The 111,069-nt window shown below is 60.7% G+C and carries 106 protein-coding genes and 6 pseudogenes (2 of these 112 only partly in view); 54 read left to right on the top strand and 58 right to left on the bottom strand.

The window, feature by feature from the left end:
• From BSG20_RS03585 to BSG20_RS03560, 6 genes are all read left to right on the top strand, one after another.
• On the top strand, positions 1-894 hold the 3' portion of the coding sequence (locus tag BSG20_RS03585) for a carbon-phosphorus lyase complex subunit (protein WP_072371877.1). The gene continues 216 nt to the left of window position 1, outside the view; the window shows 894 of its 1,110 coding nt (coding positions 217-1,110); the start codon falls outside the window, past its left edge; the stop codon is at positions 892-894.
• Entirely contained in the window at positions 891-1,139 is a 249-nt protein-coding gene (locus tag BSG20_RS03580) for a hypothetical protein (RefSeq protein ID WP_072371874.1), read from the top strand. Before BSG20_RS03585 ends, BSG20_RS03580 begins: the two co-directional genes overlap by 4 nt.
• Positions 1,139-2,020 carry an alpha-D-ribose 1-methylphosphonate 5-phosphate C-P-lyase PhnJ gene (locus BSG20_RS03575; RefSeq protein ID WP_072372012.1) on the top strand — a complete coding sequence of 294 codons (882 nt, stop codon included), beginning with the start codon at positions 1,139-1,141 and terminating at the stop codon, positions 2,018-2,020. Before BSG20_RS03580 ends, BSG20_RS03575 begins: the two co-directional genes overlap by 1 nt.
• Positions 2,017-2,793, top strand: coding sequence for a phosphonate C-P lyase system protein PhnK (phnK, locus tag BSG20_RS03570; RefSeq protein WP_072371871.1), 777 nt, complete (start codon positions 2,017-2,019; stop codon positions 2,791-2,793). Before BSG20_RS03575 ends, phnK begins: the two co-directional genes overlap by 4 nt.
• Before the next feature lie 65 nt (positions 2,794-2,858).
• Positions 2,859-3,569, top strand: coding sequence for a phosphonate C-P lyase system protein PhnL (gene phnL / locus BSG20_RS03565; protein WP_072371869.1), 711 nt, complete (start codon positions 2,859-2,861; stop codon positions 3,567-3,569).
• Positions 3,566-4,183 (top strand): DapH/DapD/GlmU-related protein, encoded by a 618-nt coding sequence (locus BSG20_RS03560; RefSeq protein ID WP_072371866.1) that lies wholly within the window; start codon positions 3,566-3,568, stop codon positions 4,181-4,183. Before phnL ends, BSG20_RS03560 begins: the two co-directional genes overlap by 4 nt.
• Positions 4,184-4,285: 102 nt before the next feature.
• Here the strand turns inward: BSG20_RS03560 and BSG20_RS03555 are convergent, their stop codons facing one another.
• On the bottom strand, positions 4,286-4,498 hold the full coding sequence (locus BSG20_RS03555) for a hypothetical protein (protein ID WP_024313466.1): 213 nt from the start codon (positions 4,496-4,498) through the stop codon (positions 4,286-4,288).
• Between the two features lie 313 nt (positions 4,499-4,811).
• Between BSG20_RS03555 and phnC the strand changes: the two genes are divergently transcribed.
• The 8 genes from phnC to BSG20_RS03515 all read left to right on the top strand — a co-directional run bounded on the left by phnC (position 4,812) and on the right by BSG20_RS03515 (position 12,150).
• Complete coding sequence (phnC, locus tag BSG20_RS03550; RefSeq protein ID WP_072372009.1) at positions 4,812-5,657, top strand: phosphonate ABC transporter ATP-binding protein; 846 nt, start codon at positions 4,812-4,814, stop codon at positions 5,655-5,657.
• Positions 5,658-5,746: 89 nt separating this feature from the next.
• Positions 5,747-6,652: a phosphonate ABC transporter substrate-binding protein gene (gene phnD, locus BSG20_RS03545; protein ID WP_072371863.1), complete on the top strand. Its 906-nt coding sequence runs from the start codon at positions 5,747-5,749 to the stop codon at positions 6,650-6,652.
• A 70-nt stretch (positions 6,653-6,722) separates the two neighbouring features.
• Positions 6,723-7,694, top strand: coding sequence for a phosphonate ABC transporter, permease protein PhnE (phnE, locus tag BSG20_RS03540; protein ID WP_072371861.1), 972 nt, complete (start codon positions 6,723-6,725; stop codon positions 7,692-7,694).
• An 8-nt stretch (positions 7,695-7,702) separates the two neighbouring features.
• Positions 7,703-9,043 carry a phosphonate ABC transporter, permease protein PhnE gene (phnE, locus tag BSG20_RS03535; RefSeq protein ID WP_072371858.1) on the top strand — a complete coding sequence of 447 codons (1,341 nt, stop codon included), beginning with the start codon at positions 7,703-7,705 and terminating at the stop codon, positions 9,041-9,043.
• Positions 9,044-9,174: 131 nt separating this feature from the next.
• Positions 9,175-9,870 carry a DUF1045 domain-containing protein gene (locus tag BSG20_RS03530; RefSeq protein ID WP_072371856.1) on the top strand — a complete coding sequence of 232 codons (696 nt, stop codon included), beginning with the start codon at positions 9,175-9,177 and terminating at the stop codon, positions 9,868-9,870.
• A gap of 13 nt (positions 9,871-9,883) precedes the next feature.
• Positions 9,884-11,023, top strand: a complete 1,140-nt coding sequence (locus tag BSG20_RS03525) for an alpha-D-ribose 1-methylphosphonate 5-triphosphate diphosphatase (protein WP_072371854.1) — start codon at positions 9,884-9,886, stop codon at positions 11,021-11,023.
• On the top strand, positions 11,020-11,619 hold the full coding sequence (phnN, locus tag BSG20_RS03520) for a phosphonate metabolism protein/1,5-bisphosphokinase (PRPP-forming) PhnN (RefSeq protein ID WP_024313471.1): 600 nt from the start codon (positions 11,020-11,022) through the stop codon (positions 11,617-11,619). The genes BSG20_RS03525 and phnN overlap by 4 nt, the downstream gene beginning before the upstream one ends.
• Positions 11,620-11,628: 9 nt before the next feature.
• A complete protein-coding gene (locus BSG20_RS03515; protein ID WP_072371852.1) occupies positions 11,629-12,150 on the top strand; it encodes a GrpB family protein in 522 nt (173 codons plus the stop codon).
• Between the two features lie 389 nt (positions 12,151-12,539).
• Here BSG20_RS03515 and BSG20_RS03510 read toward each other — a convergent pair whose 3' ends face one another.
• Positions 12,540-14,873, bottom strand: a complete 2,334-nt coding sequence (locus tag BSG20_RS03510; protein ID WP_072371849.1) for a DNA translocase FtsK — start codon at positions 14,871-14,873, stop codon at positions 12,540-12,542.
• Between the two features lie 171 nt (positions 14,874-15,044).
• Entirely contained in the window at positions 15,045-18,044 is a 3,000-nt protein-coding gene (polA, locus tag BSG20_RS03505; RefSeq protein WP_072371846.1) for a DNA polymerase I, read from the bottom strand.
• Between the two features lie 423 nt (positions 18,045-18,467).
• Here polA and BSG20_RS03500 point away from each other — a divergent pair, with 423 nt between their 5' ends.
• A complete protein-coding gene (locus tag BSG20_RS03500; RefSeq protein WP_016552356.1) occupies positions 18,468-18,884 on the top strand; it encodes a MarR family winged helix-turn-helix transcriptional regulator in 417 nt (138 codons plus the stop codon).
• 7 nt (positions 18,885-18,891) lie between these two features.
• Here the strand turns inward: BSG20_RS03500 and BSG20_RS03495 are convergent.
• A pseudogene (locus tag BSG20_RS03495) lies at positions 18,892-21,277 on the bottom strand (bifunctional diguanylate cyclase/phosphodiesterase).
• 203 nt (positions 21,278-21,480) lie between these two features.
• On the opposite strand from BSG20_RS03495, the gene BSG20_RS03490 reads away from it, so the two are divergent.
• Both BSG20_RS03490 and BSG20_RS03485 read left to right on the top strand, forming a co-directional pair.
• Positions 21,481-22,869 carry a M20/M25/M40 family metallo-hydrolase gene (locus tag BSG20_RS03490; protein ID WP_072372006.1) on the top strand — a complete coding sequence of 463 codons (1,389 nt, stop codon included), beginning with the start codon at positions 21,481-21,483 and terminating at the stop codon, positions 22,867-22,869.
• Positions 22,870-23,337: 468 nt separating this feature from the next.
• On the top strand, positions 23,338-24,120 hold the full coding sequence (locus tag BSG20_RS03485) for an SH3 domain-containing protein (RefSeq protein ID WP_072371844.1): 783 nt from the start codon (positions 23,338-23,340) through the stop codon (positions 24,118-24,120).
• A 182-nt stretch (positions 24,121-24,302) separates the two neighbouring features.
• On the opposite strand, the gene BSG20_RS37215 is transcribed toward BSG20_RS03485, so the two are convergent.
• Both BSG20_RS37215 and BSG20_RS03475 read right to left on the bottom strand, forming a co-directional pair.
• A complete protein-coding gene (locus tag BSG20_RS37215) occupies positions 24,303-24,482 on the bottom strand; it encodes a hypothetical protein (RefSeq protein ID WP_072371841.1) in 180 nt (59 codons plus the stop codon).
• 168 nt (positions 24,483-24,650) lie between these two features.
• Positions 24,651-24,980 (bottom strand): GCG_CRPN prefix-to-repeats domain-containing protein, encoded by a 330-nt coding sequence (locus BSG20_RS03475; RefSeq protein WP_072371838.1) that lies wholly within the window; start codon positions 24,978-24,980, stop codon positions 24,651-24,653.
• 232 nt (positions 24,981-25,212) lie between these two features.
• Here BSG20_RS03475 and BSG20_RS03470 point away from each other — a divergent pair, with 232 nt between their 5' ends.
• The 5 genes from BSG20_RS03470 (at position 25,213) to BSG20_RS03450 (ending at position 33,400) form a co-directional block, all read left to right on the top strand.
• A complete protein-coding gene (locus BSG20_RS03470; protein WP_072371835.1) occupies positions 25,213-27,558 on the top strand; it encodes a transglycosylase domain-containing protein in 2,346 nt (781 codons plus the stop codon).
• Positions 27,559-27,794: 236 nt separating this feature from the next.
• Positions 27,795-29,711 carry a molecular chaperone DnaK gene (gene dnaK / locus BSG20_RS03465; RefSeq protein WP_072371832.1) on the top strand — a complete coding sequence of 639 codons (1,917 nt, stop codon included), beginning with the start codon at positions 27,795-27,797 and terminating at the stop codon, positions 29,709-29,711.
• A gap of 83 nt (positions 29,712-29,794) precedes the next feature.
• Positions 29,795-30,931, top strand: a complete 1,137-nt coding sequence (dnaJ, locus tag BSG20_RS03460) for a molecular chaperone DnaJ (protein ID WP_072371829.1) — start codon at positions 29,795-29,797, stop codon at positions 30,929-30,931.
• Positions 30,932-31,205: 274 nt separating this feature from the next.
• On the top strand, positions 31,206-33,041 hold the full coding sequence (locus tag BSG20_RS03455; RefSeq protein WP_244541262.1) for a TPR end-of-group domain-containing protein: 1,836 nt from the start codon (positions 31,206-31,208) through the stop codon (positions 33,039-33,041).
• A gap of 149 nt (positions 33,042-33,190) precedes the next feature.
• Positions 33,191-33,400: a hypothetical protein gene (locus BSG20_RS03450; protein WP_072371823.1), complete on the top strand. Its 210-nt coding sequence runs from the start codon at positions 33,191-33,193 to the stop codon at positions 33,398-33,400.
• A gap of 13 nt (positions 33,401-33,413) precedes the next feature.
• On the opposite strand, the gene BSG20_RS03445 is transcribed toward BSG20_RS03450, so the two are convergent.
• A complete protein-coding gene (locus tag BSG20_RS03445) occupies positions 33,414-33,782 on the bottom strand; it encodes a helix-turn-helix domain-containing protein (protein WP_072371820.1) in 369 nt (122 codons plus the stop codon).
• A 317-nt stretch (positions 33,783-34,099) separates the two neighbouring features.
• On the opposite strand from BSG20_RS03445, the gene mbfA reads away from it, so the two are divergent.
• Positions 34,100-35,083 carry an iron exporter MbfA gene (mbfA, locus tag BSG20_RS03440; protein ID WP_072371817.1) on the top strand — a complete coding sequence of 328 codons (984 nt, stop codon included), beginning with the start codon at positions 34,100-34,102 and terminating at the stop codon, positions 35,081-35,083.
• A gap of 156 nt (positions 35,084-35,239) precedes the next feature.
• Here mbfA and BSG20_RS03435 read toward each other — a convergent pair whose 3' ends face one another.
• On the bottom strand, positions 35,240-35,839 hold the full coding sequence (locus BSG20_RS03435) for a transglutaminase-like cysteine peptidase (RefSeq protein WP_072371814.1): 600 nt from the start codon (positions 35,837-35,839) through the stop codon (positions 35,240-35,242).
• A 150-nt stretch (positions 35,840-35,989) separates the two neighbouring features.
• Complete coding sequence (locus BSG20_RS03430; protein ID WP_072371811.1) at positions 35,990-36,790, bottom strand: alpha/beta hydrolase; 801 nt, start codon at positions 36,788-36,790, stop codon at positions 35,990-35,992.
• 178 nt (positions 36,791-36,968) lie between these two features.
• Here BSG20_RS03430 and infC point away from each other — a divergent pair, with 178 nt between their 5' ends.
• From infC to pheT, 5 genes are all read left to right on the top strand, one after another.
• A complete protein-coding gene (gene infC, locus BSG20_RS03425; RefSeq protein WP_024313488.1) occupies positions 36,969-37,505 on the top strand; it encodes a translation initiation factor IF-3 in 537 nt (178 codons plus the stop codon).
• 429 nt (positions 37,506-37,934) lie between these two features.
• Positions 37,935-38,138, top strand: a complete 204-nt coding sequence (gene rpmI, locus BSG20_RS03420) for a 50S ribosomal protein L35 (protein WP_004108077.1) — start codon at positions 37,935-37,937, stop codon at positions 38,136-38,138.
• Between the two features lie 39 nt (positions 38,139-38,177).
• The gene (rplT, locus tag BSG20_RS03415; protein ID WP_007798644.1) at positions 38,178-38,582 is read left to right on the top strand and encodes a 50S ribosomal protein L20; all 405 of its coding nucleotides are present in this window, start codon (positions 38,178-38,180) and stop codon (positions 38,580-38,582) included.
• Between the two features lie 296 nt (positions 38,583-38,878).
• Entirely contained in the window at positions 38,879-39,961 is a 1,083-nt protein-coding gene (pheS, locus tag BSG20_RS03405; protein WP_072371805.1) for a phenylalanine--tRNA ligase subunit alpha, read from the top strand.
• A 15-nt stretch (positions 39,962-39,976) separates the two neighbouring features.
• A complete protein-coding gene (gene pheT, locus BSG20_RS03400) occupies positions 39,977-42,400 on the top strand; it encodes a phenylalanine--tRNA ligase subunit beta (protein ID WP_072371802.1) in 2,424 nt (807 codons plus the stop codon).
• Between the two features lie 51 nt (positions 42,401-42,451).
• Here pheT and BSG20_RS03395 read toward each other — a convergent pair whose 3' ends face one another.
• Both BSG20_RS03395 and BSG20_RS03390 read right to left on the bottom strand, forming a co-directional pair.
• A complete protein-coding gene (locus BSG20_RS03395) occupies positions 42,452-42,811 on the bottom strand; it encodes a nuclear transport factor 2 family protein (RefSeq protein ID WP_037114966.1) in 360 nt (119 codons plus the stop codon).
• Between the two features lie 100 nt (positions 42,812-42,911).
• Positions 42,912-43,907 carry an aldo/keto reductase gene (locus BSG20_RS03390; protein WP_072371799.1) on the bottom strand — a complete coding sequence of 332 codons (996 nt, stop codon included), beginning with the start codon at positions 43,905-43,907 and terminating at the stop codon, positions 42,912-42,914.
• 128 nt (positions 43,908-44,035) lie between these two features.
• On the opposite strand from BSG20_RS03390, the gene BSG20_RS03385 reads away from it, so the two are divergent.
• Positions 44,036-44,926: a LysR family transcriptional regulator gene (locus BSG20_RS03385; protein WP_072371796.1), complete on the top strand. Its 891-nt coding sequence runs from the start codon at positions 44,036-44,038 to the stop codon at positions 44,924-44,926.
• Positions 44,927-44,969: 43 nt separating this feature from the next.
• Here BSG20_RS03385 and BSG20_RS03380 read toward each other — a convergent pair.
• A pseudogene (locus tag BSG20_RS03380) lies at positions 44,970-45,446 on the bottom strand (YciE/YciF ferroxidase family protein).
• Positions 45,447-45,590: 144 nt separating this feature from the next.
• Between BSG20_RS03380 and BSG20_RS03375 the strand changes: the two are divergent.
• Entirely contained in the window at positions 45,591-46,208 is a 618-nt protein-coding gene (locus BSG20_RS03375; RefSeq protein ID WP_072371793.1) for a hypothetical protein, read from the top strand.
• Here the strand turns inward: BSG20_RS03375 and BSG20_RS03370 are convergent.
• Together BSG20_RS03370 and BSG20_RS03365 are read right to left on the bottom strand one after the other, a co-directional pair.
• Positions 46,198-46,641, bottom strand: a complete 444-nt coding sequence (locus tag BSG20_RS03370; RefSeq protein ID WP_072371790.1) for a GNAT family N-acetyltransferase — start codon at positions 46,639-46,641, stop codon at positions 46,198-46,200. The two genes, BSG20_RS03375 and BSG20_RS03370, sit on opposite strands and share 11 nt — an antisense overlap.
• Positions 46,642-46,653: 12 nt before the next feature.
• A complete protein-coding gene (locus tag BSG20_RS03365; protein WP_072371788.1) occupies positions 46,654-47,601 on the bottom strand; it encodes an aldo/keto reductase in 948 nt (315 codons plus the stop codon).
• 181 nt (positions 47,602-47,782) lie between these two features.
• On the opposite strand from BSG20_RS03365, the gene BSG20_RS03360 reads away from it, so the two are divergent.
• Complete coding sequence (locus BSG20_RS03360; protein WP_072371785.1) at positions 47,783-48,769, top strand: Gfo/Idh/MocA family protein; 987 nt, start codon at positions 47,783-47,785, stop codon at positions 48,767-48,769.
• 3 nt (positions 48,770-48,772) lie between these two features.
• Here BSG20_RS03360 and BSG20_RS03355 read toward each other — a convergent pair whose 3' ends face one another.
• The 4 genes from BSG20_RS03355 to BSG20_RS03340 are packed head-to-tail and all read right to left on the bottom strand — an operon-like array spanning position 48,773 to position 51,257.
• Entirely contained in the window at positions 48,773-49,159 is a 387-nt protein-coding gene (locus BSG20_RS03355) for a hypothetical protein (protein ID WP_083539870.1), read from the bottom strand.
• Positions 49,152-49,514 (bottom strand): DMT family transporter, encoded by a 363-nt coding sequence (locus BSG20_RS03350; protein ID WP_072371782.1) that lies wholly within the window; start codon positions 49,512-49,514, stop codon positions 49,152-49,154. The genes BSG20_RS03355 and BSG20_RS03350 overlap by 8 nt, the downstream gene beginning before the upstream one ends.
• A gap of 11 nt (positions 49,515-49,525) precedes the next feature.
• A complete protein-coding gene (locus BSG20_RS03345; protein ID WP_072371779.1) occupies positions 49,526-50,230 on the bottom strand; it encodes a class I SAM-dependent methyltransferase in 705 nt (234 codons plus the stop codon).
• Between the two features lie 28 nt (positions 50,231-50,258).
• Positions 50,259-51,257: a glycosyltransferase gene (locus tag BSG20_RS03340; RefSeq protein WP_244541260.1), complete on the bottom strand. Its 999-nt coding sequence runs from the start codon at positions 51,255-51,257 to the stop codon at positions 50,259-50,261.
• A gap of 156 nt (positions 51,258-51,413) precedes the next feature.
• Here BSG20_RS03340 and BSG20_RS03335 point away from each other — a divergent pair, with 156 nt between their 5' ends.
• Positions 51,414-53,255 carry a hypothetical protein gene (locus BSG20_RS03335; protein WP_072371773.1) on the top strand — a complete coding sequence of 614 codons (1,842 nt, stop codon included), beginning with the start codon at positions 51,414-51,416 and terminating at the stop codon, positions 53,253-53,255.
• 3 nt (positions 53,256-53,258) lie between these two features.
• Here BSG20_RS03335 and BSG20_RS03330 read toward each other — a convergent pair whose 3' ends face one another.
• Complete coding sequence (locus tag BSG20_RS03330; RefSeq protein WP_072371770.1) at positions 53,259-53,495, bottom strand: hypothetical protein; 237 nt, start codon at positions 53,493-53,495, stop codon at positions 53,259-53,261.
• A 114-nt stretch (positions 53,496-53,609) separates the two neighbouring features.
• Positions 53,610-53,873 carry a spike base protein, RCAP_Rcc01079 family gene (locus tag BSG20_RS38770; RefSeq protein WP_072371767.1) on the bottom strand — a complete coding sequence of 88 codons (264 nt, stop codon included), beginning with the start codon at positions 53,871-53,873 and terminating at the stop codon, positions 53,610-53,612.
• 59 nt (positions 53,874-53,932) lie between these two features.
• Between BSG20_RS38770 and xseA the strand changes: the two genes are divergently transcribed.
• Complete coding sequence (xseA, locus tag BSG20_RS03320; RefSeq protein WP_072371764.1) at positions 53,933-55,522, top strand: exodeoxyribonuclease VII large subunit; 1,590 nt, start codon at positions 53,933-53,935, stop codon at positions 55,520-55,522.
• Between the two features lie 999 nt (positions 55,523-56,521).
• Here xseA and BSG20_RS03310 read toward each other — a convergent pair.
• On the bottom strand, positions 56,522-57,004 hold the full coding sequence (locus BSG20_RS03310; protein WP_072371758.1) for a MarR family winged helix-turn-helix transcriptional regulator: 483 nt from the start codon (positions 57,002-57,004) through the stop codon (positions 56,522-56,524).
• A 99-nt stretch (positions 57,005-57,103) separates the two neighbouring features.
• Here BSG20_RS03310 and BSG20_RS03305 point away from each other — a divergent pair, with 99 nt between their 5' ends.
• Positions 57,104-58,012 carry an EamA family transporter gene (locus BSG20_RS03305; protein WP_072372000.1) on the top strand — a complete coding sequence of 303 codons (909 nt, stop codon included), beginning with the start codon at positions 57,104-57,106 and terminating at the stop codon, positions 58,010-58,012.
• On the opposite strand, the gene BSG20_RS03300 is transcribed toward BSG20_RS03305, so the two are convergent.
• Positions 57,960-59,213 (bottom strand): aminopeptidase, encoded by a 1,254-nt coding sequence (locus tag BSG20_RS03300; RefSeq protein WP_072371755.1) that lies wholly within the window; start codon positions 59,211-59,213, stop codon positions 57,960-57,962. The two genes, BSG20_RS03305 and BSG20_RS03300, sit on opposite strands and share 53 nt — an antisense overlap.
• A 109-nt stretch (positions 59,214-59,322) precedes the next feature.
• The gene (locus BSG20_RS03295; protein ID WP_072371752.1) at positions 59,323-60,048 is read right to left on the bottom strand and encodes a glutathione S-transferase family protein; all 726 of its coding nucleotides are present in this window, start codon (positions 60,046-60,048) and stop codon (positions 59,323-59,325) included.
• 19 nt (positions 60,049-60,067) lie between these two features.
• Here BSG20_RS03295 and BSG20_RS03290 point away from each other — a divergent pair, with 19 nt between their 5' ends.
• Positions 60,068-60,574: a MarR family winged helix-turn-helix transcriptional regulator gene (locus BSG20_RS03290; protein WP_072371749.1), complete on the top strand. Its 507-nt coding sequence runs from the start codon at positions 60,068-60,070 to the stop codon at positions 60,572-60,574.
• A gap of 2 nt (positions 60,575-60,576) precedes the next feature.
• On the opposite strand, the gene ybaK is transcribed toward BSG20_RS03290, so the two are convergent.
• From ybaK to BSG20_RS03275, 3 genes are read right to left on the bottom strand one after another with little or no spacing between them, the layout of a single operon-like run.
• Complete coding sequence (ybaK, locus tag BSG20_RS03285; protein ID WP_072371744.1) at positions 60,577-61,050, bottom strand: Cys-tRNA(Pro) deacylase; 474 nt, start codon at positions 61,048-61,050, stop codon at positions 60,577-60,579.
• 3 nt (positions 61,051-61,053) lie between these two features.
• A complete protein-coding gene (locus tag BSG20_RS03280) occupies positions 61,054-61,404 on the bottom strand; it encodes an ArsC family reductase (RefSeq protein WP_072371742.1) in 351 nt (116 codons plus the stop codon).
• A complete protein-coding gene (locus BSG20_RS03275; RefSeq protein ID WP_072371739.1) occupies positions 61,405-62,460 on the bottom strand; it encodes a M14 family zinc carboxypeptidase in 1,056 nt (351 codons plus the stop codon).
• A 425-nt stretch (positions 62,461-62,885) separates the two neighbouring features.
• Between BSG20_RS03275 and BSG20_RS03270 the strand changes: the two genes are divergently transcribed.
• The gene (locus BSG20_RS03270) at positions 62,886-63,449 is read left to right on the top strand and encodes a methylated-DNA--[protein]-cysteine S-methyltransferase (protein ID WP_072371736.1); all 564 of its coding nucleotides are present in this window, start codon (positions 62,886-62,888) and stop codon (positions 63,447-63,449) included.
• 393 nt (positions 63,450-63,842) lie between these two features.
• Here BSG20_RS03270 and BSG20_RS03260 read toward each other — a convergent pair.
• Positions 63,843-64,217, bottom strand: a pseudogene (locus tag BSG20_RS03260) (HipA domain-containing protein); the annotation flags it as partial.
• On the opposite strand from BSG20_RS03260, the pseudogene BSG20_RS03255 reads away from it, so the two are divergent.
• Positions 64,217-64,693 (top strand): annotated as a pseudogene (locus BSG20_RS03255) (NADPH-dependent F420 reductase); the annotation flags it as partial. The pseudogenes BSG20_RS03260 and BSG20_RS03255 sit on opposite strands and share 1 nt — an antisense overlap.
• Before the next feature lie 149 nt (positions 64,694-64,842).
• Here the strand turns inward: BSG20_RS03255 and guaA are convergent.
• The 3 genes from guaA to BSG20_RS03240 form a co-directional block, all read right to left on the bottom strand.
• Positions 64,843-66,405: a glutamine-hydrolyzing GMP synthase gene (gene guaA, locus BSG20_RS03250; protein WP_072371730.1), complete on the bottom strand. Its 1,563-nt coding sequence runs from the start codon at positions 66,403-66,405 to the stop codon at positions 64,843-64,845.
• Between the two features lie 93 nt (positions 66,406-66,498).
• Positions 66,499-67,137, bottom strand: a complete 639-nt coding sequence (locus BSG20_RS03245) for a 5'-methylthioadenosine/S-adenosylhomocysteine nucleosidase (RefSeq protein WP_072371727.1) — start codon at positions 67,135-67,137, stop codon at positions 66,499-66,501.
• Positions 67,134-67,583, bottom strand: a complete 450-nt coding sequence (locus BSG20_RS03240; protein WP_072371724.1) for a PaaI family thioesterase — start codon at positions 67,581-67,583, stop codon at positions 67,134-67,136. The genes BSG20_RS03245 and BSG20_RS03240 overlap by 4 nt, the downstream gene beginning before the upstream one ends.
• A 248-nt stretch (positions 67,584-67,831) precedes the next feature.
• Between BSG20_RS03240 and BSG20_RS03235 the strand changes: the two genes are divergently transcribed.
• Both BSG20_RS03235 and BSG20_RS03230 read left to right on the top strand, forming a co-directional pair.
• Positions 67,832-68,875: a glycoside hydrolase family 25 protein gene (locus tag BSG20_RS03235; RefSeq protein WP_072371721.1), complete on the top strand. Its 1,044-nt coding sequence runs from the start codon at positions 67,832-67,834 to the stop codon at positions 68,873-68,875.
• A 44-nt stretch (positions 68,876-68,919) separates the two neighbouring features.
• Positions 68,920-69,495, top strand: coding sequence for a dienelactone hydrolase family protein (locus tag BSG20_RS03230; RefSeq protein ID WP_072371718.1), 576 nt, complete (start codon positions 68,920-68,922; stop codon positions 69,493-69,495).
• Positions 69,496-69,528: 33 nt separating this feature from the next.
• Here the strand turns inward: BSG20_RS03230 and BSG20_RS03225 are convergent, their stop codons facing one another.
• The 7 genes from BSG20_RS03225 to BSG20_RS03195 form a co-directional block, all read right to left on the bottom strand.
• The gene (locus BSG20_RS03225) at positions 69,529-69,981 is read right to left on the bottom strand and encodes a TspO/MBR family protein (protein ID WP_072371715.1); all 453 of its coding nucleotides are present in this window, start codon (positions 69,979-69,981) and stop codon (positions 69,529-69,531) included.
• A 61-nt stretch (positions 69,982-70,042) separates the two neighbouring features.
• Positions 70,043-71,131 (bottom strand): DUF1513 domain-containing protein, encoded by a 1,089-nt coding sequence (locus BSG20_RS03220; RefSeq protein ID WP_072371712.1) that lies wholly within the window; start codon positions 71,129-71,131, stop codon positions 70,043-70,045.
• A 4-nt stretch (positions 71,132-71,135) separates the two neighbouring features.
• On the bottom strand, positions 71,136-72,230 hold the full coding sequence (locus BSG20_RS03215; RefSeq protein WP_072371710.1) for an imelysin family protein: 1,095 nt from the start codon (positions 72,228-72,230) through the stop codon (positions 71,136-71,138).
• Entirely contained in the window at positions 72,230-73,768 is a 1,539-nt protein-coding gene (locus BSG20_RS03210; protein WP_072371707.1) for a di-heme oxidoreductase family protein, read from the bottom strand. Before BSG20_RS03210 ends, BSG20_RS03215 begins: the two co-directional genes overlap by 1 nt.
• Before the next feature lie 48 nt (positions 73,769-73,816).
• Positions 73,817-75,097 (bottom strand): imelysin family protein, encoded by a 1,281-nt coding sequence (locus BSG20_RS03205; protein ID WP_072371704.1) that lies wholly within the window; start codon positions 75,095-75,097, stop codon positions 73,817-73,819.
• Positions 75,098-75,234: 137 nt separating this feature from the next.
• Complete coding sequence (locus BSG20_RS03200) at positions 75,235-76,524, bottom strand: RsmB/NOP family class I SAM-dependent RNA methyltransferase (RefSeq protein ID WP_072371701.1); 1,290 nt, start codon at positions 76,522-76,524, stop codon at positions 75,235-75,237.
• A gap of 155 nt (positions 76,525-76,679) precedes the next feature.
• Complete coding sequence (locus tag BSG20_RS03195; RefSeq protein WP_072371698.1) at positions 76,680-77,042, bottom strand: septal ring lytic transglycosylase RlpA family protein; 363 nt, start codon at positions 77,040-77,042, stop codon at positions 76,680-76,682.
• A 597-nt stretch (positions 77,043-77,639) separates the two neighbouring features.
• On the opposite strand from BSG20_RS03195, the gene BSG20_RS03190 reads away from it, so the two are divergent.
• Positions 77,640-78,854: an MFS transporter gene (locus BSG20_RS03190; RefSeq protein WP_072371695.1), complete on the top strand. Its 1,215-nt coding sequence runs from the start codon at positions 77,640-77,642 to the stop codon at positions 78,852-78,854.
• A gap of 8 nt (positions 78,855-78,862) precedes the next feature.
• On the opposite strand, the gene BSG20_RS03185 is transcribed toward BSG20_RS03190, so the two are convergent.
• From BSG20_RS03185 to BSG20_RS03175, 3 genes are read right to left on the bottom strand one after another with little or no spacing between them, the layout of a single operon-like run.
• Positions 78,863-79,735, bottom strand: a complete 873-nt coding sequence (locus BSG20_RS03185; protein ID WP_072371693.1) for an SDR family oxidoreductase — start codon at positions 79,733-79,735, stop codon at positions 78,863-78,865.
• Positions 79,735-80,883, bottom strand: a complete 1,149-nt coding sequence (queG, locus tag BSG20_RS03180; RefSeq protein WP_072371690.1) for a tRNA epoxyqueuosine(34) reductase QueG — start codon at positions 80,881-80,883, stop codon at positions 79,735-79,737. Before queG ends, BSG20_RS03185 begins: the two co-directional genes overlap by 1 nt.
• A 12-nt stretch (positions 80,884-80,895) precedes the next feature.
• Positions 80,896-81,588, bottom strand: a complete 693-nt coding sequence (locus BSG20_RS03175) for a glutathione S-transferase family protein (protein WP_024317747.1) — start codon at positions 81,586-81,588, stop codon at positions 80,896-80,898.
• Positions 81,589-81,836: 248 nt separating this feature from the next.
• On the opposite strand from BSG20_RS03175, the gene BSG20_RS03170 reads away from it, so the two are divergent.
• Positions 81,837-82,634: an undecaprenyl-diphosphate phosphatase gene (locus BSG20_RS03170; protein ID WP_072371687.1), complete on the top strand. Its 798-nt coding sequence runs from the start codon at positions 81,837-81,839 to the stop codon at positions 82,632-82,634.
• 152 nt (positions 82,635-82,786) lie between these two features.
• On the opposite strand, the gene BSG20_RS36275 is transcribed toward BSG20_RS03170, so the two are convergent.
• The 7 genes from BSG20_RS36275 to dnaN all read right to left on the bottom strand — a co-directional run bounded on the left by BSG20_RS36275 (position 82,787) and on the right by dnaN (position 87,745).
• Complete coding sequence (locus BSG20_RS36275; RefSeq protein WP_007799501.1) at positions 82,787-82,939, bottom strand: hypothetical protein; 153 nt, start codon at positions 82,937-82,939, stop codon at positions 82,787-82,789.
• A gap of 283 nt (positions 82,940-83,222) precedes the next feature.
• A complete protein-coding gene (locus tag BSG20_RS03160; protein WP_072371684.1) occupies positions 83,223-84,203 on the bottom strand; it encodes a complex I NDUFA9 subunit family protein in 981 nt (326 codons plus the stop codon).
• Between the two features lie 112 nt (positions 84,204-84,315).
• Positions 84,316-84,603 (bottom strand): DUF1330 domain-containing protein, encoded by a 288-nt coding sequence (locus tag BSG20_RS03155; protein ID WP_024317750.1) that lies wholly within the window; start codon positions 84,601-84,603, stop codon positions 84,316-84,318.
• A 24-nt stretch (positions 84,604-84,627) separates the two neighbouring features.
• Positions 84,628-85,323, bottom strand: coding sequence for an orotidine-5'-phosphate decarboxylase (gene pyrF / locus BSG20_RS03150; RefSeq protein ID WP_072371680.1), 696 nt, complete (start codon positions 85,321-85,323; stop codon positions 84,628-84,630).
• Position 85,324: 1 nt separating this feature from the next.
• Positions 85,325-85,912: a histidine phosphatase family protein gene (locus tag BSG20_RS03145; RefSeq protein WP_072371677.1), complete on the bottom strand. Its 588-nt coding sequence runs from the start codon at positions 85,910-85,912 to the stop codon at positions 85,325-85,327.
• Between the two features lie 5 nt (positions 85,913-85,917).
• Complete coding sequence (gene pmtA / locus BSG20_RS03140; protein ID WP_037114873.1) at positions 85,918-86,511, bottom strand: phospholipid N-methyltransferase PmtA; 594 nt, start codon at positions 86,509-86,511, stop codon at positions 85,918-85,920.
• A gap of 115 nt (positions 86,512-86,626) precedes the next feature.
• On the bottom strand, positions 86,627-87,745 hold the full coding sequence (gene dnaN / locus BSG20_RS03135; RefSeq protein WP_072371674.1) for a DNA polymerase III subunit beta: 1,119 nt from the start codon (positions 87,743-87,745) through the stop codon (positions 86,627-86,629).
• A 270-nt stretch (positions 87,746-88,015) separates the two neighbouring features.
• On the opposite strand from dnaN, the gene rsmI reads away from it, so the two are divergent.
• From rsmI to gshB, 8 genes and pseudogenes are all read left to right on the top strand, one after another.
• Positions 88,016-88,918 carry a 16S rRNA (cytidine(1402)-2'-O)-methyltransferase gene (gene rsmI / locus BSG20_RS03130; RefSeq protein WP_072371997.1) on the top strand — a complete coding sequence of 301 codons (903 nt, stop codon included), beginning with the start codon at positions 88,016-88,018 and terminating at the stop codon, positions 88,916-88,918.
• Positions 88,908-89,276 (top strand): annotated as a pseudogene (locus tag BSG20_RS03125) (YraN family protein). The gene rsmI and the pseudogene BSG20_RS03125 overlap by 11 nt, the downstream one beginning before the upstream one ends.
• Before the next feature lie 125 nt (positions 89,277-89,401).
• On the top strand, positions 89,402-90,700 hold the full coding sequence (locus tag BSG20_RS03120; RefSeq protein WP_072371671.1) for an extracellular solute-binding protein: 1,299 nt from the start codon (positions 89,402-89,404) through the stop codon (positions 90,698-90,700).
• Between the two features lie 73 nt (positions 90,701-90,773).
• Positions 90,774-91,655: an ABC transporter permease subunit gene (locus BSG20_RS03115; protein ID WP_072371659.1), complete on the top strand. Its 882-nt coding sequence runs from the start codon at positions 90,774-90,776 to the stop codon at positions 91,653-91,655.
• A gap of 11 nt (positions 91,656-91,666) precedes the next feature.
• Positions 91,667-92,509 (top strand): sn-glycerol-3-phosphate ABC transporter permease UgpE, encoded by an 843-nt coding sequence (gene ugpE, locus BSG20_RS03110; protein WP_024317759.1) that lies wholly within the window; start codon positions 91,667-91,669, stop codon positions 92,507-92,509.
• 11 nt (positions 92,510-92,520) lie between these two features.
• Positions 92,521-93,618, top strand: coding sequence for an ABC transporter ATP-binding protein (locus tag BSG20_RS03105; protein ID WP_072371657.1), 1,098 nt, complete (start codon positions 92,521-92,523; stop codon positions 93,616-93,618).
• Between the two features lie 102 nt (positions 93,619-93,720).
• A complete protein-coding gene (locus BSG20_RS03100) occupies positions 93,721-94,230 on the top strand; it encodes a cupin domain-containing protein (protein WP_072371655.1) in 510 nt (169 codons plus the stop codon).
• An 84-nt stretch (positions 94,231-94,314) separates the two neighbouring features.
• Positions 94,315-95,259, top strand: a complete 945-nt coding sequence (gshB, locus tag BSG20_RS03095) for a glutathione synthase (RefSeq protein ID WP_024314453.1) — start codon at positions 94,315-94,317, stop codon at positions 95,257-95,259.
• A 596-nt stretch (positions 95,260-95,855) separates the two neighbouring features.
• Here gshB and cysK read toward each other — a convergent pair.
• Both cysK and BSG20_RS03085 read right to left on the bottom strand, forming a co-directional pair.
• A complete protein-coding gene (gene cysK, locus BSG20_RS03090; protein WP_072371653.1) occupies positions 95,856-96,818 on the bottom strand; it encodes a cysteine synthase A in 963 nt (320 codons plus the stop codon).
• 132 nt (positions 96,819-96,950) lie between these two features.
• Positions 96,951-97,568, bottom strand: coding sequence for a LysE family translocator (locus BSG20_RS03085; RefSeq protein ID WP_072371651.1), 618 nt, complete (start codon positions 97,566-97,568; stop codon positions 96,951-96,953).
• 243 nt (positions 97,569-97,811) lie between these two features.
• Between BSG20_RS03085 and BSG20_RS03080 the strand changes: the two genes are divergently transcribed.
• Positions 97,812-98,330 (top strand): Dps family protein, encoded by a 519-nt coding sequence (locus BSG20_RS03080; RefSeq protein WP_072371649.1) that lies wholly within the window; start codon positions 97,812-97,814, stop codon positions 98,328-98,330.
• Between the two features lie 21 nt (positions 98,331-98,351).
• Here the strand turns inward: BSG20_RS03080 and BSG20_RS03075 are convergent, their stop codons facing one another.
• Positions 98,352-99,248, bottom strand: coding sequence for a DMT family transporter (locus BSG20_RS03075; RefSeq protein ID WP_072371647.1), 897 nt, complete (start codon positions 99,246-99,248; stop codon positions 98,352-98,354).
• 103 nt (positions 99,249-99,351) lie between these two features.
• On the opposite strand from BSG20_RS03075, the gene BSG20_RS03070 reads away from it, so the two are divergent.
• Positions 99,352-99,822 carry an Lrp/AsnC family transcriptional regulator gene (locus tag BSG20_RS03070; RefSeq protein WP_177309802.1) on the top strand — a complete coding sequence of 157 codons (471 nt, stop codon included), beginning with the start codon at positions 99,352-99,354 and terminating at the stop codon, positions 99,820-99,822.
• Position 99,823: 1 nt separating this feature from the next.
• Here the strand turns inward: BSG20_RS03070 and BSG20_RS03065 are convergent, their stop codons facing one another.
• Together BSG20_RS03065 and dut are read right to left on the bottom strand one after the other, a co-directional pair.
• Positions 99,824-100,723 (bottom strand): GNAT family N-acetyltransferase, encoded by a 900-nt coding sequence (locus BSG20_RS03065; protein ID WP_177309804.1) that lies wholly within the window; start codon positions 100,721-100,723, stop codon positions 99,824-99,826.
• Positions 100,723-101,190, bottom strand: a complete 468-nt coding sequence (dut, locus tag BSG20_RS03060) for a dUTP diphosphatase (protein ID WP_072371640.1) — start codon at positions 101,188-101,190, stop codon at positions 100,723-100,725. The genes BSG20_RS03065 and dut overlap by 1 nt, the downstream gene beginning before the upstream one ends.
• Before the next feature lie 90 nt (positions 101,191-101,280).
• On the opposite strand from dut, the gene BSG20_RS03055 reads away from it, so the two are divergent.
• Positions 101,281-102,864 (top strand): peptide chain release factor 3, encoded by a 1,584-nt coding sequence (locus BSG20_RS03055; protein ID WP_072371637.1) that lies wholly within the window; start codon positions 101,281-101,283, stop codon positions 102,862-102,864.
• 54 nt (positions 102,865-102,918) lie between these two features.
• Positions 102,919-103,434 (top strand): annotated as a pseudogene (gene tsaA, locus BSG20_RS03050) (tRNA (N6-threonylcarbamoyladenosine(37)-N6)-methyltransferase TrmO); the annotation flags it as partial.
• A 9-nt stretch (positions 103,435-103,443) separates the two neighbouring features.
• Here tsaA and BSG20_RS37210 read toward each other — a convergent pair.
• Complete coding sequence (locus tag BSG20_RS37210; protein WP_072371991.1) at positions 103,444-103,608, bottom strand: transporter; 165 nt, start codon at positions 103,606-103,608, stop codon at positions 103,444-103,446.
• 86 nt (positions 103,609-103,694) lie between these two features.
• Positions 103,695-105,209, bottom strand: a complete 1,515-nt coding sequence (gene betC, locus BSG20_RS03040; protein ID WP_072371633.1) for a choline-sulfatase — start codon at positions 105,207-105,209, stop codon at positions 103,695-103,697.
• 195 nt (positions 105,210-105,404) lie between these two features.
• On the opposite strand from betC, the gene BSG20_RS03035 reads away from it, so the two are divergent.
• A complete protein-coding gene (locus tag BSG20_RS03035) occupies positions 105,405-106,322 on the top strand; it encodes a choline sulfate utilization transcriptional regulator (RefSeq protein WP_072371631.1) in 918 nt (305 codons plus the stop codon).
• On the opposite strand, the gene otsA is transcribed toward BSG20_RS03035, so the two are convergent.
• The 4 genes from otsA to BSG20_RS03015 all read right to left on the bottom strand — a co-directional run.
• Positions 106,303-107,679, bottom strand: a complete 1,377-nt coding sequence (otsA, locus tag BSG20_RS03030) for an alpha,alpha-trehalose-phosphate synthase (UDP-forming) (protein WP_072371988.1) — start codon at positions 107,677-107,679, stop codon at positions 106,303-106,305. The genes BSG20_RS03035 and otsA overlap by 20 nt on opposite strands.
• 41 nt (positions 107,680-107,720) lie before the next feature.
• On the bottom strand, positions 107,721-108,515 hold the full coding sequence (gene otsB, locus BSG20_RS03025; RefSeq protein ID WP_072371628.1) for a trehalose-phosphatase: 795 nt from the start codon (positions 108,513-108,515) through the stop codon (positions 107,721-107,723).
• 92 nt (positions 108,516-108,607) lie between these two features.
• Entirely contained in the window at positions 108,608-110,083 is a 1,476-nt protein-coding gene (locus tag BSG20_RS03020) for a S10 family peptidase (RefSeq protein ID WP_177309803.1), read from the bottom strand.
• 133 nt (positions 110,084-110,216) lie between these two features.
• Positions 110,217-111,069, bottom strand: the 3' portion of a protein-coding gene (locus BSG20_RS03015; RefSeq protein WP_072371622.1) for a CynX/NimT family MFS transporter. The gene runs 440 nt beyond the window's last position; 853 of the gene's 1,293 nt are visible here — the last part of the coding sequence; its start codon lies beyond the right edge, outside the window; its stop codon occupies positions 110,217-110,219.

Below are 111,069 nucleotides of genomic sequence, written 5' to 3'. Positions count from 1 at the left end.
GAGGCGATCTTCCTGCTGCGCGCCTATCGCACGACGCTGCCGCGCTTCGGCTATTCCAACCCGATCGAGACGGCCCGGATGAAGATCGAGCGCCGTGTCTCGGCCACCTACAAGGATCTCCCGGGCGGCCAGTTGCTCGGCCCGACCTTCGATTATACCCACCGCCTGCTCGACCCGTCGCTCCTGGCAGATGACGCCGTCGACGAGCCGGCGCTGCGCGACGCCGAATCTGGCCGCGTCATGCGCGTTTCGGAAATCCTCGCTCAGGAAGGCCTGATCGAGGGTGATGGCGAAATGCCTGAGGATCACGAGATCGGTGATCTGACGCGCGAGCCGATGGAGTTCCCGATGACGCGCGACCTGCGCCTGCAGGCGCTTGCCCGCGGCGACGAAGGCTTCCTCTTGGCGCTCGGCTATTCGACCCAGCGCGGCTACGGCCGCAACCACCCCTTCACCGGCGAAATCCGCATCGGCGAGGTCGAGGTGGAGTTCGATGTTCCCGAACTCGGCTTTTCTGTTTCCCTCGGCACCATCCAGGTCACTGAATGCCAGATGGTCAACCAGTTCAAGGGCTCGTCCAAGGCGCCACCGCAGTTCACCCGCGGCTACGGCCTGGTCTTCGGCCAGAGCGAGCGCAAGGCGATGTCGATGTCTCTCGTCGACCGGGCGCTGCGTGCCGAAGAGCTCGGCGAGGACATCACCGCTCCGGCGCAGGACGAGGAATTCGTCATTTCGCACGCCGACAACGTCCAGTCGACCGGCTTCGTCGAGCACCTGAAGCTGCCGCACTACGTGGACTTCCAGGCTGAACTCGATCTGGTCCGCCGTATGCGCAGCGAATTTGCAGCCGGCCGCGCCGGTGGCCGCGACACCGTCAAGGAGGCGGCTGAATGACGAGATCCGTCTGCGCCGCCGTCACCGCCTCGACCGTCGTCAGCATCGCAGGCGGCATCGCCGCCACCAGCATGCCTGACGTCACCGCCATCAGCAGCTACGCCATTTGTCTTCGGCTTGAAGAGGAAGGGGAGGACGACGAAGCAGATCATTACAGCCAAGATCACGAGCACTTCGCTCGAAGTATCGGCTGCCATCGTGACCTTCCTTCTGTCTGGCCGCCGCAACCACAGGGTAATCAATGATGACCGATCTAGCCACCTACAATTTCGCTTATCTGGACGAACAAACGAAGCGGATGATCCGCCGCGCCATCCTGAAGGCGATCGCCATTCCCGGCTATCAGGTGCCCTTTGCCTCGCGTGAAATGCCGATGCCTTACGGCTGGGGAACCGGTGGCGTGCAGGTGACGGCCTCGATCATCGGTCCGGACGATGTGCTGAAGGTCATCGATCAGGGCGCTGACGACACCACCAACGCCGTCTCGATCCGCGCTTTCTTCCAGAAGGTCGCCAATGTCGCGGTTACGACGCACACCAAGGATGCGACGATCATCCAGACGCGCCACCGCATTCCGGAAGAGAAGCTTGGAGCGAACCAGGTGCTCGTCTATCAGGTGCCGATCCCGGAACCGCTCCGCTTCCTCGAGCCGCGCGAGACCGAAACCCGCAAGATGCATGCGCTGGAAGAATACGGCCTCATGCATGTAAAGCTTTACGAGGACATTGCGCATAACGGCCGCATCTCCAAGACCTATGCCTATCCGGTGAAGGTTGCCGGCCGCTACGTCATGGATCCGTCGCCGACGCCGAAGTTCGACAATCCGAAAATGCACATGTCGGATGCGCTGCAGCTTTTCGGGGCAGGGCGCGAGAAGCGCATCTATGCCGTTCCGCCCTATACCGATGTCGTCAGCCTCGACTTCGACGATTACCCCTTCGAGATTCAGCGCTTCGGCAAGCCCTGCGCGCTGTGCGGAGCCGAGGAGGTTTATCTCGACGAGGTCATCCTCGACGACAAGGGCGGCCGCATGTTCGTCTGCTCCGACACCGACCACTGCGAAGACCGCCGCGCCCATGGGCATCTCGGCGAGATGTTGGCACCCAATCAGGAGGCCGCCGAATGACCGACGCCCCGCTTCTCAAAGTCAACGACGTCTCGAAGTTCTACGGCAATCGCATCGGGTGCCGGAACGTCTCCTTCGGGCTCTGGCCCGGCGAAGTGCTCGCCATCGTCGGTGAATCCGGCTCGGGCAAGACGACGCTTCTGAACTGCATCTCGACCCGTCTGATGCCGACCACCGGCAGCGTCGAATGCCACATGCGCGATGGCGCCTATCGCGATCTCTATCGTATGAACGAGGCCGAACGCCGCTTTCTGATGCGCACCGACTGGGGTTTCGTCCATCAGAATCCGGCTGACGGTCTGCGTATGACGGTATCTGCCGGCGCCAATGTCGGCGAGCGCCTGATGGCGATCGGTGACCGCCACTATGGCAACATCCGCTCGACGGCGGTCGATTGGCTGCAGCGCGTCGAAATCGATGCCGGCCGTATCGACGATCAGCCGCGCGCCTTCTCCGGCGGCATGCGTCAACGCCTGCAGATCGCGCGCAATCTGGTCACCGGTCCACGCCTCGTCTTCATGGATGAGCCGACCGGCGGCCTCGATGTCTCGGTGCAGGCCCGCCTGCTCGACCTCGTGCGCGGTCTTGTCAACGATCTTGGCCTTGCCGCGATCATCGTCACCCACGATCTCGCCGTCGCACGCCTGCTATCGCATCGCATGATGGTGATGAAGGATGGCCAGGTCATCGAGCACGGCCTGACCGATCGCGTCCTGGACGATCCGCGCGAGCCGTACACGCAGCTCCTTGTCTCCTCCATTCTGCAGGTCTGATCGCGCACGCTGTTTGGAAGCCGGCTACCGGCTTCGCGCGTAAGCGAAAACTAAGGAAAGAAATCATGGCAACGCCCCTTGTTGTTTCTGAAGTCGCCAAGAGCTTCACCATGCACCTGCGCGACGGCCTCAAACTGCCGGTCGTTTCGGATGTGTCCTTTTCCGTGGCATCCGGCGAATGCGTCGTCCTCGGCGGGCCGTCTGGCATCGGCAAGAGCTCGCTTCTGAAAATGATCTACGGCAATTATGCCGTCGACAGCGGCCAGATCCTGATCAAGCATCAAGACAGGATCGTCGATCTGGCGACCGCGGATCCGCGCACGGTCATCGACGTGCGCCGCCACACGCTCGGCTATGTCAGCCAGTTCCTGCGCACTGTGCCGCGTGTCGCGGCGATCGACGTGGTCGCCGAGCCGCTGGTCGCGCGCGGCGAAAAAGCCGGCACCGCGCGGGAAAAGGCCGCCGAACTGCTGTGGAAACTGAACCTGCCGGAAGCGCTCTGGCAACTTCCGCCCGCCACTTTCTCCGGCGGTGAGCAGCAGCGTGTCAACATCGCCCGCGGCTTTATCACCGAGCACACGGTTCTCCTGCTCGACGAGCCGACCGCCTCGCTTGATGCCAAGAACCGTGCCGTGGTCGTCAGCATGATCGAGGAAAAGAAGAAAGCGGGCGTCGCCCTTCTCGGAATTTTCCACGACGAGGAAGTGCGCGAAGCTGTCGCCGACCGCATTCTCGACGTCCAGAAGTTCTCGCCGCGAAAGGCAATTGCCGCATGAGGCGCAAGATTGGCATCGAGCCCTATTTCCATGAAACGGCATCCGTCAGGAACGCCACCTTTGGCCGCTTCACGGAAGTCTCGGAGCGCTGCCGCATCGACGAGGTCGAGTTCGGCGACTATTCCTACGTCATGCAGGACGGCTCCATCTGGTGCGCGACGATCGGCAAATTCGTCAACATCGCCGCATCAGTGCGTATCAATGCCACCAACCACCCGACCTGGCGCGCGACGCTGCACCACTTCACCTACCGCGCTGCCGATTACTGGCCGGACGCCGATATGGAAACCGATTTCTTCGCATGGCGCCGCTCCAACCGCGTCGTCATCGGCCATGACGTCTGGATCGGTCACGGCGCCACCATTCTACCCGGCGTCAAGATCGGCAATGGTGCGGTCATCGGCGCCGGTGCCGTGGTCTCCAAGGACGTTGCACCCTACACCATCGTCGGCGGCGTGCCGGCCAAGCTCATCCGCGAGCGCTTCCCGAAGGAAATCGGCGAGCGGATGGATCGGCTTGCCTGGTGGGATTGGGATCATGACCGCCTGCGGGTCGCCTTGCCTGATTTTCGCAATCTGAGTGCCGAGGATTTTCTCTCGCGCTACGAACAGTGAACGAAGCCCCTTGGGTTCGCTCCAGGGGCCGCTTGACATCCCGCAGGCCTCCGGGGTGGCTCAAGGCTGCGGAGACGGTCACTCCGCTCCCCTCAGGAGAGCCTACGGCCTCGGATTCTTTGCCAATTGCCACTCGCCGGTCGCGTCCGCCTCCACGCGCTTGTTGCCGCGGTAGAAGATCGGTAGCCCGGTTTTTTTGTCCATCGAGAAACGGCTGGGCGTATATTTTTCGTCCTCATGCCCACGGGTGGCGAGGCCGAGTGCCTCCTTAAATTTGCCGGCGTTGCACAGGCTTTTGAAGAGAGTTTGATCCATCGCTTTTGCTCCAGCATCCTTTCTAAACTGCCTGCCATTGACGGGTGATTGGGTCAACCATCAATGACGGACGCTCTCATCGCCTGCTGTCCGGACTGACCGGGTGTGCAATCACACAGCAAAGCTTTCTGAGGCGGTAGCTCTCGTCCAATCGCAGCGGCAACAGCACGTCGGCCGGCTGGATTTCGGCATCAGGGACGCGCCCACCAGGGCCCCGATTATGACAGTCCTTACATAAAACTGACATTCCCCATTCATGAAGCGGGACTAATGCACTGCCTCATATCGCATCTGGACTATGAGGAAGAGCATGATGTTCGAGCTGAGGAATGTCACCCGCCGTTTCGGAATCAAGACAGCCGTCGATTCCGTGACGCTCGACATTCCCCAGGGCCAGATGGTCGGCATCATCGGCCGTTCCGGCGCCGGCAAGTCTACGCTGCTGCGCATGATCAACCGCCTGCAGGAGCCGACCTCCGGATCGATCCAGTTCGCGGGTGTCGAGGTCTCCAGCCTGCGCGGCCAGGCATTGCGCAACTGGCAGCGCGATTGCGCCATGATCTTCCAGCAGTTCAATCTCGTTCCGCGTCTCGACGTGTTGACCAACGTCATGCTCGGCCGTCTGAACCATCGCCCGACCGCAATGAGCCTGCTCGGTATCTTCACACGCGAGGAGCGCATTCATGCGATCGCAGCTCTTGAGCGCCTCGGCATCGAGCAGACCGCGCTGCAAATGGCCGGCACGCTCTCCGGCGGCCAGCAGCAGCGCGTCGCCATTGCCCGCGCACTGATGCAGAACCCGAAGATGGTGCTTGCCGACGAGCCGATTGCCTCGCTCGATCCGCTCAACGCCAAGATCGTCATGGACGCGCTGCGCGACATCAACGAGCGCGAAGGCATCACCGTCGTCACCAACCTGCACACGCTGGATACGGCTCGCAACTACTGCGAACGCATCGTCGGCATGGCCGCCGGCCGTGTCGTCTTCGACGGCAAGCCGTCCGAACTGACGGCCGGTGCCGTCAAGCAGATCTACGGCACTCACAAGGACGGCGCCGGCATCGACGAGACGATGACCTCGACCTCGATCAACATTCCCACGGCCGCGGCCGCGCAACAATCCGCTGGCCTGCAACCGCTGGCGCTGGCCGGTCTCTGAGAGGGGCGGCCTCGATCGCAAGCCCGCGTCATGGGCAAACTTCTTCTTAAACAGAGTTGCCGGGGATGCCGGCCAATCAGGAGAGAACCATGTTGAAGAAAGCACTTTTTGCCGCGACGGCGCTGTTTGCGCTTGCCGGCGTTTCGCATGCTGCAGACCTCAAGGAATTCCGCGTTGGTATTCTCGGCGGCGAAAACGAAGCTGACCGTCTGCGCAACTACGCTTGCCTTGCCGACCACCTGAAGACCGAATTCGGCTTCGAGAAGGTCTCGCTCTTCCCGGCTGCTGACTATGACGGCGTTATCCAGGGTCTGCTCGGTGGCACGCTCGACTTCGCAGAACTCGGCGCTTCCGGCTACGCTGCTATCGCTATCAAGGACGAAAAGGCTGTGACCCCGATCCTGACGACGGTCCAGAAGGACGGCTCGACCGGCTACCACTCGATCGGTCTTGCTCTCAAGTCCTCGGGCATCAAGGACATCAAGGATGCCAAGGGCAAGAAGCTCGGCTACGCCGATCCGGACTCCACCTCGGGCTACCTCATTCCGCTGACGCAGATCCCGAAGGACACGGGCATGCCGAATGACAAGTACTTCGCCTCCACGCAGTTCAACGGCGGCCACGAGAACAACCTTCTCGCTGCTTACGACGGCAAGGTCGACATCGCTGTCGACGACTCTTCTGGCATCGGCGATTTCAAGGACGGTTACACCTCTGGCACCTTCCGCAAGGCTGTCGACAAGGGCACCGTAGACCCGAACAAGCTCGTCGAAGTCTGGCGTTCGCCGTTGATCCCGAACGGTCCGCTCGTCGTTCGCAACGAACTCGGCGCCGATTGGCAGGCAAAGCTCACCGACTTCTTCACGAAGCTGCCAACGACGGACGCCAAGTGCTTCGCAGCCATCGAGGGCGGCGACTACCAGGGCTACACCAAGGTTCAGCCTGATTTCTACAACGCCATTATCGACGCTCGTAAGGCTGCCATCGGCGGTTAATCGATCCTGATAGCTGAAGGGCGGCCGTAACAGGCCGCCCTTTTTCCTGCGAAGAAAGCGGACACCGTTCATGACTTTTGCCGATCCCAACGCCCACGCGCCGGCCACGCCGCAAAGCGCCCGTGAAATCGGTGACGCCTGGGGCAAGATGGTGGCTCGCCGCCGCCTCTATACCGGCCTCGGTCTGGTGATCCTGCTTACTGCCTTCGTCGCCTCGGTACGCTTTGCCGACGAGAGCAATGCCGGCCATTTCTTCGACCGCCTGCCGCACCTCTTCGATTTTCTGAGCTGGCTCATTCCCAAGGATTGGAACGACGTCTGGCGCGCGTTGTTGGATATCGCAAACCCGATGCAGAAGACCGGCGAAGAGTATAATTTCGCCGAGGGTCGCGTTCCGGTCTGGGGTGGCTTCTATATCCCCGAATATTTCGAGCTGATGATCATCACGATCAATGTCGCGTTGGTCTCGACCATCATCGGCTTCATCTTCGCCGTACCGCTCAGCTTTCTTGTCGCGCGCAATCTCGCGCCCTCCAATCCGTTGCGCATCGTTGCCAAGCGGCTCACCGAATTCCTGCGCGCCTTTCCCGAGATCGTCATCGCCGGCCTGTTTTCGGCGATTCTGTCGATCGGCCCGGTCGCCGCCATCATCGCCGTCAGCCTGCACACCATCGGCGCGCTCGGCAAGCTTTTCTACGAAGTCGTCGAAAACATCGACATGAAGCCGGACGAGGGCATGAAAGCTGTCGGCGCCAGCTGGTCGGAGCGCGTGCGTTTTGCCGCGCTGCCGCAGGTCATGCCGAATTTCGTCTCCTACGCACTGCTGCGCCTTGAGATCAACGTCCGCGCCTCCACCATCATCGGTGCGGTCGGCGGCGGCGGTATCGGCGAGGAACTGAAGCTCTCGATCTCGCGCGGCTTCGGCGCCAAGACGGTCGCCCTCGTCCTCCTGCTTTTCATCACCATCGTTGCGGTCGACCAGTTCTCCGCATGGCTGCGCCGCCGCCTCGTCGGCGAGCACGCCTTCCTTTTGCAGCATTGAGGTCCGCCATGACGGTGATCGACGCCAACCGGATGCACGAGATCGAGCAGCGCTACCCGGAGTATTTCAAACGCTCCTTCCGGCAGCGCTTCGGCGGTCTGATGGCCGTCATCGCGACGCTCGTCTATGCGCTCTACGCAACGTGGTTCTTCGACCTGCCGAAGCTGCTTGCTGATGCCCATTGGGAGCGCGTCGGCCTCTATCTCAGCCAGTGGGTGAGCTACGACGTGCAGCCGGAGTTCCGCATCGGCGACGACGGCATTACGGTCAAATATCCGCGCTTCTCGCCGCTCGGTGACGACCCGCATCCCAATTGGGTCATCAACAATCCGGATGGCAGCGTCACCGTTTCGGTCAGCGGAACGGGCCGCACTGTTATCGTCTCCAAGACGGAAACGACGGTGACCGCCCGCGGCCTCAGCGTGCCGGTGGACGTCTCCAGCGGCGCGCCGAAGGTCATCGGCCCTGTGCCGAGCTGGATGACGGTCTATGACGACAACGTCCTGGCCGATCTCGGCTTTGCCGGCGACGTCAGCATCTCGGTTGATCGCGTCAAGGTGCGCAAGCGTTTCCTCGGCTGGGCGAATTTCGTCTTCGACACCCAGTCCCCCTTCTTCGACAAGCCGGTGGGCGAGGTGCTGAGCCTGATTGTTTCGGGGCCGGAACTGAAGCCCGGCCAATCCAACCTGTCGCTCGCCTTCGACAATGTCTGGAACAACAGCGCCTGGCAGCATGGCGACGTCTGGACCAAGCTTTTCCAGACTATCGTCATGGCCTTCCTCGGCACGCTGCTCGGCGCCCTGCTGGCCTTTCCGCTGGCCTTCTTCGCCGCGCGCAACATCACGCCGAACCGCGTGGTCAACCAGGTGCTGAAGCGAGCCTTTGATTTCCTGCGTTCGGTCGACATGCTGATCTGGGCGCTGTTCCTCACCCGTGCCTTCGGCCCCGGCCCGCTCGCCGGTAGCGGCGCCATCTTCCTCACGGAGACTGGCACGCTCGGCAAGCTCTATTCCGAGGGCCTCGAGAATATCGACAACAAGCCGCGCGAAGGAATCAAATCGACGGGCGCCTCCACCGTGCTCACCCATCGCTACGGCATCATCCCGCAGATCGTGCCGGTCTTCGTCAGCCAGACGCTCTACCAGTGGGAATCGAACGTCCGCGGTGCGACCATCATCGGCGCCGTCGGTGCCGGCGGCATCGGCCTCAAGCTCTGGGAAGCGATGCGCACCAACGCCAACTGGGAAAACGTCGCCTATATGGTGCTGTTGATCCTCATCGTCGTCTTCCTGTTCGACATGGCCTCGAACGCGCTGCGCCACCGGCTGATGGGCACCAAGGTCCCCTGAAAAAACACGGGATCGTTCGGGATCATCATCATTCTGTCACGGAAATCTTTTAGCCGGAAGCCAGCTTGCGGTGGCGGTCAAATCACTGAAGACTGCCATCCGCATTCCGATTGATTCCCAGGATACGAGCCTTGCGCTACGCACTCTATTTCACACCGCCGAAGGATGATCCTTTGAACGGAACGGCTGCGCTCTGGCTCGGCCGTGATGCATTCACCGGCGAAACTTACCCGGCTCCCGATCATTTCGACCTGCCTGCCGCCGAGCAATTCGAGTTGACCGCCGAGCCTCGTCGCTACGCCTTCCATGCGACAATCAAGGCCCCCTTCACGCTCGCCGCCTCGGTCACCGAACAGGACCTACTTCAAGTCGCCGAGGATTTCGCCGCCCGCACGCCGGCGTTCGAAATCCCCGAGCTGGTCCTGGGGCAGTTGGGCAAGTTTTTCGCGCTCGTGCCGGCTTCGCTGCACCCGCCGCTTCAAGATTTCGCGGCAACGGTGGTAAAATTCTTCGAACCGTTCCGGGCCGCCCTGTCGGAGGCCGACATTTCCCGCCGGAACCCAGAGAAGCTGAGCGAGAGCCAGCGTGCCAATCTGTTGCGCTGGGGCTATCCTTATGTGATGGATGACTTCGGTTTCCACATGACGCTGACCGGCCAGGTGCCGGAGGAGCGCGCCGGCGTGATGAAGGCCATTCTGACCGAGCGTTTTGCCGCGTTCACCGGCCGGCCGCTCGCGATCACGGGCCTTGCCGTTTTCGTTGAAGAGGCGCGTGGGGCGCCGTTCAAAGCCCATTCCTGGTGGCCGCTTGCTGGCGCCAAAAACTGAAAGACCTGATCCGATGACCACAGAAACCGTCTTCTCCAACGCCCGCATTGTCCTCGAGGATGAGATCATCGAAGGATCGGTCCTCGTCCGCGACGGCAAGATCGCCGATATCTCGACGGGCAGCTCCACGGTCGGTGAGGATTTCGAAGGCGATTATCTGATCCCGGGTCTCGTCGAACTGCACACCGATCATCTCGAGGGCCACTATTCGCCGCGCCCTGGCCTGCGCTGGAACAAGATCGCGGCGATCCAGGCCCACGACGCCCAGATCGTCACATCCGGCATCACGACCGTTTTCGACTGCCTGCGCATGGGAGCCGACGAGGACGGCGGCTTCGAGCACGGCGAAATGCGTGAGATGGCCGACGCCATCCAGAAGACCGAGCAGGAAGGCCGGTTGCGCGCCGAGCACCTGATCCACCTGCGCTGCGAAGTCTCCGCCGACAATGTTTTGGAACATTTCGCCGACTTCGAGAACGATCCCTACGTTCGCCTCGTATCGCTGATGGACCACGCCCCGGGTCAGCGTCAGTTCCAGACCATGAACCAGTACATCTTCTACTACCAGAAGAAGCGCGGCCTCTCCGATGTCGAGTTCGCCCGCTTCATCGAAAAGCGCGTTGGCGAATCCGAGCGCAATTCCACGCCGCACCGCATCGCGATTGCCAGGGTCTGCGCCGAGCGTGGCATCACCGTTGCCAGCCATGACGATGCAACGTTGGCGCATGTCGACGAAGCCATCGAAAACGGTGTTCGCCTGGCGGAATTCCCGACCAGCTTCGATGCCGCCAAGGCCTCGCATGAGCACGGCATGAGCGTGCTGATGGGCGCGCCGAACATCGTGCGCGGCAAGTCGCACTCCGGCAACATCGCCGCCCGCGATCTCGCCGAACGCGGCGTCCTCGACGTGCTGTCCTCGGATTACGTGCCGCTCAGCCTGCTCTACGCGCCGTTCCTCATCGCCGACGAGGTCGAGAGCATTTCGCTGCCGAAGGCGATCGCCATGGTCACTGCGACGCCGGCCCGTACCGTCAGCCTCAATGATCGCGGCCGCATCGCAACCGGTCTGCGCGCCGATGTCGTCCGCGTTTTCCGCGACCATGGCGTTCCCGTCACCCGCTCCGTGTGGCGCGAAGGGCGCCGCGTCGCATGATGCCCTCGCACGAGCCCCACATCGTTCCCGGAACCGAGCGCGGCATCATGGTCGTTGTCGTCGGTCCGAGCGGCGCCGGCAAGGACACGCTGATGGCGCTCGCAGCCAAGTACTTCCGGGGGCGCCCGGACGTGCATTTCGTCCGTCGCGTCATCACCCGTGACAGCGAGGCCGGCGGGGAACATCATCTCGCCGTGTCGGACCAGGGCTTCGCCTCCATGGAGCAGGCCGGAAGCTTCTCGGTTTGGTGGGAAGCGCACGGCCTGAAGTATGGCATTCCGGCGGAGGTGTCGGTATCCCTTGCGCAGGGAAATCTGGTCGTCGCCAATGGCTCCCGTTCGGCGCTTCACCACTTCAAGGCCGTTTTTCCGCGACTGAAGGTCATCAATGTGACGGCGCGTGCCGAGGTGCTGGCAAGCCGCCTGGAGGCTCGCGGCCGCGAGACACATGAAGATATCATGGCAAGGCTCGCCCGCGGCCCGCTCACCGTCCGCGGCGACTACGACGTCGTCGATCTCGACAACAGCGATTCACGCGAAGAGGGCGAACGCCGCATGGTCGAGGCGCTGAGCGCCTGCCTGGCGGAGATCGGCTAAGGGACAACGATGCGGCCGGTCAGGGTAGTCGACTACGACCCAAAATGGCCTGACCTCTTCAAGGCCGCAAGGGCCGAACTCCTCGGTCTGGCCGCCGATCATATTCTCGTAATCGAGCACATCGGCAGCACTTCGGTTCCGGGCCTGGCCGCCAAGCCGAAAATCGATCTCGATGCCGTGCTTGCGAATGAAACGGCGTTGGCCGAGCTCGCCGCGTTGCTTCCATCCGCCGGTTTTCGGGATCACGGCGATCCCCATGGCGAAGGCCGCTGGACCTTCACCCGCGATCACGATTGCTATGGCCTGCGTCTCTATCTCTGCACATCAGGCAATCCGGCTCACCGCGACCGCCTCCTATTCCGCGACTATCTCAGGCTCCACCCGGACCGTGCGGCACAGTATCAGTCGCTGAAACAGCACCTTGCCAGAAAGGCTGACGGCGATTGGGACGTCTATACCGGCGGCAAAAGCGACTTCGTAGCCGAGACGCTGCGGCTGGCCAAGGCCGAGACCAAGTTGCCGCGCGGATAATTTTCCTGTGCGATAAAAGACTTGGGAGGGATCTCAACCACTTGCCGAGCCGCATACTGATCGCGTCGTTGGACAGGGAGCCGGATCGCCAACCGGATTTGACAGAACTGGTCGAAAGTCCGGCGTCCGGTGATGGTTGCAAGAGGTGGATCGAAGCCGTCAGGGTCGACGGTCCATCCGGAAGGAGGGGCCGTCAGACGCTCCTGTTGGCCCGGAAGCTCCGGAAACACCGATGCGATCGGACAGGCTTTTACCGCCTGACAATCCCCATCCACCAACACCACCGCCTGCCCATTATCACCCGAGCCATGCCGTCGCGGAGATCTCTCCGGCGCGGGGTTTTCTGTCGTCTGCGGCAGCCGTATCAGGGGCTGCCGCAGACGAAGCGATCACTCGCTCTCGCCGCCGCGCCCCGTTACGATCTCTCTTTTGCCGACATGATTTGCCGGGCCGACGAGGCCTTCCTTCTCCATGCGTTCGACAAGCGAAGCTGCGCGGTTGTAGCCGATACCGAGACGGCGCTGGATGTAGGAGGTCGAGCACTTCTTATCGCGCAGGACGACCTTGACGGCCTTGTCGTAGAGATCGTTGCCGTCCTCGGCCGCCATGTCGCCCTTGTCGAAGACGGCGCTGTCCTCGTCGTCGACCTCTTCCTCTTCGTCTGCCGTGACGGTGTCGAGATATTCCGGCCGACCCTGCGTCTTTAGATGCGCGACGACCTTCTCCACTTCGGTATCCGAAACGAACGGCCCGTGCACGCGGGCAATACGTCCGCCGCCCTGCATATGAAGCATGTCGCCCTGACCGAGCAGCTGCTCCGCGCCCTGTTCGCCAAGGATAGTGCGGCTGTCGATCTTCGACGTCACCTGGAAGGAGATGCGTGTCGGGAAGTTCGCCTTGATGGTGCCGGTGATGACATCGACGGATGGACGCTGAGTGGCCATGATCAGGTGGATGCCGGCGGCGCGCGCCATCTGCGCCAGGCGCTGGATCGCCCCTTCGATTTCCTTGCCGGCGACCATCATCAGATCGGCCATCTCGTCGACGATGACGACGATGTATGGCATCGGCGTCAGGTCCATTTCCTGTTGCTCTTCGATCGGCGCACCGGTGCTTCTGTCGAAGCCGGTCTGAATCATGACGTGGATGGTCTCGCCCTTGTCGCGCGCCTGCGCCACGCGGCTGTTGTAGCCGTCGATGTTGCGCACGCCGAGGCGCGACATTTTGCGATAGCGATCCTCCATCTCGCGCACCGCCCACTTCAGCGCCATGACCGCCTTCTTGGGGTCGGTGACAACAGGCGTCAGCAAATGGGGGATACCGTCGTAGACGGAGAGTTCGAGCATCTTTGGATCGACCATGATCAGGCGGCATTGCTGCGGCGACATCCGGTAGAGCAGCGACAGGATCATCGTGTTGATGGCGACGGACTTGCCCGAACCCGTCGTGCCGGCGACGAGCAGGTGTGGCATCTTCGCGAGCTCGGCGATCACAGGCTCGCCGCCGATCGTCTTGCCGAGGCCGAGCGCCAGCTTGTAGCCGCTCTTCTCGAAATCCTGGCTCTCGATCATCTCGCGGAAATAGACGGTTTCGCGCAGCACGTTCGGCAGTTCGATGCCGATGACATTGCGGCCGGGGACCACCGCAACGCGTGCCGAGAGCGCCGACATCGAACGGGCGATATCGTCGGCCAGGCCGATGACGCGTGAGGATTTGACGCCAGGCGCCGGCTCGAACTCATAAAGCGTGACGACGGGACCGGGGCGGACATGGATGATCTCGCCCTTGATGCCGAAATCCTCAAGTACGCTCTCGAGAAGACCGGCATTCTGCTCCAGCGTCTCCTGCGACATGATCTCGCCAACCCGTTCCGGCGGCTCCTGCAGCAGTGAATGCGGGGGGAATTCATAACCGGAGGCATCGATCCTGGAGGGGACAATCTTCTGCGCAGCAAAACGCGGTGCGGGCGCAAGCGGCTGCGGCGCCTGTGTGCGGACCGGCACCAGAGCGATGGGCTGCGTTTTCGGCTGCACCGCCGACACTTCCTCGACATGGGGCTGCGTTGCGCGGTTGCGTGTCAAAGCAGGGGCTGGCGCAGCCAAAGCCGGGGTGACTGGCGGCGGAACTGCCGCCTGTGCAACAGCTGTTGCGGGCCGTTGCCGGCCAGGCTGCCATTCCAAGATCCGGAACCGGCTGATGATCGAGCCCGGACTGACCTCGGGTCTCGGCAGGCAAACCTGAGGAAGCAAGATCGGTTCGGCCGGAGCTTCCTCGAAGGCCATGACTTCCCAGAACGCGAAGTCAGAGATGGACGCCAGTTCGGTGGATGCGCGGATATGCGTTTCAGCATCGGGCTCGACCGAAATCGCCGGCGACGCAGTTGCAGCCTGCGGCATCTCGTTCACGGCCGGGGTCTCCGGTTCGTAAACGTCGAACGGAACGTTGACGACGACCGGTGCCGGCGGCTGTGCGCTGACACAGATGTCTGCCGCAACGTGTTCCTGTGTCGCAAGAGGCGGCGTGTGAACCGGGAGGACCGGCACGCGTTTGGGATTGATCAGATTCTCGGGCGTGCGGGTGAACCGCACGTTCGGAGCCAGTGAAAAATTGCTCTGCCAGATTGGTGCCGTAGGCTTCTCGCCCGCGTGTTCCTGCAGCTGTTCACCTTCGACTTCCGTGGAAATATCCTCGGCCCCTGTCAGATTGGTTCTAGGAAAGCGCATACGACCGCTACTCACTCATGATTAGCAACTATTACCCGCTTCCGGATTAGGAAATGAAGGTTAATAAGTTCCTTCTGCCTGCGCGGCGTTTCGGCGGGAAAGTACAAGAAAAATGTTTTATATCAATTGCTTGCAAGGTAATGAAAATTTTAATGGATTTTCGACGAAGCGCTAGTGCGCTTCGTCCCAGTTGGTCGCCGAACGCGCATCGACCTTCAGCGGCACGCGCATCTCAAGCGCCGGCATAGTGGCATTTTCCATGACCGAAACGATGATCGGCGTCGCCTTTTCGACGTCAGCATCCTCGACCTCGAAGATCAATTCGTCATGCACCTGCAAGAGCATGCGGACGCGGTCGCCAAGTCCCGCCTCCGCCAGCGCCGGCTCCATCTTGATCATCGCCCGGCGGATAATGTCCGCGGCCGATCCCTGGATCGGGGCGTTGATGGCCGCACGTTCGTTGAAGGCGCGCACCGACGGATTGGAAGAGCGAATCTCCGGATAGTTGATTCGCCGCCCGAAGATCGTTTCGACGTAGCCCTTGTCGCGTGCCATCTGCTTGCGGCTGTCCATGTAATCACGGATGCCGGGGAAGCGCTCGAAGTACTTCTTGATATAGTCGCCCGCTTCCGAGCGTTCGATCGACAGCTGATTGGCAAGACCGAAGGCGGAAATGCCGTAGATGATGCCGAAGTTGATTGCCTTCGCTCGACGCCGCACCTCGGACGGCATGCCCTCGACTGGTACGCTGAACATCTCCGATGCGGTCATGGCATGAATATCGACGCCATCAGCAAAGGCCTGCGTCAGCTGCGGAATCTCGGCGACGTGCGCGAGCACGCGCAGCTCGATTTGGCTATAGTCGGCCGAGATCAGCTTGTGGCCCGGTGCCGAGATGAAGGCGGTGCGGATCTTGCGACCTTCCGCCGTGCGCACGGGGATGTTTTGCAGGTTCGGTTCTGAGGACGAGAGACGACCGGTTGTCGTCGATGCCAGTGAATACGAGGTGTGAACCCGCTTCGTCTCGGGATGGATGTATCCCGGCAGCGCATCCGTGTAGGTCGACTTCAGCTTGGTCAGCTGGCGCCAGTCGACGATCTTACGTGGCAACTCGAAGCCTGCTGCTGCGAGGTCTTCCAAGACGCTTGCCGATGTGGACCACTGGCCGGTTTTCGTCTTGCTGCCGCCGGCGAGCCCCATCTTGCCGAACAGGATGTCGCCCAGCTGCTTCGGCGAGCCGATGGTAAAGCGCCCACCTGCAAGCTTGTAAATCTCATCCTCCAATGCGGCGGCGCCCTGTGCGAGGTCGCCGGACAGACGCGAGAGAATTTGCCTGTCGACGGTGACGCCGCGCGCTTCCATGTGCGCCAGAACAGGAAGCAACGGCCGCTCAAGGCGCTCGTAGACCGTGGTCAGCTTTTCGGCGGCAAGGCGCGGCTTCAAAACGAGCCAGAGCCGCAATGTGATGTCGGCATCTTCGGCGGCATAGTGCGTGGCGCGGTCGATGTCGACGAGGTCGAATGTAATGTTCGACTTACCACTGCCGGCCACGTCCTTATAGGCAATCGGCGTGTGGCCGAGGAACTTCTCCGACAGCGAATCCATTCCGTGCGCCCCGGTTCCAGCGTCCAGCACGTAGGAAATGAGCATCGTATCGTCAAAGTTCTTCGTTTCGACGCCGTAACGCTTCATCAGCAGGTAGTCGTATTTGAGGTTCTGGGCGACCTTCAGGATCGACTCGTCTTCCAGCAGTGCCTTCAGTCGGGGAAGGGCGTCGCGCATCGGAATCTGATTGTCGGCAAGTCCGCCGCCGAGCAGATCGCCGATGCCTGTCTTGTGGCCGATTGGGACATAGGCGGCGCGGATGCTGGTGCCGGTGGGATTCTTGTCGTTTTCGGCAATCGCCATCGAGAATCCGACGAGCTCGGCCTGCATCGCATCGAGCGACGTGGTTTCGGTATCGAAGGCGACCAGTCCCGTGTCGCGCGCATCGGCAAGCCATTTGTCGAGCGTCGCGACATCGCGGATGGTGACGTAGCGCGAATGGTCGAAGGGAAGGGAGGCGAACGCTTCGGCGCGCGCCTTGGCAAGATCGCCTGGCAGGAAAGTGCCTTCACGACCGTTTGCGCCATTCGCTTTCGCGGGAACGGGCACCGAGTCGCCGGCGACGTCGGGAATGCCACCGGCAACCGGCTCCGGCTGGGCGACGTCGAGATCGGGGCCGCGTGCCGCTGCACCCCATTCCACCGGAACGTCGATGGCGTCGATGGCGCTGGCATCACAATCGCAGGCGTCAGCCACGCGCCGCGTCAGCGATGTGAACTGCATTGCCTTCAGGAAGCCGATCAGCTTCGGCCCGTTCTGCGGCTCCAGGATGAGCGCTTCCAGCCCGAGCTCCAGCGGCACGTCCGTGCGCAGCCGCACCAGCTCACGCGACAGGCGGGCCTTGTCGGCGTTTTCGATGATCGCCTGGCGGCGCTTTTCCTGCTTGATTTCCGTCGCACGCTCCAAAAGCGTGTCGAGGTCGCCATACTCAGCCAGAAGCTGCGCAGCTGTCTTAGGGCCGATGCCTGGGATGCCCGGTACGTTGTCGACCGAGTCGCCGGTCATCGCCTGAAGATCGATCATCTTCTCGGGCGGTACGCCCCATTTCTCGATGACATCGGGAATGGCGATCTGCTTGTCCTTCATGCTGTCGTACATGTGGACGTTCGGCGTGACGAGTTGCATCAGATCCTTGTCCGAGGATACGATCGTCACGTCGGCGCCGACCGCTTCGGCCTGGCGAGCATAGGTTGCGATGATGTCGTCGGCCTCGAAACCTTCGGTCTCGATGCACGGCAGGTTGAAGGCGCGCGTCGCGTGGCGGATGAGGCCGAACTGAGGAATGAGTTCATCGGGCGGCGTCGAGCGGTTTGCCTTGTAGGCGTCGTAGAGATCCTTGCGGAACGTCTTTGCCGAATAATCGAAGATGACGGCCAGATGCGTTGGGGTCACGCCAACCGATGTGTCGCGCGCATCGGTCAGGAGTTTCCACAGCATGTTGCAAAATCCCGACACCGCGCCCACCGGCAAACCGTCGGACTTGCGGGTCAGGGGCGGGAGTGCGTGAAAGGCTCGAAAGATGAAACCGGAGCCGTCGACAAGGAAAAGATGATCGCCTTTTTTCATGGCGTCATGGATAGCGCGGCCACCCCGGAAGGTCCATATAAAGTTCCGAGGGCGAAAAGTTTCTGCCTCACCAAACTGTTACTAATTTGTAATAGTCAATCTTTAGCTTTCCCTTGAAAAGCCACATTCGCGATCACAAATGATTAACACCGGCGTTTGATCGTGTTGATCGCGTCGAGGGTCTGATAGCTGGCTTGTCCCCCGCCGCATCGGACTTGGACAAAGGCCTTATCCCCTCTCCGGGCCTTTGTCCCCATTTTAGAGCCGCCATAGCCACACCTCCAGGCTATGGCGGCTTTGTTTTTCTGCACTATCTTCCGACGGACAGCCTGCGATGAATGTATTTGTGGTACATCGCATTCGATTTGTTGAATTGTTTTGTCGAGTATTTGCGCCTAACTGAGAAAAATGGGAATTAATCGTATGGACTCGGGAGCCTATCTTGCCAGCCAGCTGGCCAAGGGCTTCGCTCGTTCGCTGCAGCAGCGCGCGGCGAGGCTCGGCTTTTCGCCAGGGCAATTCCCGGTTCTTCTCGAACTGTGGGCCGAAGACGGGCTCACGCAGAAACAGTTGCTGGCTCGCGTCGATATCGAACAGGCGACCATGGCGAACACGCTTGCACGCATGGCGCGCGACGGGCTGATCGATCGCCGTCCGCATCCGTCCGACAAGCGCGCCCAGCTGATCTTCCTCACGGACAAGGCCAAGGGCATGGAAGACGACGCGATCGAGGCGGCGCGTGAAGCCGACCTCGCGCTCTTTCAGGGCTTCAAAAGCTTCGAACGCGAATTGACCCTTGAATATATCCGCCGTCTTCTAGACAATGCCAAGAAGCTCTGAGTTGGCCCTATTCCGCTGCCGTTATGGTCGTCGCGTTGCAAGGGCGGTCAAACCCGTCTCCGTGCACTGAAAGAAAGTTCTCGCGCGCAGCCAGCTTCACGCTCGGTTCGATATCAGGCTTGCCGAGAAGCAGACCCTGCAACTGTTCGCAGCCTTCCTCGATAACGATCTGGCGCTGGAGTTCCGTTTCGACACCTTCGGTCACAACCTGAATCCCCAGGCTGTGACCAAGGCCGATGATGGCACGGACGATGGAACGGGCGACCGCATCGTGCTCGAGGATGCCTGTGAAGCTCCGGTCCACCTTGATCTTGTGGAAGGGCAGGGCACGCAGGTTCGAAAGTGACGAGAAGCCCGTTCCGAAGTCGTCCATGACGATGCGTACGCCAAGCCCGTGCAGACGCATCAGCGTTGCGATGACATTGCTTCGGTCGCGCTCAAATGCAGCCTCGGTAATTTCCAGCTCCAGCCTGTGAGGCGCCAGACCGGTCTCCTCGAGGATTGCTGCGACCCCTTCGCAGAGGTTCGGAAGCATGAACTGCACCGGCGAGACGTTGACGGCGATCGACAGCGGCTGCGGCCAGCGCGCCGCTTCGGTACAGGCCTGGCGCAGCACCCACTCACCCAGCTGCACGATCACGCCGCTTTCCTCGGCAATGCTGATGAAAACCTCGGGCTCACTCATGCCGTGCCCCGGCCGGTTCCACCGCATCAGTGCTTCATAGCCGGTGATTGAGCCGGTTCTGCTGTCGAGAATCGGCTGGTAATTCACGGATAGCTGGCTGCGCGTCGTCGCGTGCCGCAACTCCGCCTCGATTTGCCGACGGGCGCGGACAGCCTCGTCCATCTCCGCGTCGAAGAAGCAGGCCTTGCTGCGACCAGCATGCTTGGCGCGGTAAAGCGCAGTGTCGGCATTGTCGCTCAGCTCCTGCGCGCTGCTCCCATCCGTGGGATAGATCGCGATGCCGACGCTGGCGCCGACGGCCGTCGGATCGCGGGCGATGTCCATTTCGGCCGCCAGACCGCCAAGGATGAGATCGGCGAGCCTGCGCGCCGCGTCCGGCTGCTGCTTGCCCGTCTGGATGATCGCAAACTCGTCGCCGCCCAGACGGGCAACGGTATCGCCTTCGCCTGCCACGCGCTGCAGGATCGCCGAGACCTTACAGAGATCCGGTCGCCTTCGGCGTGTCCAAAGATGTCGTTGACGGCTTTGAAGCGGTCGAGGTCCAAACAGAAAACGGCAATCTGCGTGCGCTTGCGCTGTGCCAGTTGAAGCGCGTGCCGGATACGCGTGTCGAATAGCGAGCGGTTCGGCAATCCCGTCAAAACATCGTGCTGCGCCAGATGTTCGATCATTTTCTCGGTGCGCTTGCGCTCGGTCAGATCGCGAAGCACGAGAACCTCGCAGTTGCGTCCGCGATAGACCATACGGCGGGCCATGGTTTCCACCGGCATCTCGCGCTCGTCCCTGGTCGTCAGCGGCGTTTCCTGATGGGAGATCGTTGCACGCCCATCCATGCTCATCAGCAAGGAGGCTGGATCAGTCCCGAGCAATTCGGCCAGTTGCCAGCCTGACATTTCCTGGAAGCGCTCATTGGCGTCGACGATTCTCCCTTCGCGCAGGATGAGCAGTCCTTCCATCGACGCGTTTGCAAGGCCTCGCAGATCAGTCAGATGGCTCTCCAGGAACGCCCCGACGAGCGCAACCAGGATCAGCGCTGTCGATATTGCCATGATGATTGCGGCGAGTGTCTTTGGCTCAAGAACCGTTGTCGTCACGTCTCGACCAGCCTGCGGAACGAGAGCGATACTGCTCATGGATGTGAAATGCATCGCGGCGATGGCGAGGACCATGGCGATCGCCGACACGAGCAGTCGCTTCGCGCCGGTCAGTTTCTTGAAAGAGAGAAAGGCAAGGCTGGAAAGCACTGCACCTATCGAGAGAGCAACGAATGTTGCCTGGAGGTTGTAGACGATGTCGACCTGTGCCTCGATCGCCTGCATCCCCGTCAGGTGCATCGACCCGATGCCCAGCGCCATCAAGACGCCACCCGAGACGAAAGAATAATCGCTCGCTCCCCGGAGGCGACAAGAATCGCCAACCAGGAAACGCATATGGCGAACACGACGGAGAGCGCCGTCAGGCCGAGCCCGTAGGTGATCGTAAAGCCACCATCGTAGGCGAGCATTGAGATGAAATGTGTGGCCCAGATGCCGACGCCGCAGGCAAATGCCGAAGCCATGATCCAGTTTCGTTGCTGCCCAAGATCGCATTCACGGGCGCGCGACAGAAGCAGCATCGAGGCAAGGTTGCCGATGAGGCAAACGATGACCGCGGCAATGATCAGGCGCCAGTCATGGTTGTCGCGAATGCAGGTGACCACAGAGAACATATCTCACCTCGAACAACGATTGGCGACAGATTATTTAGGCTCTCCTAAATAACTGTAAATTGTATCTGCGATTTCATGCCCTCATCTTCCGGTATCCATGAGCTTTGTTCTTTTTCAACGGAGACTTTTTCCCCGGTCTTTTTCGCCTCGAAAGCGATCGACCTTTGGTCTATCGTCCCGCGGAATTTCGAAAGGAGTCGAAAATGACCGATGTTATGCCAGTGCTTTCGCGCGCGGACCAGAATTTGCCATCAAGCCTCGACAAGCTGTTCGAACTCTTGCGGATCAAATCCATCTCCACCGACCCGGCCTACAGGGCCGAGTGCCGCAAGGCGGCCGAATGGCTGGTTTCCTATCTCAAGACGCTGGGGTTCGATGCTTCCGTGCGCGACACGCCCGGTCATCCCATGGTTGTCGCCCATCACGCCGCTGCGAGCGCCGACGCGCCGCATGTGCTGTTTTATGGTCACTACGACGTGCAGCCGGTCGATCCCATTGAACTCTGGGAGAACGATCCTTTCGAGCCGTCGATCAAAGATCTAGGCAACGGCCGGAAGATCCTCACCGGTCGCGGTACCGCCGACGACAAGGGCCAGTTGATGACCTTCGTGGAGGCCTGCCGTGCGTATAAGGAAATCAATGGTGGGTTGCCCTGCCGCATCACCATCCTCTTCGAGGGCGAAGAGGAGTCGGGCTCGCCTTCGCTGAAGCCATTCCTTGACGCCAACGCCGTGGAATTGAAGGCGGACTACGCACTCGTTTGCGACACCGGCATGTGGGATCGTGATACGCCGGCGATTGCCGCAGCGCTTCGTGGTCTCGTCGGGGAGGAGGTCGTCGTAACCGCGGCCGATCGCGATCTGCATTCCGGCCTCTTCGGCGGTGCGGCGGCAAACCCGATTCACATCCTGACTGCCGCGCTTGCCGGACTGCATGATGAAACCGGCCGCATCAGCCTTGAAGGTTTCTATGACGGCGTCGAGGAAACCCCCGCCAATATCAAGGCATCCTGGGAAACTCTCGGCAAGACGGCGGAGACCTTCCTCGGCGAGGTCGGTCTGTCGATCCCCTCTGGCGAAAAGGGCCGGTCGGTCCTTGAGCTGACATGGGCGCGTCCGACTGCCGAGATCAACGGCATCTGGGGCGGCTATACCGGCGAGGGCTTCAAGACGGTGATTGCAGCCAAGGCCTCTGCCAAGGTTTCCTTCCGCCTCGTCGGCACGCAGGATCCGGATGCTGTCCGGGAAAGCTTCCGCCGCTACATCAGCTCGAAAATCCCCGCGGATTGCTCGGTCGAGTTCCATCCGCATGGCGGATCGCCGGCCATCCACCTCTCCTATGATTCTCCGGTGCTGACGAAGGCCAAGAATGCGCTTTCTGACGAGTGGCCGAAGCCAGCCGTTGTGATCGGCATGGGCGGATCGATCCCGATCGTCGGCGACTTCCAGAAGATGCTCGGCATGGAGTCGTTGCTCGTCGGCTTCGGTCTCAGCGACGACCGCATTCACTCGCCGAACGAGAAGTACGAACTCGTCTCCTACCATAAGGGTATCCGTTCCTGGATTCGCATCCTGGACGCGCTGGCCAAGTAACAGGCAGGAAAGGCGTTCTCATTCGAACGCCAGAAAGACAAAAAGGCCGGAACAAACCGGCCTTTCGTCATCCGCTCCACTTCGATGCCAGTACATCCGTGGTCAAGGAGGAAGCGAATGTTGCAGCCAAGGTGATCTGGAAAGGTTAACGATTGGTTAACGGCAGAGCCACGGCCAGATCGATGGAAGCGGCAACGTTGCTTGCGCGCACAGCGTTCCATCAGCTGCAATATGTTGGCCGTCATGTCGCAATGCGGCGGCCGTCTTTCAAGTAGGGCAATGCTTTTCGAGGCTTTCTCTCGTTCAACTTGGGTTCATCCGAGCGGACTACAAATCATTGAAAGAAAAAGGTGATTGAGCCGAGATCGGCGCCGGGCGGCGAATGCCTACACCAGGCGCGAGATAGGTTGGCACCCTTTCGGAAAACGCCGGCAGCACGGTTGCCTGCGTCGTCCAAGGAGTTGAAACGTGAAGTCCATAATGTTGAAGACCACCGCGGCGGCCGCGCTTTTACTCGCACCGGCGATTGCTGAGGCAGCCGAGGGATTTGCGACAGCCAACGTCAACATGCGGGCCGGACCGAGCACGCAATATCCCGCCGTAACCGTGATTCCCGCCGGCGAATCGGTAGAGATCCATGGTTGCCTCGCGGATGTGCCGTGGTGCGATGTGGAATTCTATGGTGGTCGCGGCTGGGTCGCCGGTCGCTATGTCCAGGCACTCTATCAGAGCCGGCGCGTCTACGTCGGGCCAGAATACTACCGCCCCCTCGGAATTCCGACCGTGGTCTTCAGCGTCGGAAACTACTGGGATCGCAACTACCGCAATCGCGATTTCTATCGCGACCGCGATCGTTGGCGCCGTAACCCCGTCTATGATCGCCCGCCCGCTATCGTTCGCCCAGTACGCCCCCCGGAATTCGACCGAAATCCTACACCCGGTCGCCCACGGCCTGATTTTGACCGGGGACCCGACCCGCGGCCGGACTTTAGTCGCGGCCCGGATCGCAGGCCCGACGGAAGCCGCAGGCCGGACCGTCGCCCCGAGCAAGGCTCATCACCTACTCGGCAGCCAGATTTCGACCGCGGCCCCGGCCGTCAGGATTTTCAGGGACGGCCCAGTGACTATCGTCGAGACTTCCAGCGACCGCCGCAGCGCAACGATGACGCAAATCAGCGTCGCGGCGGCGATGGGCGTCGGGGGCCGCCTCCTTGCCAGCCGGGTGATCCGGCCTGCGGCAACCAACAGTGATGAATCCGGACGGTTGCAAGGCCGCCCTTCTTGCAGCCGACATGAGAAGGCCCGGCGCTCTGGGAGAGACACCGGGCCTGATCGTGGTCGGCACGTTTGAGGGGAGACGGCCGACCCGTAGCGAAACGTGTAGGGCGTGTTTCGCTACGGAATTAATTCACTAGTTCGCTAATGGTTCCCTGCTACCAGAGAGAAACACTCTGCCGACAGACGAGCAGCTCGCGCATCTCTGCGAACGGGCCGTGCAGCATCTTCAGGCGGCTTTCTTCCATCTTTGTCAGCCGGTAGCGGCGCGCAAACTCATGCACGCTCCAGACTTCGCGCAGCTTGAATTCTTCGATATTGCTAATGTCGATGCTGATAAATGCCTACATTTGCGCGCTCTGCGCTAATCCTAGGCGCAATTCGACGTGCTATATGTCAGATTTGTGACGGTGGCAACGAATGGCAGCTATGCCAAAAAAACGTGGCTTGATAAGCTAAATGAAGCAAAGCCCGGGCCGTGTGGCGCCGGGCTTTGCTGATCTTTATCAGCGCCAATCGCTGTCACGTCCACGCACCCACGGCGGCGGACGATCCCATCCGTAGGATCGCTCATAGCGCCAACCATAGCGGGGCGGGGGGCCGCGCCATCCATAGCGGCGGTCGTCGCGCCATCCGTAGCGCGGTGGCGGCGGCCGGTTCCAGTTCGGTCGGCAATTTCCCCACCGAGTGAGATGATAGCCGCGACCGCAAGCATAATCGACAAGTACCGTATTCTTGGCCGCAGCGCCGTTTACCGGCGCGACCGGCATCGCTTCAGCCGCGGAAACGCCAAATCCACAAATGGCGATCGCGGCTGCAATCATTCTCATACGCATCTCTGCACCTCTGTTATGCAAGTCCCTTGCACGTGGATTAGAGAGCCAGTTGCGTGAACGGGGGCTGAACCAAATTTGACATTGTTGGGGCAATCGTTGGCCCCTTCTAACCACGTCTTAACCACCCCTTAAATCGCCGCATTTAAAGTTCAACCGACTGGAGAACCGTTTGGCAAAACGCGGTTTCTGCGATCTTGCAGTTAGAGCGAAGATGGGGTGCACCGGGTACTAGATGGCGGGCCGAGGCAAATCACGCGACAGGATCGAACCTTCTTTCAGCGGCCGCGACGACCGCGACGATGATGACGATTTCTCGCTCGATGCCGACGACCGTGTGGTGCGTGGACGCTCGAGCAAGCGGGTGGCTTCAAAATCGTCTCGCACACGGCAACCCGAGAGACGCAGGCGCGGCCGCCGGGAACGCGAAGGCGGAAGCTTCTTCGGCTTCATCCGTCTTATTGTCTACTGGTGTATCGTTTTTGGCATCTGGGCCGGCATCGGCATTGCCGGCCTCGTCGTCTACTACGGGTCGCGCATGCCAAGCGCCAGCACCTGGGCCATTCCCGAGCGCCCCCCGAACGTCAAGATCACTGCGGTCGATGGCAGCGTCATCGCCAATCGCGGCACGACAGGCGGCGAAGCGATCGCGCTCGAAGACATGTCGCCATACATTCCCGAAGCGATCGTCGCCATCGAAGACCGCCGCTTCTATTCGCATTTCGGCGTCGATCCGATTGGCCTCGCACGCGCCTTCGTCACCAACCTGACGACCGGGCACATGGTCCAGGGCGGTTCGACGCTGACGCAGCAGCTTGCAAAGAACCTCTTCCTATCGCCGGAGCGCACGCTCGAGCGCAAGGTGCAGGAAGTCCTGCTGGCGCTTTGGCTGGAGCAGAAATATACCAAGGATCAGATCCTTGCCATGTATCTCAATCGCGTCTTTTTCGGATCGAACGCCTACGGCGTCGAAGCTGCCTCGCGCCGCTACTTCAACAAGTCCGCACGCGATGTGAACCTTGGCGAAGCCGCTCTGCTAGCTGGCCTTGTTAAGGCGCCGTCGCGCCTTTCGCCGGCGCGCGATCCGCAAGCGGCGAACGCCCGTGCGCAGGTCGTGCTGCAGACGATGCGGGATCAGGGCTACATCACCGATGACGAAGTGAAGACCGCGATGTCGCAGACGCCGGCCAAGGCGAAGCGCTATTGGTCGGGCGCCGGGCACTATGTGGCGGATATGGTCATGGACCAGCTGCCCGGCCTGATTGGCGACGTCAAGGAGGACATCGTCGTCGATACGACGATTGACAAGACGCTGGAGAAGCGAGCCGAGCAGTCGCTGAACGACGTGTTGGGCAAGGATGGTGCCAAGCTCGACGCCTCGCAGGCTGCGTTGGTCTCACTCGACGGGACCGGCGCAATCCGCGCGCTCGTCGGCGGCAGGGACTATGCCGACAGCCAGTTCAATCGCGCGGTCACGGCCAAGCGGCAGCCGGGTTCATCCTTCAAGCCTTTCGTTTATGCGGCGGCGCTGGAAAAGGGCCTGACGCCCTTCTCCGTATTCAATGATGCGCCGATCCGCATCGGCGATTGGACGCCCGAGAACTACGAGAAGAAGTATAATGGCGAAGTGACACTTGCGGCGGCCCTTGCAAAGTCGCTGAACACCGTCGCCGCCCAGCTCGTCATCTATGATGGTCCGGACCAGGTCATCAAGCTGGCACACCGTCTCGGCATCGAATCGGAACTGCAGCCCAATGCCTCTATTGCGCTCGGCACGTCGGAAGTGTCGTTGACCGAGCTCACAGGCGCCTATGCAGCGTTCATGAACGGCGGCTACAAGGCAACGCCGCACGTGATCCGGCGCGTGACGACGGCTGACGGCAGCAAAGTTCTCTATGAGAACACCTACGACAACCCGCCCCGTGTGCTGTCGGAAGCCATTGCCGCCAACATGAACACGATGATGATGGGCGTCATCAACCAGGGAACGGGAAAAAGTGCCAAGCTTTCCGGTTGGCAGGCAGCCGGCAAGACCGGCACCACCCAGAATTCCCGCGACGCGCTCTTCGTTGGCTTCACCAGCAACCTGACCACCGGCGTGTGGTTCGGCAACGACGATGGCAAGCCGATGAAAAAGGTGACAGGCGGCGGGTTGCCGGCCAAGGCATGGCAGGAGTTCATGGTCGCAGCCCACAAAGGTCTGTCGCCGGCACCGCTGTTCGGCAACGGGCAGTTTATGGCAGATCCGGCCAATTCTGGCTTCGGCGATCAGCCGATGGCGTCTGCCGAGCCCGGCGTGGCGCCGCCGCTTGAGGAGCCGACGACGATTGGCAGCATCCTTTCTGGTGTCTTTGGCGAATCGACCGATGTGAGCGGGCGTTATCCACAGGCGCCCGACCGGCCAAAACGGCAGCCGATGGCCCCGACCCATGGCGGCCCGATCCCTCCCGCCGATGTCGCTCAGGATGGTGGCTACGGGGACGGCGATGCGCTTCCGCCGGGCGATATTGGCGAGCCTGAACCGTCGCCGGGCGGTCGTCCGAGACGGACGACTCTCCTCGACCTGATTATGGGACAATAGTCAACGCGTTTTGGCCAGGAAAACGCGATCTTCCTATGCCCGTCAAAATTAATTGTTGGGCGCTTGTTTTGCCTGTTTTCTGGCTGGTTCTCGCCTTGCAGTCCCGAAAACCGCTCCTTATATACGCGGCATCACCGCAATCACGATTGCGTTAATCTTAAAGACCCATCCCGTAAGGGGCTGTCAGGGAAATGCCTTCTCGGGGTTCCGACAGCTTGCTTCAAGGAGAGAATGACATGGCAAAAGTAATTGGTATCGACCTCGGAACGACAAATTCCTGCGTCGCGGTCATGGACGGCAAAGACGCAAAGGTCATTGAGAATGCGGAAGGTGCGCGCACGACCCCTTCCATGGTGGCATTTTCTGACGATGGCGAACGCCTCGTCGGCCAGCCGGCCAAGCGCCAGGCCGTCACCAACCCCACGAACACCCTCTTCGCAGTAAAGCGCCTGATTGGCCGCCGCTACGAGGATCCGACCGTTGAGAAGGACAAGAGCCTCGTCCCCTTCCATATCGTCAAGGGAGACAATGGCGACGCATGGGTCGAGGCCCAGGGCAAGTCCTATTCTCCGGCACAAATCTCCGCGATGATCCTTCAGAAGATGAAGGAAACCGCCGAATCCTATCTCGGTGAAAAGGTCGAGAAGGCCGTTATCACCGTTCCTGCATACTTCAACGACGCACAGCGCCAGGCAACCAAGGATGCCGGCAAGATCGCTGGCCTCGAAGTTCTGCGCATTATCAACGAGCCGACGGCAGCTGCACTCGCCTACGGTCTCGACAAGAAGGATGGCAAGACCATTGCCGTTTACGACCTTGGTGGCGGTACCTTCGATATCTCGATCCTCGAAATCGGTGACGGCGTCTTCGAAGTGAAGTCGACCAATGGCGATACCTTCCTCGGCGGTGAAGACTTCGACATGCGTCTCGTCGAATATCTCGTTGCCGAATTCAAGAAGGACAACGGCATCGACCTCAAGGGCGACAAGCTTGCTCTGCAGCGCCTCAAGGAAGCTGCTGAAAAGGCGAAGATCGAACTGTCGTCCGCCCAGCAGACCGAAATCAACCTGCCGTTCATCACGGCTGATGCGACCGGCCCGAAACACCTGACGCTGAAGCTGACGCGCGCCAAGCTCGAAAGCTTGGTAGATGATCTGGTCCAGCGTACGATCGCACCGTGCAAGGCAGCTCTGAAGGATGCAGGCGTCACGCCTGCTGAAATCGATGAAGTCGTTCTCGTTGGCGGCATGAGCCGCATGCCGAAGGTCCAGGAAGTCGTCAAGCAGCTGTTCGGCAAGGAACCCCACAAGGGCGTCAACCCTGACGAAGTCGTGGCACTCGGCGCAGCCATTCAGGCCGGTGTTCTGCAGGGCGACGTCAAGGACGTTCTGCTTCTCGACGTAACCCCGCTGTCCCTCGGTATCGAGACCCTTGGTGGCGTCTTTACGCGTCTGATCGAGCGTAACACCACGATCCCGACGAAGAAGTCGCAGACCTTCTCGACCGCCGACGACAACCAGCAGGCCGTCACCATCCGCGTTTCGCAGGGCGAGCGTGAAATGGCTGCCGACAACAAGTTGCTCGGCCAGTTCGACCTCGTTGGCCTGCCGCCGGCACCGCGGGGCGTTCCGCAGATCGAGGTCACCTTCGATATCGACGCCAACGGCATCGTTCAGGTTTCGGCCAAGGACAAGGGCACCGGCAAGGAACAGCAGATCCGCATCCAGGCCTCGGGTGGTCTCTCCGACGCCGACATCGAGAAGATGGTCAAGGACGCCGAAGCCAATGCTGAAGCCGACAAGAAGCGTCGCGAAGGCGTGGAAGCCAAGAACCAGGCCGAAAGCCTGATTCACTCCACGGAAAAGTCGCTGAAGGATTACGGCGACAAGGTCTCTGAGGCCGACCGCACTGCGATCTCCGACGCGATCGCTGCTCTGAAGTCTGCCGTCGAAGCAACCGAGCCGGATGCTGAAGACATCAAGGCAAAGACCCAGACCCTCATGGAAGTTTCCATGAAGCTCGGTCAGGCGATTTATGAAGCCCAGCAGGCGGAAGCCGGCTCTGCGGACGCTTCGGCGGAAGGCGGCGATGACAATGTCGTCGATGCCGACTACGAAGAAGTCAAGGACGACGACCGCAAGAAGTCCGCTTAAGCGAGGCGAAGCGGTCAACTTGAAACTGACATTCCGGCTGTCTTTGCGGCAGCCGGAAATCCATTTCCGGGGTCTAATCCTTAATGGCAAAAGCCGATTTTTACGAAACGCTGGGTGTCGCCAAGACGGCGGACGAAAAAGAGCTGAAAAGTGCCTTCCGCAAACTCGCCATGAAGTACCATCCGGACAAGAATCCGGGCGACCATGACGCCGAGCGCAAGTTCAAGGAGATCAACGAAGCCTACGAGATGCTCAAGGATCCGCAGAAGCGCGCGGCCTATGACCGTTACGGTCACGCAGCCTTCGAGCACGGCGGCATGGGCGGTGGTGGCTTCGGCGGTGGCGGTTTTGGCGGCGGCGGATTCTCCGACATTTTCGAGGACATCTTCGGTGAGATGATGGGCGGCGGCCGTCAGCGCCAGCGCTCTTCCGGCGGCCGCGAGCGTGGTGCCGATCTTCGCTACAACATGGAAATTTCGCTGGAGGAGTCCTTCTCAGGCAAGACGGCACAAATCCGGGTTCCGACATCGATTACCTGCGACGTCTGTTCCGGCTCGGGCGCAAAGCCCGGCACGCAACCGAAGACCTGCGGCACCTGCCAGGGTTCGGGCCGCGTGCGTGCTGCACAGGGCTTCTTCTCGATCGAGCGCACATGCCCGACCTGCCATGGTCGCGGTACGATCATTCCCGATCCCTGCACGAAGTGCCACGGCCAGGGCCGCGTCACCGAAGAGCGGTCGCTCTCCGTGAATATTCCGGCTGGCATCGAAGACGGCACGCGGATTCGCCTGCAGGGCGAAGGCGAAGCTGGCACGCGCGGCGGTCCGGCAGGTGATCTCTATATCTTTCTGTCGGTCAAGCCGCATGAATTCTACCAGCGTGACGGCGCGGACCTCTACTGCACGATCCCGATCTCGATGACGACGGCCGCTCTCGGCGGCACCTTTGACGTAGCGACGCTCGATGGCACGAAGTCACGCGTTACGGTGCCGGAGGGCACGCAGGCCGGCAAGCAGTTCCGCCTCAAGGGCAAGGGTATGCCCGTGCTGCGTTCGCCGCAAACGGGCGACCTCTATATCCAGATCCAGATTGAGACGCCGCAGAAACTGACGAAGCGTCAACGTGAACTTCTTCAGGAGTTCGAGCAGCTTTCCTCGAAGGAGAACAATCCGGAATCGACCGGGTTCTTCGCGCGAATGAAGGAATTCTTCGAGAACTGATCAATCATCGATGAAATGTCGCAAAGGCCCGGTTGTTGATGCAACCGGGCCTTGGTTATTTGCTGTTCCCGCTCGCCTATACATGGTTGTTGCGCTGGCTCGACGTTCACATTCAAAATCGCTTTATTATCCTGGATCAGCCAAATGATTGGTGGGACAATGAGATAATAAAAGGTTAAATTGGCGAGCCTAGCAACATCGCAGCGCCGGGGGACACTTGGAACGCCGTCTCGCAGCCATCCTCGCAGCAGACATCGTCGGCTACAGCCGATTGATGGGCTCAGACGAATCCGGGACCCTGAGCGCGGTGAAAAGCTGCCGCACGGAGCTTCTCAATCCGAAGATTGCGCAGCATCGCGGCCGCGTCGTCAAGCTGACCGGCGATGGCATGCTGGTCGAATTCTCCAGTATCGTGAATGCCGTCGCCTGCGCCGATGAGGTGCAGCGGGAAGCTGCTCAGCGAAACCTGTCCGTGCTGGAGGACAAGCGCATCGAATTTCGCATCGGCATCCATCTGGGCGATGTGATCGTTGAGGAGGGCGATATCTTCGGGGATGGCGTCAATGTTGCCGCCCGACTGGAAACACTGGCTGAACCCGGTGGCATTGCCGTTTCCGCCTCGGTCAGAGACCATGTCGGCTCACGGCTCGACCTGTCCTTCGAGGATCGCGGTGAACACAGGCTCAAGAACATCAAGGAGCCGGTCCGGGTCTATGCGATTTCCCCGCGGCGCGCATTGCCATTGAAGGTGAACAAGGCCGCGTTGACCGCTGCCAGGGAAAAGCACAAGCAGCTCGTTGCCGTGCTGCCTTTCACCAACATGAGCGGCGATGCCGAGCAGGAGTATTTTTCTGACGGCATCACCGAAGACATCATCACCGATCTCTCCAAGGTTTCGAACCTTTACGTCGTTGCGCGCAATACCGCCTTCACCTACAAGGGCAAATCCGTGCAGGTAAAGCAGGTCGCAGCCGAACTTGGCGTCGATTTCGTTCTCGAGGGGAGCGTGCGCAAGGTCGGGCAGCGTGTCCGCATCACCGGGCAGTTGATCGATGCGAGGAATGGCGGTCACCTGTGGGCCGATCGGTTTGACCGCGATCTGACCGATATCTTTGCCATCCAGGACGAGATCACCCACGCGATCGTCGATCAACTCAAGATCAAGCTGCTGCCCGAGGAGCGGCGAGCGATCGAAGCCGAACCGACATCCAATGTCGAAGCCTATACCTATTATTTGCGCGGCCGGCAGCTCTCCCACACCTGGACAAGGCCTTACCTGCTCCTCGCACGGCGCATGTTTGCAACGGCGGTCGCGCTCGATCCGGAATATGCGCGTGCCTATGCCGGCATGGCGGATTGCGAGTCGGCGCTGCGCGACTGGCACGCCGGTGAGTACACGCTGCAGGGGATTCTCAGCCTGAGCGCCAAGGCGCTCGCACTCGATGCGAACCTTGCGGAGGCACATGCCTCGCGAGGCTTGGCCTTGCACCAGGACGGGCGAGACGAGGAGGCGCTTGTCGAGTTCGAGAAGGCTCTCGCTTTGGAACCCGATCTCTATGAGGTCAACTTCCATTACGGACGCTTCCTCTTCATGCAGGGCAAGTTCGAGGGCGCGATCGCCTTTTTCACCAGGGCAGCCGAGATACGCCCCGACGACTATCTATCGCCGATCCACCTGATGAGCGCCTGTCGGTCGCTTGGGCTGATGGAGGAACGGGAGCATTGGGCGCGCGTATGCATCAATCGCGCCGAGCAGGCGTTGGAGCGCCATCCGGAAAATTCGGGACCCGCTCATCGTGGAGCGCTTGCGTTGGCTCACCTGGGCGACGCGGAAGGAGCAAAGGAATGGGTTAAGCGTGCCCAGATGATCGATCCGGACGACATTGTTGCGCAATACAACATCGCCTGCGTCTATGCGCTGCTGAACGAATGCGACGCCGCGCTCGACCTGCTGGAAGCGCTACTGCCGCAATCGTCTTGCTATCACATCCTGTGGTTCAAGCATGATTCGGACCTCGATTCGGTGCGCGATCATCCGCGATTCGAGAAGATGCTGGATGCGATAGCGGCATGTTCGGCCTCGATGGACTTCAAGGAAGCTTCGGAATAGCGTCGTCGCCCGTCGATTGCTCCATAATGAAACAAGCGCGCCCGCGCTTCCGCCTTGCGTTAACGCAGGCGGTGAATGGCGCTTTGCAAAGACACACAAAGCCACCAGTATCTTCGCGGGGATCAACCAAAAAACCGAGGGCAACTTCCATGACGGCAGCAGCCACTTCTTTGTCTTCCCAGTCTGACGATGTCGATGTTCTTGCCGGCGCACTCTATGCTTGGTGTGCCGAGCGCAACATCAAGCTGCGCAGCCAGCAGGGACTTTCCATCGCCAGCATCGCGATCGATCTCTATCATGCCGGCCATCAGACACAGGACGATCTGCTTGTCGCGCTTCACGAGTGCGAACTGCACTGACTGACTGCAGAACTCAACCCAAAGCCTCGGCGTAGCTTTCACCGGTCATGATCGACAGGATGGTTTTTACGGCCTCCTTACCCGCCGTGGAGCGAAGCTTGTCGTAATGGAGGGCGAGCTCATAGGCTTCGGGACTCAGCCCCGGTCGCGCTAATCCGTCAGTCGGGTTGGCCCCCTCGAACAACTCCGAAATATCCACGCCCAGAAAGACCGCGATCTGGTGAAGTTTGCTTGCAGATACGCGATTGGTGCCTTTCTCGTATTTCTGAATCTGTTGAAAAGTCAACCCCAGCGCCTCTCCCAGTTCCAACTGCGATATGCGTCGTTTGGCCCTGAGTGTCCGTACATTTCTGCCGACAATAATATCTACCGGATCTGGCACTGCTGTGTTCCCTTATAATACAATCAAATGCGCTAGTACTATGCCCGCCTTTTGTAATATCGCAACCTGATAGTTGCAAATTTCATCCTGCTTTTGCTGTGGTTTCTGAGCCTACAGCCATAGACTTTCGGCGTAAGCATAGACTGTAACGTGCACGCTATTTCCGATGCCAGTTAAGGGCGGCAAGCGCGTGCGAATAGCAGGTCATTTTACTTGTCGTGACCGTCCACTGGTTCTCGCTCGCTTCCATGCCCTGGCAAACTTGACCGAAGCGTCGGCGACTCCTATTTTAGAACGGTTCTAAAATCGAGGTTGTCATGCTACGCAGGCTTTTGAGGCTATCCAAGCGTTCGTTCGATTCTTTGTCCGAGCAGGAAATACTCGCACTCGCGATTGGGTCCGAGGAGGAGGATGCGCGCATCTATCTCGCCTACGCCGACATGTTGCGCAGCAACTATCCCGCGTCTGCGAAAGTCTTCGACGAGATGGCCGAGGTCGAAGACACGCATCGCAAGTCCCTGATTGCAATCTATCGCCAGCGGTTCGGCGAGCGCATCACGCTCATTCGTCGAGAGCATGTGCAAGGGTTTTATGAACGCAAGCCCGACTGGCTGCGGCGTAGCCTTCCGCTGGAAAAGATCCGGAGCGAAGCCGAAGCAATGGAGCGGCAGGCCTATCGCTTCTATGTCGAAGCGGCCCGGCGCGTCACGGATGCGCAGACCCGACAGTTGCTCGGTGACCTCGCACTGGCGGAGCAGGGCCACGAGGACATTACCCGCATGCTGGGCGACAAGCACACGCCTGCGGAGGTCAAGGCGGAGGAAGATCACGCCGCTCGCCGCCAACTGGTGCTCACCTATGTGCAGCCCGGCCTTGCCGGCCTGATGGACGGCTCGGTGTCGACGTTGGCCCCGATCTTCGCAGCCGCCTTTGCCACTCAGGACACCTGGCAGACCTTTCTTGTCGGCATGTCGGCATCCGTCGGCGCCGGCATCTCGATGGGCTTCACGGAAGCGGCGCACGACGACGGCAAGATTTCAGGCCGCGGTTCCCCGATCAAACGCGGTATCGCCTGCGGTGTCATGACCGCGCTTGGCGGTCTCGGTCATACACTGCCCTACCTGATACCGAGCTTCTGGACCGCAACGACGATGGCCGTGGTCATTGCGATCTTCGAGCTCTGGGCGATTGCCTTCATCCAGAACAGGTACATGGAAACGCCATTCCTGCGCGCTGCGTTGCAGGTGGTCGTTGGCGGCGGCCTTGTTCTCGGTGCCGGCATTCTGATCGGCAATGGGTGAGGCGAGGTCCGACGCAGCCGGAGCAATCCGATCCAGTGAATCGATTGCTACGCGTAGCGCCTGAGCCTTAGCAAAGCTGAGGGATATGGTGCTGCGAAGTTCCCAACGAATAAAGGCCGGTATCTTGCCGGCCTTTATTGCTCAATCCGATATCGCCTACTTCAGAGCACCGACGAGAACGTCGCGGCCATTTTCGATAGTGACCCAGCGGCCGGCATTGTTGCTCGACTGGCGCTTGATAAAGGAATAGGGGGTGTCGAACCACGGCTTGACGTTGGATGCCAGGTTGTCGAGCACGAAGTCGCCGTTGCTGGTGCGCAGCGTCAGTACGGCATGGCCCTCGCCGTCAGGCTTGCGGACCACGGTGAGAAGAAGATTAGCCGGCGAAACTCCGCGCTGGATCAGGATGCGACGCTTCAACAAGGCGAAATCCTCGCAATCGCCGGCGGTCGTCGGATAGGCCCAGACCTCATCCCTGCCGTAAATTTCCTTGTCGGTCATCGGCGTGATGCTGTGGTTGACCATCGAGTTGACCGAGCGCACCATTCCCCATTTCGCATCTGACATCTCGGCAGGCGCGACATTGCGGTTCGGGCCGCATTCATTGCGATGGGTCTGGCAGAAGTCGTAATGGCCGATCGGTTGGGAACTGGCTGCGCCAGTGACCATCGAGAGGTTGTTGGTGGAAGCCGGCGTCGCGGCTGTAGACATAGCAAACACGGCCATCATGGCCACGACGAAACCCTTGATCCGCACGCCCGCTCTTCCTTGCATCGCCCATGTATTGTTAACAAAAAGTTAACGGACGGAGGCTCGGAGAGTCAATCGTTACTTCTGGGGAGGGGGCCGCTACCCACCAACATGGTTAAAATCCGTTAGGATTTGGCACAGCTGGCATCGTTTGGCTTAGCGGATCAGCCCTTTGACGGCAGCAAACATGCGCGCGATGTCCTGGGGTCGCGACAGCCGGTGATCGCCGTCACGCACGAAGGTCAGCACGACGTCGTCGGCGGGAAGATGTTCCACGAGCTTCATGGCGTGCTGATAGGGAACGTCGGGATCCTTCATGCCTTGCAGGATATGCACCGGGCAGCGGGTCTCGATGATGCCCTTGAGCACGCTGTTATCGCGCCCGTCCTCGATGAGCGCCCGCGTATAGATGTTTGGCTCCGGGCTGTAGGCCGATCGCTCTTCGAAGTAGCCGTGCTCGACCAGCGAGGCTTTCTCTTTCTTCGTGAGGTTCGGTTCGATCAGATCGGAGGTGAAGTCGGGAGCCGGCGCAATCAGCACCATACCGTCCACCTTCGGCCCGTCCTGCCGCTTGGCGAACTCCTGGGAGAGCCGCAAGGCAATCCATCCGCCCATCGACGATCCGACGATGAGAATGCGTTCGGGTGCTTTATGGAGGATCACGGCAAGCGCTTCCTCCAGCCAGCGCGAGATCGTCCCGTCGGTAAATTTGCCGCCGGATAGACCATGACCGGAATAGTCGAGGCGCAGGCATGCGAGGCCATTTTCCGCTGCGAACTTGTCCAATTCGACCGCCTTGCTGCCGCTCATGTCGGAGCGATATCCGGATAGCCAGACGAGGGTTGGGCCACCTGCTTTGCCAGATTGGCTTCGCGCGATATATGCGATCTCGCGCGCGGCCTCGCCCTGTCCGACGGTCAGATATTGTTGGTCATGAGTGAGATTTGCGTCAGACATCGCGGAACTCCAGTTGTTTTGGCCTATAAAACAGATTCTTGACAGGCTGACAGCAGATGATTTTTCCGCTAAAGGATGTTACTGACTCCGTTGCAGCGATGGCGAAACTACGTTTGTACTTCCGTTATTGGAGGTGCCAGGCTGCAGCGATCCGAAACAACGCGAGGAGAATACGACCATTCGCAGACCTTTTAAAAACGACGCGCCCGTTAAGGAAGGGCCGCGCTCGAACAGGGAAATTCGCATTCCCAAAGTTCAGCTGATCGATGCTGAAGGACAGAATTTAGGCGTCGTGGCCACAGACCAGGCCCTGAGAATGGCTGAAGAAGCCGGACTCGACCTGGTGGAAATTTCCCCCAATGCTGAACCGCCTGTGTGCAAGATCCTCGATCTGGGCAAGCTGAAATATGCAAACCAGAAGAAGGCGGCTGAGGCGCGCAAGAAGCAGAAGATCGTCGAAGTCAAAGAAATCAAGATGCGCCCGAACATCGACACCCATGATTATGAGGTGAAGATGAAGGCGATGGGCCGTTTCTTTGAGGAAGGCGACAAAGTCAAAGTGACACTGAAGTTCCGCGGCCGTGAAATGGCGCACCAGGAACTCGGCATGAAGCTGCTGCAGCAAGTGAAGGCCGATACGACCGAGTTCGCAAAGGTCGAAGCCGAGCCCAAGCTCGAAGGCCGCCAGATGATGATGGTGCTTGCGCCGAAGTGAAGCGCACGCCACACTCGTATCAAAGCCGTCCGTGAGGGCGGCTTTTGTATGTTGGGTTGGTGCTTACCCAATCTGACAGGATGTGTCGAACGGCAGGCTTATGGCTGCCGTTCGATCTCGCTACCTCGCGGCTGGGCGGGCTTGAGGTGAAACTGACGCTCCCAGCCATGCCCGCCCGCCTGCCGGGCAATGGGCTAGAAGATTCATCGGCTGCCCCGTTGCACTTTTATGACGCTGCGGTTATAAGCGCGCGTCCGAACTGACCGGCAGGGCATGCCGTGGCAGTTTCGAATGCTTGCGGAACGGTTCGTCACCGGGGCCGCAGATCAACAACAACGCTCCCGCACCTTGTTGCGACGGCCGGAATCCGGGCATCGCGAGAAGGCTTCTTTGGTGAAGCAGCCGGGGGTACAGAAACGGAGTAGCAAAATGCCCAAGATGAAGACGAAGTCCTCCGCCAAGAAGCGGTTCAAGATCACCGCGACCGGCAAGGTCAAGGCTGCAGCTGCTGGCAAGCGCCATGGCATGATCAAGCGTACCAACAAGTTCATCCGCGATGCACGTGGCACCATGGTTCTCGCAGAACCGGATGGCCGCAAGGTCGTGAAGAACTACCTGCCGAACGGTCTCTGAGACTATTCCGCGAACGCTTTAGATTAAGGAGATCATGAAATGGCACGTGTAAAAAGAGGCGTTACCGCCCACGCCAAGCACAAGAAGGTTCTGAAGGCCGCCAAGGGCTTTTATGGCCGCCGCAAGAACACCATCCGCGCCGCGAAGGCTGCCGTCGATCGTTCGAAGCAGTACGCTTACCGCGACCGCAAGATCAACAAGCGCAACTTCCGCGCCCTCTGGATCCAGCGCATCAACGCTGCTGTCCGCGAATTCGGCCTGACCTACGGCCGTTTCATCGACGGCCTGAACAAGGCTGGCATCGAAGTCGACCGCAAGGTTCTCTCCGACATGGCTATCCATGAGCCGGAAGCATTCGGTGCACTCGTTGCTGCCTCCAAGAAGGCTCTCGAGTACCTGAAGGACGCTGGTACGAAGAACGAGTTTGAAGCAGCCGTCAACTAAGCCGGCGCCATTCGAACGTTTGTTTCGATGATTTTGAACCCGCGCTGGCAAGGCTTGCGCGGGTTCTTTTGTTTCTACCGAAGGGCTTCGGGAAAGTTCGGCAGTTGTGCCGTTCGAGGCCACGGTCGAACTGGGCAAACACACAGGCTTTCTCGGCCGCTTTTTATGGTGTGCCCGGTTGATTGGCCGCGTGCACATGGGTAGTGATCTGCGACGCTTCATCGTGGCAATCCAGCTATCCGATGCATGTTTTCGTGAATTATCGACAAGACTGACGCCCCGTGAGGCAGGAAAAGATGACCGAACTCGAAACCCTGGAAAAGCAACTTCTGTCTGATGTGGCAGCCGCTGCCGACGAGCCGGCGATCGAAGCCGTGCGTGTCGGCGCGCTCGGCAAGAAGGGTTCGGTCTCCGAGCTCCTGAAGACGCTTGGTTCGATGACGCCGGAAGAGCGCCAGACGCGCGGCGCCGCCATCAACGCGCTGAAGAACGCCGTGACGGATGCGATCGCGGCCCGCAAGGCGGAGCTCAAGAAGGCAGCGATCGATGCACGCCTGAAGGCAGAAACTGTCGACGTCAGTCTGCCCGTCCGCTCGTCGCCGGCCGAGCGTGGCCGCATCCACCCGATCAGCCAGATCATCGACGAGATCACCGCGATCTTCGGCGACATGGGCTTCTCGATCGCCGAGGGCCCCGACGTCGAGACCGATTACTATAACTTCACGGCACTGAACTTCCCGGAAGGCCATCCGGCCCGCGAGATGCACGACACCTTCTTCTTCAATCCCGATGAGAACGGTGAGCGCAAGGTGTTGCGCACCCACACCTCGCCGGTGCAAGTGCGCACCATGGAAGCGCAGAAGCCACCGATCCGCATCATCATCCCGGGCAAGACCTACCGCCAGGACAGCGATGCCACCCACTCGCCGATGTTCCATCAGGTCGAAGGCCTGGTCGTCGACAAGAAGGCCGACGTTGCCAATATCCGTTGGGTGCTGGAAGAATTCTGCAAGACCTTCTTCGAGGTCGACAGCGTGACGATGCGCTTCCGCCCGTCCTTCTTCCCCTTCACTGAACCGTCCTTCGAGGTCGACATCCAGTGCGACCGCTCCGGCCCGATCGTCAAGTTCGGCGAAGGCACCGACTGGATGGAAATCCTCGGCTGCGGCATGGTGCACCCGAACGTGCTGCGCGCCGGTGGCCTCGATCCAGACGAGTATCAGGGCTTTGCCTGGGGCATGGGTCTCGACCGCATCGCCATGCTGAAGTACGGCATGCCCGACCTGCGCGACTTCTTCAACGCCGACGTCCGCTGGATGACCCATTACGGCTTCCGCCCGCTCGACATGCCGACGCTGTTCGGTGGTCTGAGCGCGTAGGGGAGGATAGAGATTATGAAGTTCACACTTTCCTGGCTGAAGGATCATCTGGAAACGGATGCCACCCTCGACGAGATCTGCACCCGCCTGACCCAGATCGGGCTCGAGGTCGAGGACGTCGACGACAAGGCGGCGTTCAAGCCCTTCGTCATCGCCAAGGTGCTGTCGGCGGAAAAGCATCCGCAGGCCGATCGCTTGAAGGTCCTGTCGGTCGACACAGGCAACGGTGCTCCCGTCCAGGTGGTCTGCGGTGCGCCAAATGCGCGCGCCGGCCTGATCGGTGCTTTCGCAGCACCAGGCACCTATGTTCCAGGCATCGAGGCGATGCTTGCCGTCGGCAACATCCGCGGTGTCGAGAGCCACGGCATGATGTGCTCCGAGAAGGAACTGATGATATCAGATAATCACGAAGGGATCATCGACCTGCCGGAAGATGCGCCGGTTGGGCAAAGCTATGCGGCTTATGCCCATCTCGATGATCCGGTGATCGAGATCAATCTGACGCCGAACCGTCCGGATTGTACCTCGATCTACGGCATCGCCCGCGATCTGGCCGCCTCCGGCCTCGGCACGCTGAAGACGCGTTCCGTGCCATCCTTCGCCGTCGACGGCGAAACACCGGTCAAGCTGACGCTCGATCTCGACGACCCCAAGCTCTGCCCGGGTTTTGCTCTGCGTCTGGTGCGCGGCGTCAAGAACGGCCCGAGCCCTAAATGGGTGCAGCAGCGGCTGCTCGCCATCGGCCTTCGCCCGATCAACGCGCTTGTCGACATCACCAACTACATGACCTTCGATCAGGGCCGGCCAATGCACGTCTTCGACGCCGCCAAGGTCACGGGTAACCTGACCGTGCGCCGCGCCAAAGAAGGCGAGACCGTCCTCGCTCTCGATCAGCGCGAATACACGCTCAACGCCAACAACGTCGTCATATCAGACGAAGAGGGTATCGAGTCGATCGGCGGCATCATGGGCGGCGAGCATTCCGGCTGCGATGAAAACACCACCGATGTGCTGCTCGAATCCGCGCTCTGGGATCCGATGAACATCGCCAAGTCTGGCCGCGGCCTCGGCATCATCACCGATGCCCGCTATCGCTTCGAGCGCGGCGTCGATCCGGAATACATGGTTCCGGGCCTTGAGCGCACCACCGAACTGGTCCTCGAATTCTGCGGCGGCACTGCCGCCAGGGCAGAGGTCGTCGGCTACAAGGGCTACGAGCCGAAAATCGTCGATTTCCCCTTCTCCGAGGTCAAGCGGCTGACGGGCCTCGAAGTTTCCACTGAGGAAAGCACCGAGATCCTGACACGTCTCGGCTTCAAGGTTATGGGCTCCGGCGAGCGTGTCTCGGTCGCCGTTCCCTCCTGGCGTCCCGATGTCGATGGCAAGGCCGATCTCGTCGAAGAGGTCATGCGCATTCACGGCGTCGACAACATCAAGCCGGCGCCGCTGGAAAGCCATGCGGCCGTCAACGGCAAGATCCTGACGGCGCTGCAGATCCGCACCCGCATCGCCAAGCGTGCGCTTGCCTCGCGTGGCATGCTGGAAGCGGTCAACTGGTCCTTCATTTCTGAAGATCAGGCGAAACTCTTCGGCGGCGGCTCGCCGGGGCTCAAGCTTGCCAACCCGATTGCGTCAGACATGTCCGACATGCGCCCCTCGCTGCTGCCGGGCCTGCTCAGCGCCGCCCAGCGCAATGCCGACAAGGGTTATGGCGACGTCGCCATCTTCGAAGTGTCCGGTACCTATGAGAACGACCGGCCGGAAGGCCAGCGCCGCGTCGCCGGCGGCATCCGCCGCGGGACCGCATCGCTGGCCGGCGCTGGCCGCATGTGGTCGAACAATGTCAAGGGCGGCGGCAAGCCGGTCGATGTCTTTGATGCCAAGGCCGATGCGCTCGCCGTGATCGAAGCCTGCGGCCTGCCGATGGGCAACATCCAGATCGAACAGGGCGGGCCTGAATGGTACCACCCCGGCCGCTCCGGCACGATCAAGATGGGTCCGAAGGTCGTGCTCGGCTATTTCGGCGAATTCCATCCCTCGACGCTCGAGGCGCTCGATGTTTCCGGCGCGCTGTGCGGCTTCGAAGTCTATGTCGACGCCATGCCCGAGCCGAAGAAGAAGGCGACGCGCACCAAGCCGGCGCTGGAGCTTTCGCCGTTCCAGGCCGTCAAGCGCGACTTCGCCTTCGTCGTCGACAAGGCGGTGGAAGCTGGCGCGATCATCAAGGCTGCGACCGGTGCTGACCGCAAGCTGGTCACATCAGTCAATGTCTTCGACGTCTTCGAAGGTGCGTCGCTCGGCGACGGCAAGAAGTCGGTGGCAATTGAGGTGCAGATCCAGCCGGTCGAGCGCACGCTGACGGACGAGGATTTCGAGGCGCTGACCGAAAAGATCGTCGCCAGCGTGACAAAGTTCACCGGCGGCATCCTCAGAGGTTGAGCGCATCGCACTTCGTAAGATCAAACGCCGGCGATCGTCTCGTCGGCGTTTCTATGTGTGCAGATAGTAGAGCTTGTTGACGATCATCCAGCGGCCTTCGATTTTCAGCATCGACAGATAGTCGGTGAAGAGCATTCCGGCGAAATTGTCGCTGACCTTCACGCTCGCTGCATCGCCGACGACGTCAAGCATCTGGATGTCCATATGCGGCTGCGTTCCGGGTGGTGCCGAGCCTTCGGCGACGATTGCGGCAATGAATTCTTCCCGGTTCAGCCACTCGACGGCATTTTCGTAGTGCCCGATGATGGCGCATTGCGGATGAAAGGCCTTCCGCAATGCAGCTTCGTTGGCGAAGGTCATGCCTTCGACGTAGAGATGAACGACTGCTTCGATTGCTTGCTGGTCCGACATGCATCACCTCGCCAGAACATGTCCATAGCATAGTGCAGGGACTGCTTGCGGCAAGGTCGCCGAAGGAATGCGGCATGCGTTTGAGGCTTCAACCTTTCGATTAGAGGTTGGTCATCGCGAGTGACCCATCCGAGTAGCGCTTACCGGCGATCTGATCGAGCGGAATGGCGTCGCTCAGCTCGGCCAGTTCGGATGCGCTGAGTGCGATGTCCGCTGCCGCGGCATTTTGCTCGAGATGATGGAGCTTGCGGGCGCCGGGGATCGGCACGACGTCGTCTCCCTGGTGTAGCACCCAGGCGAGGGCAAGCTGCGCGGCCGTCACGCCCCTTTCCTCCGCGAGCGTTTCGAGCTTGGCCACGAGCGCGGCGTTCGCGTCGAAATTGCCGGACTGGAAGCGGGGCAGCTGACGCCGGAAGTCGTCGACGCCGAGATCCTCCGGCTTTTTTATCGAGCCTGTCAGGAAGCCGCGGCCGAGCGGGCTATAGGGTACGAAGCCGATGCCCAGTTGGCGGCAGGTGTCGAGAACGCCGTCTTCGGGATCGCGGGACCAAAGCGAATATTCGCTCTGCAGGGCCGCGATCGGGTGGACCGCATGCGCACGACGGATCGTGGCGCTGTCGGCCTCCGAGAGACCGAGTGCGCGAACCTTGCCTTCCCGCACCAGCTCCGCCATGGCGCCGACCGTGTCTTCGATCGGCACATCAGGATCCACCCGATGCTGGTAGAAGAGGTCGATCGTCTCGACGCCGAGGCGCTTCAGCGAAGCCTCCGCGACCCACTTCACGTTTTCCGGGCGGCTGTCGACACCAGTCATTGCGGCCGGTCCCGATTTCTCCGGATCGAGCTTGAAGCCGAACTTGGTGGCGATGACCACGCGGCCGCGCACCGGCTTCAACGCCCGGCCGAGAAGCTGTTCATTGATATAGGGACCGTACACTTCGGCCGTATCGAAGAAGGTGATGCCGAGTTCGACGGCGCGGTGCAGCGTGTTGATCGCCTCGTTCTCGTCGCTTGCGCCATAGGCGAAGCTCATTCCCATGCAGCCGAGGCCGACGGCAGAGACGGTCAGATCGTTTCCGAGTTTGCGGGTTTTCATGCGAAGGCTCCCTTGTCGAGCGAAGTTCAAACCCCGGTCGATACCGGCGGCACCGAAGTAACGTAGCGCCCGATCAATCATCAAAAAATACGTGCAATATATAACAGGCTGTTCTAACTGTTGGATCAATGAACCGGACACAGCTTGCCCAACTCGCCGTTCTTGCCGCCGTTTCCGAACGGCGAAGCTTTCGCGCAGCCGCCAAGGAATTGCAGATCGCGCCTTCTGCTGTCAGCCATGCGATCTCAAGCCTTGAAGAAAGCCTCGGCGTCCGGCTGCTGGCGCGAACGACACGCAGCGTGGCGCCGACCGAGGAGGGACGCCTTCTGCTGCAGCGCCTGAAGCCGGCGCTGGACGAGATCGCGATCGCGCTGGAAGCCGTCACCGAGGCCGGCGGAAGACCGGCTGGCAATCTACGCATCACTGCCCCGCGCTTTGCCTCGGATATCCTTCTTGCGCCGCGGCTCGGCGAGTTCCTGAACCGCTATCCCGACATCACCCTCGAGATCGCCAATGAGGATGGCTTCACCGATATTGTCAGGGAAGGCTTCGATGCCGGGATCCGGCTGGAGGAGAGCCTTGAGGCGGATATGATCGCAGTGCGGGCCTCGCCCAGCCTGACGACGGTGATTGCGGGTTCTCCCGAGTATTTCGGGCGGCATCCCAAGCCTCTGCATCCTTCCGATCTCGTCCATCATCGCTGCATCAAGCGGCGCTTCACCAATGGTGCGATCTATCGCTGGGAGTTCGAGAAGGATGGGCAGGAACTCGTCGTTGCCGTCGACGGGCCGTTGATCGTCGCCGAGGACAGGCTCGCGTTGATGGCAGCACTGAACGGCGCCGGGCTCGCTTATCTCTTCGATCTGCGTGTCGAGAACGAACTGGCAAGCGGCAAGCTCGTCCGCGTGCTCGAAGACTGGTGTTCACCGTATCCGGGGCCGTTCATCTACTATCCCAGCCGACGCCAGATGCGGCCCGCTCTGCGCGCCTTCATCGACTTCTTCCGGTATATCGGCTGACGGGGAGTGACGCCACAGGCATTCATTCCCACCTGATCGACAATCAGGCGGCGGCCTTCTGGTTTGCGGCTGTTGCTGCAAACTGCGACAGCGTCTTGTCCGTTGCCGTTTCTTCCTGCAGCGTCTCGTCGAGCAGGGCGACGACATCCTTCTTGCCGAGGTCTTCAGCGTGCCGTAGCGGGCGATCTCGTAGTGCTCCACCGCCTGCGCCAAGGAAATGAGACCGGCATCGATAGCCGCCGACCCTTTGAATTCTTCGATGATCTCTTCGCCTTCGGCAATGATGTCTTGGATAGCCTCGCAGGTCTTGCCCTGAGCGCGCCTGCCGACCGAAAACCTCCTGCGGGCGCTCGACATGTCCCTCGGTTTGCTCCCGATGCTTTTCGAACCCGGCCTTCAGCTCCTTCGATTGGGCAGCACGGGCCATTTTCCGCAACGCGCGCAGAATCTGCCGTTCGGCAAAGCAGATATCTTTCAAGGTATCGTAGAACAGATCGGCAAGGCTCTTTTCTTTAGCCATTGTCTCAATCCTTGCTGTGTGGAGAACCGCGGCGCGCAGATGTCAGAGGAATGATAAGAGAAAGCTAATTGTTCCGGTCTTTTCGGGTGGTGCCGATCACCGATGAAGGCAGACTGAGGCGCGTTCAACCAACGGGAGCTGTTCGTGAAGAAACCAGGATCGATGAAGGGCTTGGAAGAGCTGGGACGCGCGCGTCTCTCGAAGAATTTCTTCCTGCGCGACTTCCTGCATTCGGAAATTGCTGATTTCTATCGCATTCCAAACATCCCGGATAATCCGGAGCTGGCGATCGAAGCCGGAAGGCGGCTTTGCGAGGAACTGCTGGAACCGCTGCAGGCGACCTTCGGCCGGTTGCATATCCGCTCCGGCTATCGCTCCGCTGAGGTCAACCAGTTCGGCAATCGCAATAATCTCAATTGCTCGTCAAACGCGGCGACGAGCGCTGACCATATCTGGGATGTTCGCGACTTCGATGGCTGCATGGGTGCCACCGCCTGCGTCGTCGTACCGTGGATGGTCGACAACTACAGGAATGAAGAGGACTGGCAGCGGCTCGCCTGGTGGATTCACGACCATCTGCCCTATGCCTCGCTCTGTTTCTTTCCGAAGGTCTGGGCTTTCAATATCCAGTGGCACGAGCGGCCGCGGCGCGTGATCCAGAGCTATGTCAGGCCGCGCGGCATCCTGACCAAGCCCGGCATGGAGAATTGGGAGGGCAACCACGCGCACTACTATGAGGGCTTTGCACCGCTCAGAAATTGATACGGTAGCGAATGTGCCCGTCGCTCTCGACGTAGCTGTCGTAGAGCGCCCGCGCCGTCTTGTTCTGCTCGCTCGTGTGCCAGTAGAGCCGCGACCAGCCGTTTTTCCTGCAGAGCAAAACGAGGTCGTCCATCAATGCCCGGCCCACGCCCATGCCGCGGGCGTTAGGATCGACGAACAGGTCCTCGAGGTAGCAATCCTTGCCGCGGATCCAGGTGCCTTCGTGCGTCAGGCAGACCGTGAAGCCCATGACCCGGCCGTCCACGTCAGCCACGCGCATGAAGATCGCCGACGCCGGATCGAAGACCCGGCGCCACGTCGCATCGGTGATGTCGGCATCGACCGTGACTTCATAAAAGGCGAGGTAGCCGGCCCAAAGCTCGCGCCAGCGCGCCTCGTCCTCGGGTCTCGCGTCGCGGATCGTCACGGTCATCGTTTCCTCCCGTCAGGCGCCGGCCTTGTCGAGCAGCGCCATCGCGTCGGCAGACAGCGCAAGCGTCACCGACCGGGTCAGGCTCTCAAGCTGGGACAGGCTGGTAGCACTGGCGATCGGCGCCGTCACGCCCTTCTTTCTGAGCAGCCAGGCAAGCGCAATCTCGGCCGGCTTGGCGCCCGTCTCCACAGCCACCTTGTCGAGCGCTGCGAGGATCCGCAAGCCCTTGTCGTCGAGGTATTGAGCGACGCGGCCTTCGCGGGCACGGCCTTCCGTGTCAGCCTTCGTGCGGTACTTTCCGGAGAGGAAGCCAGCGGCCAGGCTGAAATAGGTGATGACGCCGATTTCTTCCTTGACGCAGAGATCGGCCAGCGGCCCCTCGAAGCTTGCGCGTTCATAGAGATTGTATTCCGGCTGGATGACGTCATAGCGCGGCACGCCGGACGTCTCGGCCGCATCGAAGGAGGCCCGCAGCTGCGCAGCGTCCAGGTTAGAGCAGCCGATCGCGCGGATCTTGCCCTGCCGCTTCAGCTTGGCGAAGGCGCCGAGCGTTTCCTCGTAGGGCGTGTTCTCATCGGGCCAGTGCGAGAGGTATAGGTCGATATAGTCGGTCCGCAGCCGGCGCAATGAATCTTCGACTGCTTTCAGGATGTAGCTCTCCTTCAGCGACTTGCCCTGTCCCATGTCGGAGCCGACCTTGGTGATGATGACGGCCTTGTCGCGGGAAGCCTTGCCGCGCTTCAGCCACTTGCCGATGATCTCCTCGGAATCGCCGCCCTTGTTGCCGGGCACCCAGGCCGAATAGACATCAGCCGTGTCGATTGTGTTGAGGCCAGCGTCGAAGAAGGCGTCGAGAATGTCAAAGGAGGTCTTCTCATCGGCGGTCCAGCCGAAGACGTTGCCGCCGAAGACGATCGGGGCGATCGAAAGGCCAGTTTTTCCAAGACGGCGCATATCCATGGCGCTCTCCTAAAGTGCTGAATTGATTGAAATCGCTGACGCGGCAGAACACCGCCGGGGATTAACCTAGCGCGGCGACGGCCAGATGGAAACCAACTCCGCGAATTGTGATCGCGCCATTGCGCGGCAGTCGTCGCCTCACTAAGGTGCCCGAAAATCGAACCAGGAGAGGACCCAGGCTATGCTGCGTTTTGGTATTCTTTCGACCGCGAAGATCGGCCGCGAACTCGTCGTCCCAGCTATCCAGGATGCGGATAACTGCGTCGTGACGGCTGTTGCCAGCCGCGATCTGGCGAGAGCGCGCGAGATGGCGGATCGTTTCTCCGTTCCCCACGCCTTCGGCTCCTACGAGGACATGCTGGCCTCCGACAAGATCGATGCAGTCTATATCCCGCTGCCGACGTCGCAGCACGTCGAGTGGACGATCAAGGCCGCCGATGCCGGCAAGCATGTGCTGTGCGAAAAGCCGATCGCGCTCAAGGCCGATGAGATCGACAGCCTGATCGCTGCCCGCGATCGCAACAAGGTCCTGATCACCGAAGCCTACATGGTCACCTATGCGCCGGTCTGGCGGAAGGTGCGCTCGCTGATCGCCGACGGTGCGATCGGCACGCTTCAGCATGTTCAGGGTGCCTTCACCTATTTCAATCGCGACCCCGGCAACATGCGCAACATTCCGGAGCTCGGCGGCGGCGCCCTTCCCGATATTGGCGTCTACCCGACGATCAGCACGCGCTTCTCGACGGGCAAGGAGCCGCTGCGCGTACAGGCGCTCACCCGACGCGATCCGGAGTTCGGGACAGACATCTATTCCAGCGTCAAGGCCGACTTCGGTGACTTCGAGCTGAGCTTCTATATCGCCACCCAGCTTGCCAACCGCCAGGTCATGGTGTTCCACGGCACGGATGGCTTTATCGAGGTCAAGTCGCCGTTCAACGCCGACCGCTGGGGCGCCGAGGAGATCGAGCTCACCAACCGCAGCCACAATGAATCAACGATTTTCCGCTTCCCGGATAGCCGGCAATACAAACGCGAAGCCGAAGCGTTTGCGCGTGCAGCCAAGGGCGAGAAGGAAGAGGTCGTGACGCTGGAGAGCTCGAAGCTCAGCCAAAAATTCATCGACGCGATCTACCGCGCCAGCGAGAAGGACGGCTGGGAAACTGTCTGAGGTTTATTCGCCGCGGAGGACAAATCGCAGGTAGCCGAAGCAGCCAAAGCCTAGCGAGGTGACCGAGGCAAATGTCATCGCCGCGAGTGGCTGCAGCGATGGCGAAATCGCGATCAGCGAGGCGAACAGACCGTAGTTCAAGAGGACGGCGATCGTCAGGATGGACGCGACACCAGCGTCGCTGACGGCCAATCTGCCGCCAGTGGTCACGTTGCTCCAACGCAAAAGAGTGCGCATTACGATGAGCGCAGCGAGCAGGCTGAGAGCACGCGCGATGAAAGGGCTCAGTGCGGCATGCAGCAAGAGGTAGAGTAGAACGTCCGCTGCCGCGCCGACGATCGACAGTGCAAGGAAGCGCCAAAACAACGCACAGCGCGCGCGCTCAGCCATTGATCGCCAGCATACCCGCAATGATAAAGACTGCACCTATCGCGTAGCGAAGCGTCAGGGCTTCGCCGAGAAAAACCTGCGCCAGCAAAGGCACGAAGCAGAACGTCAATCCCATGAAGGAATAGGCCATGGTCAACGGCACGGCCTTGAGGACATAGATCCAGATGATAGTGCCCAGACCGTAGAGGAGAAGCGCCGCGACCAGCACGGGGTTGAGAAACAGCGCGAGCAGATTGCGTACACTAAGTTCACCGGCGGTCGCACTTGTCATTTTGAACAGGACCTGGCCGGAGGCGATGAGCAGCGGCGTGCCGATAAGGCCGAGCCAGTTGCTGACTGAAAGGTTGGAGAGCATGAGGCCGTCTTTCAATTCGTAGCTTGCCTGTCTTCCATATAGAAGATGTCACGCCCGATATCTTCGCAGACAAATGTCGGGGGGACCGGGTGAACGGCTCTCAGAAACGAATGCGTATACGGGAAGAAGTTGAAATGCGGGTTGAATGTGTAGCGATATTCGCGCTCCCGCGGCACGACGATGATGAGCTGCCGCTTGGCAATACGGCGCAGTTCGGCGATGGCTTGCCGATAGTCGAGAATATGCTCGATGACGTGCGTGCAGATCACGGTATCGAATTCGCCATCGGCGAAAGGCAATCTCTCCACCTTGGCGGCCACGTATTCGATGCCGGCAAGCGAGGATGCATCATCGATCACGAAATCCACCCCGACGAGCCGGGCAAGGTTTGGATGTGCCGACTGGATGCGGCTCAGCAAGGCTCCGGTCCCGCAGCCGACGTCACATACGCTTTCGCCTTCGATCGATCCCACAATCCGGTCAATGCATGCTGCGGAATTGTCGGTCCCTTCGTGAACACGCGGATGATTGCGGTAGAGTTCGGCATATTCCTCCGCCGAAAGGAATGGCGCCCGTTCGCGAAATCTCGCAAGGTGACTGATATGATCACCCCAGACACGCTTCGCCGCCCAGCGAAAAACGCCGGAGTCCCGCAAAAATGGCGGCAGAACGTCTTCGAGAACGTAGCGAATTCGGTTCGTGGTTTCTCTGTTCATGAAAATTATACCGTGTCACGCTGAGCAATCATGCGATGCGAGCCGTCTTTTTGTGTGGGGCAGTCGTACGCTCGGTCGTCGTCGATCCGTTGCTTCTGGCCGCGACGTTCAGATAGAAAATGCGAAGCTGTTCTGAACGCGAGCGCGCGACGGAATCGAGAATGAGACCTGCGGTGAAGACCATGAATGAGATCATCATCAGTGCCATGGACAAGACCCAGGTCGGCATCCGATTGACGAGGCCGGTTTGAAAATACTCCATCAGCACGGGTGCCATGAAAGCCGTGCTTGCCAGCATGAAAAAACCGCTGATGATGCCAAAGAAGGCGAAGGGACGTGTCTCCTTCATCAGCATCGCGAACATCCAGAGGATCTTAGCGCCGTCCTTAAACGTGGAAAGCTTCGAATGAGAGCCTTCAGGCCGGCGGCCGTAATCCAGCTCCAGTTCGCTGACAGGCAGCGTCAGCCGTGATGCATGAACCGACATTTCCGTCTCGATCTCGAAGCCTGCCGAGACGGCAGGGAAGCTTTTGACAAAACGACGCGAAAAGACGCGATAACCCGAGAAGATGTCGGTAAAATCCGTGCCGAAGATTGTTCGGTACAGCATGTTGAAGATCTTGTTGCCGAAGGCATGTCCCTGTCTGCCAGCGTCGGCATGGACGCCGCGTCGCGTGCCCACCACCATGTCGGCGCGCTCGGTCAGCAGCGTCCGGATGAGCTCCTCGGCGTCCTCGGGTGAATACGTCCCGTCGCCATCCGCCATGATGTAGATATCGGCGTCGATGTCGGCGAACATGCGCCGGACAACATGACCTTTGCCCTGCCGCCGTTCGCGCACGACGTGGGCGCCCGCGAGCATCGCGTGGAGCGCGGTCCCATCCGTCGAGTTGTTGTCGTAGACATGAACGGGGGCACCCGGTAGCGCGGACTTGAAGCCCCGGACAACGGCGCCGATGGTCGCGGCCTCGTTATAGCAGGGTAAGAGCACGGCAATATTCAGATTGTCGATACGCGATCCAGTCATGATCACACCCGTGGCGAAGAAATCCGCACAAGAATAGATGCCGGCCGTTAACAAGTAGCTATGAAGCCCGCGAAAGCCGCCTGTCAGCAGGGCTTTTACGGTTTCTTGACAGGAGAGCAGTAGCATCTTGCTACTCTAAACGGTGAGATCCGCTTCATGACGAATGTTGCCCAGACGGTCGATGTTTCCACATCTCCATCGTCGATCGCAAAGCTGCGCGCCTTGATGTCCGGGCTATGGCCGTCGGTGCTTCTTTACAGCGCCCTCCTAGTTGCCGCGATCCTTGCCCTGAAGCTGCCCGGCGCGACCGATTATGTCGGCGCGGACAATGATGACGGCATGCGGCTCGTCGAAGTGCGCGATTTCCTGAGCGGGCAGGGCTGGTTCGACCTGATGCAATACCGTATGGGGCTGGGCGAGGGCACCCTGATGCACTGGTCCCGCCTGATTGACCTTCCAATCGCGACCCTGATCAGATTTTTCGACTTCTTTTTGCCGCACGGGCGGGCAGAGGCGCTTGCGCTGGCCGTCTGGCCGCTTTCACTGACCGTCCCCAGCCTGTGGGCCATGGGGCTTGCCGGCCGCCGCGTCGGCGGCGAATTCGGAATGCACGTCGCGCTGGGCTTGACGGCATTTCTGCTGATCCCCAGCAACCGCTTCCTGCCTGGCGCCATCGACCACCACAATGTCCAGTTCGCACTTGTCGCGATTATGGCCGCGATGCTACTCGACGAAGACCATCGAGCGCTCAGCTATGCGGCCGCCGGATTGGCGGCGGCCACTGCAATTGCGATCGGGGTAGAGACGACGCCCTTGGTGGCGGCAGTGTGCATCGTCGTCGCTGTCTCATGGGCGTGGGAAGGTGAGCCGTTTGCGCACGCGGCCAAGGCTTTCGGGCTTGCATTGGCTCTATCCATCAGCCTATTTTTCGTTGGCACCGTCCCGCCGCGCCTTTATTCGGCGGTCACCTGCGATAACCTGTCGCTCGGCTACTACAGCCTCGCGGCGATCGGTGGCGGGCTGTTGCTCGTTGCCGCCACTTTCGCAAGCAGAGGAAGGCGGTTGCTGCGATTTGTCGCTTTGGGCGGGATCGGCGCGCTCGTCCTCGTCTCCGTCATCACGATCGCTCCGCAATGCCTCCATAATCCGCTCGCTGACCTCGATCCCCTTCTTGTCAAGCTCTGGCTGGACGGCGTTCAGGAGGCGCAGTCGATCCTTGCCCTCAATCGGCAGGACCCGTTTACGCTAGGCTTCTACTATGCGACCGGCGTCTTCGCACTTGCCACCTGCGTGTTCCGCCTCGTTTACGGCGACCGTGTGCGGGTCCATCTGGTTCTGCTTTTCCTCCTCACCGTGAGTTGGGTAATCGCCGCTTTTCAGGTGCGCGGCACTATGTTTGCCAATCTTCTTGCGATTCCGCCGCTGACGTTGCTGATTATCGACATGCGCCGGATATCGGCCAGCGACAGCGACGATGTCGCGGCCGCCTTCTGCTACCTTTCCACCGTTCTCATGAGCGTGGCGACGGTTTGGGGGCTCGCAGGAGGGCTGATCGGTATGCAGGTTGAGAACGGCGAAAGCATTCTGAAAGCGGCGCCCGCAAAACCGTCCTGCTCATCGAAGTCGTCCCTGGCGCCATTGACCGACGTGCCGGTGGGGCTGGTGGTCGCGCCGTCGGACGTGGGTGTCTCGATTCTCCGCTTTACGGAAAACCGGATCCTGGCAGCGCCGTACCATCGAAACCAGGGTGGCATGCTCACGGAAATGCATATCGGCCTGTCAGAGCCACAGGAAGCCGAGGCTTTCCTGAAGGGAGCTGGCGTCACGGTTCTCGCCTTCTGCGCCGACAATCCGCAGACCAGGGAACTTGCGAAAATAAAGCCGGACGGTCTCTACGCTCAACTCGCGAAAGGCGTCGTTCCGGCTTACCTGAAGCCCATGCCGACGCCCGAGGGCGCGCCTGTTCGGTTCTTTCGCTACGTGCCCACCGGTTCGTAAGATTTACACGAAGCGTCGGCGATCGCGGATGCGATCGAAAGCGTAGAGGCCGAGAAGGCAGATCAGAAGGCCGGAGTCATAGCAGACGATGGCGGCGGCTAGGTCGAGAACGGATGTCGACGAGACCCAAGCTGCGCCGGCATAGGCGACGCAGACGAGGCAGCCGACCAGCACCATCGAAAAGATCGAGCGCATTGGCGCGGTAACGAAACCCAATGTTGTGGCCGTCAGAGCGATCATCCGCATCTCCTGATTCACCTCAGTATAGCGTGTCTATCTTGTCGAACAATTAATCGAGCGGTTTCTTACCGTTTTCCCCATGTTCGCAATCGGCACAGTTGCGTCCAACGGGCACTAAGTCAGCCCGAGAGTGCTCTGCGCGGTGGTGCCGGTGGCATGGACCCGGGAAATCCGCAGCGGCAGCAGCGATCCGTCGGGGATGGAGGGAAAGGAAAGAGCCTGCCCCGACGCCTTGGTCACGACCAGGTCTGCGCCGATGCCGATTGTGGTCTGCCCGGGGAAAATGGAGAGGTGATCGATTGTCGGCTTTGCTGATCTGTCAACCTTTGATGCTGAATGAAAATAGCTTGACCGCCGATTTTGGTTACGGGAAAGCACAAAAAATCGTGCCGGCTTTGGAGGCTGCTCTTTGCTGCCTCATCGGGTAGAACAGGATTATGAGCAACGTCTTTGAGAATGATTCGCCGAGCAATCTTACCGAGTACTCGGTTTCGGAACTTTCCGGCTCGATCAAGCGCACCGTCGAGACTGCCTTCGACCAGGTGCGCGTGCGCGGCGAGATTTCCGGATACAGAGGTCCGCACTCTTCCGGGCACGCCTATTTTGCCTTGAAGGATGATCGTGCCCGCATTGACGCCGTCGTCTGGAAGGGCACCTTTTCCAGGCTGAAGTTCCGCCCCGAAGAGGGGATGGAGGTGATCGCCACCGGCAAGGTGACGACCTTTCCGGGCTCGTCGAAGTATCAGATTGTCATCGAGACGCTGGAGCCGGCCGGCGCCGGCGCGCTGATGGCGCTGATCGAAGAGCGCAAGCGCAGGCTTGGCGCCGAAGGCCTCTTCGATCAGTCCCGCAAGCGGCGACTGCCGTTCATTCCCAGGGTGATCGGCGTCGTGACCTCGCCGACGGGCGCCGTCATTCGCGACATTCTCCACCGCATATCCGATCGCTTCCCCGTTCATGTCATCGTCTGGCCGGTAAAGGTGCAGGGTGAGGGCTCCGGCGAGGAAGTCGCCAACGCCATCAGAGGCTTCAACAGCTTCGAGCCACGCGGGGAAATGCCGCGTCCGGACGTCCTGATCGTCGCGCGCGGGGGTGGTAGCCTCGAGGATCTCTGGAGCTTCAACGACGAAATCGTGGTGCGCGCCGCCGCCGAGAGCCAGATTCCGGTGATCTCGGCCGTCGGCCACGAAACGGACTGGACGTTGATCGACTATGCCGCCGACGTGCGCGCGCCGACGCCGACCGGTGCGGCTGAGATGGCGGTTCCCGTGAAGGCCGAATTGGAGGCCCAGACGGCGGGGCTTGCGGCGCGCCTGCAGGGTTGCATGAGCCGCCGCATGGATCATCATCGCCAGTCCCTACGGGCTTTGATCCGCGCTCTGCCCTCGTTGGATCAGCTGTTGGCCCTGCCGCGTCGCCGGTTTGATGAGGTCGCCGCCGGTCTCGGTCGCGGCCTCGAACTCAACACGATCAACAAGCGCGGCAGCTTGGAGCGGACTGCCGCACATCTGCGGCCCGATGTTCTATCGAACCGCATTGCAGAGCGTCGCCAGTACCTGAACGAAAGGATGACGCGTGCCGAGCGGACGATCGAGCGCCTCATCGATCGCTCGAAATCGCGGGTTGGCCGTGCCGATGCAATCTTCACCACGCTGCCGACGCGCCTGAAGACGCAGACCGCTCGCTTGCGCGATCACCTCACCAATCTGTCGCGTCACGCCGACACAGCGGTGAGGCACCAGCTAACGCGGGCACGCGGCGGGCTCACGGCCCAGGACCGCATGCTGCAGTCGTTGTCTTACAAGAACGTGCTGAAGCGTGGTTACGCCGTTATCAGGGACGACGAGAACAGGCCCGTGTCGCAGGCTGCAACTATCTTATCCGGCATGAGTATTTCGATCGAGTTTGCGGATGGTCACGTGGGTGCGGTGACCACCGAAGGAGGCCCCTCCTCTTCCACGCAGAGGAAGCGGACGGCGAAGCCGCAAGAGGAGCGGGCGCCGCCGAAACAGGGCAGTCTCTTTTAGGTTAGCCGCTGGCGCTTCGAACCGGGCGATGGCACCATTGAAATGCAACATACGCGTGTCACTCGACCCTTAAAAATGGGAGGGCGTGACATGAGGCTTGTCTCGTTCAATGTCGAAAGCCCGCAAAGGCAATCAATCTGGAAACCTGGACGGACAGTCGGGCTTGCTCGAGCGCTGTGCCGAACTGGAGAAATTGCTGCGTCAGGTGAGCTATAGCGAAGCCGACAAGGCGCGCGCATGGCGATGCTGATCATCGACCAGGCGTGGAGAAGAGCGATACGCCCCGTCCTTGCCGCTTTCAACAGGCAGGTGTTGCCAGCCGTGGGCGGTGCTCCTTCGACCAAGTCGTGGTCATCGACGGCAATGATGGGCGTGGGATCGATGTCGGGGTGATGACCCAAAGAGCTTCTTGCTCGATGTCATGCGCAGCCACGTCGATGATCGGGATGCGGCCGGCGATCCGATTTTCTCGCGCGATTGCCCTGAATACTACGTGACGACCTCAGCAGGAGCGACGCTGCTCGTCATGGTCAACCATTTTAAGAGCAAAGGCTTCGGCAGCGCCCAGTCCTCGGATGCGCGAGACATCGCCGACAAGCGCATCGCCGAAGGGCTGGAGTATATCGCGCTGATCGGCGACTTGAACGACGCGCCCGACAGCGCGCCCCTGGCGCCGCTGAAGGGAAGCACCCTTCGGGATGCTTTTTGCTCATCCGGATTTCGACGACGGAGACTTTCCCGGCACCTTCGGTCTCGGCAATGCTGGAAACAGGATAGACGACCTGTTTCTGTCGCTGAAGCTTTTTCAGAAAACCGAGCGTGGCGGTGCCTTCGGCAAGAGAGCCTGGCCCCGGAGCCGTCCGAAAGCGCTGGGACACTTATCCGCACCTGAAACACGCGGCATCGGACCATGCTGCAATCTGGGTCGACCTGGACATCTAACGAGGCGTCGCGCAGCCCGAACCATCGGGCGGCGTGCGCGTGGGACATATGCTTCAGCTATTCGAAGGTCGCCAGAAACTTGCGCAGCAGCGTGTCGAGTTCGGCCTTTTCCTCGGCGCTGAAGGCCTGCATCAAACGTTGCTGATTGGCCACGTGGGCGCCGGCGGCGCCTTCCACCGCAACAAGCCCGACCTCGGTCAGGGCGATGAGCACACTTCGCCGATCGTCAGGATTGAGAACGCGTTCGACCAGGCCCGCCTTCTCCAACTGGTCGATCCGGTTCGTCATCGTACCGGAACTGACCATCGTCATCGACAGCAGATCGCCTGGCGAGAGCCGATAGGGCGCGCCCGAGCGTCTGAGGGTCGCAAGCACGTCGAAGGCGGAGGAGGAAAGCCCGTGCCGCTGCAACACCTGCTCGACCTCGCGGGCGAGATGCGTCGTCAGCCGATTCAACCGGCCCATGATGCCCATCGCCTCTGTGTCGAGGTCGGGACGCTCCTTGCGCCATTGCGCAAGTATCTTGTCAACGCGATCCATCCGGCAGCCCGTTCTCCTGAGGAACTGTTATCATCGTGTATCTTGACGTCAAGATAAATGATGATAAGCTCTATTTATCTTGATATAGAGATTCTTGAGATGAAGAAATATTCAACGCCTTTGTCCGATGTGCTGATCACCGCGTTAGCTCCGACGATCTGGGGCAGCACATATTTCGTGACCACATCCTTTCTTCCGCACGGATACCCGCTGACGGTGGCTTTCCTGCGCGCTTTGCCGGCCGGGCTGCTGCTACTTGCGATCGTGCGGAAACTGCCGCAGGGCGTCTGGTGGTTCCGCGCCTTCGTGCTTGGCGGCCTCAATTTCTCGTTCTTCTGGGCGATGTTGTTTGTGTCGGCCTATCGGTTGCCGGGCGGCGTCGCCGCGACCGTTGGCGCCATTCAACCGCTCATCGTCATCCTGCTGTCGCGCCTCTTCCTCGCCAGGCCGATCCAGGCTCTTGCCGTTAGTGCTGGGCTCGTTGGGATGATGGGTGTCGCGCTATTGGTCCTCACGCCGAATGCGGCGCTGGATCCGATTGGCGTTGCTGCCGGTCTCGCCGGCGCGGTCTCGATGGCCTTCGGCACGGTGCTGACGAGGCGTTGGGTGACGCCCGTTTCGAACCTTGCTTTTACTGCATGGCAGCTGACGGCAGGCGGTATCCTGCTCGCGCCCGTCGTATTTCTCTTCGAACCCGCATTCCCGCCGCCAACTGCGGCGAATATCCTCGGCATAGCCTATCTCGGCCTGATCGGCGCGGCGTTTACCTATCTGCTGTGGTTCCGGGGGCTCGCGCGCATCGAGCCCTCCGCTGCGGCCTCACTGGGTTTCCTAAGCCCGGTCACCGCCACCCTTCTTGGTTGGCTGGGTCTCGGACAAAGCCTGACGCCCGCGCAGCTTTTCGGCTTTGCAATGGTGCTCGCAAGCGTCTGGCTCGCTCAGCGTACGATGTCCGTCAGGCCCATTCGCCCTGACGCATCACCGGAGCGCGCGAGCCGTCCGGCTTAATGCCGTCGATATCGACTTGGCCCGAGCCGATCATCCAGTCGATGTGGATCAGGCTCGAATTGCCTCCTTGAGCCTTGATCTGTTCCTGCGTCAGGCTGGCGCCATCGATGAAGCACTTCGAGTAGCACTGGCCGAGCGCGATGTGGCACGAGGCGTTTTCGTCGAACAGCGTGTTGTAGAAGAGAATGCCGCTGGCCGAGATCGGCGACGAATGCGGCACCAGTGCCACCTCGCCGAGCCGGCGCGCACCTTCGTCGGTGTCCAGCACCTTGCTCAGCACCTCCTCGCCGCGCGAGGCTTTCGCCTCGACGATCCGGCCGCCTTCAAAGCGGACCTGGATATTGTCGATCAGCGTGCCCTGATGCGACAACGGCTTGGTGCTCGAGACGTGGCCCTCGACGCGCAGCGCATGCGGCGTCGTGAAGACTTCCTCGGTCGGGATATTCGGATTGCAGGTAATGCCGTTCTTGGCAACAGACGCGCCGCCATGCCACTCGTGACCGTCAGCGAGGCCGACCGTCAAATCGGTGCCGGGACCTCTGAAATGCAGCGAGGCGAAGCGTTCACCATTTAGCCAGCTTGAGCGTTTGGCAAGGTTGGCGTTGTGCTCGGCCCAGGCGGCGATCGGGTCTTCGACGTCGACGCGCGATGCGGCGAAGATCGCCTTGGCGAGCTTGGCGACCGCAATCGCCTCCGGATCGTCGGGAAAGACGAGCGCTGCCCAGGACGGGTTGGGATAGGATACGATGTTCCAGTTGATGTCGAAATTCGAAATCTTTTCCAGCGCCGGCTTGTAGGCGGCAGAGTTCGCCCGGTTGGCACGGCCCACCTTGGCGGGATCCTGCTCGGACAGCAGCATCGGGTTGTCGCCGGAAACGGCAAGCCGGGCGGCACCCTTCGCATAGGCCTTCGCCATACCATCGTAAAGCCAGTCGGAGGCGCGGTCGAAGCTCTGGTCGTTGCCGTACCGATATCGTGAAAGTGTCACATCCTCGTCGGAATAGAATACCGTCACCAGGCCAGCGCCCGCCATATAGGCGTGCGTCGTGATCAGACGCACAAGGGGGAGGGCGACCACAGGAGCGGTGATTATCAGATCCTGACCCGTCTGCAGCTGCAGGCCGACCTTGATGGCCACTTCCGCAAGCTTCTCAAGCTTTGCCGGATCCACGGAGGTCTGGCTTTGGGGCATAAAATTCATGATCGGTCACTCCTCGAACGAAACGGACTGACCGGTAGACTTAGACCCCTTTGCGGCGAAATTGAAGCTCGCTTGTCAGCCGATGGTTGCTCCTTGGCCGCCATCGGTTTTATTGGGACCAGGCCTCCGACGCGCAAGGTTGCTGCAGCAGGGCCGCGTCGTGACGTTTCAGAAAGGCCATCAGCCGGTCAGCGTAATCAGGCGCAACCGCGACCTTGACGCTCGGCCGGTCGGAGAGTGCTGCTCGCCAGGCCTGTACGCGTGATAGGCCGGCGAAAATACAGCTGTTACCGATTGTGTCGAACACGTCGAAGTAGCGGAAAATCGGCGCAAATACGGCATCGACCAGACTGAAGCTGGCGCCCGCGAAATAGGGGCCGCTGTTCAGTTCCGCTTCAATGGTCGCGAATTTCGACGCGATGACTTTCCGCTTGGCCTCGAGCTGCGCCCGATCCTGTGTCGTCTCATAGACCCAGAGATCGGACAGGATCGAAGAGCCGAACTCCATCCAGCCGCGGTGGCGGGCGCGAGTGATGGCATCCGCCGGGTGAAGGCGAGGCCCGTCTTGAGTCTCTTCCAGATATTCGCAAATCACGCTGCTCTCGAAGAGTATCTCTTGGCTGCCGTCGCTGTTGCGAACGCAAAGCAGAGGCACCTTGCCGAGCGGCGAAATCTCGAGAAACCAGTCGGGCTTGTCTGCGAGATCGATGTTGATCCGCTCGAAGCGCACTCCCTTCTCCGCAAGCGCGATCGCGGCGCGCTGTACGTAAGGGCAGAGATGATGGCTGACAAGCAGCAGAACGGAACCGGACGGTTCGGTGTGCAAGGGATCCATGGCGCAGTCTCCATTGTAGATGCAAGTGCATGTAATTGTTCTTGCGTCGCAGTTCAAGATACATGTAAATGCATCTATGCACAAAGAACGAGATAAAGTCAGTCCGTCGGACGCCGCGATCAATGCCTGGATCAGGCTTATGCGTGCGCAGCAACGGCTGCTCGGCCGGATCGAAGCGGATCTCAAGTCAGCCGGATTGCCCTCGCTTGGTTGGTACGATGTGCTGTGGGAATTGGTGCGGTCGCCGCAAGGCAGATTGCGACCGTTCGAGATCGAAGAGCGCACGCTGCTTGCTCAGTACAATCTCTCGCGCCTGATCGATCGCCTTGAGAAAGAGGGCCTGGTCCAGCGCGAAACCTTCGATCAGGATGGGCGCGGGCGGTGGGTGGTTGTCACCGAAAGCGGCCGCGCGCTGCAGAAGCGCATGTGGCAGGTCTATGCCAAGGCCATTGAAGACAATCTCGGTTCGAAGTTGAGCGAGGCCGATGCCGTCGCGCTTGCGTCTCTGCTGGCACGCTTCAGCTGAGTTCAGGCGATGAGAGGTGCGGCCGAGGCCTTCAGCGTCTTCAACGCGTCCTTCGGATCGAGCCGAACCTGCAGCCCGCGCTGTCCGCCATTGATGTAGACCTGCGTTTCGACAAGCGCAGCCTCTTCGATTGCGGTCGGGACGAGCTTCCTCTGCCCGAAAGGGCTGATGCCGCCGACGTGGTAGCCTGTCAGGCGCTCGGCATCGGCGGGCTTCATCATGTTGGCGGACTTGCCGCCGAAGACGTTTGCCAGTTTCTTCATGCTGACCTCGCGATCGGAGGGAACGACAACGCAGACTGCCTTGCCGTCGACCTCCGCCATCAGCGTCTTCAACACGCGATGCGGCTCCTCGCCAAGCGCCTCGGCAGCCTGCAGGCCGACACGCTCTGCATTCGGGTCGTAGTCATAGGTGTGAACCGTAAAGGCAACCCCTGCCTTGCTGAGAACTTGTGTGGCGCGCGTTGTTTTGGACATCGATCAGGCCTCGAAGAAGCTGCCGTAGATCTCGGGCTTGAAGCCGATCAGCAGCCTGCCGTGCGCCTCGATAACGGGACGCTTGATCATTGACGGCTGCGCCAGCATCAACGCGATCGCCTTGCCCTCGTCGAGATTGTCGCGGTCGGCCTCCGGCAGCTTGCGAAAGGTCGTGCCTGCGCGGTTGAGCACGGTCTCCCAGCCTGCGTCCTTCGTCCATGTTTGCAGATGCGCGCGATCGATTCCGACCGCCTTGTAGTCGTGAAACTGGTAGGCGATATCGTGCTCCTCCAGCCAGTTGCGCGCCTTCTTCATCGTGTCGCAGTTCTTGATGCCGTAGATCGTGACGGTCACTTAGTCCTCCAGCGTTCCGGGTTTGCGCATCGCCTTGCTGGCGGTCTTGCAAGCAATCTTCATCAGGTCGGCGCGGCGGCGAACGAGCCGTTCGGAACTGCGCGTAACGATCAGCCCGGCCTGCGGCGCCCGAATCTCGATGCTGCCATCAGCCATACCGGGCCGGGTGATCAACGTGGCAAGAATGTCGCCTTCGACAACCTGCTCGCCGATGTTTCGGTGGAACAGAACCGTACCGGCCTCCGGCGCACGGACCATCTCGATGTTGTCGAGCGGTACCGCTGGTCCTTCGAAGGCGGGCAGTGAAACAGCGGCGTCGATGGCGCCGCGGCTTACCAGAAACTTCCAAAGCCCCTCGGCATCCTTCATCGCCATCCCGGGATAGACATCGCGGCGGCCGCGAAGCTCGACGGTCACAGACAGCTTGCCGGGCAGGCGCGATTGCTTCTCCGGCGTCTCGTACTTCCAGGCAAAACCGACGGCTTCTTCAAACGCCGAACTCTCGCCATCCGATAGAAGAACCGCCTCCATCTCCATTGCCGATGCGAGATCGGCCGCCTCCGGCCAGAAAGCCTCATCGATATAAGCATATTGCAGCGACTCATCATCGCAATGCAGATCGATCACTAGATCGCATCCAAGCGCCATGTGCAGCAACTGGCGTTTCAGTTTGTCGACTGCCGCAAGACGCTCGAGCTTCTCAAGAAGCCCGTCGCGATCCTTCACCGAAATCAGCGGAAATTCCCGATTGAAGTTCGTGCGCGATCCAAGATCGAAGCGGCCCTGAAGTTCGCCGAAATGAGACTGGGCCGCACCGATCGGGTTGGCATGCGGGACGACGATAATGTCGCTCTTGATCTGGCCGGCACTTTCGGACTGGCGCAATCTTTTGCACAGAAAATGCACCAAAGCGGTGCCAGGCAGTTCGTCGGCGTGCAGGGCTGCCTGAATATAAACCTTCGGCGCCGCGGGATCGCTGCCCTTGAAGCGAAGAACGGGAAGCCGCCATTCGATACCCGCCGTGTCGCCCGCAATGATGATTTCGGACGTATTCATATCGCTCTCCCCGTCATGCCGTCGTCGCAGGAGCTTTAAGCGACTCTGATAGCCCTCGGCAAGCCGTTATCCTCGCACTTGCAGCGGCCAACGATCGACATGCTCGTAGCCACGTTTCCCCGGACGATTGCGGAGCAGTGCGAATTCGCGCGCGGCGACGAGCGACGCGAGCGCGCGGGCTGATTTTCGGGGAAGTCGAAGGATGCCTGTCGGCTCTGTTCGTGCATGACCAGCTACTGGGGCATCTGCCCGCCTTCGCTCTCCAGGGAATGCAGGGATCGCAACACCTGATCTTGAAATGAAGAACAGAAAAAGAACATTGGATCATGATTAGCGGCATGGCGTTTGGTGCTGCGCAAGAAACGGGTTGAATTCAGCGCTCGGCAACACGATTTTCAGGGTGATCCAGCATGGAGGCAGTGACGATGAAACAGGCAACGCACCACTATCTGATCTTCGAAACCGCCGCCGGCTTTTGCGGTCTTGCCTGGAGCGATGTCGGCGTCACGCGTTTCCAATTGCCGACCTCGAGCGCCGCGGCGACGGAGCGCCTTCTCCTGCGTCGCATCCCAGGCGCCGAACCCACAGCGCCACCCCTTGCCGTCACCGAGGCAGTGGCGGCGGTAAAGCGCTATTTCCACGGAGAGCCGACGGATTTCTCGGCCATCAAGCTTGACCTCACTGGCCAGGATGCCTTCTTCAAACAGATCTACGATGCAGCGCGGCAGGTCGGTTGGGGTCACACGACCACCTATGGCGCACTCGCAAAGCAACTCGGCGCTGGGCCGGAGGCGGCGCGCGATGTCGGCCAGGCGATGGCGAAAAATCCGGTAGCGTTGATCATCCCTTGCCATCGTGTTCTTGCGGCCGGAAACAAGATCGGCGGCTTTTCCGCACCGGGAGGTTCGTCGTCCAAGCAGAAGATGCTCGAACTCGAGGGCGTCAGCCTGGCGCCGCCGAAACCGGCGCAGCAATCCCTGGATTTATGATAGGTTTTGAGGTCGCATCAGGCGATGCGACCGGTAATCATTCTTTTTTTGAGGTGTCGCCGACTATCAGAGTCTTTTGACCCTTGGGATAGAATTTTTGGCCGGCCATCGCTTCGCCGTTGGCGATAACGAATACCGTCGCGTCACATAGCAGACCCGCTGTGCCACGGCTAACACCCGGATGGGATAGCGCCCTCGGATCTTCGTCCAAAATCATCCCTCACACACCGGACGGCACACTAATCTATCAATATTGATGTGCGAAGCTCTGTTAGAACGCTCTGACCGCTATCCCACGGTTCAGGAATTGATGCTCTGCTCGCGACACCAAAGGCCATTCGACCGATGCTGCTGGCGTTCATTCGGCCATCTCACCAAGTCATTGGGCGCGGCTCACTTCTCGGCGCAGGAGTTCAGTATCGGCGTCATCACCTTCACATGCTCGTCGATCCGCTCGAGCACCCTTGCCGGGATCACATCGCGCTCGGGCAGATGCCACCAGTGCTCATTGACGAGCGCGATCGTCTCGACCACTGCCTTCAGGACGGCCGGCTCCGGAAGCCTTGCACGGTTCGCAAATGCCCTCCATCGCGGTGCTGCCAGCGCCTTGAACGATCGCTCCGCTCCAAGCGAAAGCGCCATGGCGTCGGCGGGAATATAGGGCACCGTGGACAGAACGTCGTAGATCGGAGCAAGGGTCGGCTTGCTGCCGTCGCCGGGATAGATCAGCGACCATTTCTTCAGGTGCATGTCGCCGTTGCCGGTGACGGGCGATTGGACCCACGGTCGTCGCCAAGTCGATGCGGGATGCAGTCGAGGCCGACACGATCATCTTGGCGGTCCCGTTCGGGGAGCATCGCGAGGTTGCGAAGGCCCTGCCGAGCTGGAAAGGCAAGACGATCATCGACGCAATGAATGCGTTAGTTCCCCTTGAGGAGCTGAACGGTCTCCCGTCCTCCGTCTTCGTCGCGAAGGCATTCACCGGCGCCAAGCTCGCGAAAGGTTTCAATCACCTGGTTGCGGCCACCCTGGCTGCCGATCCGATCGTCGAGGGCGGCCACCGGGTCGTCTTTCTGTCGAGCGACGACGAGGACGCGACCGCTCCCGTGGCGGCCTTGGCCAAACAACTCGGGTTCGCACCCGTCAAGCTGGGAAAGCTCGACGAGGGTGGCGCGCTGGTGCACGCACGCGGCCGCACTTGGGGCCGGCTCATCTTCCAGGATTTGTTCAAGAAGGAGCAGTAATCGGCGTATGGGCGCCATTCGAAGAGCGGGGAGACGCCCGACGGAGCGGCAGATCTGCGGGTCGCTTGGAATCTATCGACTACTATCGATAGCCCAGGCTTTGCCCGAGTGTCCTGCGCTATCCGATACTACTCCACGGTACTCCCCCTTCACTCCCACTCGATCGTGCCGGGCGGCTTCGAGGTGACGTCGTAGACGACACGATTGATGCCGCGCACCTCATTGATGATGCGCGTCGCGGCGCGGCCCAGGAATTCCATGTCGTAGTGATAAAAATCCGCGGTCATGCCGTCGACGGAGGTCACGGCACGCAGCGCGCAGACGAATTCGTAGGTGCGCCCGTCGCCCATGACGCCGACGGTCTGCACCGGGAGCAGCACGGCAAACGCCTGCCAGATCGCGTCATAGAGACCGGCCTTACGGATCTCATCGAGATAGATCGCGTCGGCTTCGCGCAGGATCTCCAGCTTCTCGCGGGTAATGCCGCCCGGGCAGCGGATCGCGAGGCCGGGACCCGGGAAGGGGTGGCGGCCAATGAAGCTGTCGGGCAGGCCGAGCTCCTTGCCGAGCACGCGCACCTCGTCCTTGAAGAGTTCGCGCAGCGGCTCGACGAGCTGCATGTTCATGCGCTCGGGAAGACCCCCGACATTGTGGTGCGACTTGATCGTCACCGATGGACCGCCCGTGAAGGAAACGCTTTCGATCACGTCGGGGTAGAGCGTGCCCTGGCCGAGGAATTCGGCGCCGCCGAGCTTCTTGGCCTCTTCCTCGAAGGTCTCGATGAACAGCCGGCCGATGATCTTACGCTTGGTCTCGGGATCGCTGACGCCTTCAAGTTCGCCGATGAACTTGTCGACGGCATCGACGTGAATCAGGTGCAGATTGTAGTGTTCGCGGAACATGGCGACGACGTTGGCCGCCTCGTCCTTGCGCATCAAGCCGTGATCGACGAGCACGCAGGTGAGCTGCTCGCCGACGGCTTCGTGGATGAGGAGCGCCGCAACCGAGCTGTCGACGCCGCCCGAAAGGGCGCAGATGACGCGCTTGTCGCCCACCTGTTCGCGAATCTGCTCGACCGCCTTCTGGCGATAGGCCGACATCGACCAGTCGCCCTTGATGCCGGCGATGTTGTGAATGAAGTTGCCGATCAGCTTGGCGCCGTCGGGCGTGTGCACGACCTCCGGGTGAAACTGCACGCCGTAATACTTGCGCTTCTCGTCGGCAATGAAGGCGTAAGGCGCGTTCGGTGAGGTCGCCACCACCTCGAAGCCTTCAGGCAGTGCCGTGACGCGGTCGCCGTGGCTCATCCAGACCTGATGGCGCGAGCCCTTCGACCACAGGCCCTCGAACAACTGGCTGTCTTCATCGACTTCGAGAAAGGCGCGGCCGAATTCGCGGTGATGGCCGCTCTCGACCTTGCCGCCGAGCTGCATGCACATTGTCTGCTGTCCATAGCAGATGCCGAAGACGGGCAGGCCGCTGTCGAAGATGATCTGCGGTGCGCGGGGCGAGCCTTCGTCCACCGTCGAGGCCGGGCTGCCGGATAGGATCACGGCCTTCGGCTGCAGGCGCTTGAAGCCTTCTTCGGCGGACTGGAAAGGAACGATCTCGCAGTAGACACCGGTTTCGCGCACACGACGTGCGATCAGCTGGGTTACCTGGCTGCCGAAATCGACGATGAGAACGCTATCTGGATGTGCTGTCTGGGTCATGGCGAGCCTTTAATGAAAAGCACCCGGTCTTGCAATGCGCGAAATCCTTCGCTGGAGGATTTTATTGTCCTGATTGTCCCTGTTTTGCAGGGGCTAGAACCAGAATACGCCGTCCTCCAGCGCCGTAAACAGGCTGTCGACGGCATAAGACAGCTTGCGGTCGACGACATGAAGGTATTCCGTCCAGCCGGAAATGTGCTGCAGCTCCTCCACGCCGTCGGAAATCCCGCGCAGGCCGATCAGCGGCAGCTTGTAGGCCTGGCAGGCACGCAATATCGCGAAGGTCTCCATATCGACCATGTCAGCGGCAATTCCGTTGTAGGCCTGCCCGGACACAACGTTGCCACCGGTCGACAGGCTCGCCTCCGGAATACCAGGGATCCTGAGCGGCAGATCGACGATGGCGGGCAAGTCGAGGAACGGCGTGCGCCCCTTCTCGAAGCCGAGCGGCGATGCGTCCATGTCGCGATAGGACACGGAGGTGGCCTGATAGACCTCGGTCTGTTCGAGCTTTGCCGACCCGGCCGAACCGAGCGAGACGACCAGCTGCGGCAACTCGTCGGCCTGCTCCAATTGCGCCAGCGCACGGGTGAGCACGATGGCTGCCTCAACCGGACCGACGCCCGTCATCAGCGGCTCGAAGCGAGAGCGCAGGAACGGGCCGTACTCGGCCTCCGCCGCCATCACGAAGAGAATGGACTTGCCGGCGACCGATTTCAGCTCAAACTTCATCCCGAAATGCCCTCTCTGCCACGGATGATCATCATCGTGCTTGTCATGGAAGCGATCAGCTTTGCCGGTCCGTCGCCGATCGCGTAGCCGCGCCCGTCCGCAACGATGATGTTCGATCCCGGCTTGGTGATCTCGCCCCGAAACAGGAAGCGATCGCCACGCCCCGGTGACAGCAGATTGACCTTGAATTCGATCGTCAGAATGGATGCCTCGGCATCGATGACGCTGTAGGCGGCAAAACCGCAGGCTGAATCGAGGGCAGCGGAGATCACGCCGGCATGCAGGATCCCGTGCTGCTGGGTGAGCTTGACGTCGAATGGCAGTTCGATCTCTACCATTGCCCGCTCGATACGGGTCAATTCGGCCCCGAGGGTATGCAGCGCCGCCTGGCGGACAAAATTCTGGTGGATTCGCTCGTGGAAATCGCCGCTATCGTTGTCAGTCATCGTTTCGCCTTTCTTGCGAGCGCGAAAGTGGCATGGTGCGCCGCGTCAGACAAGCGGTTCCCGGAAATCAGTTGGCGGAATGCTTCCGCGCGATTTGCTGCCGCCCATCGTTTGACAGCACGTGCCAGCGCCGGGCGTAAAGATTGGATTCAGTCTTTTTTGGTAAATCTCTGTTAGCCATTGCTTTTCAATGGGTCCCCGGTGGCAGCGAATCTGCCGTCGACAGTTGTTTTGCGTGCGGGTTCTTAATGCGTCTATCGGCTGCGTCAGCTTTCTTCCTTGCCTGCCTTGCTTTGTCAGGCTGCACATCCAGTTTGGGACCGGACAGCCTCGTTGCAGGAGTGCCGTCGCGCGAGACGACAAGCTCGGTCACGCGCCCAAGCGCCCCCGTACCGGAAACGGCTGTGCCCTCGGCCGATGTGGGTGAGGCCCTGCCGGTCGCCCCGCGACAGGAGGAATTGGCCTGGGCAGGTCCGGTTCCTCAGCCGCAAGCCTTCATGCCGCAGGCAAGCGTGGCCGCAGCCCCGGCACCATCGGAAAGGCCGGTTGCAGCACCAGCGCCGATGGCCCCTGAAATCGATCCGGCGCCGCGCACACGCTCCCAGATCTACGGGCATCGTTTCCGTGACGTCAAACCCATCAACTTCGGATCGTCGTCGCCGCGAAAGCTCGCCGTTCATGGCGTCGACGTTTCGCGCTGGCAGGGTGACATCGACTGGCAGAAGCTGAGGACGCAGGGCGCGAACTTCGTCTACATCAAGGCGACCGATGGCGGCGATCATCTCGATCCGATGTTCCGAAAGAACTGGCGGGATGCCAAGCAGGCCGGAATAAAGCGTGGCGCCTATCACTTCTTCTATTGGTGCCGCACGGCCGGCGAACAGGCCGACTGGTTCATCCGCAACGTTCCCAGAGAAGCCGGCGCTCTGCCGCCAGTCATCGACGTCGAATGGAACGGCGAGTCCAGCTGCAAGCGACGGATCTCTCCCGAGAGGGTTCGCGAGAAGATGCAGGTCTTCATGGACAAGCTGGAGAAGCACTACGGGCAGCGGCCGATTATTTACACCGCACCGGACTTCTACCGTGATAACCTCAAGGGCGCGTTCCTGAATTATCCCTTCTGGCTGCGCTCGGTTGCAGCACATCCTTCGAAAGTTTATCCCGGACGCCGGTGGGTATTCTGGCAGTATTCGGGCTCCGGCATCTCGCATGGCGTCGATGGCCGGATCGACCTGAATGTCTTCCACGGCAGCGAGGATGACTGGCACGACTGGGTCAGCAGCGCCGGCTGAGACGCTGCCGGTGCGGCTTACTTGAAACAATCGGGAGGCTAGCGATGGCGGAAGTCGTGCTTTTTCATCATGCACAGGGTTTGACGCAAGGTGTCGTTGCCCTTGCCGCAGACCTGCGAGCCGGCGGACACGTCGTTCATACGCCCGACCTTTTTGCCGGTCGGACGTTCGACACCTTGGCGCAGGGTGTGCAGCATGCTCAGGAGATCGGCTTCGGGGAAATTGTCCAACGAGGAGCACGCGCAGTGGATGGGCTTATGACCGAGCTCGTCTATGTCGGTCTTTCCCTGGGTGTGCTGCCGGCGCAGTATCTGGCCCAAACGCGTTCCGGCGCGCGAGGCGCGATTTTTCTTCACGCCTGCTTGCCACGTTCGGAATTCGGTTCGGGCTGGCCGGAGGGGCTGCCGGCGCAGATTCATGCGATGGATGCCGACCCATTCTTCGTCGGAGACGGTGATATTGAGTCAGCTCAGGCGCTCGTTGACGAATCGGCTGACGTCAGGCTTTTCCTCTATCCGGGGGACTCGCATCTCTTTTCTGACCGGTCGCTCGCGGCCTACGATCCAGCCGCCGCCGCCGTTCTCGAACGACGGTTGCTCGACTTTCTCGCCGATCAATAGCGGTTCAACCGCGTCGCGTTGGCAGGCTATGCTTCAGTTCAGATAGACGATCGAGGCGTTGAGCAGCGTCGCGAAACCGACCCAGACGGCATAGGGAACGAAGAGCAGCGCGGAAATGCGGTCCGAGTTCCAGCGGTTTACGGCAAAGGCAAGGGTCAGCCCCAGCAACAGGACGATGACGACCAGCGACGCCGACAGCATCCGCAAGCCGAAGAAGAACGGCGACCACAGAAAATTGAGCACCATCTGCCAGGCCCAGATGAGCATGCCGATGGAAAGATGCCCGCGCAGCCACGTCCGCGCCCCGGCAATACCAATCAGCACGTAGAGAGCGAACCAGACGGGCGCGAAGATCCAGTCAGGTGGATTGAATGCCGGTTTGGCAAGAGATTGATACCATTCCCCAGGCAGATTATTGACGCCGATAGCCAGACCCCCGCCTAGCGCGATGGCGACGAAGACGACGTAGGTAAGGGCTTTGCTCATCCGGCGGAGATAGTGCAGCCATACCCTCCAACCAGATCGCTAGCGATCTTTTGCGCACAATTCAGACGGCCGCAATGCGCACGATGTGCTGGTCCCAGGCAACATCGCTCTTCGTTGATAAGAATCCGCCTTCATAGGACGACACGGCGAAGCCGTCCTTGGCCGCTGCAATTCCTGCCGCATCAGGCACGACGTCCTCACGAAGCACCCGGCCGCTCTTCGCATCGATCGTCACCGAGGCTCCGCGTTTGGGTGAGGTGACGCCGACCAGCCCTTGTGCTCGATTGATTGCGATCGCACCGACATAGTTGGCAAGCCGGCGTGTCGTCTCTTCCGGCAGTTCGACGAAGCGCAGGTCTTCTCCTTTCGCAAAGGAGCCGACGAGCGGCGGCAGGTCGTTGCGGTGTCCTTCATATTGGCAGGCAAACCAGATGCGGCCGTTCGCATCGACATCGACGTGTCGGGTAGAGAGTTGCGCCCACTGCGATGGCAGAGAGTGTTTCTCGATCAGTATCCCCGTTGCAGCATCGATCAGCGTTACAGACGGCTGCATGCTGGAGAGGTTGAGCTTCCTGCGGCCGAAATCCGGATGCGTTTCGATCCCGCCATTGGCAACGATCAGCATTCGCCCGTCGTCGGATACCGTCATGTCATGCGGACCGACGCCGTAGGTCTCGAACTCGCCGATGCGCTCAAAACGGCTGGTCGCATCGTAAAGGCCGATCACGCCGCGATTGGTGTCGAAGGCGTTCTCGCTGGCATAGAGCAGCCGGCCATCAGGCGAGAAGGCGCCATGGCCATAGAAGTGACGACCTTCGGCGGCCGTTATGATGATCGGTTCCTTTTTGCCGCGAGGGTTGAAGATCATCGCATAGGTGCCGGGACGACGGGCAAACGCGACAGTCATTCCCGTCACTTGGCTGCAGGCCATGCCATGGGCGCGCGCCGGAAGCGTGACTTGGTCAACAATTTCACCGCGCTCAGAGACCGTGGCAACGGCGTAGGATCCGTTTGCCGTCCGCATGCCCGATGCATAGACCGCGTCCGCACGGTCCAGTGCCATGAGCGCTCGCGGCTGGAGCGGGGCCAGGAATGTCAGTCCGGCAGCCTTGACGAAACTGCGCCGGTCGATCGCCGAACTGTTCCACATGGCTTCAATCGCCGTCCGAGAAGGAGAAGCCAGCCGACAGGCCGATCGCGGCGCCGTAGTCATCGCTGATCTTGGTGATCAGTTCGCGCGTGCTGACAAGAAGGGCATCGAGCTTTGCCCTTTCCGCGGTGCTTGTTGCAACCTCGATATCGGGGTTGAGTTTCGGCACGGTGTCGAGCAGCGACTTGAAGCTGGCATCGATCGCGTCGGCGATCGGCTTTTTGTCCGCAGGCAGCAACTCGGCCATCCCGGCCTTTTGCCAGAGCGTCCGCAGTCCCTCTAGGTTGGCCGTCATCGACTTCCAAGTGTTGTTGGAGCGCCAGTAGATCGCCATGCGTGGACGCGGCGTGTTGTCCTTGCCCTTATAGAATTGCTCGAGCCGCTGATCGCGGACGGTTTCCGCGCCGTGAACAAGAATACCAAGCAGGGCGGTCACGGCCTCCTTGTTATCCATGAAGTCTTCGCTTTGCGGGCCGGGATGCTTCCAGCTTGCCTGCACGCCGTCGGGCTTTTCCCAGGCCGCGATGACTTCGCCGGCCTCGCGCTGGATGTTGCCGGCAACCGCCGCGCCATAGAGGCATCGGAAGCTGTTCTTCTGCTTCGTCAGGTCTTCGGAGCCGGTGCCGTGGAGCACGTACTCAAGCGCAGTCAGCCCCTGTAGCGCCACGCTTTTGCCGGCGATCGCGTCGACCGTTGCGTCCTTCGGATCGGCCTTGGCGATCAGAGCCTGAACCTGCTTAAGGCCGACGCCCTTGCGATCAGGATAGAACAGGATGTGCTCGAAGAGATTGTCTTGGATAACTGGTCCGGTCTGAACGATCTCAATGACCGACCAATATCGGATCGTATCATCGAAGGCCGACTTCGCCTTGTCCAGCGTCTGCTGCGTAGCGTCATCGCAGAGGTCCTTCATCGCCGTCGTCAGGCGCGCTGCCGATTGCTGGGCGTTGCGGTAGCCGGGGCGGATCACCTCATCGACTGCCCGCTGCATGACTGCGGGTACCGCTTCCTCGTTCAGGCCGGCCTGCGGTGCAGAGGTCTGGGCGGCAGCGGAAGAAACAAGGGCAAGGGAGAGGAGAAGAGGTTGCCAAAGGCGCATCAAAGGGACTCCAGGAATGTAATCAATGCCTGCCGGTCATCCTTGGGCAGGGATGTAAACGCGTCACGCGCCCTTTGCGCCTCGCCGCCATGCCAGAGAATCGCTTCGGTGAGATTTCTGGCGCGGCCGTCATGGAGGAAAAAGCTGTGCCGGCTGACAGTCTGGGTGAGACCTATACCCCATAGCGGTGGCGTGCGCCATTCACGTCCGCTAGCGCTCCCGACTTGTTGTCCGTCCGCAAGACCCTCGCCCATGTCATGCAGCAGGAAGTCGGAATAGGGCCAGATCAGTTGGAATGACTGGGCCTTGTCGAGGCTGTCGCGGCGCGTGACGAACTTCGGCACGTGGCAGGAAATGCAGCCGCTTTCGTAAAAGATCCTCTTGCCCTGCAGGGTTACCGGAAAGCTCGCCTGACGCCGTGCGGGGACCGCAAGGTTTGCCGAATAGAAAGTGACGAGATCGAGGATCGGACCGGGAGCCTCCTCCCTGCCTAGGCGCTTCTGTACGCCCGTTGGCATCTCCTGGCACTTGGCTTCGGCTTTTGTGCAATCGCCGTGCGGGTCAGGCCGGTCGGGGTTCGAAATGCCAATATCGTTGGAAAAAGCATCGGCGCTCTGATCGCGCACGCTTGCATTCTGGGCCTTCCAGCCGAAGCGCCCGAGCGCAACCTTGCCCGTCCGGTGGTCGCGCACGATCGCCGCCTTGCCATGGATGCCGTCGCCGTTCGCATCGTCCGGATCGGCATGCGCGAGGACATCCGCCTCGGCAATAGCCTCGATCAGGCCCAGCCCGATCATTGCCGGCGCAACGCGTGGCGAGAGCGTCGTGGCCGGGTCAAGCGGTCCGTAACCAAGGTCGGTCACCTCATAGGTCGGCCGACGCAGCAAGACCGTCTCGCCGTCGCCAAACGCTACAGGTTCCTCGGTATAACGGATCGCCATCTTCCCTTCGGAGGGAAGGCCGGGCACCGCGAGATCCTGCAGCTGGTGGCCATAGATAGGATCGGGGAAGTTGACGATCTTGGCCTCGGTAATCGCGCGCTGCTCCTCGGGCGTTGCCGCCGGGCGCGATAGGCGCAGGACCATCGAGGTAGCGCTGACGCCGCCCTCCGGCGGCTTTCCGCGACCGTCGTTCAGGTGACAGCTCATGCAGGAGCGGGCATTGAAGAGCGGCCCTAGGCCATCCGAAGCCTGCGTCGAGGACGGCGCGGAGACCCAGAGCTTCTTGAAGAGCGCGTTCCCGAGGCGGAACGGCTGCTCGTCCTCGAAGGGGATCGTCGCAGAGATATGCGAGAAGGAATCCTGGGTGATCGGATCGATCGATGTGGCACCGCCTGCCTGCATCGCTTCGTATTGTTCGGCCTTGGAGAAATCGTTGGTCGGTCGCGTCACATCGGCGACGCGTTTCATATCTGCGTCGGAAAGGTCGGCTCGCTTTGTCGGGAGATCGAAACCAGACGCCAGAGCGACGGAAAATCCGGCGATCGCGGCGCAAAATGCTACGCTACCGAGAAGACGACGAGCCGGTATGGGAGGCATTTTCGGAGTTCGGGCCGCTCCGCCACACGAAGCGGCCCGCCTTTTCACTTATTGGAAGACCGCGCTAGGATTATCCAAGCTGTCGGAACCTTCAAGCTTCACCGTGCCGAGATCGAGTGCGGCAATAACGCGCTGCACCGACTTTGTCTGGTCGACGAGCCCATCGATAGCCGCCTGAACGACAGCGTTGCCCTTCTTGTTGCCTTCGCCAATCATCTGGTCGTACTTCTCGACGTTCTGACCACGCTTGGCCATGACCTGCATTGCGTCGAGCGTCTTCTTCAGCTTGGCCTGCATTTCCCTGTCGAGCTTCTTGTCCTTGGCTGCGACAAGATCATGCATCGACGGACCGGCCATCTTCGTGCCGTCTACGCGGGTGTAATCGCCCGTGTAAGCGGCGGCGATGCCGATCGCGTCGTTAAGGTGCGAGTTGTAGGTGTTGTCGGAGAAGCAATCGTGCTCTTCTTCCGGATCATGCAGCAGCAGGCCGAGCTTCATGCGCTCGCCGGCCAGCTCACCGTAGGAGAGCGAACCCATGCCGGTCAGGATCGCAACGAGGCCAGCCTTCGGATCGGCTTCCACATGCTTGGTGGCTTCGCCGTCCGCAGCCCAATTGTTGGTCATTTCCTGAAGGTCGGAAACGAGCAGCGTCGAGGCGGACTTCAGATATTCGGCGCGGCGATCGCAATTGCCGTGCGTGCAATTCTTGAGGTCGTAGTCGGTGGCAGGGCGGTTGCCGGCACCGGGGCCGGTTCCGTTCAGATCCTGGCCCCAGAGAAGGAACTCGATGGCGTGGTAGCCCGTTGCGACGTTGGCTTCGACGCCGCCGGCTTCTGCCAGCGTGCCGGACAGGAACTCAGGGGTCAGCTTGGACGCGTCGACATCCTTGCCGTCGATTTTGATGGTCTTGTTGGCAATGACATTGGCGACGTACAGCGAGTTTTCGTCGCTATCGGTACCGTAGGAGGCGTCGACATAATCGATCAGGCCTTCATCGAGTGGCCAGGCGTTAACCTTGCCTTCCCAGTCGTCAACGATCGGGTTGCCGAAACGATAGACTTCCGTCTGCTGATAGGGCACGCGGGCCTTGATCCAGGCGGCGCGAGCGGCCTTCAGCGTTTCGTCTGTCGGATTCTCAAGCATGGCGTCGATGGCAGCGTCGAGGGCCTTGGCCGTCGCCAGCGAGTCTTCGTACTTCGCATGCGCAACTTCGGCGTAATGCTTGACGACTGCAGCAGCATCCGGTGCCGCATAGGCGGGAATGGCGAGCAGGGCGGTTGGGGCTACCGCCAGCGCCACGGCTGCGCAGAAATTCTTGTTGAGTTTCATGATCCTCTCCTGTGCGGACATTCCGTCTGAGGTCCGACGAAAAATCTCTTCGCCCAAAAGCAAACTGGTGTCAAACACTCTAGTTTGGAATGATTTTAAGTGTATTCGCCACCATCGCCGAGCGGCTGAAGTGAGGGTCAGGCCTTACGCTGCATGCGGCAGAAAAAGAAACCGTCCGTATCCGTGGAGGCGGGCGTGAGGGTGATGGTCTTGTCGTCGGACGAGCGGGGACGTGGTCTGTCCTTTCCGAACAAGCCGTCCCACGCCGGCAGGGCGCTGACGATATCGTAGTCGCCATTTTCGGCAGTGAACCGCCGAACCTGGTCCTCGTTCTCCTGCGGCAGCACCGAGCAGGTCACATAGATCAGCTCGCCGCCCGGGCGGACAAAGGCGCTGGCCTGTTTGAGAGCGTCTTTTTGTTGGGCAGTGCGCTCGTCGAGATTCTTGGCGGTCAAACGCCATTTGGTATCGGGTCGCCGCCGCCATGTGCCGGTTCCGGTGCAAGGCGCGTCGACAAGCACCTTGTCGCAGCGCTCGCTGAGGCCCTTCAGCGCCTTGGCGTCGTCATGCACTTGGACATTCCGCGTTCCCGCGCGCCTCAGCCGTTCGATGATCGGGGCAAGCCGCTTGCGATCCGCATCGTAGGCGTGGACCTGGCCCTTGTTGTGCATGGCCGCCGACATGGCGAGCGTCTTGCCGCCGCCCCCCGCGCAATAGTCGAGAACCTGTTCGCCGTCTTTGGGAAGCACGAGATCGGCAACGATCTGCGATCCCTCGTCCTGCACTTCGAACCAGCCTTTTTGGAACGAAAGCTCGGCGGTCACGTTTGGAAGCCGGGAGGCGCCTTCGCCGGCGGGGATCCGGATGCCGTACCGCGCGATCGTCGCCTCCTGCGCGCCGGCTCTTTCGAGCGCCTTGACCGTCTTGTCGCGGGTGGCTTTCAGGATGTTGGCGCGCAAATCGAGCGTGGGACGCCCGGCAAGCGCCTGCGCCTCGGCGAGCCAGTGATCGCCGAAGGCGCTTTCAAAGGAGGACTGGACCCATTCGGGAATATCGCCCTGAACATGAGCGGGGGCATCGGCCAGCAGGCGGTTGTTGAAGGCGGATAGCGCCGCTTCCGAAAGCGGGCTGGGTGCGAACTTGTCGTCCGTAAGTTCCGCGGCGAGGGTTTCCGGCGTGAAGCTCCACTGCCGGAACATCACCGCATAGGCGATCGCGGATGCACTGTCATCGTCCATCAGCCAGGCGTGCGAGAGGCGCATACGAAGCGCATCATAGACAATATTGCCGATCGCCGCGCGATCCCCGGATCCGGCAAACCGATGGGCGAGGCCCCAGTCCTTCAATGCATCGGCGACAGGCCGTCTGCGGGCATCGATATCTGCAAGAACCGAAATCGCCCCTTCGAGCCGTCCGCCCAAACGCATTCACACAGCTCCTAGTGGCCTCGGGTCAAAATTCCAGGCTTGTGAACAATCTGCAGGAAGCGCAACAGACGCAGCAGATTGTACACAAGTCTTCAATCGCGTCCTACTCGCGATTGGCGGCAAGAGCAAGCGACGGCGTCGGGCCGACCGATGTTTTAGCCTATGACCTCGTAGCAGACCTTCGCAGTGCCGCTGCTGACCATACCAATGTTCTGGGCGGCGGCGCGGGAGAGATCGAGGACGCGGCCACGAATGAATGGGCCACGATCGTTGACGCGGACGACGACACTGCGTCCGTTTTTGCGGTTGGTCACTTTCAGCTTCGTGCCAAATGCCAGTGAACGATGTGCTGCAGTATTGACGGTCGGGTTCATACGTTCCCCGGAAGCGGTTTTGGAGCGAAGTGCGTACCATGATGCGCCACCGCAACCATTTGCAGCAAATCCTTCAACGGGAAGGATGGTAGAACAGGCTGCAATCGTTGCTGCTGCGATAACAGAACGGCAAATTTTCTTCAAAACGGATTGTCCCCTCAACTGTTGAACTCGCGCCTTGTGGGCGGTGGGAGGGTTGAATCCGGCCAAGTGTGGCGAAAAAGTGCCTCCATTTATCACGGAATATTACAAAGTGTAATATTTGTGAGGACTAGATGCGCGACATGGAGCCGCAGAAAATCAAGAACATGGGAAAAAAGATAATGAAATCAAGTAAAATTCGAACGATTTTTGCCAGAGCAAATCCACGCAACCCATGATCACAAAATTAACGAAAATAATTTTGCGCGATTGCCATAATTAATGCCTCATTTGAGCAAATTCAGGGGCCGTTAACCATAAGTCGGTGCAAGATTATGTGCGCCGTGCAAGCGAGGTAGGAATTTTCTACCCTTCACAGAACCGTTTGCGGCCCCAAGTGAACAACCATAGGAAGTAAATTCTGCCGCCGCTCTCCCTGGCAGATCGTGATGCGTAAACCGACGCTCACCGCTGCAGCATCATCTAAAATGCGATGGGCGTTGTCGAAAACACGGATAATCAAACGTCTTTACCTTGCGAGCGCGCAAAGCGGTAGCTGTGGTGCGCGCCTCGTTCCATTTGGGCAGGGAGGCTGCGAAGTTGAGCATATCCTATCGTTGGATTATTGTTGCTGCGGGGGCATTGATGACCTGCGTTGCGCTTGGCGCGATGTTCTCACTGGCGATCTTCCAGGAGCCCATCGCAATCGAGACCGGATGGTCACACGCGGGCATCGCGACGGCGATGACGCTCAATTTCATTGTTATGGGGATTGGTGGCTTTCTCTGGGGCACCGCAAGCGATCGCTTTGGTCCGCGCGTTGTCGTTCTGATCGGCGCCGGCGGCCTCGGGCTGGCGCTTGTGTTGGCGAGCCGCGCCGAGTCCCTTCTGCAATTTCAGCTGACCTACGGCATTCTGGTGGGGTTTGCCGCCAGCACGTTCTTTGCACCGATGATCGCGACCACGACAGGTTGGTTCGAGGAGAACCGCAGCCTTGCCGTCTCATTGGTATCTGCCGGCATGGGTGTCGCGCCGATGACGATCTCGCCCTTCGCGCGCTGGCTCATTTCCGCCTACGATTGGCGAACCGCGATGCTGCTGATCGGTATTGCTGCCTGGGTCCTGCTGATACCGGCAGCCCTGCTCGTTCGGCGTCCGCCGGCGGCAGCCGGCGACGGCGCAGCCACCGCTACCGCGAGCGGCGAGCAACCGTCACTCTTGCGGGTGTTCCGGTCGCCGCAATTCATTGTGCTCGGCCTGACGTTCTTCGCCTGCTGCGCGGCGCATTCCGGCCCGATCTTCCACATGGTCAGCTATGCCACGATCTGCGGCATAGCACCGATGGCCGCCGTCAGTATCTACAGCGTCGAGGGGCTTGCGGGGCTCGGCGGCCGACTTCTCTATGGTGGGCTTGCCGACAGGATCGGGGTGAAGCCCGTCCTCGTCGCCGGCCTGGTCGTCCAGGCGATCGCGCTGGCAACCTACCTCTTCGTCAGCCGGCTCGGCGAATTCTACGTCCTCGCGATTATCTTCGGCAGCGCCTATGGCGGCGTGATGCCGCTTTATGCCGTGCTTGCTCGGGAATATTTCGGGCCGCGCATCGTCGGTACTGTGTTTGGCGCAGCCACGATGCTCTCCAGCCTCGGCACGGCCTTTGGCCCTCTGATCGGTGGCTGGATCTTCGACACGTTCGCCAACTACTCTTGGCTTTTCATCGGATCCGCGCTGGTCGGGCTGGGGGCAGCGGCGATAGCACTGGCATTCCCGCCGCTCGCCCAGGCAAAGGCCGAGCCGGCCCTTGGCATATCCGCATGAAGCGTCAGCTAGCCGCGCCAGCTGTTGCTCTGCATCAGCTGCGCGAGCGAGGCGGGATAGATCGGGAAGGCGAACGTAAAGCCCGCTGCCTTCAGCTTGGCGTTCGAGACCCGTTTGTTCTCGCCGTAGAAGGACCGCGCCATCGGCGTCAGTTCAGCCGTCTCGAAAGGCTGCTCCGGCGGCGGCGCAACGCCCATCAGGCGTGCGGCCTCGACAATGACGTCCTGTGGCGGGCCGGGCAGGTCGTCCGTCACGTTATATATGCCGCCGAGCCCGCGCTCGGCGAGAAACCGCGTGGCCGCCCCGATATCCTCCACCCGGATCCGGTTGAAGACCTGATCCTTCTTGATCAGCCGTCGGGCCGTGCCGCGTTTCAGATTGCAAAAGGCATTGCGGCCCGGGCCATAGATGCCGGATAGGCGGAGAACTGCCGCCGGGATGTGGCCCTCAGCGCCGATCGCCATCCAGCTGTCTTCCGCTTCCAGTCGCTCCTTCGACCGTCCGGAAACTGGCGTGCACGACGTTTCTTCGGTTACCCAACCGCCCTTGTGATCTCCGTAGACGCCCACCGTCGAGAGGTAGCCGATCCACTGAAGCTTGGGCATCATCTCCCGCAAGCGATCGCCCGCCAGCTTGATCAGCGGATCGCCATTCTCCCGCGGCGCAATGGATTGGACGAGGTGGGTCGCGTCCTGCATTGCCTTGCTCAATTCCTTGTCCAGTACCTCGCCGTCGAAAACGAAAGCGTCGATCCCCTGGCCACGCAGGGCAGCTGCCTTGTCGTTCGAGCGTGTCGTACCTGAGACGCGCACGCCGTCTGCCATGAAAGCCTTGGCGATTGCCGTGCCCGAATAGCCGCAGCCGAAAATCATCACATGCATCAAACTGCTCCCGCCAAGCGCCACTCGTCCAGGACATCGCTGTCCGACTCATCCGCCCTTTGTGCCGCAAAGGCAGAAAATTCTCCAGCCTCGAGAAGGCGCGAGAGCGCCCAAACCGCCATGCCACGCACGACGGGGGAGGCATCCCGCGACAGTGCCCGACATCGGTCGACAAATCGGCGATCGCCCGAATTGCCGGCGGCGATGAGCACATTCCGGATGAACCGATCGCGGCCAATGCGCTTGACCGGCGAGCCGCTGAAGAAGGCGCGGAAGCCGGCGTCGTCGAGGCTGAGCAGGTCCTCGATTGATGGCTCCTTCAAGTCCTCTCGGGCCTGCAGCTTCATTTCGGAAGCCTCATGGGCAAATTTGTTCCATGGGCAGGCGGCAAGGCAATCGTCGCAACCATAGATTCGATTGCCAATCGGTGGCCGCAACGCCGGATCGATCGGTCCCTTGTGTTCTATCGTGAGGTAGGAGATGCAGCGTCGCGCGTCGATCTGGTAGGGACCGGGAAAGGCATTGGTCGGACAGATATCGAGACAGGCGCGGCAGGAGCCGCAGTGATCTATCTCTGGCGCGTCCGTGTTCAGGTCCGCGGTCGTGAACATGGAACCGAGGAAAAGCCAGGAGCCGTGCTCGCGGCTTACGAGGTTCGTGTGCTTGCCCTGCCAGCCGAGGCCGGCCGCGGCCGCCAAGGGCTTCTCCATCACCGGGGCTGTGTCGACAAAGACCTTCACGTCTGCGCCGGCGCGCGCTGCAAAGCGCGTCGCGATCTCCTTCAATCGCCCCTTGATGACATCGTGATAGTCGCGATTGCGCGCGTAGACCGAGATCGCAGCCTTGTCGGACTTTGCCAGAATCTCGCGGGGATCGTCCTCTGGCCCATAATTGAGGCCGAAGACGACGATCGAGCGGACATCGCTCCAGAGAGTGCGCGGATCGCCGCGCCTGTCGCGGGTTTGCGCCATCCACTCCATCGTTCCATGCCGCCCGGCGTCGATGAACTCGCCAAGCCGCTCCTTGGCCTGCGGGATGGCGTCCGGTCGCGTGACGCGACAGAGGTCGAAACCCAACGCCTTTGCCTCCGCCCGAACGAAGGCAGTGAGGGTATCGCGGCGTCTCTGTTCCTTGTTTTCTGTGGCCATCGAAGGCCCTCGTCAGAAATCCAGATCGGCGTAGTGCGAAACCGGTGTCAGTCCCCGCACGCGCTCGGTAAGCAGCGGTCGGAAGGATGGGCGCGACTTCAGGCGCTGATACCAATCCTTGACAACAGGAGCTTCCGACCAGTCGATTTCGCCGAGATAATCGAGAATGGAAACTGCTGAGGCAGCGGCCAGATCGGCATAGCTCATTCGGTCACCGGCCAGCCACTGGCGTGAGCCTGCAAGCCATGTCAGGTATTTCATGTGCTGGCGGATATTCGCCCGTGCCGTGCGAAGGATCTTAGAATCCGGCGCACCACCACCCTGATCCGCCGTCATCTGCAGTTTATAGACGCGCTCGCGGGCAAGCGGCTTGGTCACGTCGGTTTCCATCTTCTGCATGAACCACTCTGTCAGCCGACGAATTTCGGCGCGCTGGAATGGATCTTCGGCCAGCAGCCGGCGATCGCGCTTCAGGACGCCGTGCGTCTCGTCGAGATACTCGGAGATCACAGCGGCGCCACACAGTGCCCGCATGCTGTCATCGACGTAGACCGGCAATGTTCCGGCTGGGTTCAGTGCGAGGAAATCCCGGCGCTTCTCCCATGTCTGCTCCTCGATCAGGTCCGTCTGATAGCCGTACTCCGTCAGGATCAACCGAACGAAGCGTGATGCGGATGACATGGGGTGATGGTAGAGCGTGGGCATCGATTCTCGAATTTTTTGATGGGTGTTGTGCGTTGCGGAAGCGCGATAATCATAGCGCCCTAGTCATGACTCATTCGTTGAAGCTATAGGAGCTTGGCCCTTCCAATACAAGCGAGTCGGATTGCGGACCGCCTGACAAAGGACGTGGACGTGCCCGAAAAACTGATTTTTGCTTCTCGCCCTGTCTTCGTCACTTCCAGACGCCATAACCCCAACGAAAGCCCGACCAAACTCCACGGAGAGAATTCATGGATTATGTAAACTCTATAATTCTAGGCATAATAGAGGGAATTACCGAGTTTCTGCCGATTTCGAGCACCGGCCACCTCATCATTGCGGAGCAATGGCTCGGCCACCGGTCGGATATGTTCAATATCGTTATTCAGGCAGGCGCCATCCTCGCCGTCACGATCATTTACTGGCGTCGGCTATTGGACCTGTTGCTCGGATGGCGGGATCCGCGGAACCGCACCTACGCCGCCAAACTGATCGTCGCGTTTCTCATCACGGCGATCCTCGGACTTGTCGTCAAGAAGCTCGGCTTTCAGCTGCCTGAGACTGCGACGCCGATCGCCTGGGCGCTGATCATTGGCGGTGTCTGGATGATGTTTGCCGAATGGGCAGCTGCCCGCCGGCCGCCGCACAAGGAGATAACCTGGCTCGTTGCCATCTTGGTCGGCATTGCCCAGGTGGTTGCCGGCGTCTTCCCGGGAACGTCACGCTCCGGCGCCACGATTTTCGTCGCCATGCTGGCAGGCACGGGCAATCGGGCCGCGGCGACAGAATTCGCTTTTCTCGTCGGTATCCCGACCATGTATGCCGCGAGTGCCTTTGAATTGCTGAAGACGTTCAAGGATGGTGGAGCAGCAAACGAGGATTGGACCGGCCTCGGGATCGCCTTCGCCGTTTCCACGGTGGTCGCGTTCATCGCCGTGAAATGGCTGCTATCCTATATCCGGAGCAATCGGTTTACAGTGTTTGCGATCTACCGCATCATTCTCGGAGTTGTTCTGCTCGGCATGGCAGCGTCCGGCATGATTGCCTGATACGATTGCCGCATTTGCGCAATCCATGGCGCGAATGCGGATTTAATCCGCCATTGTTTCCCGTGAGCGGGAAACAATGAACTCACAGCTTAAAGCGCAATGCTTCAGGCGTTCTGTTCGGGTAATGCCGGCGCCGAGGCGCCGGTCTTTCGTCACCGGCTGATGGAGCCGGTCTCGCAGGGATCAACGCCGTAGGCTGGCGAGCACTCGCCCTTCACCGCTGCAACCGAACCGGGTGCAATGAAGGAGCCTGCCAGAATTACCAGCGCCGCACACGCAAACAGGAGCGCGATTGACCTACCCATCGAAGAAAGCCTTTCAAAAGTCGTTAGCGCGCCGTCAAAGGCGCTGAGTCCATTGGGAGACGCGCGGGGTGTGTAGTCAGTGGAGTGACAAATAGCAATAAATGTTCCTGCTAAATTTGGTGTTAATTCCGCTAATTTTTACGTGCGGCTTTTATGCAACTTATGCCCGTTCGGCGCCGGGAGAAAAGCGTGCACAACTTGCGCGATTCTGAAAGACCCTTCCACGAAAAACACCGCCCGCGAAGATCGCGAGCGGCGTGGTATGCTGGGGAGTAGGATGCCCTCAGGCGGCCTTGCCTGATCCGGTATACTGACCGTGCGGACGATACTGCACGAGATACGAACCAATGACCGAACTCACCAGGGTTGGTGTGACGCCGATGCCCTTCAAGGTACGGTCTTCGGCTTCCGCGTCCTTCGAAACAATATTGTCCTTCTTCAGCAGGCGCACCTGGTCGGCCGTGATCGGCGGTGTGATGAACGGAACGAGCGAGGCGATGCTGCCGATGAGCGACGCGATGCCGAAGGGGATCGAAACCAAACGATTCTTGCGCCAGGTTGCCTTGAGCATGATCTCGAGACATTCACGGAACGTCAGCACTTCAGGTCCGCCAAGCTCGTAGACTTCGCCCGCGGCCACCGTGCCCTCCACAGCCTTGGCAACGGCTTCGGCAACGTCCACGACGTAGACCGGCTGGAATTTCGTTTTGCCGCCGCCGATCAGTGGCAGAACGGGTGCGATGCGCGCCATGTCGGCAAATTTGTTGAAGAAGCTGTCCTCGGGACCGAAGACGACTGATGGACGGTAGATGATGGCATCCGGCTTGATCGCGTGGATCGCTGCTTCGGCGCGACCCTTGGTGCGGGCGTATCCGGAGTCGGAATGCGCGTGCGCGCCGATCGCCGAGATGTGGATCAGCTTGGCGCCGACGGCGCGGGCCGCTTCAGCGACGGCACGGGCGCCGAATTCCTGAACTGCCTCGAACGAGTTGCGGCCCGCTTCGTGCAGGATGCCGACGCAGTTGACGACGTAGTCGGCGCCTTCGACGGCGCGATCGACGGAGTTGCGGTAGCGCAGGTTCGCCTGGACGAAGGATATCTGCCCGACATTGCCGAGCGGCTGCAGGAAGCCGGCGAGATCCGGGCGGCGAACGGCAACGCGGATGCGGTAGCCGCGCTTTGCGAGCGTGCGCACGATATGCCTGCCGATGAAGCCGGACCCTCCGAACACGGTGACGAGTGGCGGCAGGTTGGCAAGGGTCATGACAGGCTCCTCGAAAGGCTCAGTTGTGTGATCGATCTGGTTTCGTCTTAGACCAATCGCGGCGCGACGAAAAGGGCCATCGCGCCGCAGTTCTCAGGGCCGAAAATTTGCCTCAGATGCCTTCGACGACGACCATCTCGGCATCAGCGATTTCCTGGCGGATTTTGGCGGCGATCTGGTATTCCGGCGAATTGTAGCAATCGACGGCGTGCTGCATCGAGGGGAATTCGATCACGACGTTGCGCGCCCGCGCCTTGCCCTCGAGCTCGGTGATCGCGCCGCCGCGGGCGAGAAAGTTGGCGCCATACTTCTCGAAGGCCGGCTTGGCGGCCGCAACATAGTCCTTGTAGCGCTCGGTCTCGCGAACATCGACGCGTGCGATCCAGTATCCTTTTGCCATCTCAATGCTCCCTGGCTCGGTTGATTATTGAAGGGCCGCCGACATTTCGGCGAGGATTGCCCGAGCCGCTTCCTTGGGATCAGCAGCCTTGACGATCGGGCGGGCGACGACGAGATGGCTGGAGCCGGCCTTCAGTGCCGCGGCCGGCGTCATCACGCGTTTCTGGTCGCCCTTGTCGCTGCCGGCGGGGCGGATGCCCGGTGTGACAAGCGCCATATCGGGGCCGATGATCTTGCGGACGGCGGACGCTTCCTCGGCGGAGCAGACGATGCCGCCCATGCCGGCAAGGTGCGCTTGTTCGGCGCGGCGCAGCACGAGGGTATGGGGATCATACTCGTAACCAGCCGCGATCAGGTCTTGCTCATCCATCGACGTCAGCACGGTCACGCCGAGCAAGCAGAGCTCGGATCCCTTGGCGGCCTCGACCGCAGCTTTCATCGCCTTCGGATAGGCGTGCAGCGTCAGCATCGACATCCCCATCTTGACGATGTTCTCGACGCCTGAGGCGACCGTGTTGTCGATGTCGAGCAGCTTCATGTCGAGGAAGATCTTCTTGCCGCTCTTGGCAAGGTCGCGCGCAAATTCCAGGCCGCCGGCAAAGGCAAGCTGATAGCCGATCTTGTAGAAAACGACGTCGTCGCCAAGCATAGCGACGATCTTCTCAGCCTCGCCAAGCGTTGGAACATCCAGCCCGACGATCAGCCGCTCGCGTGCATCCATGTCACATCCATCCCCGCCACTCTTCGATAGTCGTCCAGTCGCACGATGGGCGCCGATCCGCAAGGCTGAAACAGTAGAGATTGCCGCCGCCTCCCGGCTGGTCGCCGTCGCGCCGGATCGGGCGGCCCTGCAAATAGCACTTCAGCAAGGTTCCCACGCCTCCGTGGCCCACGAATGCAATGGGCAGGGCGGGGTCATGCCAAGCGAGGACATCGGTGACGGCCGATACGATCCGCCGTTGGGCATCGATTGCCCGTTCCCAACCTCTGAAGCTCTCTTCGGGATGCGCAAAGAACCAGTCGGCCGCCTTCTCGAATTCCGGCGGCGGCAGGAAACCGGTGGCCGAGCGGTCGTTCTCGTGCATGCCGTGGACGATCTCGACGGGCACCCCTGCAGCGACGGCAAGGATCTCCGCGGTCTCGATCGCTTTCGTCTCGTCGCTGGAAACGATGCGCCGCAGTTGCGGTACCCAACTGCTTTCGGCTGCCTTGCGGGTGCGCGCGGCACCCATCTCCGACAATCCCCATTTGGGCACGGGAACGGCCGGATCGATCGTCACTTGCGGATGGGTGATGTAGAGGCCAAGCACCGGGTTCAGCCGCGCCGGTAGATCCAGAGCTGCGCCGGCGGGATGTTGCGAACGATGAAGTCGAAGTGCTGGATGTGATAGCGATCCGGCCGGGCAATGATCGGCGACACCGGGCCGTAGGAAATCTGCACGACAGGCCGGCCCGCCGGCAGGCGGTCGAGCAGGCTTTCCAAAAGCGCGATGCGCGCCTGCATCGGGAAGTTCAGGAGCGGAACGGCGGAAACGACGGAATCGAAGGTCTGACCCTTCAGGTCACCGAGCGTCTTGTCGAGGTTGAACGCATCGCCATTGATGAAGTTCACGCCTGGATAGAGCCGGACCAGGTGCTCGTAGAAATCCGTCGAATACTCGACGGCGACCAGATTTTCCGGCTTTACCCCGCGCCCGAGGATTGCCTTGGTGATCGCCCCGGTGCCGGGTCCAAGCTCGAGAACCGGCAAGCCCGAGTGAAGGTTGACGACGCTCGCCATTTTGCGCGCGGTGATGGAAGAGGTGGGAACGATCGAACCGACGGTCTTCGGCCCCTGCATCATTCCCTTGAAGAAGCGGATCTCCTCATCGAACTTCTTGCCCAGCCGTTCCTTCAGGCGCAACGCCATGCCGTCCTCCTAGATATGCAACCAGCAGCCCGGTCCCTAATTGCGGCCAGTCGGCACGAAAAACAAGACCCGACGTCGCAATTGACAAAATTTGCGTAGTAAATACGACGCGCGCCTAGACGCGCATCGGCATCAGCACATAGAGAGCGTCGTCACCGGCCGTGTCGCGAATGAGCGTTGGCGAGCCGGCATCGGCGAGCAGGAAGATCGCTTCGTCGCCCGAAAGCTGCGCCGTGATGTCGAGCAGGTACTTCGCGTTGAAGCCGATTTCCATGGCGTCTGTGTCGTAGCCGACCGCGACTTCTTCGGTCGCACTGCCGGAATCCGGGTTGTTGACGGTGAGTAGTAGCTGGCCGTCTGAGAGGGCGAGCTTGACCGCGCGGCCACGCTCGGAGGAGATGGTCGAGACGCGGTCGACGGCCTGCGCGAAGGTCGTGCAGTCGACCCGCATTTCCTTGTCATTGTTGGTCGGGATGACGCGTTGGTAATCGGGGAACGTGCCGTCGATCAGCTTCGAGGTCATGACGATCGAGCCGATGCTGAGACGGATCTTGGCGTCGGAAACTTCGACGGTCACAATCGCGTCGGGTACATCGACAAGCTTCTGCAACTCGCCCACGGTCTTGCGCGGGATGATGATGCCGGGCATGCCTTCCGAGCCTGATGGCGCATCCACGTCGGCCCGGGCGAGGCGGTGGCCGTCGGTTGCAACGGCGCGCAGCTTCAGGTCGCCCTTGCTTTCGATGGTGTGGAAGAAAATGCCGTTCAGATAGTAGCGGGTTTCCTCGGTCGAGATCGCGAACTGCGTGCGATCGATCAGCATCTTGAGGTCGGTCGCCTTCAGCTTGAAGGTATGGCTGAAGGTGCCGGCGGTGAGATCGGGGAAGTCGGATTCCGGCAGGCACTGCAGCGAGAACTTGGAGCGGCCGGACTGAACCGTCATCGAGCCGCCGTCGGTGCTGGTCGCAAGCAGCACTTCAGAACCGTCCGGCAGCTTGCGCACGATGTCGTAAAGAAGATGCGCGGGAACGGTCGTTGCGCCCGCCTGTTCGACGTTGGCAGGCGTCGCCTCGGTCACTTCGAGGTCTAGGTCGGTTGCCTTCATGTCCAGGTTCTGGCCGTCGGCACGCAGCAGGATGTTGGACAGGATCGGGATTGTGTTCCGGCGTTCGACCACGCGATGCACGTGGTTCAGCGACTTCAAAAGGTTGGACCGCTCAATTGTAATACGCATGGGATGCTACCGCTTTCGACCGTTACTGCTTGGGCGCGCATGTCGCGCGCCGCAAGGAATGCTTTTGCCCAAAAGGGACCGGAGAGTGGACAGGCAAAATGGCAGAATTTTGCGACGGATTGCAAGAGGCGCAAACGGAAGCGTCGATGCAATTGCCGTTTTCCCGCGCAATGCTCACAGAAATTGCAGCGGCCTTGCCGAACTGCAAGGCCTCGCCCATAAAGGCGCGAAGCCAAAGAAAGTGGAAGTACCTTGAGCAACGACGATGTGATGGCCGAAGGCGGCAGGCAACGCAGCTTCCGCCTGCACAATATGTCCATTCCGGCACGGCCATTGGAGCCGGCGCTGTATCTCGTCGCAACGCCGATCGGCAATCTCGGCGACATCACCTTGCGCGCACTGGAAACGCTTGCCGGTGCCGATGTGCTGGCCTGCGAGGACACGCGCGTCACCCGCGTGCTGCTGGACCGCTACGGCATTCAGAACCGCCCCTACGCCTATCACGAGCACAATGCCGAGGAGGCTGGCCCGCGACTGATGCAGGCGCTGGAGGCCGGCAAATCCGTCGCTCTTGTATCTGACGCAGGGACGCCCCTGGTCTCAGACCCCGGCTATCGTCTCGCACAGAGCGCCATCGAGGCAGGTTATCGCGTCGTGCCCATTCCCGGTGCGTCCGCCCCGCTTGCCGCTCTGGTTGGCTCCGGCCTGCCCAACGATGCCTTTCTCTTCGCCGGTTTTCTGCCGACCAAAGACAAGGCGCGTCGCGATCGTCTGGCTGAGTTCGTAGCCGTTTCCGCAACACTGATGTTCTTTGAATCGCCGCATCGCATAGCGGCAACGCTGGCCGCTGCCGCCGATGTGCTCGGCGGTGATCGCGTGGCCTCCGTCTGTCGCGAACTGACCAAGACCTACGAGGAGTTTCGGCGCGGTACGCTGGCGGAGCTTGCTGCACATTATGCCGATGTCGACAGCGTCAAAGGCGAGATCGTGCTTGTCATTGGTCCGCCACCGGAGCGCCCGGTCGAAGCCGCGGATGTCGATGCGATCCTGACCGACCTAGCCAGGATCCTGCCGACCTCCAAGGCCGCCGCGGAAGCGTCGCGGCTGACGGGTCTTTCCAAGAAGGGACTCTACCAACGGCTTCTCGACATGAAGGGCGGCGATGGGCGATAGGGCTGCCGCGACCGACCGCCGTAAGGCGCTTGGCGGGGCCATGTCTCCCGAGTATTTGGCTGCTCTCTACCTCATGCTGAAGGGTTGTCGAATCGTCGCCCTTCGCTCTTGCACCAAGCTTGGTGAGATCGACATCGTTGCACGCAAGCGCAATCTGGCGATATTCGTGGAAGTGAAGGTGCGTCGCGAGGAGATGAGCGCCATCGACGCAGCGCCGTGAACGGCACAAAATCGGATCAGAGCGGCCAGCGATCTGTGGTTGGCGCGCCAACGCGATTATGCTGTGCTTTCGAAGCGTTACGATATCGTGGCCATCCTGCCGGGCCGCTTGCCTCGCCATCTTCCGAACGCCTTCTGATGCCGATTGCAATCGTGTGCAAAAAGCCATCGATGTAACACTCCTGTCATCAAACCATTAAGGAGGCGTCATGGAAGGCCTCTATTGCACTCCTCACCCCAATAACTGGTGGAGAGGGATTAGCCATGTTCAAGAAAATTTCGATGGCGGCCATGGCCGTAAGCTTTTCGGCATCGTCGTCCTTTGCTGCGACCAACATCACGTGGTGGCACGGCATGGGCGGGCGCAACGGCGAAGTCATCAATGAGGTTGCACAGAAGTTCAACGCTTCGCAGTCTGCCTGCGCCATGACCCCGGTCAGCAAGGGCACCTACGAAGAAGCGCTTGCGGCTGGCATCGCCGCATTCCGCTCCGGCGAGCAGCCGAACATTCTGCAGGTCTTCGACGCAGGTGCTGCCACCATCATCAACGCCAAGGGCGCGGTCGTTCCGGCCGAAGATCTGATCAAGAACGCCGGCTACAAGTTCGACCGCAATGCCTTCATTCCGGGTGTTCGCTATTTCTACGCTGCTGCTGACGGCAAATTCGTCGGCATGCCCTTCAACTCTTCCGCTCCGATCATGTACACCAATCCGGAAGCGCTGAAAAAGGCAGGCGTCGAAGCCCCGAAGACCTGGGAAGAGTTCGAGGCGATCGCGCCGAAGCTCAAGGCCGCCGGCTATATCCCGCTCGTCCAGTCGCAGCTGACCTGGGAGTTCACCGAGAACTTCTTCGCGCGCAACAACATCCAGTTCGCCACCAACAACAACGGCTACGACAGCGTCGTCGACACCAAGCTCAAGGTCACCGACCCGAACCTCATCATGATGTTCGACAAGCTGAAGGCCTGGTCTGACGAAGGCTACTTCAAGTACTACGGCGCCGGCTGGAGCGACAACCAGAAGCCCTTCGAAGAAGGCAAGGTCGCTCTCTGGATCGGTTCCTCGGGTTCGTTCGGCGGCCTCAAGAAGACGGCAACCATGCCCTTCTCGGCAACCTTCCTGCCGTACTGGGGTTCGATCAAGGGCGCTGGCACCCATAGCTTCATCGGCGGCGCTGCACTCTTTGCCATGTCGGGCACGTCGGCTGAAGAGAACAAGTGCGTTGCGGACTTCTTCCAGTTCCTGACCTCGCCCGAGATCCAGAAGTTCTACCACCAGGCAACCGGCTACGTCGCAATCACCGAGGCAGCTTACGAGCTCGCCAAGAAGGAAGGCTACTACGACAAGGAGCCGGTGGCTGAAGTCGGCATCAAGCAGCTGAAGCTGGAGGACGGCGCATGGTCGAAGGGCTATCGCCTCGGTTTCTACCCGCAGATCCGCGAAATCATGGAACGCGAATATGGCCGTATTTTCTCGGGCGAAACCTCCGTCAAGGACGCTTTCGACACGATCGAGAATGAAGGCAACCAGCTGCTCGCGCGTTTCGCCAAGACCGCCGGCTGATCTCGTCCATCGCTGACAACAACGGTTCCGGAGGCGCTCGCCGTCTCCGGCACCGCTTTGCAAAGGTCCCGCCATGAAGCGCGTGCAGTTTTCGTCGCCAACGCTGCCTTATCTCTTCCTGCTGCCGCAGATGGCGGTCATTTTCGTTTTCTTCTACTGGCCGTCCATTCAGGCGGTAAAGTCGTCGTTCTTCCTCGAAGACCCGTTTGGTTTCGGCTCCAGCTTCGTCGGCCTGGATAATTATAGAGGTATTCTCGAAAGCGCCGAGTACCGCTCGATCGCCGGCTTCACGGCGGTCTTCACGGCGCTCGTCACTTTCCTTTCGCTGGCGTTCGGTCTGCTCTTGGCGGTCAAGGCGGATACCGTCATTCGCGGCAATTCGACCTACAAGACATTGCTGATCTCGGTTTATGCGATCGCCCCGCCGGTGGCCGGCCTGATCGGCATGATGTTCTTCGACCAGCATATCGGTCCCTTCGTCCGCTTTGCCGCCCTGTTCGGCTGGGACATGAAGATCGGCCTCAATTATTTCGATACGGCTTTTGCCATGGTGGTCGTCTCCGTCTGGAAGCAGATCCCCTATAATTTCATCTTCTTTCTGTCGGGCCTCCAGGGGATTTCGGTCTCCGTTCGCGAAGCCGCGGCGCTCGACTGCCGCTCGGGCTTTCGCCGGTTCTGGACGGTCATCCTGCCGCTTCTGGCGCCGACGGCCTTCTTCCTCTTCGTGATCAACGTCACCTATTCGCTCTTCGACACCTTCGGCATTGTCGACGTGATGGTGAAGGACAAGGCGGCTAACAACCCGATCACGCTGGTCTACAAGGTTTACATGGATGGCTTCCGCGGCAACGACCTCGGCGGCTCATCGCCCCAGTCGGTGATCCTGATGATCGTCGTTTTCGTGCTGACCGTCTTCCAGTTCCGCTTCATTGAGCGGCGCGTTCACTATAATTGAGGAGCGCGGGAATGTACCGTCTCAAGATAGTCGATCACATCATCCTGCTCCTTGGCGTCTTCGTCATGATGGCGCCCGTCGTCGTTGCCTTCTTCACCTCGACCCACGACGCCGCCGAAATCCACCGGCAAGGTCTGACGCTGACCTGGGGCAATCATTTCGCTGAAACCTACAACACAGTCCTGAACCGCGAGGGCGGCTTTACAGGCCAGGTCACCGGCACGCGCATGCTGATGAACTCGCTGATCCTCGGGATCGGCTTTGCCGTCGGCAAGATCGTTTTGTCGATGCTGGCTGCCTATGCCATCGTCTACTTCCGCTTCCGTCTGGGAACGCTGTTTTTCTGGATGATCTTCACGACGCTGCTGCTGCCGCTCGAAGTTCGCATCCTTCCCTCCTATGAGGTGATGCACCAGTTGCACCTCATCAACACCTATACCGGCATGATCGTGCCGCTGCTGGCGTCGGCGACGGGGACCTTCTATTTTCGGCAGTTCTTCAAATCGATCCCGGACGAGTTGCTGGAAGCCGCGCGCATCGATGGCGCCGGCCCGATCAAGTTCTTCTTCGACGTGATCGTGCCGCTCTCGAAGACGATGGTTGCTGCGATCTTCATCATCATGTTCGTCTACGGCTGGAACCAATATCTCTGGCCGATGCTGATGACCAATGACGAGAGCTTCTACACGCTGGTGCGCGGTATCAAGCAGATCCTGCTGGTCTGGGTCGGCGCGCAGATCCCTGATTACAACGAAGCCTTCGCCATCGCGATCCTCGCGATGTTGCCGCCTGTCATCATCGTCGTGGTGTTCCAGCGCTGGTTCATCAAGGGCCTCACGGAAAGCGACAAGTAAAGGAAACGCCGATGGCCGCCATCGAAATCAATCAGGTCTCCAAGATCTATACCGGGGACGTGCATGCGGTGAAGTCCGTGAACATCGACATCAAGGACGGCGAGTTTATCGTTCTTGTCGGCCCGTCCGGCTGCGGGAAGTCGACACTACTGCGCATGGTCGCCGGCCTAGAGGAAATCTCCAAGGGCGAGGTGAAAATCGGCAACCGTGTCGTCAACCGGGTTGACCCCGCCGAGCGCGACATCGCCATGGTCTTTCAGAACTACGCGCTTTACCCGCATATGACGGTCTATGAAAATCTTGCTTACGGCCTGCGCAACCGCAAGACGCCAAAGGCCGAGATCGATGCCCGCGTTGCGGAGGCGGCTCGTATGCTGCAGCTGGAGGCCTATCTCGAGCGTAAGCCGCGCGCCCTTTCGGGCGGCCAGCGTCAGCGCGTCGCAATGGGCCGCGCCATCGTCCGCAAGCCGGCCGCCTTCCTGTTCGATGAGCCCCTGTCGAATCTCGATGCCAAGCTGCGCGTGTCGATGCGCGGCGAAATCAAGCGTTTGCAGCGCCGGCTTGGCACGACGTCAATCTACGTCACCCACGACCAGCTCGAAGCCATGACCTTGGCCGATCGGCTGGTCGTTCTGAATGGCGGCGAAATCGAGCAGATCGGCGCACCGCTCGACGTCTATCACACGCCAGCCTCGACCTTCGTTGCGAGCTTCATCGGGTCCCCGGCGATGAATCTGCTGCAGGGCGAGCTGCATGGCGACAAGCTTGCACTGGCCGCGAACCTGATCGACCTTGGCGGTCATGCACCCACATCCGGGCTCGTCACCGTCGGCATTCGCGCCGAGGACCTGCGCCTCGCCAGGCCCGGCGAACATGCCATGACTGTTGTGGTGGACTATGTGGAAGAGCTCGGCTCGCAGCGTCTCGTGCATGGAAGTCTTGGCGATCAGCCGCTGACGGCAGTCCTGTCTCCGGAGACGGAACTAACATCCGAACTGCGGCTGGTCGTGGGTGCCGAAAGACTGCATTTCTTCAGTCACGACACCGGAAAGCGTATCGGCGGAACGGCATTTTCACAGGCCGTGGCGACGAAAACGGAAATTGCCTAGCACCTTGGACGTCGTGATCGTTCAAATTGTAGGCACTGCTTGTACGGTACCTTTACAACTCTCTGCTATCCCGACAAGGATTTGATAACAACGGGGTTGTTCATGGGTATGCAGATGATGCTGGCGAGCATGGTCGCAATGGCCGCGCGGGTCGTCCCTTTTCCGAGTCTGCCGCAAGCGACGCCTAAGAGGTTCGTGGCGAAATCAGGTGATAATTTCGTCATGCGTTCGACCCCGATCAATCCCGACTGGATCATCAGCGGCAACCCGCAGGCGCGCACAGGGGAGCATTCGCGCAGCCATGACGATGCAGCCCTGACCGCAATCTGGGACTGTACGGCGGGCGAATTCCGTTGGTTCTTCTACTGGGACGAGACGGTGATGATCCTCGAAGGCGAAGTTCATATCCTCGCCGAGGACGGCACGGAGCGCACGCTCGGTGCCGGCGATGTCGCCTTCTTTGCCGCCGGCACCTGGGCGAGCTGGCGCGTGGACAAATACGTGCGCAAAGTTGCGTTCCTGAGGAAGCCGTTCCCGAAGCCGGTTGCGCTTGCCTATCGGCTCCGCAGCCTGCTGCGCGGCGACGCTCCCAAGAGCGGCATCGCGGCCTGAAGATTTCGTCTCGCGACGCGAGCACGGCGTTGCTTTCGGGGCATCTGCAGCCTACATCTGTCCGGCATCAGCTAAGGGACGGAAATGGCCAAGATCAAGAATGTAGCGGTCCAGATGGACCATGTTGCCGGCATCAATATTGCGGGCGATTCCACCTTCGCGATGAGCCTCGAAGCGCAGGCTCGCGGCTACAAGCTCTTCCACTACACGCCCGACCGCCTGAGCTTTCGGGACGGAAAGCTCTTCGCTACCGTGGAGCCGATGGTGCTGCGCGACGTCAAGGGCGACCATTTCGAGCTCGGAACGTCGGAACGTGTCGATCTGTCGACGATGGATGTGATCCTGCTGCGCCAGGACCCGCCCTTCGACATGGCCTATATCACCTCAACACACTTGCTGGAGCGGATCCACCCGAAGACGCTCGTCGTCAATGATCCGGCCTGGGTTCGGAACTCCCCCGAGAAGATCTTCGTCACTGAATTCGCCGATCTGATGCCGAAGACGCTGATCACCAAGGACGCGGGCGAAATCCGCCGCTTCCGGGACGAGATGGGCGACATCATCTTGAAGCCGCTCTACGGCAATGGCGGCGCGGGCGTTTTCCACTCGACCAAGGACGACCGCAACCTGTCGTCGCTGCTCGAAATGTTCGGCCAGCTGTTTCGCGAACCCTTCATCGCACAGCAATACCTGCCTGACGTGCGCAAGGGCGACAAGCGCATCCTGCTTGTCGATGGCGAGCCGGCCGGCGCCATAAATCGCGTCCCTGCTGAGCACGACAGTCGTTCCAATATGCATGTCGGCGGACGTGCCGAGGCAACCGAACTGACGGCACGCGAAATCGAAATCTGCAGGCGGATCGGCCCTGCGCTCAAGGAACGCGGTTTCCTCTTCGTCGGCATCGACGTCATCGGCGACTACATGACGGAGATCAATGTGACGTCGCCGACCGGCATTCGTGAGGTGCGCAAGTTCGGCGGCGCAGATATTGCTGCCCTGCTTTGGGACGCGATCGAGCGCAAGCGTTGAACGTCTTGACCGCGCGCCACGAGGCGCGCGGACGCTTGTTCCCGGATGGCAACTTGCCCTCAAGACCACTCCGCCACTGCCCGGTCCGGACAAACCGCTTGCTTTGTTCTCCGCTTACAACCTCACACAACCTGGCCACAGCGCAGGCTTGAATCTGTTCCTTGATTGTTCTGTTTCACTCCGCTTTCTATGCAAGATTGCAATTTGCGACAATGATGCGTCGTTAAACTGCAGTGCTGTGGTTGCGGCACCGGGGATTGGGGCATAGTCGCACGCGTCAGCACGGTTTCAGGGCACCGAGGCCGTTCCGGTCGAGGTTCAGGTCATGGTCGCCCCGGCGGGTCGTGACGCAGATCGTCGGACTTCCCGACAAGGCGGTGGCGGAAAGCGGCGAGCGCTGCTGGCGGCAGGCTCTTCTAGCTCCCGCCCTACAGTCCCGAAATGGCCTTTTCAAACTTGACGCTCGCGTCTGGGCGCAAGAGCCGAGCGTTCCGTTGACGCCGTGTGGGATACGAGCCGCTGGCAGCGGCTGACCACCACCGCTGAAACGAAAAGGGGCGCCGAGGCGCCCCAGGTTCCTTTAGCAATGAGGCCTTTCAGTTCCCGAGGCCGTCGAACAGTGCGGTCGAGAGATAGCGTTCGGCAAAGGACGGAATGATAACGACGAGATTCTTTCCCGCATTCTCCTCGCGGCTGCCGACCTCGATAGCCGCGGCCAGTGCTGCGCCGGAGGAAATGCCCACCGGCACGCCTTCGAGCTTGGCAACCTCGCGGGCAAGTTCCAGCGCCTCCGGGCTGCTCACCGTGATGATTTCGTCGTAGATGTGCGTATCGAGGATTGCCGGCGCAAAGCCGGCGCCGATGCCCTGAATCTTGTGCGGGCCCGGCTGGCCGCCCGAAAGAACCGGGGATTCCGCCGGCTCGACGGCGACCACCTTGATGCCAGGCTTCTTCGACTTCAGCACCTGGCCCGCACCGGTGATGGTGCCGCCGGTGCCGATGCCGGCAACAAGGATGTCGACCGTACCGTCGGTATCGTTCCAGATCTCTTCGGCCGTGGTGCGGCGATGGATTTCCGGGTTGGCCGGGTTCTCGAACTGCTGCGGGATGATGGCATCCGGGAGCGTCGCGGCCAGTTCCTCGGCTTTCGCGATCGCGCCCTTCATGCCCTTCGGGCCTTCGGTCAGGACAAGTTCGGCGCCGAGCAGCGCCAGCATCTTGCGGCGCTCGATGGACATCGTTTCCGGCATCGTCAGGATCAGCTTGTATCCCTTCGCCGCAGCGGCGAAGGCGAGCGCAATACCGGTATTGCCCGATGTCGGCTCGATCAGGGTCGTTTTGCCAGGCGAGATCTTACCCTGCGACTCCAGCGACTCGATCATTGCAACGCCGATACGGTCCTTCACGGAAGCAATCGGATTGAAGAATTCCAGCTTGGCCAGGAGGTTTGCCTTGACGCCCTTCGCCTTGGCGAGCTTGTCGAGCCGCACGATCGGCGTGTCGCCGATGGTTTCGGTGATCGAGGAATAGATGCGGCCACGGCCCGGTTTCTTCGACATTACGCTCTCCCTGGATGAAATGTGCGGAGAGAATAGGGTCAAAGGCGGACGGAGACCAGTGTGGCTTCACCCACCCGAAGGGAGTAGGATAGAAAAAATCCTTTAAGAACCGAGCTTTGCCGAATGAATTTTTCAGGCCGCGCGGGTGGCGATGAAGGCTGCCGTGCCCGCCAGAATGCCGGCCGCCGTCTTGTTCAGCGCCCGCAGCGCACGCGGTTGCTTGAGCATCATTCGCGCACGTGCGGCAAGCAGCATGTAGGGCACCAGAACAACGAGCAGGACAACGAAGGTGGTTGCGAGCAAAATACCGTATTCGCGAAGCCCGATGCTGTTGAGGTCGATCAGCGTCGGCATCAGCGCGACGTAGAAAAGCATGGTTTTGGGGTTGCCAAGCGTCACCAGCAGGCCGGACAGGAAGCTCATGCCAACATTGCTCGCCTTCTTCGCGGCGACATCCTGCGCCAGCAGCCCGGCCGTCCAGAGTTTATAGGCGATGTAGCCGAGATAAAGCGCCCCGGCGACCTTGATGACAATGAACACTTCGGTGAAGGTCTGCGCCACGAAGGCCAGCCCGAGGATGACCGCCGTCAGATAGGTCATGTCGCCCAGCACGAGGCCGAGGCCCATGAAAAACGTCTCGCGAAAGTTCGAGCCGAGCGCGCGGGCAACGATAGCCGTGATGCCCGGTCCGGGGATTGCCGCCGCGATGAAGAGTGCCGCTGCGTAAGCGAAAAGGGCGGTGAACGACATGACGTGAGCTCCTGCTGCAATCGCCTTCTACGCCTGCGGCCCGTTCCTTTCAAGGATCTGACGTCTTGTCATCATGCTGCGGTAGGTTGCCGCTATTGACGCTGGCGATCGTGGTTCTAGTTCCAAGGCGGTGATTGATGGCTGGTCGACGCAGGCGTCGCCCCAACCGTCAAATCCGGGGAACGACAAGCCACTCCCGCATCTGCCATTGCCTGACCCGCAGCTCGCCAGAGGAGATACCCGATGAGCCCCACCGCAGCCGAAAAGCGCAAACTCGCCCCGCTCGCTACCCCCACGGACCTGAAAAGCAATGCCATTCAGGATATCTCGGCCGCCCTGGCTGCGCTACTGGCGGATGTCTTTGCGCTCTACATCAAGACCAAGAATTTCCATTGGCATCTGTCCGGACCGCATTTTCGCGACTATCACCTGATGCTCGACGAGCAGGCCGAGCAGATCTTCGCCACGACCGATGCGATTGCCGAGCGCGCCCGCAAGATCGGCGGCACGACGCTGCGTTCCATCGGCCATATCGGCCGCCTGCAACGCATCAACGACAACGATGCCGAGTACGTCACGCCGGAAGACATGCTGGCGGAACTGCGCGACGACAACAGGCAGCTGGTCTCGCTGTTGCGCGAGACCCATGATGTCTGCTCCGAGCACAATGACGTCGCTACGACGAGCTTGCTGGAAGTGTGGATCGACGAGGCCGAGCGTCGGACTTGGTTCCTGTTCGAAACGACCCGGCAGCAGAAGTAGTCTCGTTCGCTTCTCGGATCATCAGCCGGCCCGCGCGCGCAAAAACTGCGCGGGCGTCCAGCCAAGGTTCATGCCGGCCGCGGCGACAAGGATGACGGCTGCGCCGATGAGTTGCAACGGCTGCAATGCGTGTGCGAAGGCCAGTCGATCCACGAGGATCGCGGCGATCGGATAGATGAATGACAACGCCCCTGTCAGATGGATCGGCAGCTTCTGGATCGCGCCGTAGAGCAGCACATACATCAACCCCGTATGTACGACGCCCATGGTAATCAGGATTGACCACGACTGGCCATCCGTGGGTAGGTCCGAGAAATTCATGGTCGGCAGCAGCATCAGCACGCCGGTCGCGACCTGGATCAGTGCGATCAGATGCGGCGGCGTTCCCTTCAGCGACTTCGCTGCGAGCGCCGCGAGGGCGTAGAAGAACGCGGCTGCGAGTGCCAGCAGGATGCCGAGGCCGTACCCGTCGTGTCCGCCAGCCGTGGCCGGCTTGGCCTCAACGATGGCCGCCATGCCGGCAAAGGCAAGCGTCAACCAGAACAGCTTTGCGGCGGTTATCTTTTCGCCGAGAAACAGCGCGCCGAGCGCAAGCAGCATGAAAGGTTGCGTATTATAGACGGTCGTCGCGATCGAAATCGATGCATGGCTGTACGACGCAAAAAGCAGGAGCCAGTTGAGGACAATGGCCACGCCGCCGAAGATAGCGATACCGATCGACTTCAAGCTGATGATGCCGGGTCGCAGTAATCCCAAGCCGGCGCAGACGGCCAGCAGGCTGATCGCGCCAAAAAGGCAGCGCCAGAACACCACGCCGCTCACTGGCTGGCCTGACATGACTACGAACCAGCCAATTGTTCCCGATATCAGCATTGCTGCGGTCATTTGGGCGGTGCCGGTGCGGATTTCGCTATGCATCTCGTCTCTCCATATCGATGGATGAAGTTTATTGCGGTCCCGCCTTTCCTTATATAGTTTGCATTAGGTTGATTGTGCCACTCTCCTATCATTGTGAGGAACAATGTCAGTTTCGGCTAATGATAATGTGATCGATGATGTCGATCAGAAAATATTGGAGGCGCTGGCGGAGAATGCCCGCATCTCGTTGAAGGAGCTGGCACAGGCTGCCGGGCTTTCTTCGCCCAGCGCCGCTGAACGCCTTCGTCGCCTGGAAGAGCGGGGGATCATCGCCGCATTCACCATCGACATCGACCCTGCGGCACTCGGATATCCGCTGCAGGCGATCGTGCGCGTTCGCCCGCTGCCCGGGCAGTTGCATGTCGTTCAGCGGATCCTCCAGGACACACCTCAGTTCGTGGAATGCGACAAGGTGACGGGAGACGACTGTTTCATTGCCCGGCTTGTCGTTCGCTCGATGGCGGAGCTCGACACGATCCTGGACAAGGTGGCGGAGAAGGCCGAAACGAGTACCTCGATGGTGAAGGCATCGCCGGTGAAGCGTCGCTTGCCACCGCTCTCGCGGCAGCGATAGATCAGAAGTCGGCCATCGGGGACAACATGGCCGGTCGATCAAATGCGATCGTGCCAGGCGCACGGATCATGAATTGCGTGTAGCTGTCGAGGGACTTTGCTTGTCCGCTCCACCCGAGCTTGTCGGGGCAAAACAGCACGTCGACAGCTTCAACGTCGATGTTGAGTGCTCCAATGATCGAGGCGAGCGAAGGGATATCGGCGCAAACGACATCGAGCAGCTTGAAATGGCCTGGCGCTTCCATCTTCCACGCGACGGCGATCCGTTCCCGTTCCAGCCAGCTGATCCTGACGCCAGGATCGAGTTGGGTGTTGATGAGAAACATCGCCGCGCTCGCACGAACGGCGAGAGCGGCCGAGACCGGCGCACGTGCCTTCAATGCGGTGCTTAAGAGCTTGAGGTCAGCGGGTTCCAAAGGATTCAGGCGCCGCACCGGCGTTCGCACCTTTAGCGCGGCCGGTGCATTGCCGGAATAGGCATGCAGCGGCAGGGCGCGAAAGCCGTAGGGCTCATAGAGCGCCGGCTTGTCCGTGTAGAGCACGATCGCTTCGAAGCCCTTCTCCTGGCACCAAGCGAGCGCCTTTTGGGTCAGGTCGCGATACAATCCACGCCCACGCCATGCCGGACGAACGGCACCCGACTGAAACGCGGCGGCATTCACCGTGCGACCGTTGATCATGAGTGGCATTGCGAACGCTGAAAGATTGGCGGCAAGCCGGCCATCACAGGCAAACCAGCCGAAGGGCATGCTGCTCGGATCAGGCCCGCCCAGTTGCTGCAATGGACCGATATCGATATCGAATGTGTCCTTCAGGAGGTCGACCAACGCGCCCCATGCCTTGCGGTGGCCGAAATAGTCTCGGCGGAAGGTGAGGCCGGAATGATCGATGCTCTTGGACATCATACTCCGGTCGATCCGAAACCGCCGGGGCCACGTGCGGTCGCGCTCGCCTCGGAAATCTCGCAGATATGTGCCTGGATCGCCGGGGCAATCACCATCTGCGCGATGCGCATGCCCCTGGTGATCTCAAACGGCTCTTCGCCGAGGTTGATCAGCAGGACCTTAACCTCGCCGCGATAGTCGCTGTCGATCGTTCCGGGCGTGTTCAGGCAGGTAAGGCCGTGCTTGAAGGCGAGGCCGGAGCGTGGGCGCACCTGGCCTTCGAAACCGTCCGGGATCTCGAAGATGAAGCCCGTCGGCACCAGGGCGCGCATTCCGGGCTCGAGCGTCATCGGTGCGCCATCGACGGCGGCGCGCAGGTCCATGCCTGCCGCCCCCTTGCTTTCGTAGGAGGGCAGATCGAGATCCTGGCCGTTGGCGAGGCGGATGATATTGAGCGTCGGGCGCGTATCTGTATGGATTGTCATGGGTCATTAGTTTGCGCCCGATGCGCCAAGGTCAATTGCAATGCCGGGCTTTAATCGCTAGATACGCCGCAATTCCACAGGATTCACATCATGGCCGAAAGTCTCGCCGAGGCGGTCTCCCGCCGCCGCACATTCGCTATTATCGCGCACCCGGACGCTGGTAAGACCACGCTCACCGAAAAACTGCTGTTGTTCGGCGGCGCCATCCAGCTTGCCGGTGAAGTCAAGGCAAAGAAGGACCGCATGCAGACGCGCTCCGACTGGATGAAGATCGAGCGCGAGCGCGGCATCTCCGTCGTTACCTCGGTGATGACGTTTGAATATAAAGACAACGTCTTCAACATCCTCGATACGCCCGGCCACGAAGACTTTGCGGATGACACCTATCGCACGCTGACAGCCGTCGATGCTGCGGTCATGGTTATCGACGCCGCCAAGGGTATCGAGCCGCGGACGCTGAAGCTGTTCGAAGTCTGCCGCATGCGTGACATTCCGATCATTACCTTCATCAACAAGATGGACCGCGAAAGCCGGGACCCGTTCGAAATCCTTGATGAAGTTGAGGAGAAGCTGGCGCTGGATTGTGCGCCGGTGACGTGGCCGATCGGCCGCTCGAAGACCTTCTGCGGCACCTACCATCTGGCGAACAACGAGGTGCGCGCCTCCGATACCCAGGAAATCATGACGAAGGTCACCGATCCTGAAATGGTCGCCCATCGCTTGCCTGAGAACGAGCGTGGCGCTTTTGTCGAGGAGACGACGCTGGCGATAGAGGCTTGCAAACCCTTCGACAAGAAAGCTTTCCTGGAGGGGCATCTGACGCCGGTCTTCTTTGGCTCGGCGCTTCGCAATTTCGGGGTGCGCGATCTTATCGATGCGCTCGGCGAGTTTGCGCCGCCGCCGCGCGATCAGGTCGCCGATATCCGTACCGTGCATGCAACCGACAACAAGATGACGGCCTTCGTGTTCAAGATCCAGGCGAACATGGACCCGAACCATCGCGACCGCATTGCGTTTGCCCGTATCTGCTCTGGCAAGCTCGAGCGCGGCATGAAGGCGCGGCTGTCGCGTACCGGGAAGCAGCTTGGCCTCACTGCGCCGCAGTTCTTCTTCGCCTCGCAGCGGCAACTCGCCGATACGGCCTATGCCGGTGACGTTGTCGGTATCCCCAACCACGGAACGCTTCGCATCGGCGACACGCTGACGGAGGGCGAGTCCCTCGTGTTCCAAGGCGTGCCGAATTTCTCGCCGGAGATCCTGCGCCGGGTGCGCCTGGAAGACGCCATGAAGGCGAAGAAGCTCAAGGAAGCGCTGCAGCAGATGGCGGAAGAGGGGGTCGTCCAGCTGTTTTCCCCGGAAGATGGTTCGCCGGCTATCGTCGGTGTCGTCGGTGCGCTGCAGCTCGACGTTCTCAAGGAGCGTCTGATGGCCGAATACGGCCTGCCGGTCTCCTTTGAAATGTCGCGCTTCTCCGTCTGCCGTTGGATCTCGGCCGATCAGCCCGGTGAGCTCGAGAAATTCGTCACTGCCCGTCGCGGCGATATCGCGCGAGACCTGGACCATGATCCGGTGTTCCTGGCGCAGGACAGCTTCTCGCTGCGCTATGAATCAGAGCGCTATCCTGCGATCAAGATGGCGGCTCTCAAGGAATATCACGCCGTCAAAGCGGCGTGATATTGGATCGGATATAACGATCTGCCATGATGCCCCGGTGAAGAGGAGCGTGCCATGGTTGGAGAGAGTGAAATAAGAGAAAATGAAGTCGCCGTTGAATTGCCGCCGGCGACGGACGCCGGGCTGGTGTTCATCGGGCGCATCTTCACGCCCTGGAGCACGCGCATGGAGGCACCGCGGCAGGGACGGCACGACGGTCCGCTCTGCAGGATCGAGATATACGAGCCGTGGCGACAGGCACTTCAGGGTGTGGAGGCTTTCGAGCGGCTGGAAGTGCTCTATTGGATGGATCGGTCACGACGCGATCTCGTTCTCCAGAGTCCGGCCAATAGCGGAAAGCTGCATGGCACGTTTTCTCTTCGCTCGCCCGTACGCCCGAACCCCATCGCGACGTCCATCGTCAAGCTGGAGGGGGTTGAAGGTGCCACCTTGATGGTTCGGGGGATGGATTGCCTTGACGGCACGCCGCTTCTCGATCTGAAGCCCGATCGCGCGCTGTTCAAGCCGAGCGCGCCGCCGCAGCCTGGAGATTTCCAGATCGGCGACGACGTGTCGCATTCTTGCAAGAAGGCCTGGCGATCAGTCGACGGCGATCATGACGTCCGAGGCCTTGACGACCGCACAGGCGTCGCCACCAACGGCGAGCCCGGGTTCGTCGACCGCTTCGTTGGGGATGGTTGACCCGCTGCCGATATCGATTCGGAGATGCGCCGCGCTCGCACCCTTCCTCAGCAGCTCGACCATCTTTTTCTTCAGTCGATTTCGTGCGCTGGCCTCATAAGCGGCCTCCTGGTTCCTGACTGTATCGGCGCAGATCTGCCGCCGCAATCTTACTCGCCGCGCGGATACCGCTGGCTTTCTTCCAGCACGTTCAGGTCCATGTGATTGCGCATGTAGCGTTCGGAAGCTTTCTGCAGCGGCTGATAGTCCCAGGGATAGTACGCCCCGTTCCGAAGCGCCTCGTAGACGACCCACCGACGCGCCTGGCTTTCGCGCACTGCGGCATCGAAGCTCTGCAGGTTCCAGCGTTTGTCGGCCTCAGCCTTGAGTCTCGCCAGGACCTCGGCATGTCCTGCATCGCCCGCAAGGTTGGTCAGTTCCCTGGGATCCGCCTCGAGATCAAACAGCATCGGCGGGTCCTTGTCGCAAAGGGTCAGCTTGAAGCGACCGTCACGCAAGCAGACGAGGGGGGCTTCGGAGCCTTCGGCGGCGTACTCCATCGTCACTGGACCACGCCCCCCGGTCCCTGTCGCGAGTGGCGCAAGGTCTTCGCCATCCGTCCATGGTGCGAGCTTGGTCATGTCGATGCCCGCCAGCGCTGCCAGCGTCGGGGTCACATCGAGCGTCGAGACAGGCTGCTGGATGCAGGCGGCATTCCAGCCCGGAGCGGCGATCGTCAACGGCACACGCGAGGAGCCGTCAAAGAAGCACATCTTGAACCAGAGGCCGCGTTCGCCGAGCATGTCGCCGTGATCGGAAACGAATAGAACGATCGTGTTGTCTGCCATCCGCCCGCGCTCGAGGACGTCGAGGATCTCGCCGATCTTGTCGTCGATATAGGAAATGCTGGCGAAGTAGCCCTGGCGTGCTCGCCTGATTTGCTCTCGCGTGATCTCGAACGCATCGTAATCGCAGGCCCTCAAGAGGCGCTGTGAATGCGGATCCTGCTGGTCGAACGGAAGCGCATCAACATCAGGATCAAGGGCAGCGCAATTCTCGTACAGATCCCAATACTTGCGCCGTGCGACATAGGGATCGTGCGGATGGGTGAAGCTCACGGTCAGGCACCACGGGCGGTCGTCGTGACGGCGCGAGAGATCGTAGAGCTTGCGGGTCGCGTTGTAGGCGACCTCGTCGTCGTATTCCATCTGGTTGGTGATCTCGGCGACGCCTGCGCCGGTGACCGAGCCCAGGTTGTGGTACCACCAGTCGATGCGCTCGCCCGGCTTGGTGTAGTCAGGCGTCCAGCCGAAATCGGCAGGATAGATATCGGTCGTCAGGCGCTCCTCGAAACCGTGCAATTGGTCGGGGCCGACGAAATGCATCTTTCCGCAGAGGGCGGTATGGTAGCCTGCCGCACGCAGATGGTGCGCGAACGTCGGGATATCAGACGCGAACTCGGCGGCATTGTCATAGACGCGGGTTCTGCTCGGCAGCTGCCCCGACATGAAGGAAGCCCGCGCTGGCGCACAAAGGGGACTTGCAGTGTAGGTGTTGGCGAAGCGCACCGAACGCTGTGCCAAGGCCTTCAGGTGAGGCGCGTGTAGAAATTCCGCCGGCCCGTCGGGAAACAGCGTCCCGTTGAGCTGATCGACCATCAGGATGAGGATATTCGGGCGCGCCATGCGTAGTGTGTCCTTCGGTTCTCAGGAGGCGGAAACGTAGCTGCCTCTGCAGAGGTCTTCCAGTCCGCATCGACTGCAATGCACCGCAGAGATTTCGGCATCATCTCTCGTTTGCCATTTGATAGCTTTATAGATTATCAGTATCGCATGAGCTGTGAAGCGGGCGTTTTCTGATATCATCTCTAAGGATTTTTTATGAAAAGCCGCCGTGTCGATCTTGGATGGATGCGTATCTTTGCTGAAATCGGCAAGGCGGGAAGTCTGTCGGCGGCGGCGAGCGCCCTTGGCCTGACACAGCCGGCAGTCAGCTATCAAATTCGCCGTCTGGAGGAGCAGCTCGGCGTCAGCCTGTTGAAGCGGCAGCATCGGGGCGTGGAATTGACGCCGGAAGGCCAGCGTCTCTTCGACGTCGTGGCAAAGAGCGTCAGCGAGATCGACCAGCTGGCGCGACGCTTCCGCAATGAAGCCGATCGGCCAACCATAAGGTTGCGCACGGACTATGCTTTTTCTGCACTCTGGCTGATCCCGCGCATGCATATGTTCCGCATGCTTTACCCGAACGTCGATATTCAGATTGTTGCAACGCAGCGAACGCAGGGGAACCGTTCGGACGACGGCGATGTTGCCGTTGTCTTTGGTACGCAAACGGAGTTCGAGCGCCAAGCAGTTCTGCTCTTGCCGGAGAGGGTTGCACCCGTCTGCACCCAAGGCTTCCTCGATCGCTATGGTGCCATCTCCGCGCCGACGGACCTTGCACGCGCTCGCCTGATCCACCTCGATGCCGCAGAGCCTTCGCCCTGGTTCGATTGGCGGCGCTACCTCGCGGAACTGGGTGTCAGCCGCGATAGTCACGCGGGGCAGGGCGATGTGAGCTTCAATACATACTCGCTGGTCGTGCAGGCCGCGATCGGCGAGCAGGGCGTTGCCATCGGATGGATGGGCCTCGTCGAACCGCTACTCGCGTCGGGGATGCTGAAAATCGCGGGCCCGACGCTGGAGGCGCCGGACCGGGGCTATTGGCTGTTGCCACCGCGAACACGCGACGCCCAAAGCGATCTGCTGGCGGCCTGGCTCACGGCGGAAGCCGGTATCGTCAGTCGACCAGATCCTTGAGAAAATCGTTGCACCAACGCGACACATCGTACTCCAGCAGATAGTCCATCATCCGCTGCCAACGCTCGCGGCGTTCTTCCAGGGGCATATTCAAGGCACGCGCCAGCGCGTTGGCGGTTCCTTCGATGTCATAGGGATTGACCAGCAACGCCCCCCTCTTCAATTCGCGTGCAGCGCCGGCAAAGCGCGAGAGCACCAGCACACCGGGATCCTCGGGATCCTGCGCGGCGACATATTCTTTTGCCACGAGGTTCATGCCGTCGCGAAGCGGCGTGACGAGCCCGACTTTGGCCAGCCGGTAGAGACCGGCAAGGACCGGACGGCTGACGGAGCGGTTGATATAGCGGATCGGCACCCAGTCCACCGTCCCCAGCGCGCCGTTGACCCGGCCTGCCTGCTCGGCGACGGTACGCTGCATCTGTTCGTATTCCGGGACTTCCGAACGTGATTTCGGCGTAATCTGCAGATAGGTGACGTTTCGCTGGTGGGCCGGATTGTTGACGACGAAGCGCTCGAAAGCATCCAGCCGCTGGGTGATGCCCTTGGAGTAATCCAGCCGGTCGACGCCGATGATAAGGTCGCGGCCCTTAATGCTCTGCCGCGCTCGCTGCACCAGATGGTGGCTGCCGGCCTTCTTGGCGAATTCGGCGAAGGCGGCGGTCTCGATGCTGATGCCGTAGGCTCCGCCCTTGAAAACCTTGTCATTCGCCGTGAAGCGGCCGTCACCGATGGCGTCGCCCATATCCTCGCGGCGAAGGCAGCCGGCAAAGTTTTCGAGATCATGGTCTGTCTGAAAGCCGACGAGATCGTAGGCCGCAAGTCCGTGCATGATCTCTTCGTGAACCGGCATGGTATAGAGCACATCGGCCGGCGGCCAGGGAATGTGCAGAAAAAAGCCAATGCGGTTCTTGAAGCCCATTTGCCGCAATTCCGCGGCGAGCGGGATCAGATGGTAGTCATGGACCCAGACGACGTCGTCCGGCCGCAGCAGCGGTGCAAGCCGGTGCGCGAAGAAGCGATTGACGCGGAAATACCCCGCCATTTCCTTGCGGCCGTACTCCGCGAGGTCCAGGCGGTAGTGACAGATCGGCCAGAGCACACGATTGGCGAAGCCGTAATAGTACTCTTCGACATCCTTGCCGGTGAGATCCGTCAAGGCAAAGGTGATCTTGCCTTCTTCCGTCAGCGCGAGTGGCCCGGGCTCGTCGTTCTCGCTCGACTTGCCGGACCAGCCCATCCAGATGCCACCGCGCTCTTCCAGCGCCGCTTTGAGCGCCACCGCCAACCCGCCGGCGGAGGCTGCGCCCTCCTTCGCGGGAGCTGGCACGCGATTGGAGACGATGACAAGACGGGTCACGAAGGTTCCTTTCATCGGGAGGGCAGCACATCGTGCGTGGATCAAACGGCGAACTGCCCAATCAGTTCCCGTACCGCCGATGCGCAAGGCAGTGCCAGAGCGGCGGCCGTGTCCGAAGACGGTCCGACACGAACGGAATGGCCGCCAAAACGATTGGCGACACGGAACATCGCCTCGTCCGTAACGTCGTCACCGATGGCAATCGGACGCCTGCCGGCAAAGGGCGGCATCGACAGAAACGCCTCTAAGGCGTGACCTTTGTCGGCGCTGGCGGGTCGGATTTCGAGCACCATCTTGCCTCGCTGCAAGGTCCAGTCCGCTCCAGCCTTGGACCGCAGCCTCTCCATGATCGGCTCCACGTCCGCCTGCCTTTGCGGCGCTAGGCGATAGTGCGCGGCAACTGCAGCGCCCTTGTCCTCCACGAGGACGCCTTGCAGATTTTCGGTTGCGGCGCGGAGCTCCGCCTTCAATGCCTCGAATGCGGCGGTGGTCTCGGCTGTCACGATGCTGCCGTCCGGTCGGCGCAGTTCGGCGCCGTGCAGACCGGCGATCGGAAATCGGAAAGGCGCGAACAGCTCGTCGGCATAGGCGAGCGCTCGTCCTGTTACCAAGGCAAGCGCCCCGCCGAGCCTTTGCGACAGGACATTGAGCGCTGTCGGCAGCCACGGTGGCATGACGATCGCATCCGGCTCCTCGGCCAGATCAAGCAGTGTGCCATCGATATCGAGAAAAAGAGCGCAGTCTTGAGGGGAGGATAGAAGGGCGCTCAGCAATTCCGTCTGCCCTGAGGCCGATTGCGGCATCGTGGCAGGAAATGGCTCACTTGGGTATGACATGGTGACTTACCTATGTCGGCATCCGCCGAAGGCAACCCGTCTTGGCTCAATAATGCGAGGAAATCTCAGATTTTTCCATGGAATCCGTTTGATCATTCAGCGGGTATTGTGCCGGAATGCTCGGTGAAGAAGGCTCTGGCATCGGCAGTAAAGGCTGCGCGCTGGTCGGCCCGCGTGTAGAACATGTGGCCGCCTCTATAGACCTTCAGCGCCACACGCTCGCCAGCGAGCGACGACGGCAGGTGGTCAACGACATAGCGGCTGACGCCGTAGGGTGTGACGAGATCACTGTAGCCGTGGGCGATCAGCAGGCGGAATTTCGGGTTGGAGGCAAGCAACTGGCGGATGTCGTCGGTGACGCTCGCCTGCAGCCTGGAACCACCGCCGCGCCCGCCCCATTCCCACCTGCGGCTTACATCGCTGTCGAGCAGCGAATAGGTCATCTCGGTCTTGAAGCCGAGCTCATTGCGGGCATAGTCGGCGAAAGCCCCGCCATAGGCGCGTGTGAAGCCGTCGAGAATGGCGTCGGCGCCACGGTCCGAGTCGGACTCCGGGTAAGGATCGGGCGTTGAAAACGCCGCATCATAGGGGCTGACCACTTGGCCGCCTTGCCCGCCTGACTGCTTGACATAGGCACTTCCGAGGAAACCGCGATTCTTCGCCACGACATCCTCGGGAATGCCGGTCATGGCAGCCACCTTCCCGTAGAAGGCCTCGGCCGCCTCGCCGGTCGGCGCTGGGCCGGCAAGTGTCGTGAGATAGTCGCCAAGCGCAAATTTCTCCGCATCGCTTTGCTGCGCTTCATCGAAGGTGTTGCGTCTGTCCATGTTCGCTGCCGCAAGCGACGGAAATTCGAGTGCCGCGCCCAGGGCAAACTGATCGGCATTGAACATCAGTTGTCCTTCGAGCAACGGCGAAAGCATGATCGCGCCCGAAACGATGATGCCTTGGCTATCCTTCAGCGCGCCGGCCACCTTGGCGGCGCGGAACCCGCCGTAGCTCTCGCCGAGAAGGTATTTGGGCGAACCGGACCGGCTGTTGTGGGCGACATAGAGAGCGATCGCCTTGGCAATGCTCTCCGCGTCGGAGTTGACGTTGTAGTATTTGGAGGCGTCGTCGGCCTTGGCGGTTCGGCTCCAGCCGGTTCCGATCGGGTCGATGAGAACAAGGTCGGTAAAGTCGAGCCAGCTCTGCGCGTTGTCGGTCAATTTTGCGTCGGCCCCATCGTCGCCCTTCGGGCCGAAGTCCAGGATACGCGGCCCCACGAGGCCGAGATGCAGGAACGCCGATGCGGCGCCGGGGCCGCCGTTGAAGGCAAAGGTCAGGGGCCGGTCCGGCCTCCCGTTCTTGGCGACATAAGCCGTATAGAACACGGCGCCGGCCTTGGTGCCGTCTTGTGCAAAGAGATCCAACGTGCCGGCCGTGGCTACGTAGTCGAGGGTCCGATCGCCGATCGTCATTGAATGCCGGGTGACCGCGTCGCCCGGCAACAGCTTCAACACGCCGTCTCCCGAGGAACCCTGTGTGGCAGCTTCGCCTCGCGTTTCCTGCGAAAAAGCGGGCGTCATTGAGGCAAGCAAGGCCGTTGTGAGCAGGATGGCGGATAGGAAACGCAAGACTTCTCCTCCGAGGGAAGCGGCATGGGAGGCGTCAGCCTAGCATTGCCGCGTGGTGGGAGAAATCAACAGATGGTGAGGGACATCAGTCCGCCTTCACGATCGTGCGCGCATTCACATATTGCGCCCGACCGGCGTTCCAGCCGTTGACCGCAGCGCCGGCGCCAAGCACGACGAAAAGCACTGCCGACCATGCGAAGCTGCCGGTCCAGCCGCGAATGAGCCCGACCACGAGCGGGCCGATCGCGGCAAGAAGGTAGCCCACGCATTGTGCCATGCCGGAAAGGTGCGCCGCCACATGCGGATCGCGCGACCGCAGCACGATCGTCGTCATCGCCACAGCGATCAGGCCACCCTGGCCGATGCCCTGCAACACGGCCCAGACCCACACGGTGGAGAGTGGCGCAAACAGCAGGCCGAATAACGGTACGACGGCGACGACGCAGAGCGACACATTGACCAGTCGCTGGTCTTTGCCCCTTACGGCGATCTGCGGAGCTATAAGGCATGCCGCAGCCTGAACCATCACCGATACCGAAACGATCGCTCCGGCGGTGACACCGTCAAGGCCGCGCTCGCGCAGGATGGGAACAAGCCAACCGAACACGCAGTAAGCCAGAGCCGATTGCAGGCCCATAAAGAGTGTAACCTGCCATGCCAAGCGGTCCCGCCAGAGGCCTTGGACGGAAAAGCCGCGGCGCTTGACTTGGTTCGTGGTGGATAGCACTTGCGGCAACCAGATGACGGCGACAATCAGGGCAGGCAGCCCCCAGGCGGCCAGTGCGCCGGAGAGAGAGCCACCGAGGATGCGCTCGAGCGGCAGCGTGAAGCCCGCGGCGCTTGCTGCGCCGGCGCATAGCGCCATCGTGTAAAAACCGGTCATCAGCGCGGCTCGATCGGCAAAGTCGCGCTTGACCAAGCCAGGCAGCAGCACGTTC

The sequence above is a fragment of the Rhizobium tibeticum genome (assembly GCF_900110205.1).
Lineage (GTDB): Bacteria > Pseudomonadota > Alphaproteobacteria > Rhizobiales > Rhizobiaceae > Rhizobium > Rhizobium tibeticum.
Note: the sequence above shows the minus strand (reverse complement) of the source record. Positions and strands in the feature narration are given on the sequence as shown.

What these genes read in the sequence shown, in the direction of transcription:
- BSG20_RS03235 (WP_072371721.1), top strand. Translation starts at nt 67,832, where the DNA reads ATGCGTCTATCGGCTGCGTCAGCTTTCTTCCTTGCCTGCCTTGCTTTG.
- BSG20_RS03080 (WP_072371649.1), top strand. Translation starts at nt 97,812, where the DNA reads ATGAGCCCCACCGCAGCCGAAAAGCGCAAACTCGCCCCGCTCGCTACC.
- BSG20_RS03515 (WP_072371852.1), top strand. Translation starts at nt 11,629, where the DNA reads ATGCGGCCGGTCAGGGTAGTCGACTACGACCCAAAATGGCCTGACCTC.
- betC (WP_072371633.1), bottom strand. Translation starts at nt 105,209, where the DNA reads ATGGCGCGCCCGAATATCCTCATCCTGATGGTCGATCAGCTCAACGGG.
- BSG20_RS03355 (WP_083539870.1), bottom strand. Translation starts at nt 49,159, where the DNA reads ATGGCTGAGCGCGCGCGCTGTGCGTTGTTTTGGCGCTTCCTTGCACTG.
- BSG20_RS03300 (WP_072371755.1), bottom strand. Translation starts at nt 59,213, where the DNA reads ATGAATTTTATGCCCCAAAGCCAGACCTCCGTGGATCCGGCAAAGCTT.
- pheT (WP_072371802.1), top strand. Translation starts at nt 39,977, where the DNA reads ATGAAGTTCACACTTTCCTGGCTGAAGGATCATCTGGAAACGGATGCC.
- BSG20_RS03290 (WP_072371749.1), top strand. Translation starts at nt 60,068, where the DNA reads ATGCAAGTGCATGTAATTGTTCTTGCGTCGCAGTTCAAGATACATGTA.
- BSG20_RS03510 (WP_072371849.1), bottom strand. Translation starts at nt 14,873, where the DNA reads ATGCGCTTTCCTAGAACCAATCTGACAGGGGCCGAGGATATTTCCACG.
- BSG20_RS03575 (WP_072372012.1), top strand. Translation starts at nt 1,139, where the DNA reads ATGACCGATCTAGCCACCTACAATTTCGCTTATCTGGACGAACAAACG.
- BSG20_RS03215 (WP_072371710.1), bottom strand. Translation starts at nt 72,230, where the DNA reads ATGCGCCTTTGGCAACCTCTTCTCCTCTCCCTTGCCCTTGTTTCTTCC.
- BSG20_RS03220 (WP_072371712.1), bottom strand. Translation starts at nt 71,131, where the DNA reads ATGTGGAACAGTTCGGCGATCGACCGGCGCAGTTTCGTCAAGGCTGCC.
- guaA (WP_072371730.1), bottom strand. Translation starts at nt 66,405, where the DNA reads ATGACCCAGACAGCACATCCAGATAGCGTTCTCATCGTCGATTTCGGC.
- cysK (WP_072371653.1), bottom strand. Translation starts at nt 96,818, where the DNA reads ATGTCGAAGAAACCGGGCCGTGGCCGCATCTATTCCTCGATCACCGAA.
- pheS (WP_072371805.1), top strand. Translation starts at nt 38,879, where the DNA reads ATGACCGAACTCGAAACCCTGGAAAAGCAACTTCTGTCTGATGTGGCA.
- BSG20_RS03365 (WP_072371788.1), bottom strand. Translation starts at nt 47,601, where the DNA reads ATGGATATGCGCCGTCTTGGAAAAACTGGCCTTTCGATCGCCCCGATC.
- mbfA (WP_072371817.1), top strand. Translation starts at nt 34,100, where the DNA reads ATGCTACGCAGGCTTTTGAGGCTATCCAAGCGTTCGTTCGATTCTTTG.
- BSG20_RS03490 (WP_072372006.1), top strand. Translation starts at nt 21,481, where the DNA reads ATGACCGATGTTATGCCAGTGCTTTCGCGCGCGGACCAGAATTTGCCA.
- phnE (WP_072371858.1), top strand. Translation starts at nt 7,703, where the DNA reads ATGACGGTGATCGACGCCAACCGGATGCACGAGATCGAGCAGCGCTAC.
- BSG20_RS03475 (WP_072371838.1), bottom strand. Translation starts at nt 24,980, where the DNA reads ATGCGTATGAGAATGATTGCAGCCGCGATCGCCATTTGTGGATTTGGC.
- phnE (WP_072371861.1), top strand. Translation starts at nt 6,723, where the DNA reads ATGACTTTTGCCGATCCCAACGCCCACGCGCCGGCCACGCCGCAAAGC.
- BSG20_RS03385 (WP_072371796.1), top strand. Translation starts at nt 44,036, where the DNA reads ATGAACCGGACACAGCTTGCCCAACTCGCCGTTCTTGCCGCCGTTTCC.
- BSG20_RS03450 (WP_072371823.1), top strand. Translation starts at nt 33,191, where the DNA reads ATGACGGCAGCAGCCACTTCTTTGTCTTCCCAGTCTGACGATGTCGAT.
- BSG20_RS03085 (WP_072371651.1), bottom strand. Translation starts at nt 97,568, where the DNA reads ATGTCGTTCACCGCCCTTTTCGCTTACGCAGCGGCACTCTTCATCGCG.
- BSG20_RS03070 (WP_177309802.1), top strand. Translation starts at nt 99,352, where the DNA reads ATGTCAGTTTCGGCTAATGATAATGTGATCGATGATGTCGATCAGAAA.
- BSG20_RS03395 (WP_037114966.1), bottom strand. Translation starts at nt 42,811, where the DNA reads ATGTCGGACCAGCAAGCAATCGAAGCAGTCGTTCATCTCTACGTCGAA.
- rsmI (WP_072371997.1), top strand. Translation starts at nt 88,016, where the DNA reads ATGGCCGAAGGCGGCAGGCAACGCAGCTTCCGCCTGCACAATATGTCC.
- BSG20_RS03430 (WP_072371811.1), bottom strand. Translation starts at nt 36,790, where the DNA reads ATGTCTGACGCAAATCTCACTCATGACCAACAATATCTGACCGTCGGA.
- polA (WP_072371846.1), bottom strand. Translation starts at nt 18,044, where the DNA reads ATGAAAAAAGGCGATCATCTTTTCCTTGTCGACGGCTCCGGTTTCATC.
- BSG20_RS03360 (WP_072371785.1), top strand. Translation starts at nt 47,783, where the DNA reads ATGCTGCGTTTTGGTATTCTTTCGACCGCGAAGATCGGCCGCGAACTC.
- BSG20_RS03240 (WP_072371724.1), bottom strand. Translation starts at nt 67,583, where the DNA reads ATGACTGACAACGATAGCGGCGATTTCCACGAGCGAATCCACCAGAAT.
- BSG20_RS03245 (WP_072371727.1), bottom strand. Translation starts at nt 67,137, where the DNA reads ATGAAGTTTGAGCTGAAATCGGTCGCCGGCAAGTCCATTCTCTTCGTG.
- BSG20_RS03305 (WP_072372000.1), top strand. Translation starts at nt 57,104, where the DNA reads ATGAAGAAATATTCAACGCCTTTGTCCGATGTGCTGATCACCGCGTTA.
- BSG20_RS36275 (WP_007799501.1), bottom strand. Translation starts at nt 82,939, where the DNA reads ATGGGTAGGTCAATCGCGCTCCTGTTTGCGTGTGCGGCGCTGGTAATT.
- pyrF (WP_072371680.1), bottom strand. Translation starts at nt 85,323, where the DNA reads ATGGATGCACGCGAGCGGCTGATCGTCGGGCTGGATGTTCCAACGCTT.
- rplT (WP_007798644.1), top strand. Translation starts at nt 38,178, where the DNA reads ATGGCACGTGTAAAAAGAGGCGTTACCGCCCACGCCAAGCACAAGAAG.
- phnD (WP_072371863.1), top strand. Translation starts at nt 5,747, where the DNA reads ATGTTGAAGAAAGCACTTTTTGCCGCGACGGCGCTGTTTGCGCTTGCC.
- phnC (WP_072372009.1), top strand. Translation starts at nt 4,812, where the DNA reads ATGTTCGAGCTGAGGAATGTCACCCGCCGTTTCGGAATCAAGACAGCC.
- BSG20_RS03205 (WP_072371704.1), bottom strand. Translation starts at nt 75,097, where the DNA reads ATGAAACTCAACAAGAATTTCTGCGCAGCCGTGGCGCTGGCGGTAGCC.
- BSG20_RS03155 (WP_024317750.1), bottom strand. Translation starts at nt 84,603, where the DNA reads ATGGCAAAAGGATACTGGATCGCACGCGTCGATGTTCGCGAGACCGAG.
- pmtA (WP_037114873.1), bottom strand. Translation starts at nt 86,511, where the DNA reads ATGGCGTTGCGCCTGAAGGAACGGCTGGGCAAGAAGTTCGATGAGGAG.
- BSG20_RS03500 (WP_016552356.1), top strand. Translation starts at nt 18,468, where the DNA reads ATGGACTCGGGAGCCTATCTTGCCAGCCAGCTGGCCAAGGGCTTCGCT.
- BSG20_RS37210 (WP_072371991.1), bottom strand. Translation starts at nt 103,608, where the DNA reads ATGGTCGAGCTGCTGAGGAAGGGTGCGAGCGCGGCGCATCTCCGAATC.
- xseA (WP_072371764.1), top strand. Translation starts at nt 53,933, where the DNA reads ATGAGCAACGTCTTTGAGAATGATTCGCCGAGCAATCTTACCGAGTAC.
- BSG20_RS03330 (WP_072371770.1), bottom strand. Translation starts at nt 53,495, where the DNA reads ATGATCGCTCTGACGGCCACAACATTGGGTTTCGTTACCGCGCCAATG.
- dnaK (WP_072371832.1), top strand. Translation starts at nt 27,795, where the DNA reads ATGGCAAAAGTAATTGGTATCGACCTCGGAACGACAAATTCCTGCGTC.
- BSG20_RS03115 (WP_072371659.1), top strand. Translation starts at nt 90,774, where the DNA reads ATGAAGCGCGTGCAGTTTTCGTCGCCAACGCTGCCTTATCTCTTCCTG.
- BSG20_RS03455 (WP_244541262.1), top strand. Translation starts at nt 31,206, where the DNA reads ATGGGCTCAGACGAATCCGGGACCCTGAGCGCGGTGAAAAGCTGCCGC.
- BSG20_RS03310 (WP_072371758.1), bottom strand. Translation starts at nt 57,004, where the DNA reads ATGGATCGCGTTGACAAGATACTTGCGCAATGGCGCAAGGAGCGTCCC.
- BSG20_RS03275 (WP_072371739.1), bottom strand. Translation starts at nt 62,460, where the DNA reads ATGAATACGTCCGAAATCATCATTGCGGGCGACACGGCGGGTATCGAA.
- BSG20_RS03185 (WP_072371693.1), bottom strand. Translation starts at nt 79,735, where the DNA reads ATGCATGTGATGATTTTCGGCTGCGGCTATTCGGGCACGGCAATCGCC.
- BSG20_RS03345 (WP_072371779.1), bottom strand. Translation starts at nt 50,230, where the DNA reads ATGAACAGAGAAACCACGAACCGAATTCGCTACGTTCTCGAAGACGTT.
- rpmI (WP_004108077.1), top strand. Translation starts at nt 37,935, where the DNA reads ATGCCCAAGATGAAGACGAAGTCCTCCGCCAAGAAGCGGTTCAAGATC.
- BSG20_RS03120 (WP_072371671.1), top strand. Translation starts at nt 89,402, where the DNA reads ATGTTCAAGAAAATTTCGATGGCGGCCATGGCCGTAAGCTTTTCGGCA.
- BSG20_RS03555 (WP_024313466.1), bottom strand. Translation starts at nt 4,498, where the DNA reads ATGGATCAAACTCTCTTCAAAAGCCTGTGCAACGCCGGCAAATTTAAG.
- dnaJ (WP_072371829.1), top strand. Translation starts at nt 29,795, where the DNA reads ATGGCAAAAGCCGATTTTTACGAAACGCTGGGTGTCGCCAAGACGGCG.
- BSG20_RS03075 (WP_072371647.1), bottom strand. Translation starts at nt 99,248, where the DNA reads ATGCATAGCGAAATCCGCACCGGCACCGCCCAAATGACCGCAGCAATG.
- BSG20_RS03525 (WP_072371854.1), top strand. Translation starts at nt 9,884, where the DNA reads ATGACCACAGAAACCGTCTTCTCCAACGCCCGCATTGTCCTCGAGGAT.
- BSG20_RS03105 (WP_072371657.1), top strand. Translation starts at nt 92,521, where the DNA reads ATGGCCGCCATCGAAATCAATCAGGTCTCCAAGATCTATACCGGGGAC.
- dnaN (WP_072371674.1), bottom strand. Translation starts at nt 87,745, where the DNA reads ATGCGTATTACAATTGAGCGGTCCAACCTTTTGAAGTCGCTGAACCAC.
- dut (WP_072371640.1), bottom strand. Translation starts at nt 101,190, where the DNA reads ATGACAATCCATACAGATACGCGCCCGACGCTCAATATCATCCGCCTC.
- BSG20_RS03340 (WP_244541260.1), bottom strand. Translation starts at nt 51,257, where the DNA reads ATGACTGGATCGCGTATCGACAATCTGAATATTGCCGTGCTCTTACCC.
- BSG20_RS03295 (WP_072371752.1), bottom strand. Translation starts at nt 60,048, where the DNA reads ATGGATCCCTTGCACACCGAACCGTCCGGTTCCGTTCTGCTGCTTGTC.
- BSG20_RS03100 (WP_072371655.1), top strand. Translation starts at nt 93,721, where the DNA reads ATGGGTATGCAGATGATGCTGGCGAGCATGGTCGCAATGGCCGCGCGG.
- otsB (WP_072371628.1), bottom strand. Translation starts at nt 108,515, where the DNA reads ATGTCATACCCAAGTGAGCCATTTCCTGCCACGATGCCGCAATCGGCC.
- ugpE (WP_024317759.1), top strand. Translation starts at nt 91,667, where the DNA reads ATGTACCGTCTCAAGATAGTCGATCACATCATCCTGCTCCTTGGCGTC.
- ybaK (WP_072371744.1), bottom strand. Translation starts at nt 61,050, where the DNA reads ATGTCCAAAACAACGCGCGCCACACAAGTTCTCAGCAAGGCAGGGGTT.
- BSG20_RS03270 (WP_072371736.1), top strand. Translation starts at nt 62,886, where the DNA reads ATGAAACAGGCAACGCACCACTATCTGATCTTCGAAACCGCCGCCGGC.
- BSG20_RS03370 (WP_072371790.1), bottom strand. Translation starts at nt 46,641, where the DNA reads ATGACCGTGACGATCCGCGACGCGAGACCCGAGGACGAGGCGCGCTGG.
- BSG20_RS03020 (WP_177309803.1), bottom strand. Translation starts at nt 110,083, where the DNA reads ATGACGCCCGCTTTTTCGCAGGAAACGCGAGGCGAAGCTGCCACACAG.
- BSG20_RS03055 (WP_072371637.1), top strand. Translation starts at nt 101,281, where the DNA reads ATGGCCGAAAGTCTCGCCGAGGCGGTCTCCCGCCGCCGCACATTCGCT.
- BSG20_RS03230 (WP_072371718.1), top strand. Translation starts at nt 68,920, where the DNA reads ATGGCGGAAGTCGTGCTTTTTCATCATGCACAGGGTTTGACGCAAGGT.
- phnK (WP_072371871.1), top strand. Translation starts at nt 2,017, where the DNA reads ATGACCGACGCCCCGCTTCTCAAAGTCAACGACGTCTCGAAGTTCTAC.
- gshB (WP_024314453.1), top strand. Translation starts at nt 94,315, where the DNA reads ATGGCCAAGATCAAGAATGTAGCGGTCCAGATGGACCATGTTGCCGGC.
- phnL (WP_072371869.1), top strand. Translation starts at nt 2,859, where the DNA reads ATGGCAACGCCCCTTGTTGTTTCTGAAGTCGCCAAGAGCTTCACCATG.
- BSG20_RS03350 (WP_072371782.1), bottom strand. Translation starts at nt 49,514, where the DNA reads ATGCTCTCCAACCTTTCAGTCAGCAACTGGCTCGGCCTTATCGGCACG.
- BSG20_RS03210 (WP_072371707.1), bottom strand. Translation starts at nt 73,768, where the DNA reads ATGCCTCCCATACCGGCTCGTCGTCTTCTCGGTAGCGTAGCATTTTGC.
- queG (WP_072371690.1), bottom strand. Translation starts at nt 80,883, where the DNA reads ATGGCCACAGAAAACAAGGAACAGAGACGCCGCGATACCCTCACTGCC.
- BSG20_RS03170 (WP_072371687.1), top strand. Translation starts at nt 81,837, where the DNA reads ATGGATTATGTAAACTCTATAATTCTAGGCATAATAGAGGGAATTACC.
- BSG20_RS03175 (WP_024317747.1), bottom strand. Translation starts at nt 81,588, where the DNA reads ATGCCCACGCTCTACCATCACCCCATGTCATCCGCATCACGCTTCGTT.
- BSG20_RS03160 (WP_072371684.1), bottom strand. Translation starts at nt 84,203, where the DNA reads ATGACCCTTGCCAACCTGCCGCCACTCGTCACCGTGTTCGGAGGGTCC.
- BSG20_RS03390 (WP_072371799.1), bottom strand. Translation starts at nt 43,907, where the DNA reads ATGAAAACCCGCAAACTCGGAAACGATCTGACCGTCTCTGCCGTCGGC.
- phnN (WP_024313471.1), top strand. Translation starts at nt 11,020, where the DNA reads ATGATGCCCTCGCACGAGCCCCACATCGTTCCCGGAACCGAGCGCGGC.
- BSG20_RS03200 (WP_072371701.1), bottom strand. Translation starts at nt 76,524, where the DNA reads ATGCGTTTGGGCGGACGGCTCGAAGGGGCGATTTCGGTTCTTGCAGAT.
- BSG20_RS03580 (WP_072371874.1), top strand. Translation starts at nt 891, where the DNA reads ATGACGAGATCCGTCTGCGCCGCCGTCACCGCCTCGACCGTCGTCAGC.
- BSG20_RS03225 (WP_072371715.1), bottom strand. Translation starts at nt 69,981, where the DNA reads ATGAGCAAAGCCCTTACCTACGTCGTCTTCGTCGCCATCGCGCTAGGC.
- BSG20_RS03470 (WP_072371835.1), top strand. Translation starts at nt 25,213, where the DNA reads ATGGCGGGCCGAGGCAAATCACGCGACAGGATCGAACCTTCTTTCAGC.
- BSG20_RS03335 (WP_072371773.1), top strand. Translation starts at nt 51,414, where the DNA reads ATGACGAATGTTGCCCAGACGGTCGATGTTTCCACATCTCCATCGTCG.
- BSG20_RS03065 (WP_177309804.1), bottom strand. Translation starts at nt 100,723, where the DNA reads ATGTCCAAGAGCATCGATCATTCCGGCCTCACCTTCCGCCGAGACTAT.
- BSG20_RS03560 (WP_072371866.1), top strand. Translation starts at nt 3,566, where the DNA reads ATGAGGCGCAAGATTGGCATCGAGCCCTATTTCCATGAAACGGCATCC.
- BSG20_RS03035 (WP_072371631.1), top strand. Translation starts at nt 105,405, where the DNA reads ATGAAAAGCCGCCGTGTCGATCTTGGATGGATGCGTATCTTTGCTGAA.